Source organism: Jeotgalibaca sp. MA1X17-3 (assembly GCF_021513155.1).
Taxonomy (GTDB): Bacteria; Bacillota; Bacilli; order Lactobacillales; family Aerococcaceae; genus Jeotgalibaca.
Map to the genome: position 1 here is coordinate 310,001 of NZ_CP090983.1, position 115,343 is coordinate 425,343.

At 35.9% G+C, this 115,343-nt stretch carries 107 protein-coding genes, 5 tRNA genes, 2 rRNA genes, 1 other RNA gene, 5 pseudogenes, 2 riboswitches and 1 other annotated feature (2 of these 123 running past the window's edge); of the genes and pseudogenes, 90 read left to right on the forward strand and 30 right to left on the reverse strand.

Annotation, left to right across the window (positions count from 1 at the left end):
* The 7 genes from LZ578_RS01550 to LZ578_RS01580 all read left to right on the forward strand — a co-directional run.
* Positions 1–1,765: ribosomal RNA gene (locus LZ578_RS01550) — 23S ribosomal RNA — on the forward strand (it extends 1,152 nt beyond the left edge of the window).
* A 99-nt stretch (positions 1,766–1,864) separates the two neighbouring features.
* A 5S ribosomal RNA gene (gene rrf / locus LZ578_RS01555) occupies positions 1,865–1,980 on the forward strand.
* A gap of 25 nt (positions 1,981–2,005) precedes the next feature.
* Positions 2,006–2,078: transfer RNA gene (locus LZ578_RS01560), tRNA-Lys, on the forward strand.
* Positions 2,079–2,085: 7 nt separating this feature from the next.
* Positions 2,086–2,158: transfer RNA gene (locus tag LZ578_RS01565), tRNA-Thr, on the forward strand.
* Between the two features lie 5 nt (positions 2,159–2,163).
* Positions 2,164–2,235: transfer RNA gene (locus tag LZ578_RS01570), tRNA-Gly, on the forward strand.
* Between the two features lie 82 nt (positions 2,236–2,317).
* A tRNA-Arg gene (locus tag LZ578_RS01575) sits at positions 2,318–2,391 on the forward strand.
* Positions 2,392–2,399: 8 nt separating this feature from the next.
* Positions 2,400–2,473, forward strand: a tRNA-Pro gene (locus LZ578_RS01580).
* Positions 2,474–2,748: 275 nt separating this feature from the next.
* On the opposite strand, the gene LZ578_RS01585 is transcribed toward LZ578_RS01580, so the two are convergent.
* The 3 genes from LZ578_RS01585 to LZ578_RS01595 are packed head-to-tail and all read right to left on the reverse strand — an operon-like array spanning position 2,749 to position 6,374.
* A complete protein-coding gene (locus LZ578_RS01585; protein ID WP_235145605.1) occupies positions 2,749–4,665 on the reverse strand; it encodes a fructose-specific PTS transporter subunit EIIC in 1,917 nt (638 codons plus the stop codon).
* A gap of 33 nt (positions 4,666–4,698) precedes the next feature.
* Positions 4,699–5,616, reverse strand: a complete 918-nt coding sequence (pfkB, locus tag LZ578_RS01590; protein ID WP_235145606.1) for a 1-phosphofructokinase — start codon at positions 5,614–5,616, stop codon at positions 4,699–4,701.
* Positions 5,613–6,374 (reverse strand): DeoR/GlpR family DNA-binding transcription regulator, encoded by a 762-nt coding sequence (locus tag LZ578_RS01595; protein WP_235145607.1) that lies wholly within the window; start codon positions 6,372–6,374, stop codon positions 5,613–5,615. The genes pfkB and LZ578_RS01595 overlap by 4 nt, the downstream gene beginning before the upstream one ends.
* Positions 6,375–6,661: 287 nt before the next feature.
* Here LZ578_RS01595 and LZ578_RS01600 point away from each other — a divergent pair, with 287 nt between their 5' ends.
* The 3 genes and pseudogenes from LZ578_RS01600 (at position 6,662) to LZ578_RS01610 (ending at position 10,193) form a co-directional block, all read left to right on the forward strand.
* Entirely contained in the window at positions 6,662–7,123 is a 462-nt protein-coding gene (locus tag LZ578_RS01600; protein ID WP_235145608.1) for a CtsR family transcriptional regulator, read from the forward strand.
* Positions 7,124–7,173: 50 nt separating this feature from the next.
* Positions 7,174–9,651, forward strand: a pseudogene (locus LZ578_RS01605) (ATP-dependent Clp protease ATP-binding subunit); the annotation flags it as partial.
* A gap of 203 nt (positions 9,652–9,854) precedes the next feature.
* Positions 9,855–10,193 carry a hypothetical protein gene (locus LZ578_RS01610; protein WP_235145609.1) on the forward strand — a complete coding sequence of 113 codons (339 nt, stop codon included), beginning with the start codon at positions 9,855–9,857 and terminating at the stop codon, positions 10,191–10,193.
* Between the two features lie 75 nt (positions 10,194–10,268).
* Here the strand turns inward: LZ578_RS01610 and LZ578_RS01615 are convergent, their stop codons facing one another.
* The gene (locus LZ578_RS01615; protein WP_235145610.1) at positions 10,269–11,165 is read right to left on the reverse strand and encodes a helix-turn-helix domain-containing protein; all 897 of its coding nucleotides are present in this window, start codon (positions 11,163–11,165) and stop codon (positions 10,269–10,271) included.
* Between the two features lie 154 nt (positions 11,166–11,319).
* Between LZ578_RS01615 and tadA the strand changes: the two genes are divergently transcribed.
* Together tadA and ffs are read left to right on the forward strand one after the other, a co-directional pair.
* Positions 11,320–11,826: a tRNA adenosine(34) deaminase TadA gene (tadA, locus tag LZ578_RS01620; protein WP_235145611.1), complete on the forward strand. Its 507-nt coding sequence runs from the start codon at positions 11,320–11,322 to the stop codon at positions 11,824–11,826.
* Between the two features lie 47 nt (positions 11,827–11,873).
* Positions 11,874–11,962: signal recognition particle sRNA small type (gene ffs, locus LZ578_RS01625), an RNA gene on the forward strand.
* 123 nt (positions 11,963–12,085) lie between these two features.
* Here ffs and LZ578_RS01630 read toward each other — a convergent pair.
* Positions 12,086–12,757: a general stress protein gene (locus LZ578_RS01630; protein ID WP_235145612.1), complete on the reverse strand. Its 672-nt coding sequence runs from the start codon at positions 12,755–12,757 to the stop codon at positions 12,086–12,088.
* 239 nt (positions 12,758–12,996) lie between these two features.
* Here LZ578_RS01630 and dnaX point away from each other — a divergent pair, with 239 nt between their 5' ends.
* The 13 genes from dnaX to LZ578_RS01695 all read left to right on the forward strand — a co-directional run bounded on the left by dnaX (position 12,997) and on the right by LZ578_RS01695 (position 22,208).
* The gene (gene dnaX, locus LZ578_RS01635; protein ID WP_235145613.1) at positions 12,997–14,817 is read left to right on the forward strand and encodes a DNA polymerase III subunit gamma/tau; all 1,821 of its coding nucleotides are present in this window, start codon (positions 12,997–12,999) and stop codon (positions 14,815–14,817) included.
* A complete protein-coding gene (locus tag LZ578_RS01640; RefSeq protein WP_235145614.1) occupies positions 14,775–14,924 on the forward strand; it encodes a hypothetical protein in 150 nt (49 codons plus the stop codon). The genes dnaX and LZ578_RS01640 overlap by 43 nt, the downstream gene beginning before the upstream one ends.
* Positions 14,925–14,951: 27 nt before the next feature.
* A complete protein-coding gene (locus LZ578_RS01645) occupies positions 14,952–15,266 on the forward strand; it encodes a YbaB/EbfC family nucleoid-associated protein (protein WP_235145615.1) in 315 nt (104 codons plus the stop codon).
* Positions 15,267–15,306: 40 nt separating this feature from the next.
* A complete protein-coding gene (recR, locus tag LZ578_RS01650) occupies positions 15,307–15,903 on the forward strand; it encodes a recombination mediator RecR (protein ID WP_235145616.1) in 597 nt (198 codons plus the stop codon).
* 75 nt (positions 15,904–15,978) lie between these two features.
* Positions 15,979–16,620, forward strand: a complete 642-nt coding sequence (gene tmk / locus LZ578_RS01655) for a dTMP kinase (RefSeq protein WP_235145617.1) — start codon at positions 15,979–15,981, stop codon at positions 16,618–16,620.
* 35 nt (positions 16,621–16,655) lie between these two features.
* Positions 16,656–16,985 carry a cyclic-di-AMP receptor gene (locus LZ578_RS01660; RefSeq protein WP_235145618.1) on the forward strand — a complete coding sequence of 110 codons (330 nt, stop codon included), beginning with the start codon at positions 16,656–16,658 and terminating at the stop codon, positions 16,983–16,985.
* A 17-nt stretch (positions 16,986–17,002) separates the two neighbouring features.
* On the forward strand, positions 17,003–17,989 hold the full coding sequence (gene holB, locus LZ578_RS01665; RefSeq protein ID WP_235145619.1) for a DNA polymerase III subunit delta': 987 nt from the start codon (positions 17,003–17,005) through the stop codon (positions 17,987–17,989).
* Between the two features lie 52 nt (positions 17,990–18,041).
* The gene (locus LZ578_RS01670) at positions 18,042–18,848 is read left to right on the forward strand and encodes a stage 0 sporulation family protein (RefSeq protein ID WP_235145620.1); all 807 of its coding nucleotides are present in this window, start codon (positions 18,042–18,044) and stop codon (positions 18,846–18,848) included.
* A 48-nt stretch (positions 18,849–18,896) separates the two neighbouring features.
* Positions 18,897–19,250: a DNA replication initiation control protein YabA gene (locus tag LZ578_RS01675; protein ID WP_235145621.1), complete on the forward strand. Its 354-nt coding sequence runs from the start codon at positions 18,897–18,899 to the stop codon at positions 19,248–19,250.
* Positions 19,250–20,017, forward strand: a complete 768-nt coding sequence (locus LZ578_RS01680; RefSeq protein ID WP_235145622.1) for a tRNA1(Val) (adenine(37)-N6)-methyltransferase — start codon at positions 19,250–19,252, stop codon at positions 20,015–20,017. The genes LZ578_RS01675 and LZ578_RS01680 overlap by 1 nt, the downstream gene beginning before the upstream one ends.
* Positions 20,007–20,312, forward strand: coding sequence for a GIY-YIG nuclease family protein (locus tag LZ578_RS01685; protein WP_235145623.1), 306 nt, complete (start codon positions 20,007–20,009; stop codon positions 20,310–20,312). The genes LZ578_RS01680 and LZ578_RS01685 overlap by 11 nt, the downstream gene beginning before the upstream one ends.
* The gene (gene rsmI / locus LZ578_RS01690) at positions 20,309–21,178 is read left to right on the forward strand and encodes a 16S rRNA (cytidine(1402)-2'-O)-methyltransferase (protein ID WP_235145624.1); all 870 of its coding nucleotides are present in this window, start codon (positions 20,309–20,311) and stop codon (positions 21,176–21,178) included. The genes LZ578_RS01685 and rsmI overlap by 4 nt, the downstream gene beginning before the upstream one ends.
* Positions 21,179–21,191: 13 nt before the next feature.
* A complete protein-coding gene (locus LZ578_RS01695; RefSeq protein WP_235145625.1) occupies positions 21,192–22,208 on the forward strand; it encodes a YdcF family protein in 1,017 nt (338 codons plus the stop codon).
* Between the two features lie 39 nt (positions 22,209–22,247).
* Here LZ578_RS01695 and mscL read toward each other — a convergent pair whose 3' ends face one another.
* The 5 genes and pseudogenes from mscL to proB form a co-directional block, all read right to left on the reverse strand.
* Complete coding sequence (gene mscL, locus LZ578_RS01700) at positions 22,248–22,658, reverse strand: large conductance mechanosensitive channel protein MscL (protein WP_235145626.1); 411 nt, start codon at positions 22,656–22,658, stop codon at positions 22,248–22,250.
* The gene (locus tag LZ578_RS12390; RefSeq protein ID WP_311198605.1) at positions 22,651–23,253 is read right to left on the reverse strand and encodes an FAD-binding oxidoreductase; all 603 of its coding nucleotides are present in this window, start codon (positions 23,251–23,253) and stop codon (positions 22,651–22,653) included. The genes mscL and LZ578_RS12390 overlap by 8 nt, the downstream gene beginning before the upstream one ends.
* Positions 23,220–23,801 (reverse strand): FAD-binding oxidoreductase, encoded by a 582-nt coding sequence (locus LZ578_RS12395; RefSeq protein ID WP_255763905.1) that lies wholly within the window; start codon positions 23,799–23,801, stop codon positions 23,220–23,222. The genes LZ578_RS12390 and LZ578_RS12395 overlap by 34 nt, the downstream gene beginning before the upstream one ends.
* Positions 23,802–23,817: 16 nt before the next feature.
* A pseudogene (locus LZ578_RS01710) lies at positions 23,818–25,088 on the reverse strand (glutamate-5-semialdehyde dehydrogenase).
* A gap of 16 nt (positions 25,089–25,104) precedes the next feature.
* On the reverse strand, positions 25,105–25,908 hold the full coding sequence (gene proB / locus LZ578_RS01715) for a glutamate 5-kinase (protein ID WP_396326701.1): 804 nt from the start codon (positions 25,906–25,908) through the stop codon (positions 25,105–25,107).
* A 224-nt stretch (positions 25,909–26,132) separates the two neighbouring features.
* Between proB and LZ578_RS01720 the strand changes: the two genes are divergently transcribed.
* The 10 genes from LZ578_RS01720 (at position 26,133) to LZ578_RS01765 (ending at position 34,576) form a co-directional block, all read left to right on the forward strand.
* On the forward strand, positions 26,133–26,873 hold the full coding sequence (locus LZ578_RS01720; RefSeq protein ID WP_235145628.1) for a GntR family transcriptional regulator: 741 nt from the start codon (positions 26,133–26,135) through the stop codon (positions 26,871–26,873).
* A gap of 35 nt (positions 26,874–26,908) precedes the next feature.
* Positions 26,909–28,114 (forward strand): glycoside hydrolase family 88 protein, encoded by a 1,206-nt coding sequence (locus tag LZ578_RS01725; RefSeq protein ID WP_311198586.1) that lies wholly within the window; start codon positions 26,909–26,911, stop codon positions 28,112–28,114.
* Positions 28,115–28,133: 19 nt separating this feature from the next.
* The gene (locus LZ578_RS01730; protein ID WP_235145630.1) at positions 28,134–28,637 is read left to right on the forward strand and encodes a PTS sugar transporter subunit IIB; all 504 of its coding nucleotides are present in this window, start codon (positions 28,134–28,136) and stop codon (positions 28,635–28,637) included.
* 14 nt (positions 28,638–28,651) lie between these two features.
* Positions 28,652–29,443 carry a PTS sugar transporter subunit IIC gene (locus LZ578_RS01735; RefSeq protein WP_235145631.1) on the forward strand — a complete coding sequence of 264 codons (792 nt, stop codon included), beginning with the start codon at positions 28,652–28,654 and terminating at the stop codon, positions 29,441–29,443.
* Complete coding sequence (locus LZ578_RS01740; protein ID WP_235145632.1) at positions 29,433–30,257, forward strand: PTS system mannose/fructose/sorbose family transporter subunit IID; 825 nt, start codon at positions 29,433–29,435, stop codon at positions 30,255–30,257. The genes LZ578_RS01735 and LZ578_RS01740 overlap by 11 nt, the downstream gene beginning before the upstream one ends.
* Positions 30,258–30,265: 8 nt before the next feature.
* Positions 30,266–30,685: a hypothetical protein gene (locus LZ578_RS01745; protein ID WP_235145633.1), complete on the forward strand. Its 420-nt coding sequence runs from the start codon at positions 30,266–30,268 to the stop codon at positions 30,683–30,685.
* Positions 30,686–30,698: 13 nt separating this feature from the next.
* Entirely contained in the window at positions 30,699–30,971 is a 273-nt protein-coding gene (locus LZ578_RS01750) for a preprotein translocase subunit YajC (RefSeq protein ID WP_235145634.1), read from the forward strand.
* A gap of 242 nt (positions 30,972–31,213) precedes the next feature.
* Positions 31,214–32,038, forward strand: coding sequence for a PTS system mannose/fructose/sorbose family transporter subunit IID (locus tag LZ578_RS01755; protein ID WP_235145635.1), 825 nt, complete (start codon positions 31,214–31,216; stop codon positions 32,036–32,038).
* 166 nt (positions 32,039–32,204) lie between these two features.
* Positions 32,205–34,175: a heparinase II/III family protein gene (locus tag LZ578_RS01760; protein WP_235145636.1), complete on the forward strand. Its 1,971-nt coding sequence runs from the start codon at positions 32,205–32,207 to the stop codon at positions 34,173–34,175.
* Between the two features lie 188 nt (positions 34,176–34,363).
* Complete coding sequence (locus LZ578_RS01765) at positions 34,364–34,576, forward strand: hypothetical protein (protein ID WP_235145637.1); 213 nt, start codon at positions 34,364–34,366, stop codon at positions 34,574–34,576.
* Positions 34,577–34,950: 374 nt separating this feature from the next.
* On the opposite strand, the gene LZ578_RS01770 is transcribed toward LZ578_RS01765, so the two are convergent.
* The gene (locus tag LZ578_RS01770) at positions 34,951–36,291 is read right to left on the reverse strand and encodes an MATE family efflux transporter (protein WP_235145638.1); all 1,341 of its coding nucleotides are present in this window, start codon (positions 36,289–36,291) and stop codon (positions 34,951–34,953) included.
* Positions 36,292–36,580: 289 nt separating this feature from the next.
* Between LZ578_RS01770 and LZ578_RS01775 the strand changes: the two genes are divergently transcribed.
* The 3 genes from LZ578_RS01775 (at position 36,581) to mgsA (ending at position 38,197) form a co-directional block, all read left to right on the forward strand.
* On the forward strand, positions 36,581–37,078 hold the full coding sequence (locus LZ578_RS01775) for a general stress protein (protein ID WP_235145639.1): 498 nt from the start codon (positions 36,581–36,583) through the stop codon (positions 37,076–37,078).
* A 41-nt stretch (positions 37,079–37,119) separates the two neighbouring features.
* Positions 37,120–37,539: a hypothetical protein gene (locus LZ578_RS01780; RefSeq protein WP_235145640.1), complete on the forward strand. Its 420-nt coding sequence runs from the start codon at positions 37,120–37,122 to the stop codon at positions 37,537–37,539.
* Positions 37,540–37,771: 232 nt separating this feature from the next.
* Complete coding sequence (gene mgsA, locus LZ578_RS01785) at positions 37,772–38,197, forward strand: methylglyoxal synthase (RefSeq protein WP_235145641.1); 426 nt, start codon at positions 37,772–37,774, stop codon at positions 38,195–38,197.
* Positions 38,198–38,362: 165 nt separating this feature from the next.
* On the opposite strand, the gene LZ578_RS01790 is transcribed toward mgsA, so the two are convergent.
* From LZ578_RS01790 to LZ578_RS01805, 4 genes are all read right to left on the reverse strand, one after another.
* A complete protein-coding gene (locus LZ578_RS01790; protein ID WP_235145642.1) occupies positions 38,363–39,187 on the reverse strand; it encodes a MetQ/NlpA family ABC transporter substrate-binding protein in 825 nt (274 codons plus the stop codon).
* A 90-nt stretch (positions 39,188–39,277) separates the two neighbouring features.
* Positions 39,278–40,102, reverse strand: a complete 825-nt coding sequence (locus LZ578_RS01795) for a MetQ/NlpA family ABC transporter substrate-binding protein (RefSeq protein ID WP_235145649.1) — start codon at positions 40,100–40,102, stop codon at positions 39,278–39,280.
* A gap of 35 nt (positions 40,103–40,137) precedes the next feature.
* Positions 40,138–40,818, reverse strand: a complete 681-nt coding sequence (locus LZ578_RS01800) for a methionine ABC transporter permease (protein ID WP_396326703.1) — start codon at positions 40,816–40,818, stop codon at positions 40,138–40,140.
* A 2-nt stretch (positions 40,819–40,820) separates the two neighbouring features.
* Positions 40,821–41,891 (reverse strand): methionine ABC transporter ATP-binding protein, encoded by a 1,071-nt coding sequence (locus LZ578_RS01805; RefSeq protein WP_235145651.1) that lies wholly within the window; start codon positions 41,889–41,891, stop codon positions 40,821–40,823.
* 69 nt (positions 41,892–41,960) lie between these two features.
* Positions 41,961–42,223, reverse strand: a binding site (T-box leader).
* 214 nt (positions 42,224–42,437) lie between these two features.
* Here LZ578_RS01805 and LZ578_RS01810 point away from each other — a divergent pair.
* The 8 genes and pseudogenes from LZ578_RS01810 (at position 42,438) to LZ578_RS01845 (ending at position 48,251) form a co-directional block, all read left to right on the forward strand.
* Positions 42,438–42,905, forward strand: a complete 468-nt coding sequence (locus LZ578_RS01810; protein ID WP_235145652.1) for a GNAT family N-acetyltransferase — start codon at positions 42,438–42,440, stop codon at positions 42,903–42,905.
* Positions 42,906–42,973: 68 nt separating this feature from the next.
* Positions 42,974–43,089, forward strand: a riboswitch (THF riboswitch).
* 42 nt (positions 43,090–43,131) lie between these two features.
* Positions 43,132–43,677, forward strand: coding sequence for a folate family ECF transporter S component (locus tag LZ578_RS01815; RefSeq protein ID WP_235145653.1), 546 nt, complete (start codon positions 43,132–43,134; stop codon positions 43,675–43,677).
* 30 nt (positions 43,678–43,707) lie between these two features.
* A complete protein-coding gene (locus LZ578_RS01820) occupies positions 43,708–43,866 on the forward strand; it encodes a hypothetical protein (RefSeq protein ID WP_235145654.1) in 159 nt (52 codons plus the stop codon).
* A gap of 163 nt (positions 43,867–44,029) precedes the next feature.
* Positions 44,030–44,686, forward strand: a complete 657-nt coding sequence (locus LZ578_RS01825; protein WP_235145655.1) for a hypothetical protein — start codon at positions 44,030–44,032, stop codon at positions 44,684–44,686.
* A complete protein-coding gene (locus tag LZ578_RS01830) occupies positions 44,670–45,173 on the forward strand; it encodes a GNAT family N-acetyltransferase (RefSeq protein WP_235145656.1) in 504 nt (167 codons plus the stop codon). Before LZ578_RS01825 ends, LZ578_RS01830 begins: the two co-directional genes overlap by 17 nt.
* Positions 45,174–45,249: 76 nt before the next feature.
* On the forward strand, positions 45,250–45,756 hold the full coding sequence (locus LZ578_RS01835) for a VanZ family protein (RefSeq protein ID WP_235145657.1): 507 nt from the start codon (positions 45,250–45,252) through the stop codon (positions 45,754–45,756).
* A gap of 34 nt (positions 45,757–45,790) precedes the next feature.
* Positions 45,791–46,129: an ASCH domain-containing protein gene (locus LZ578_RS01840; protein WP_235145658.1), complete on the forward strand. Its 339-nt coding sequence runs from the start codon at positions 45,791–45,793 to the stop codon at positions 46,127–46,129.
* Between the two features lie 215 nt (positions 46,130–46,344).
* Positions 46,345–48,251, forward strand: a pseudogene (locus LZ578_RS01845) (heavy metal translocating P-type ATPase).
* A gap of 103 nt (positions 48,252–48,354) precedes the next feature.
* Here LZ578_RS01845 and LZ578_RS01850 read toward each other — a convergent pair.
* Entirely contained in the window at positions 48,355–49,731 is a 1,377-nt protein-coding gene (locus LZ578_RS01850; protein ID WP_235145659.1) for an HD domain-containing protein, read from the reverse strand.
* 3 nt (positions 49,732–49,734) lie between these two features.
* On the reverse strand, positions 49,735–50,580 hold the full coding sequence (locus LZ578_RS01855; RefSeq protein WP_235145660.1) for a lipoate--protein ligase family protein: 846 nt from the start codon (positions 50,578–50,580) through the stop codon (positions 49,735–49,737).
* 166 nt (positions 50,581–50,746) lie between these two features.
* Between LZ578_RS01855 and LZ578_RS01860 the strand changes: the two genes are divergently transcribed.
* From LZ578_RS01860 to LZ578_RS01895, 8 genes and pseudogenes are all read left to right on the forward strand, one after another.
* Positions 50,747–51,178 carry a DUF1934 domain-containing protein gene (locus LZ578_RS01860; protein WP_235145661.1) on the forward strand — a complete coding sequence of 144 codons (432 nt, stop codon included), beginning with the start codon at positions 50,747–50,749 and terminating at the stop codon, positions 51,176–51,178.
* A gap of 45 nt (positions 51,179–51,223) precedes the next feature.
* Positions 51,224–51,796, forward strand: coding sequence for a DNA-directed RNA polymerase subunit delta (rpoE, locus tag LZ578_RS01865; RefSeq protein ID WP_235145662.1), 573 nt, complete (start codon positions 51,224–51,226; stop codon positions 51,794–51,796).
* 359 nt (positions 51,797–52,155) lie between these two features.
* Positions 52,156–53,012: pseudogene (gene fba, locus LZ578_RS01870) on the forward strand (class II fructose-1,6-bisphosphate aldolase).
* Between the two features lie 65 nt (positions 53,013–53,077).
* Positions 53,078–53,872: an AAC(3) family N-acetyltransferase gene (locus LZ578_RS01875; protein WP_235145663.1), complete on the forward strand. Its 795-nt coding sequence runs from the start codon at positions 53,078–53,080 to the stop codon at positions 53,870–53,872.
* Between the two features lie 217 nt (positions 53,873–54,089).
* Complete coding sequence (locus LZ578_RS01880; RefSeq protein WP_235145664.1) at positions 54,090–55,358, forward strand: UDP-N-acetylglucosamine 1-carboxyvinyltransferase; 1,269 nt, start codon at positions 54,090–54,092, stop codon at positions 55,356–55,358.
* 72 nt (positions 55,359–55,430) lie between these two features.
* Entirely contained in the window at positions 55,431–56,690 is a 1,260-nt protein-coding gene (rho, locus tag LZ578_RS01885; RefSeq protein ID WP_235145665.1) for a transcription termination factor Rho, read from the forward strand.
* Positions 56,691–56,735: 45 nt separating this feature from the next.
* Complete coding sequence (locus LZ578_RS01890) at positions 56,736–57,101, forward strand: thioredoxin fold domain-containing protein (protein ID WP_235145666.1); 366 nt, start codon at positions 56,736–56,738, stop codon at positions 57,099–57,101.
* Between the two features lie 222 nt (positions 57,102–57,323).
* Positions 57,324–57,584, forward strand: a complete 261-nt coding sequence (locus LZ578_RS01895; protein ID WP_235145667.1) for a type B 50S ribosomal protein L31 — start codon at positions 57,324–57,326, stop codon at positions 57,582–57,584.
* A gap of 58 nt (positions 57,585–57,642) precedes the next feature.
* Here the strand turns inward: LZ578_RS01895 and LZ578_RS01900 are convergent, their stop codons facing one another.
* Positions 57,643–59,373 (reverse strand): PucR family transcriptional regulator, encoded by a 1,731-nt coding sequence (locus tag LZ578_RS01900; protein WP_235145668.1) that lies wholly within the window; start codon positions 59,371–59,373, stop codon positions 57,643–57,645.
* Positions 59,374–59,592: 219 nt separating this feature from the next.
* Here LZ578_RS01900 and LZ578_RS01905 point away from each other — a divergent pair, with 219 nt between their 5' ends.
* The 5 genes from LZ578_RS01905 (at position 59,593) to LZ578_RS01925 (ending at position 66,766) form a co-directional block, all read left to right on the forward strand.
* Positions 59,593–61,137 carry a hypothetical protein gene (locus LZ578_RS01905; RefSeq protein WP_235145669.1) on the forward strand — a complete coding sequence of 515 codons (1,545 nt, stop codon included), beginning with the start codon at positions 59,593–59,595 and terminating at the stop codon, positions 61,135–61,137.
* A gap of 39 nt (positions 61,138–61,176) precedes the next feature.
* Positions 61,177–62,301: an ankyrin repeat domain-containing protein gene (locus LZ578_RS01910; RefSeq protein WP_235145670.1), complete on the forward strand. Its 1,125-nt coding sequence runs from the start codon at positions 61,177–61,179 to the stop codon at positions 62,299–62,301.
* On the forward strand, positions 62,298–63,854 hold the full coding sequence (gene fdrA / locus LZ578_RS01915; RefSeq protein WP_235145671.1) for an acyl-CoA synthetase FdrA: 1,557 nt from the start codon (positions 62,298–62,300) through the stop codon (positions 63,852–63,854). The genes LZ578_RS01910 and fdrA overlap by 4 nt, the downstream gene beginning before the upstream one ends.
* Positions 63,851–65,281, forward strand: a complete 1,431-nt coding sequence (locus LZ578_RS01920) for a DUF1116 domain-containing protein (protein WP_235145672.1) — start codon at positions 63,851–63,853, stop codon at positions 65,279–65,281. The genes fdrA and LZ578_RS01920 overlap by 4 nt, the downstream gene beginning before the upstream one ends.
* 147 nt (positions 65,282–65,428) lie before the next feature.
* Entirely contained in the window at positions 65,429–66,766 is a 1,338-nt protein-coding gene (locus LZ578_RS01925; RefSeq protein ID WP_235145673.1) for an IS3 family transposase, read from the forward strand.
* Positions 66,767–66,828: 62 nt separating this feature from the next.
* Here the strand turns inward: LZ578_RS01925 and LZ578_RS01930 are convergent, their stop codons facing one another.
* Entirely contained in the window at positions 66,829–67,611 is a 783-nt protein-coding gene (locus LZ578_RS01930; RefSeq protein WP_235145674.1) for an SMI1/KNR4 family protein, read from the reverse strand.
* A 167-nt stretch (positions 67,612–67,778) separates the two neighbouring features.
* On the opposite strand from LZ578_RS01930, the gene LZ578_RS01935 reads away from it, so the two are divergent.
* The 11 genes from LZ578_RS01935 to LZ578_RS01985 all read left to right on the forward strand — a co-directional run bounded on the left by LZ578_RS01935 (position 67,779) and on the right by LZ578_RS01985 (position 78,892).
* Positions 67,779–68,339 (forward strand): LemA family protein, encoded by a 561-nt coding sequence (locus LZ578_RS01935; protein ID WP_235145675.1) that lies wholly within the window; start codon positions 67,779–67,781, stop codon positions 68,337–68,339.
* Positions 68,340–68,572: 233 nt separating this feature from the next.
* A complete protein-coding gene (locus LZ578_RS01940; protein ID WP_235145676.1) occupies positions 68,573–69,322 on the forward strand; it encodes a hypothetical protein in 750 nt (249 codons plus the stop codon).
* 124 nt (positions 69,323–69,446) lie between these two features.
* Positions 69,447–70,532 (forward strand): D-alanine--D-alanine ligase, encoded by a 1,086-nt coding sequence (locus tag LZ578_RS01945; protein WP_235145677.1) that lies wholly within the window; start codon positions 69,447–69,449, stop codon positions 70,530–70,532.
* 150 nt (positions 70,533–70,682) lie between these two features.
* Positions 70,683–72,059, forward strand: coding sequence for a UDP-N-acetylmuramoyl-tripeptide--D-alanyl-D-alanine ligase (gene murF / locus LZ578_RS01950; protein ID WP_235145678.1), 1,377 nt, complete (start codon positions 70,683–70,685; stop codon positions 72,057–72,059).
* Positions 72,060–72,456: 397 nt separating this feature from the next.
* The gene (locus tag LZ578_RS01955) at positions 72,457–74,010 is read left to right on the forward strand and encodes a DEAD/DEAH box helicase (protein ID WP_235145679.1); all 1,554 of its coding nucleotides are present in this window, start codon (positions 72,457–72,459) and stop codon (positions 74,008–74,010) included.
* A 470-nt stretch (positions 74,011–74,480) separates the two neighbouring features.
* Positions 74,481–75,842, forward strand: a complete 1,362-nt coding sequence (locus tag LZ578_RS01960; protein WP_235145680.1) for a metallophosphoesterase — start codon at positions 74,481–74,483, stop codon at positions 75,840–75,842.
* 87 nt (positions 75,843–75,929) lie between these two features.
* Entirely contained in the window at positions 75,930–76,280 is a 351-nt protein-coding gene (gene acpS / locus LZ578_RS01965) for a holo-ACP synthase (protein WP_235145681.1), read from the forward strand.
* 11 nt (positions 76,281–76,291) lie between these two features.
* Positions 76,292–77,422 carry an alanine racemase gene (alr, locus tag LZ578_RS01970; RefSeq protein ID WP_235145682.1) on the forward strand — a complete coding sequence of 377 codons (1,131 nt, stop codon included), beginning with the start codon at positions 76,292–76,294 and terminating at the stop codon, positions 77,420–77,422.
* A 147-nt stretch (positions 77,423–77,569) separates the two neighbouring features.
* Positions 77,570–77,615, forward strand: a riboswitch (PreQ1 riboswitch).
* Between the two features lie 5 nt (positions 77,616–77,620).
* On the forward strand, positions 77,621–77,854 hold the full coding sequence (locus LZ578_RS01975) for a QueT transporter family protein (RefSeq protein ID WP_235145683.1): 234 nt from the start codon (positions 77,621–77,623) through the stop codon (positions 77,852–77,854).
* A gap of 69 nt (positions 77,855–77,923) precedes the next feature.
* Positions 77,924–78,109: a hypothetical protein gene (locus LZ578_RS01980; protein ID WP_235145684.1), complete on the forward strand. Its 186-nt coding sequence runs from the start codon at positions 77,924–77,926 to the stop codon at positions 78,107–78,109.
* A 147-nt stretch (positions 78,110–78,256) separates the two neighbouring features.
* A complete protein-coding gene (locus LZ578_RS01985) occupies positions 78,257–78,892 on the forward strand; it encodes an MBL fold metallo-hydrolase (RefSeq protein WP_235145685.1) in 636 nt (211 codons plus the stop codon).
* A gap of 96 nt (positions 78,893–78,988) precedes the next feature.
* Here the strand turns inward: LZ578_RS01985 and cbpA are convergent, their stop codons facing one another.
* A complete protein-coding gene (gene cbpA / locus LZ578_RS01990; RefSeq protein WP_235145686.1) occupies positions 78,989–79,627 on the reverse strand; it encodes a cyclic di-AMP binding protein CbpA in 639 nt (212 codons plus the stop codon).
* Positions 79,628–80,018: 391 nt separating this feature from the next.
* Between cbpA and LZ578_RS01995 the strand changes: the two genes are divergently transcribed.
* The 12 genes and pseudogenes from LZ578_RS01995 (at position 80,019) to LZ578_RS02040 (ending at position 93,456) form a co-directional block, all read left to right on the forward strand.
* Positions 80,019–81,356: a hemolysin family protein gene (locus tag LZ578_RS01995; RefSeq protein WP_235145687.1), complete on the forward strand. Its 1,338-nt coding sequence runs from the start codon at positions 80,019–80,021 to the stop codon at positions 81,354–81,356.
* A gap of 112 nt (positions 81,357–81,468) precedes the next feature.
* Positions 81,469–82,179 (forward strand): O-methyltransferase, encoded by a 711-nt coding sequence (locus tag LZ578_RS02000; protein ID WP_235145688.1) that lies wholly within the window; start codon positions 81,469–81,471, stop codon positions 82,177–82,179.
* A gap of 221 nt (positions 82,180–82,400) precedes the next feature.
* The gene (locus LZ578_RS02005; protein ID WP_235145689.1) at positions 82,401–83,777 is read left to right on the forward strand and encodes a L,D-transpeptidase family protein; all 1,377 of its coding nucleotides are present in this window, start codon (positions 82,401–82,403) and stop codon (positions 83,775–83,777) included.
* A 219-nt stretch (positions 83,778–83,996) separates the two neighbouring features.
* Positions 83,997–84,707, forward strand: coding sequence for a response regulator YycF (gene yycF, locus LZ578_RS02010; protein WP_235145690.1), 711 nt, complete (start codon positions 83,997–83,999; stop codon positions 84,705–84,707).
* Between the two features lie 6 nt (positions 84,708–84,713).
* Positions 84,714–86,567: a cell wall metabolism sensor histidine kinase WalK gene (gene walK / locus LZ578_RS02015; protein WP_235145691.1), complete on the forward strand. Its 1,854-nt coding sequence runs from the start codon at positions 84,714–84,716 to the stop codon at positions 86,565–86,567.
* Complete coding sequence (gene yycH / locus LZ578_RS12400; protein ID WP_255763908.1) at positions 86,564–87,112, forward strand: two-component system activity regulator YycH; 549 nt, start codon at positions 86,564–86,566, stop codon at positions 87,110–87,112. Before walK ends, yycH (LZ578_RS12400) begins: the two co-directional genes overlap by 4 nt.
* Entirely contained in the window at positions 87,097–87,879 is a 783-nt protein-coding gene (gene yycH, locus LZ578_RS12405) for a two-component system activity regulator YycH (RefSeq protein WP_255763909.1), read from the forward strand. The genes yycH (LZ578_RS12400) and yycH (LZ578_RS12405) overlap by 16 nt, the downstream gene beginning before the upstream one ends.
* Positions 87,869–88,839 (forward strand): annotated as a pseudogene (locus tag LZ578_RS02025) (two-component system regulatory protein YycI). The gene yycH (LZ578_RS12405) and the pseudogene LZ578_RS02025 overlap by 11 nt, the downstream one beginning before the upstream one ends.
* A gap of 145 nt (positions 88,840–88,984) precedes the next feature.
* On the forward strand, positions 88,985–90,058 hold the full coding sequence (locus tag LZ578_RS12410; RefSeq protein ID WP_255763910.1) for a DUF2207 domain-containing protein: 1,074 nt from the start codon (positions 88,985–88,987) through the stop codon (positions 90,056–90,058).
* A gap of 40 nt (positions 90,059–90,098) precedes the next feature.
* A complete protein-coding gene (locus LZ578_RS12415) occupies positions 90,099–90,827 on the forward strand; it encodes a DUF2207 family protein (protein ID WP_255763911.1) in 729 nt (242 codons plus the stop codon).
* Between the two features lie 105 nt (positions 90,828–90,932).
* On the forward strand, positions 90,933–91,745 hold the full coding sequence (locus tag LZ578_RS02035) for an MBL fold metallo-hydrolase (protein ID WP_235145692.1): 813 nt from the start codon (positions 90,933–90,935) through the stop codon (positions 91,743–91,745).
* A gap of 184 nt (positions 91,746–91,929) precedes the next feature.
* Complete coding sequence (locus LZ578_RS02040; RefSeq protein WP_235145693.1) at positions 91,930–93,456, forward strand: S1C family serine protease; 1,527 nt, start codon at positions 91,930–91,932, stop codon at positions 93,454–93,456.
* Positions 93,457–93,960: 504 nt separating this feature from the next.
* Here the strand turns inward: LZ578_RS02040 and LZ578_RS02045 are convergent.
* Positions 93,961–94,629, reverse strand: a complete 669-nt coding sequence (locus LZ578_RS02045) for a TrkA family potassium uptake protein (RefSeq protein ID WP_235145694.1) — start codon at positions 94,627–94,629, stop codon at positions 93,961–93,963.
* Between the two features lie 15 nt (positions 94,630–94,644).
* Complete coding sequence (locus LZ578_RS02050; RefSeq protein ID WP_235145695.1) at positions 94,645–96,024, reverse strand: TrkH family potassium uptake protein; 1,380 nt, start codon at positions 96,022–96,024, stop codon at positions 94,645–94,647.
* Between the two features lie 190 nt (positions 96,025–96,214).
* Between LZ578_RS02050 and rlmH the strand changes: the two genes are divergently transcribed.
* The 3 genes from rlmH to LZ578_RS02065 all read left to right on the forward strand — a co-directional run bounded on the left by rlmH (position 96,215) and on the right by LZ578_RS02065 (position 98,678).
* Positions 96,215–96,694, forward strand: a complete 480-nt coding sequence (rlmH, locus tag LZ578_RS02055) for a 23S rRNA (pseudouridine(1915)-N(3))-methyltransferase RlmH (RefSeq protein ID WP_235145696.1) — start codon at positions 96,215–96,217, stop codon at positions 96,692–96,694.
* Between the two features lie 155 nt (positions 96,695–96,849).
* On the forward strand, positions 96,850–97,053 hold the full coding sequence (locus LZ578_RS02060) for a hypothetical protein (RefSeq protein WP_235145697.1): 204 nt from the start codon (positions 96,850–96,852) through the stop codon (positions 97,051–97,053).
* An 11-nt stretch (positions 97,054–97,064) separates the two neighbouring features.
* Positions 97,065–98,678 (forward strand): hypothetical protein, encoded by a 1,614-nt coding sequence (locus LZ578_RS02065; RefSeq protein WP_235145698.1) that lies wholly within the window; start codon positions 97,065–97,067, stop codon positions 98,676–98,678.
* Positions 98,679–99,039: 361 nt separating this feature from the next.
* Here LZ578_RS02065 and LZ578_RS02070 read toward each other — a convergent pair whose 3' ends face one another.
* From LZ578_RS02070 to LZ578_RS02105, 8 genes are all read right to left on the reverse strand, one after another.
* Positions 99,040–100,710: a recombinase family protein gene (locus tag LZ578_RS02070; RefSeq protein WP_235145699.1), complete on the reverse strand. Its 1,671-nt coding sequence runs from the start codon at positions 100,708–100,710 to the stop codon at positions 99,040–99,042.
* Positions 100,700–102,103: a recombinase family protein gene (locus LZ578_RS02075; protein ID WP_235145700.1), complete on the reverse strand. Its 1,404-nt coding sequence runs from the start codon at positions 102,101–102,103 to the stop codon at positions 100,700–100,702. Before LZ578_RS02075 ends, LZ578_RS02070 begins: the two co-directional genes overlap by 11 nt.
* A gap of 126 nt (positions 102,104–102,229) precedes the next feature.
* Complete coding sequence (locus LZ578_RS02080; protein ID WP_235145701.1) at positions 102,230–103,945, reverse strand: DUF927 domain-containing protein; 1,716 nt, start codon at positions 103,943–103,945, stop codon at positions 102,230–102,232.
* Between the two features lie 232 nt (positions 103,946–104,177).
* Positions 104,178–104,861 (reverse strand): hypothetical protein, encoded by a 684-nt coding sequence (locus LZ578_RS02085; protein ID WP_235145702.1) that lies wholly within the window; start codon positions 104,859–104,861, stop codon positions 104,178–104,180.
* Positions 104,862–104,950: 89 nt separating this feature from the next.
* Positions 104,951–105,391: a hypothetical protein gene (locus LZ578_RS02090; protein ID WP_235145703.1), complete on the reverse strand. Its 441-nt coding sequence runs from the start codon at positions 105,389–105,391 to the stop codon at positions 104,951–104,953.
* 34 nt (positions 105,392–105,425) lie between these two features.
* Positions 105,426–105,971, reverse strand: a complete 546-nt coding sequence (locus tag LZ578_RS02095) for a DUF1643 domain-containing protein (protein WP_235145704.1) — start codon at positions 105,969–105,971, stop codon at positions 105,426–105,428.
* Positions 105,972–106,071: 100 nt separating this feature from the next.
* Positions 106,072–106,377 (reverse strand): hypothetical protein, encoded by a 306-nt coding sequence (locus LZ578_RS02100; protein WP_235145705.1) that lies wholly within the window; start codon positions 106,375–106,377, stop codon positions 106,072–106,074.
* Position 106,378: 1 nt separating this feature from the next.
* The gene (locus LZ578_RS02105; protein WP_235145706.1) at positions 106,379–106,837 is read right to left on the reverse strand and encodes a JAB domain-containing protein; all 459 of its coding nucleotides are present in this window, start codon (positions 106,835–106,837) and stop codon (positions 106,379–106,381) included.
* Between the two features lie 253 nt (positions 106,838–107,090).
* Here LZ578_RS02105 and LZ578_RS02110 point away from each other — a divergent pair, with 253 nt between their 5' ends.
* From LZ578_RS02110 to LZ578_RS02130, 5 genes are all read left to right on the forward strand, one after another.
* On the forward strand, positions 107,091–111,830 hold the full coding sequence (locus tag LZ578_RS02110; RefSeq protein ID WP_235145707.1) for a type ISP restriction/modification enzyme: 4,740 nt from the start codon (positions 107,091–107,093) through the stop codon (positions 111,828–111,830).
* A 109-nt stretch (positions 111,831–111,939) separates the two neighbouring features.
* Positions 111,940–113,073, forward strand: coding sequence for a helix-turn-helix domain-containing protein (locus tag LZ578_RS02115; RefSeq protein WP_235145708.1), 1,134 nt, complete (start codon positions 111,940–111,942; stop codon positions 113,071–113,073).
* 242 nt (positions 113,074–113,315) lie between these two features.
* Positions 113,316–113,495 carry a hypothetical protein gene (locus LZ578_RS02120; RefSeq protein ID WP_235145709.1) on the forward strand — a complete coding sequence of 60 codons (180 nt, stop codon included), beginning with the start codon at positions 113,316–113,318 and terminating at the stop codon, positions 113,493–113,495.
* A gap of 100 nt (positions 113,496–113,595) precedes the next feature.
* Positions 113,596–114,225, forward strand: a complete 630-nt coding sequence (locus tag LZ578_RS02125; RefSeq protein WP_235145710.1) for a DUF4230 domain-containing protein — start codon at positions 113,596–113,598, stop codon at positions 114,223–114,225.
* A gap of 824 nt (positions 114,226–115,049) precedes the next feature.
* A protein-coding gene (locus LZ578_RS02130) for a PRD domain-containing protein (protein WP_235146375.1) crosses the window boundary here: on the forward strand, positions 115,050–115,343 show its beginning. The gene runs 348 nt beyond the window's last position; only the first 294 of its 642 coding nucleotides appear in the window; the start codon lies at positions 115,050–115,052; its stop codon lies off the right edge, out of view.

Consider the following 115,343-nt stretch of genomic DNA (forward strand, 5'->3'; position numbering starts at 1 on the left):
TGACCCTGCGCCGAAAATTTACCGGGGCTAAACAGATCACCGAAGCTGTGGACAGAACCATTGGTTCTGTGGTAGGAGAGCGTTCTAAGGGCGTTGAAGCGAGACCGTGAGGACTGGTGGAGCGCTTAGAAGTGAGAATGCCGGTATGAGTAACGAAAGACGGGTGAGAATCCCGTCCACCGAATGACTAAGGTTTCCTGGGGAAGGCTCGTCCTCCCAGGGTTAGTCGGGACCTAAGCCGAGGCCGATAGGCGTAGGCGATGGACAACAGGTTGAGATTCCTGTACCAGTTGATTTTGTTTGAACAATGGAGGGACGCAGGAGGCAACGGAATGCGCGCTGATGGATATGCGCGCCCAAGCAACAAGTCTGGGAAGGAGTCAAATGCTTCTACCCGCGAAGGATGAGTTGTGATGGGGAGGGAAATTAAGTACCGAAGTTCCCGCAGTCACACTGCCAAGAAAAGCTTCTCGTTAGAAATCAACTGCCCGTACCGCAAACCGACACAGGTAGTCGAGGAGAGAATCCTAAGGTGAGCGAGCGAACTCTCGTTAAGGAACTCGGCAAAATGACCCCGTAACTTCGGGAGAAGGGGTGCTGACCGAAAGGTCAGCCGCAGTGAATAGGCCCAAGCGACTGTTTATCAAAAACACAGGTCTCTGCAAAATCGAAAGATGACGTATAGGGGCTGACGCCTGCCCGGTGCTGGAAGGTTAAGAGGAGAGGTTAGCTTTCGGGCGAAGCTTCGAATTGAAGCCCCAGTAAACGGCGGCCGTAACTATAACGGTCCTAAGGTAGCGAAATTCCTTGTCGGGTAAGTTCCGACCCGCACGAAAGGCGTAACGATTTGGGCACTGTCTCAACGAGAGACTCGGTGAAATTATAGTACCAGTGAAGATGCTGGTTACCCGCGACAGGACGGAAAGACCCCATGGAGCTTTACTGCAGTTTGATATTGCGTGTTTGTGCCGTATGTACAGGATAGGTAGGAGCCAATGAAGCCGGGACGCTAGTCTCGGTCGAGGCGACGGTGGGATACTACCCTTGCGGCAGGAACACTCTAACCCGCGGCCCTTATCGGGCCGGGAGACAGTGTCAGACGGGCAGTTTGACTGGGGCGGTCGCCTCCTAAAGTGTAACGGAGGCGCCCAAAGGTTCCCTCAGAATGGTTGGAAATCATTCGTAGAGTGCAAAGGCAGAAGGGAGCTTGACTGCGAGACAGACAAGTCGAGCAGGGACGAAAGTCGGGCTTAGTGATCCGGTGGTTCCGTATGGAAGGGCCATCGCTCAACGGATAAAAGCTACCCTGGGGATAACAGGCTTATCTCCCCCAAGAGTTCACATCGACGGGGAGGTTTGGCACCTCGATGTCGGCTCATCGCATCCTGGGGCTGTAGTCGGTCCCAAGGGTTGGGCTGTTCGCCCATTAAAGCGGTACGCGAGCTGGGTTCAGAACGTCGTGAGACAGTTCGGTCCCTATCCGTCGCGGGCGTTGGAAATTTGAGAGGAGCTGTCCTTAGTACGAGAGGACCGGGATGGACACACCGCTGGTGTACCAGTTGTTCCGCCAGGAGCATCGCTGGGTAGCTATGTGTGGACGGGATAAACGCTGAAAGCATCTAAGCGTGAAGCCCCCCTCAAGATGAGATTTCCCATCACTTGAAGTGAGTAAGACCCCTGAGAGACGATCAGGTGGATAGGCGGGAAGTGGAAGTGCAGCGATGCATGGAGCGGACCCGTACTAATCGGTCGAGGACTTAACCAAAAACAGGCAGCGACGTAATGCGGTGCCTGGTCCGACTTTGTTTTTCATGTTGTGTATTCAGTTTTGAGGGAACAATGTTTCCTTAAACCCATAAAAATGTGCGGTGGCGATGGCTGGAAGGCCACACCTGTTCCCATCTCGAACACAGAAGTTAAGCTTCCAAGCGCCGATTGTAGTGAAGGGTTTCCCTTTGTGAGAGTAGGACGCTGCCGCGCATTTTTTTTTATACTTTTTTATCTGGAGTTATTAGCTCAGCTGGTAGAGCATCTGACTTTTAATCAGAGGGTCGCAGGTTCGAGCCCTGCATAACTCATTCTTTAGCCGGCTTAGCTCAGTTGGTAGAGCATCTGATTTGTAATCAGAGGGTCGAGGGTTCAAATCCTTTAGCCGGCATCTTTGCGGAAGTAGTTCAGTGGTAGAACATCACCTTGCCAAGGTGGGGGTCGCGGGTTCGAACCCCGTCTTCCGCTTTTTATATTTTTAAATGATGGTTAGGTTATTTTTATTAGTAAATACTACCTTCATTTTTATCCAACATAAAAAAATATATTTGCACCCATAGCTCAATTGGATAGAGTTCTTGACTTCGAATCAAGCGGTTGTAGGTTCGAGTCCTACTGGGTGCATTTTTAAACGGGAAATAGCTCAGCTTGGTAGAGCACTTGGTTTGGGACCAAGGGGTCGCAGGTTCGAATCCTGTTTTCCCGATAGAAAAAGTAGATCCTTCTTCATGAGAGGTGATCTGCTTTTTTTTTGTTAAGTAAAATGGGTTTTCTACGTGACTTAGCGTAGGAAGAGAGCGAACTAAAAGGCGTTCCCCCCGAGTACTGGAGCGAATAAAAGAAAGATAGTCACAGGCCCTCTGAGTATTAATTGTGAAGTGGGCGTCGGATTTACCTATTATTCCGTGTAAAAAAAATAGTTAAAAAAATAGGAAAGAGATGGGGATAAAAGTCCCCATCTCTTTCCTATTTATAAACTAATTAAATATTATGCATTTCTAAAGAACCTTCATCAGGAGTGTTCTTTTTCCATATACCTAAGATAATGGCTGATATGATTGCTCCTATAATAAGAGCTAGAAGGAACATCAATGGGTTATCAGCTAATCCAATTACGAATATTCCACCGTGTGGTGCAGGAATTGCCGTATTCCAGAACTGTGTAAGTCCTCCAGCAATTGCAGATCCGATAATAGAAGAACCAATTACGCGCAATGGGTCTGCAGCTGCAAATGGAATAGCTCCTTCAGTAATGAAAGACATTCCCAATACAATGTTAGATAAACCAGATTGACGCTCTGCTGATGTGAATTTCTTTCGGAATAACATAGTTGCCAAACCAATTGCTAACGGAGGAATCATACCACCTGCCATGACTGCAGCCATCCAACGTCCATCTCCTGTATCTGTAAAAATACCAATGGAGAATGCATAAGCAGCTTTGTTGAAAGGACCACCCATATCAATTGCCATCATACCACCTAAAACGGCACCTAATAGAATCGCATTCCCTGTACCTAAACTACCTAAGAAACTGATCATTGCATTGTTAATAGTAGAGAAGACAGGGCCTATGATAAAGTACATTAGTAAACCAGTAATTAATAAACCAAATACTGGGAAAAGAAGAATTGTTTTTAATCCTGCTAGTGACTTAGGCAGAGAGGAGAGCATTTTTTTGACTAGAATCATAACATAACCAGCCATGAAACCTGCAATCAACCCACCAAGGAATCCCGCATTGCTAGAAACAGCAAGCAACCCACCAGCCATACCTGGAAGTAAACCAGGGCGATCAGCGATACTATAAGCGATATATCCTGCTAGGATAGGGATTAAGAAATTAAATGCTGCTCCACCTACTGTATTAAATGAAAGGAATAGTGCGCTCTCACTACCAAACCAATTTTCAAATAAGAATGAAAGAGCTAGAATAATTCCTCCACCTACAACGAAAGGAAGCATATGAGAGATCCCATTCATTAAGTCTTTATAAATGGTTCCTAGGCCAGAAGCTTTATCATACTCATTGTCATCTTTACTAGTGTCGCCTTCACCATGGAAAATAGGAGCTTCTTGATTAATAGCTTTATTAATGAGTTCTTCTGTTTTATTGATTCCGTCACTTACAGGCCTTTCTAGAACACGTTTTCCGCTAAAGCGATTCATTTCTACTTTTTTATCAGCAGCTACAATGATGGTAGAAGCACGCTGAATTTCTTCTGCAGTTAAACGGTTCTTTGTTCCATCTGAACCATTTGTTTCTACGCGGATATCTACGCCCATTTCTTTTGCTTTCTTTTTCAGAGAATCTTCTGCCATGTAAGTATGAGCAATTCCTGTAGGACAAGCTGTTACAGCAACTACAAAAGGACGAGGTGCAGATTCTTGTGTAGCAGTAGTTGTCTGTGCAGATTCAGAAGCACTTTCTTCTAATTCTTTTTCAGTTTCTGCATTGTCAAATAAAGTTTCGACTTCTTCTGCAGAGGTTGCATTTTTAAGTTTTTGTATTAAATCCGGATTAATTAGTAATCTAGATAGACTAGCTAATACTTCCAAGTGCACATTGTTTGCATTATCTGGTGCAGCAATCATGAAAAACAGATGTGCTGGTTGACCATCTAAAGAATCATAGTCGACACCGGCGTCACTCTTTGCAAAAACAACGGCTGGTTTTTTTACAGCTTTATTTTTAGCATGAGGCATTGCAATTCCATCACCAAGTCCAGTAGAAGTTTGTTTTTCTCTTGCTAAAATTCCTTCTTTAAAAAGATCATAGTCATCAATAATCCCATTTTCTTTTAATTTAGTTGTCATTTCATCAATGACACCCTCTTTTGTTTGAGCTTGAAGCGGGATAACCATTAAATCTTTAAGCATAATATCTTTAATTTTCATTATGTTAACATCCCTTTCGTTTGTATAATTTTTTTAATTCTTTAATTCTGTAATTTTAATTTGAGGAATTAATGTATCAATTTCCTCTCTTGTAGCTAAATCATCTGCAAAAGCAGTAGCACTTCCGCAAGCTAAACCAATTCGGAAAGCTTCTAAGGGATCTCCAGATGCCATATAGGTTCCTGTGAAACCAGCAATCATAGAGTCTCCTGAACCTACTGAGTTTTTAACGGTCTGATGGGGTGCTTGACCATGATAAACAGAGTGACCATCAAAAAAGAGTGCACCTTTATCTGCCATAGAAACAAGGGCAAATTTCGCTCCTTCTTCTAGAAGCTTTTTCCCATAGGGGATGATGTCATCGAAAGAATCAGCTGTAAACCCATAAATTTCAGCTAATTCATGATGATTAGGTTTTACTACCAGGGGCTTATGTTGAAGAGCATCCACAAGTTCTTCTCCTGTTGTATCGATAACAAAAGAAACATTTTTTTGGTTTAAAATTTGAATCAATTGTTGATAGTAGTCTTGGGAAAGACTTTGTGGTTTGCTACCTGATAAAATAACGACATCATCAGAGGTAAGGGGAGACAATTTTTCTAAGAATTGCTCTTGTTCTTGTAAAGTAATTTTAGGCCCTTGACCATTCATTTCTGTTTCCTCATCGGATTTCACTTTAACATTAATGCGGGTATCTTCTTGTACAGAAGTAAAATCATTTTGAATCCCCTCATCATCCAGATAATCCTTTATAAATTGACCTGTAAAACCACCAAGATAGCCTAATGCAACGGAATCAATATTCAGTCGACTGAGAATTCGTGATACATTAATTCCTTTTCCACCAGGTAGTTTGAAGTCTTCTTGAATCCGATTAACCATTCCTAACTGTAAAGTTTCTAAACGAACAATATAGTCAATAGATGGATTCAACGTTACTGTATATATCATATACTCTCCTCCCAAAAATTTGTTTTTTTCTCAAAAAGGGCCCGAAGTTTTGGGTCTGCATGGTGTGTAATGATTTCACACTCATCCAAATCAGCAACTTTTGCAAAGCTGACCTCCTTAAATTTAGAGGTATCTGCTAGTACATAAGCTTGTGCTGCATGAGAAATAGCTGTTCTCTTTATATTTGCTTCTTCAATATCGGGAGTTGTATACCCATAAAGAAAATCGACACCATTCATACCCAAGAAACTTTTACTAAAACGATATTGCCTTAGTTGCTGAAGACACTCACTTCCAATTGTTGCTTTGGTCTGCATTTTAATTTTTCCACCTAACAAAATGGTAGAAACTTTTAAATCGGCCAACAGGTTAGCATGAGGAATTCCATTGGTTACTACCGTAACATTCTTCCCTTTTAAAAAAGGAATCAATTCGTAAGTAGTTGTACCTGCATCTAGAAAAATAACATCTCCATCTACTATTAGTGAAGCTGCTAATTGAGCAATTTTCTTTTTGTCTTCTATAAATAAAGAAGATTTTATTTCCATTTCTAATTCGTTTTGTAAGTTTTGAGGCTTACTTTCTCGTTTTGCTCCACCATGAACCCGTACACACAATCCTTGATTCTCTAACGTACTGAGATCTCTACGAATCGTTGACTCGGAACTCCCTGTTTTATCAATAATTTCTTGAGTTTTCACGATTTCTTGTTGTTCCAGTAAGTTCAGGATGACTTGATACCTTTCATCTGTAAGCACATTCATCACCTCTTGATACAACTATATCATGATACAAAAGATCAAACAAGCAAAATCATTCAAAACCATTCAAAATCTATCAAAAAGCATAAATATTTTCTAAATCAAATATCTGTATTTCTCTTTCTTCTACAGGTATAATAAATTACCAAAGACCATGAATAAAAAGGATTATTTATAGTGAAAGATACCGGTTTTCCTAGCTTTCTAATTGACACAAGGAGCATAATAACATACTATTTAGATGTAATAGTCAAAATTAGTCAGTTGAAGGGAGGCGGATTTTCTTGCAAAATCAAAATATGTCTGACATTATCGAAGAATATATAAAAAAGATTTTGAAAACAGAAGAACAAATAGAAATACGCCGAAATGAGATGGCTGTTCGCTTCAATTGTGTACCCTCTCAAATCAATTATGTCATCAACACTCGCTTTACTGAAGAACATGGTTATATAGTAGAAAGTAAACGTGGTGGCGGTGGATATATACGAATTATGAAGGTGAAATTTCTAAATGGAGCTCACCTTCTGGATGAAATGGCACGAATCATCGGAGAAACAATCACAGAAAAAGATGCTTACGCTGTTATTCAAAACCTTTTTAACAACAAAATCTTAACGAAGCGGGAAGGAAACTTACTTCTTTCCGTAATGGATAAAACCTTTCTACAATGCTTTGAAGAGGATGAAGATCATTTACGTGCACACTTATTAGTAAAAATGCTGAAGAGTTTACGTTTTGAATAAGAAAGAGTTTATAAAAAAACTGGAATTATATTGAAAAGGAGGCGTTAAAGATGGATGAACTATTCACAGATAAAGCCAGTCAAGCATTACTGCTTGCCACGGGAGCAGCACATCATTTTAAACACCAGTCTATCGGTACAGAGCATATTTTATTAGGCTTAATACGTGAACCAGAAGGGATTGCCGGAAAACTTTTACGGGACAGTGAAGTGACGGAAGATGCCATTCAAAAAGAAATTGAGCAACTTACTGGGTTTGGTACTGCTAAGAAAGTAGAAAACCAATTTGCACCTATGCCATTTTCGCCTCGTGCTAAAAAAGTCGTTATGTATGCAACAAATGAATCCCAACGTTTGGGAGTCCCTTTAGTTGGTACGGAACATATTCTCTTAGGTTTGCTAAAAGAAGAAATTCTGGCAGTGAAAATATTAAAGAACTTACAAGTAGATCCAAATACACTTCGGAAGTCTTTATATGAAAAACTAGGTTTGAAACAACCTCTAAGAGGCGATGCACGGGGAAGTAAGAAAAATGCTAAGAACGATACAGAAGGGACACCAACGTTAGATTCCTTAGCTCGTGACCTGACTGATTTAGCACGTAGAGGAAAATTAGACCCAATCGTGGGAAGAGATCCGGAAGTTCGTCGGATTCTGCAAGTCATTTCTCGTAGAACGAAAAACAACCCCGTTTTAGTTGGTGAACCAGGTGTTGGTAAAACAGCAATTGTAGAAGGACTTGCTCAAAAAATTGTCTCAGGGGAAGTTCCTGAAACACTAAGTAATAAACGATTAATGATGCTAGACATGGGTTCATTAGTTGCTGGTACAAAATACAGAGGTGAATTTGAGGAAAGAATGAAAAAAATCATCGATGAAGTATATCGAGATGGAAATGTTATTCTCTTCATTGATGAGCTGCATACTTTAATTGGAGCTGGTGGGGCAGAAGGCGCAATTGATGCTTCTAATATCTTGAAACCAGCATTAGCACGTGGAGAGTTACAAACTATTGGTGCAACGACTCTGGATGAATATCAAAAATACATTGAAAAAGATGCTGCTTTAGAAAGACGTTTTGCACCTATTCATATTGAAGAACCTAATCCAGAAGAGACCATTGATATTTTGAAAGGGTTAAGAAGTCGTTATGAAGAACATCATAATGTAGAAATTACAGATGAAGCTATTAAAGCAGCCGTTAAATTCTCGGTTCGTTACATTACTTCTAGACGTCTACCTGATAAGGCAATTGACTTAATTGATGAATCAGCCGCAAAAGTAAGATTAGATGTCACACATGGTGAAACACCTGTAGGAAAATTAGAAGAAGAGCTTGTTAAACTGAGTAAAGATAAAGAAGAAGCTATTTTAAATCAAGATTTTGATATGGCTGCTCGCATCCGCAAAAAAGAAATGTCTCGAAAACTAAAATTAAAGAAAATAACTACAGAAACATTATCAGAAGAAACGACCTATTCATTACGTGTGGATGAAAGAGATGTTGCTCAGGTTGTAGCTTTATGGACAGGAATTCCTGTCGACCAAATGGAACAAAAAGAAAGTGAACGTTTGATGAAACTTGAAAAAGTACTACATGAACGTGTAATCGGTCAAGAAGAAGCTGTTAATGCAGTATCTCGTGCGATTAGAAGAGCTCGCTCGGGATTAAAAGATCCGGAACGTCCAATTGGAAGCTTCTTATTCTTGGGTCCAACGGGTGTTGGGAAAACAGAGTTAGCGAAGACACTTGCTGAAGCGATGTTTGGTTCAGAAGATGCGTTAATCCGAATCGATATGTCTGAATTTATGGAGAAATTCACAACGAGTCGTTTAGTAGGATCTCCACCTGGGTATGTTGGTTATGATGAAGGTGGTCAATTAACAGAAAAAATTAGGCAAAAACCTTATTCTGTTGTTTTGTTAGATGAAATTGAAAAAGCTCATCCAGATGTATTTAATATCTTACTTCAGGTACTGGATGACGGACACTTAACAGATTCAAAAGGAAGAAAAGTTGATTTCCGAAACACGATTCTCATCATGACTTCCAATTTAGGTGCAACAGCCTTACGTGATGAAAAATCAGTTGGCTTTAATGTCAAAGATCCTAAAAAGGATTATACAGCTATGGAAAAACGAATCCGTGAAGAACTGAAAAATACGTTCCGACCAGAATTCTTAAACCGAATTGACGAATCAATTGTTTTCCATTCTTTAGAAAAAGAAGAATTGCATGAAATTGTCAAACTAATGACCAATAATATCAAGAAGCGTTTGGAAGAACTAGATGTTCATATCAAAATAACTCCAGCGGCGATTGATGTAGTTGCAAAAGCAGGATTTGATCCTGAGTATGGTGCGCGTCCAATTCGTCGAGCCATTCAAAAAGAAATTGAAGACAAACTGAGTGAAGAAATGCTTAGTGGATCCATTAAATTTGGAGATTCAGTAACGATTGGTGCTAGAAACGGGGAAATCCGTATTCGTTCAAAAAAAGGAACACTAAAATTAACTGAAAATGAAGAAAAAAAGAAATGGTTACACATGACTCTTAAAGAAAACAAAAAGCAGCCAATCATGGCTGTTTTTTGTTTTCGGAAAAGAATAGAAACGCTTTCTTATTAATAGTAAAAAGATACGAACTTTTTTTATAAGCATTCATATCATTCGGTAAACCCTTTTTTATATGCTAAAATGAGTGTATAGAACAAATCAAGGAGGAAGAAATAATGAAGAAAAACTCAAAAAAAGCATTGATTGTTGGTTTAACTGCTACGGCTGCCATAGCTGCAGTAGCTGCTGTGATGGCATATGAAGAAGATACGATTGATAAAATTGAAGGATACTTGAAACGTCAGCGAGTAAAACATTTTATTAAAAGTAAATTTAGCGGTAATAATAAAGTCATGCAAGCAGTAGAAACATTGACTGAAAAAGAAATTGATATGCTGCTAAATGTAATTGATAAAACAGGAGACTGGAAAGACTCAGCAGTAGATGCATTTTCAGATTTGAAAGATAAAGCTTCTGATTATAAAAGTACAGTAGAAGATAAATTTAGTAAATAAGAAACAATAAGAAAGAAGGAAGACATGGAGTTTTTACTCCAATGGTCTTCCTTCTTTTTTGACTTCATCCAATAATCAAATACTACTATGTTCGTCAGTCCGTGATATGGATGCTAAATATCCAAGTAACAAATCGTCCATATTTTTTAAGTTTAGCCCCACAATATCAAAAAAACGATCCAAACGATATTGAAAGGTATTTCGATGAACGTATAATTCTGCAGCTGCTTTAGAAATATTCCCTTGATTATTCCATATAGAAACAACTAGATCAGGACCTCCGTCAACCGTTTTAATCTTCTCTTTCAAATGATGTAGAATCGGACTATTCAGTGCGGTAGCCTGTGAATAATGTAGTAGGGCAATTTCTGGGAGTTGGCTAATCTTTGAACGCTTAGTAGAAGCATGATTATTACGAAATATTTTTTGTTCTTCAGCGAAAATAAGCGGAAGATTTTTATTAACGGACCAATTTTGACCTAAATAAACACTGGAACGAATAGAAAAATCATCATCTAACACGTTCAAAACTCCGTCAATTTCTTGTTGTAACTCTATATGAGTAGGGTTATTTAAAATAACGACCCCATAGTGATTATTTACAAAAAAGCCTTCTTTGATGAAAGAGAAGGTGCTTTTAAAAGCATCCAGCCAAAGTTTTTGATCAAAATTTTTCTCTTCTTCAGCAGACAGCTTCAGAATAAATTGTAGTAACTGAACTTCCTCATAATCAGATGGAATATTGGCACTACCTTCTAGTAAGAACTGTGCCCAAATATGATTTTGAGGTTTTTCATCCACCGTTTCATCCATAATAATTTGGTGTAGGAGAATTTTTTCTCGTTCACTAATCGTACCAGGGGGAAAGTGGATCCACTTGTTTTCAAATGGAATACTAAAGTATCCTTCTGGCATACACATCGTTTCATTTATTTGAATTTCAGGAAAAAGTTCTAGCAGCAAATCTTCCATTAAATCCCTTCCTTACTATTGTGTCATCACCTCTTATTCTACCATTTTATTTACTTATTTACTAAATTCCTTTCAGGAAAATACCCCACTAAAAAACATTGTGCTATAGTTAAAAATAAGGATAAAAAAAAGAGGGAATAAAGAGGGAATAAGGATGGAACGAGCGGAGCAAGAATTTTTTATGCGAGAAGCTTTAAAGGAAGCTGAAAAAGCAAAGTCAATGGGAGAAGTCCCCATTGGCGCTATAGTAGTACGAGATGGAGTTATTATTGGACGAGGACATAATGCTCGAGAAACTACCCAAGACGCAACGACACACGCTGAAATGCAGGCAATTCGTCAAGCGAATGAGAATTTAGAAAACTGGCGATTGGAAGATGCAGAAATATTTGTAACGTTAGAGCCTTGTCCGATGTGCACAGGGGCAATTATTCTTTCTCGTGTAAAGAAGGTTTATTATGGTGCATCGGATTTGAAGGCGGGTACGGCAGGTACGCTAATGAACCTGTTGGAAGATGAACGATTTAATCACCAAGCAGTGGTTGAAAAAGGGTTACTGGAAGAAGAATGCAGGGAAATGCTTCAATCTTTTTTTCGAGAACTTCGTAAAAAACGTAAAGAGGAAAACAGAAAACACCTTCGTCGAAATAATTGTGAATAAAGGGTGGAACTGTTTTTAGTTCTATGGTATACTAAGTATTGCCGAAAGGCCTTATGGCAATGGTGATCTTATGAATTGAGTCAGGTCCGGAAGGAAGCAGCTATAAATAGGTTTCGCCATGTGCTGTAAGTTATATAAAAATTACAATCAGTCTACTACCCGATAAGGATAGCAGACTGATTTTTTATTTTGAAATGAAAAAGCCTGAACATTTGTCCAGGCTTTGTAAAAAACGTTATCATACAATCAACCCCAATGCTTATAAAGTAGGGTGGTTGCGATTTGTTTCTTCATCATCTACTGAATCAGTAGGTACATACGTTGTTTCTTGCTCCAGAACCTCTTCATCGTTATCAATATCTGGATGGGAGTCCCGTTCAGTAACGGTTTCATTCATTACTTCAGAAGGGTCTGCATTCACTTCCCCTTCGTCCTCTACAATCAGGGTATCTTTATAATCATCGATAGCATCTAAATTGAATTTTGCATCTATATTTTTTGTATCTTCAACTAGGATAACAATTTTTCCATCCTCTAAATCATCTTTAAAGGTTGCTAAAAGCTCTGTTGGGTCCTCATCTTCTATTACGTGTTGTTCATTCAACATCTCTGTATCCGCCATGCGATTAGGAGTGGGTACATATCCTACGATAGGAGAATCAGGTGTTCCAGTTAAATGGCTATTGAAAAAGAAACCAGAGAATTGATCGCTTAATTCGTTCCAATAAGACTGGTTTTCTGTATCATTCAAATGATCTCCATCTTCTTTAGAAATATCTGCTGATGTTGATGATTTTAAAGCATCCAAATCTTGTTTATGATTTGCAACAACGGTAACATCCTTTGAAGAATATCCTTCGTTATGCAAGTGGTTCAAAGCTTCTTTTACTTCATCAATGGTAGTAAATGGACCTCTTACGAATTTTCCCATAATATTTCCCTCAACTTTCTGTATGATGTTTCAAGTACTTACAACTATTTTATCGGAAAAACGTTTACACTGCAAAGAATACGCTATATAAATAGCAAAACACTCCTAGGATGATTCATTTAAAAAAGTTAACCAAAGAAGTGGGGAGTGGGGTAGAAAGGAAGCTTGACAAGCCTTTCTATTTTGCTATATTTACCGTATAATGAAGGAATGAAGCTTAAAGGGAAAGAAGGGGAAGCATGAGCTATCAAGCACTTTATCGAGTATGGCGGCTACAGCGTTTTGAAGATATCGCGGGGCAAGAAGCCGTTACGCGAACTTTGAGAAATGCATTAATGCAGCAAAAAAATAGTCATGCCTATTTATTCACCGGACCTAGGGGTACAGGGAAAACTAGTGCAGCAAAAATATTTGCCAAAGCGATTAACTGTCCAAACCAAAAAGATGGAGAACCTTGTAATGAGTGTGAAATCTGTCATGCAATTACAGAAGGTCGACTGAATGATGTAATTGAAATTGATGCTGCCAGTAATAATGGTGTGGAAGAGATTCGCGATATCCGTGATAAAGCACGTTATGCTCCTACTCAAGCAGAATATAAAATCTATATCATTGATGAAGTTCATATGCTTTCTACGGGAGCATTCAATGCACTTTTGAAGACTTTGGAAGAACCTCCTGGGAATGTCATTTTTATATTAGCAACGACCGAACCACATAAAATTCCTTTGACGATCATTTCGCGAACACAGCGATTTGATTTCAAGCGTATTACCTATAAAGATATTTTAGGTCGAATGAGATATATTTTAGGAGAAGAAAAGATTTCTTTCGACGAAGAAGCCCTTCATATTATAGCGCGGGCTGCAAATGGTGGAATGCGAGATGCTTTGAGTCTACTAGATCAAATTATTTCTTATGATTCTGAAACCATTACTCTTGAAAATGCAGTAAAGGTTTCTGGTAGTTTAACGGAAGAAATGATGCTATCTTTTCTCCAGGCTCTATGGAACCAAAGTGCAAAAGAAGGATTGAATATTCTTCAATCAATTTTGTCAGAAGGAAAAGAAGCAGGGCGATTTGTAGAAGAAATGATTCTATTCTCTCGAGATATTCTTATATATAAACAAACAGATGGTCGCTCGGATAAAGATACCGAACAAGCAACGGATTCTTTTCAAGAGTACGCTGCAGAAGTAGAGCCGTCGTTCCTTTATCGAATGATGGAAGAGCTGAATCATACTCAAAAAGAAATGCGGTTTTCTACTCAGCCAGAAGTGTATCTAGAAGTTTTAGCTGTAAAAATGGCTCAACCAGCAAAGGCACCAAAAAATGAACCAAAACAAAGTGAGTCTTCTAAAGGTGAAATCCAACAGCTAGAACAAGAAGTGGCCTCTCTTAAAAAAGAACTTTCAACTGTTTTAAAAGATTTAAAGAGTGGTCGTATTCAAGTGACGAATGCAAACGAATCTGGCGCATCAGAAAAGAAAGCAACCCGACGAAGTTCTGCAAATAAAAGTGAAACTCGAAATAGTTTTAAACCAAATATCAGTCGAGCTCAGCAAATTATGAGAGAAGCTTCAAAAAAAGAGTTAAAAACTTTACAAGATGACTGGAAAGATATCTTGGATTGTTTGAGTGTGACTCAAAGAGCGATTCTACGGCAAGCTCAACCAGTGGCAGCCAGTGAGTCAGCTTGTATCTTGTCTTTTGACTATGAAATCCTTTGTCAAAAAGCAACAGATGATGTTGAACTTCAAGAGGCGTTGGATGAAGCAATAAGAAGAATTACTCAACGTCCTGGAGAAGTCGTTTGTATGACTGGAGAGCAGTGGAGTTCATTGCGAAGAAGTTATGTTCAATCGATAAAAAATGGAAAGAACACACAAAAACCTGCTGATTCAACTACGGATAGTCAACAAGGTCCGACAACAAAAGATGTATCACAACCTTCTTCCAGTCAAACTATTTCAACTGAAAATGATGAAAAAAAGCAAGACAACTACCTGATTCTGGTTTGGATGATCAAGATGCACCGCCTTTTGGAGGATATGATTTAGAAATTGAACCAGATCCGCTTGATCAAGAAGAACAAAAAGAACAAGAAGTGGTTGATCAAGCAATTAGTTTGTTTGGCCAAGAAAATGTCACCGTTATGAATGATTAAATACAAAATAAAAAGGAGCGTTTAAATATGAAAGGTAATATGGGAAATATGCAAGGTATGATGAAACAAATGCAAAAAATGCAAAAACAGGTAGAGGAAACACAAGAGGTTATTAATACAACAGAATTTGTAGGAGTTGCTTCTAATGATTTAGTGAAAGTAACGATGACTGGCGATAAGAAAGTTGTAGATGTACAAATAGCAGCTGAAGTAGTTGATCCAGAAGACGTAGAAATGCTACAAGATTTAGTTTTAATGGCAACCAACCAAGCACTAGAAAAAATCGAAGTAGAAACTAAAGAAAAACTAGGTAAATTTGCTAAATCTATGCCAGGATTTTAATGAAAATAACGAAGCAAGAGCAAAGTAAAGGAGAGTAGGTATGCATTATCCAGAACCAATCGCAAAATTAATCGAAAGTTTTATGAAGTTGCCAGGGATTGGACAAAAAACGGCAGCCCGCTTAGCCTTTTTTTGTTTAAACATGGAAGAGGAGGAAGTAGTCAACTTTGCTAACGCATTGATTCGAAGCAAAAGAGACTTGCGACACTGCTCGATATGTGGAAATATAACAGAAGAAGACCCCTGTGCGATTTGTTCTGATACAGAAAGAGACCAAGCAAAGATATTAGTAGTGGAAAATCCACGAGATATCATGTCTATGGAAAAAATCCGTGAATACCATGGGTTATATCACGTGTTAAATGGAGTGCTCTCTCCAATGGAAGGCACTGGACCAGAAGACTTAAATATTGCCGGTCTAATCAAAAGATTGCAAGATGAAACAGTACTAGAAGTCATTATCGCAACCAATGCTACTGCCGAAGGAGAAGCCACAGCAATGTATCTTTCTCGATTGATTAAACCAGCAGGAATAAAAGTGACTCGTTTAGCATACGGATTAGCAGTAGGTAGTGATATTGAATATGCTGATGAAATGACTCTATTCCGAGCCATTGACGGCAGACGTGAATTATAACCTCATAGAAAAGATCCATATAAAAAATGAGGTTCGTAGCGTATAATGGAAATACAAAGAAGTAAGGAGCAAACTATGGACGGCATATTCATCACATTGGAAGGACCGGATGGGTCAGGAAAAACGACTGCACTTCAAGAAATTGTTAGAAAGTTACCTGAATATACGGAAAAGCAGATTTTTGCTACCAGAGAACCTGGTGGAAGTCCGATTGCAGAAAAAATTCGAGAAATAATTTTGGATACCACACATACGGAGATGGATGCTCGCACAGAAGCTTTACTATATGCAGCGAGCCGCCGACAGCATTTAGTGGAAAAAGTTATCCCTGCTTTAGAAAAAGGAGCAATCGTTCTTTGTGATCGTTTTGTAGATAGCTCTATTGCGTACCAAGGTTTTGCAAGAGGAATTGGAGAGGCCGGTATTTTTAAAATTAATGAATTTGCAACCGAAGGAATCCAACCAGATTTAACCTTGTTTTTGGATATTCCGGCGGAAGTAGGATTGGAAAGAATTCTAACAAATCAGGATAGTAGGGAATATAATCGACTCGATCAGGAAAAACTAGATTTTCATGAAAAAGTTCGAGAAGGATACTTACGATTAGCAGCAGAATATCCTGAACGGATCGTCACAATTAATGGTTGTCTATCTCCGGAAGAAGTTGCAAAGCAATGCTTGCAATCCATTCAGAATAGGTTTTATAAAGAATTGTAAATGAATTAGAATGATACAGGAAAGAGGAGATTGTTATGAAATTAATTATGGCAGTTGTTCAAGATAAAGACAGCACACTATTGTCTGATGAATTGGTTGATGCGAATATTCGTGCAACGAAACTCTCATCTTCAGGTGGATTCTTAAGGTCTGGAAATACCACTTTTATGATTGGAATCGAAGACGATCGTGTCGAAGAAGCTTTGAACATCATCAAGGTGAATTGTGAATCAAGAGAACAATATATGACGTCACCGGTTAGTCTAGACGTTTCCTTGGACAGTACCATTCATTACCCAATGCAAGTTCATGTTGGAGGAGCAACCGTTTTTGTGATGCCAGTAGAAAGTTATCACCACTTCTAATGGAGGCGGTGCAAATCATGTTAACAAGCCTAGAACAAAGACAACCCGATTTAATGGATCGTTTTGCTCGAACGATTGTTCAACGACGACTAGGCCATGCTTACTTATTCGAAGGGTCGCGTGGAACAGGTAAAAAAGATATGGCCAAATGGATAGCAGCTACTATCTTTTGCGAACGTCCAGATGCAGGCAGACCGTGTATGGATTGCCGAAGTTGCCGAAGAATAGCAGTGGGGGATTTACCGGATTTAACGGAAATTGAACCGGATGGACAATCTATTAAAGTAGATCAAGTAAGAGAATTAAAAGCTGAATTTTCCAAAAGTGCTGTAGAAGGCAGTAAAAAAGTATATATAATAGATGATGCAGAGAAGATGACCGTCAACGCTGCAAATAGTTTACTTACTTTTCTGGAAGAGCCCGGAGAAGGAACCTATCTATTTCTTTTGACTACCGTAAAAGAAAACATTCTACCAACCATTCGTTCCCGTTGCCAAATTATTCACTTTCAACCGCTACGCCGACAAGCGATGATTGAACTGTTGCTTTCGGAAAATATAAAAATAGCAGATGCTGAACTATTGTCCGCAGTAACAAATGATTTGGCAGAAGCAAAAGAATTGGAACAAGATGAGTCATTCCAAGCATTACGGAATACGACTTGGCGTTGGTTCCAATATCTGATTGCACAAGACCCAATGGCATTTCTCTACGTACAAATGAATATCATGGAGCATGTAAAAGAAAAATCGCGTGCATTGTTCTGTCTAGATTTACTGTTGTTTCATTATCGAGACTTTTTATATTTAAATTTTGGTAATGAAAAAGCAGTAATCCAGAAACAGTTAGTACCAGAATATCAAAAGTTGATAGGAAAAAGTATAGATGTTATGGCAATTACTCAGCAAATCGAAAATATTTTGCAGGGGAAACAAGCTCTTGGTTCCAATGTTCAAGTACAAGGGATATTGGAAAGCATAGCCATTAAGAATACTTGGAAATAAAAAACGTAGAAAAGCCCCTAGAAGTACTGCAATACAAAGGAGTGTATGTAGTATGAAACAAGTGATTGGCCTAAGATTTATCCCCAATGGTCCCCTTTCTTATTATGAAAAAGGAAATGACCATTTTCAAATAAATGACCAAGTGATTGTTCAACAATCCGAATATGAAGAAATGGGAAGAATCAGTATTCCTTATAAGGAATGTCAGGATGAAGATGTAACCTATTCTCATGATCAGATTATTCGTAAGGCAACACAATTAGATGTAGAGAAAAATCATATAAATAAAAAAGATGCAGAAAAAGCACAGCAAATTTGTAAACAAAAAGTGAGAGAATTTGGTTTAGAAATGAAAATTATTCAGAGCACATATTCATTTGATCGAAAAAAACTTACTTTTTTGTTTAGTAGTAATGGCCGTGTAGATTTTCGAAAGCTAGTTCGAGAACTGGCATCTATTTTTCGAGTACGGATTGAGCTCAGACAAATCGGAGCGCGCGATGAAACTAAAATTTTAGGTGGAATTGGTCCATGTGGTAGACCCCTTTGTTGTTCTACTTTTTTAGGTGATTTTGTTCCGGTCTCCATTAAAATGGCAAAAGACCAAGGCCTTTCCTTGAATACTTCAAAAATATCAGGATTATGTGGACGGCTCCTTTGCTGTTTGAATTTCGAAAATGAAAACTATGAAGAAATGAAAAAATTAATGCCAGATTATGGTGAAGAAGTTGAAACGCCAGATGGTCGCGGAAAAGTGGTCGGATTGAATCTTATCTCTCAAGTAATTAAAGTTCGCCTCTTTTCAGAACGTAAAACGTTAGAATACGCCTGGGAAGAAATCATGATTCCCGTTGGCTAAAGTCGGAATGTCGCTAATAGGGAAAACAAGAAATAGTGAGTGAAAGAAATGGATAAACGTACATTGTTTGATAAATTCCATCGGGTGGATACAAACATTTCATCTGTAGGAGAAGACTTGAAAGAAATTCAAGAAAAAATGAATCATTTAATTGAAGAAAATGCTACATTACAAATTGAAAACCAACACCTTCGAGATCGTATTGAGTATATGACAAAAGAAATTGTTCCAAATCTGGAAGAAAGTGAGCCAGAAATGTCAAAATCACGTCAAAACCTTCAAAAGCTATATGAAGATGGGTTCCATGTATGTAATGTCTATTTTGGTACTCGAAGAATACATGATGAATCTTGTGTATTTTGTTTAGACGTAATTTATGGTGAACGGGAGCAACAGAGTTAATGGAAAAAGAACAGATGAGAAAAATTCTCCTGAAAAAAGGAGAACGTTTAGATGTTTTGAAAAGAGAAAATATCGAAATCATTCAAAGTTCATCCGTTTTTTCTTTTTCTTTAGATGCGGTCTTGTTAGCTGACTTTGCTTCTGTCCCTCGTGTACGGAGTGCGAAAATTGTAGATTTATGTTCTGGAAATGGAGCTGTTGCGTTTTTACTTACTGGGAAGACGAACAATCCAGTTGTAGGGATAGAAATTCAAGAAAAGCTAATTGATATGGCGAGAAGAACAGTAGAATTAAATCAGTTAGAAGAACGAGTTACGTTTATTCATGCGGATATAAAAAAAATAACCGATCAGATTAGGCCAGACTCTGTGGATGTGATTACCTGTAATCCACCGTACTTTAAAGATTTACCAACCAGTACAAAGAATACAAATGATGCGTTTACGTTAGCTCGTCATGAAATATTACTCTCTTTGCCGGAACTAATGAAAAAATCCAGCCAATTATTAAAAATGAATGGTCACGCTTATTTTGTACATCGTCCAGATCGTTTGTTGGATATTTTGGATTCCTTAAGAAACAATCGACTAGCACCGAAACGGATTCAATTTGTATATCCCCGTATGGGTAAAGACGCGAATATGATTTTAATTGAAGCCATCAAAGATGGAAAAGAAGATGGACTTAAAATTCTACCTCCTTTGTATGTCCATGATCAGACCGGTGATTATTCGCAGGAAGTGAAAGAGATTCTCTTTGGGGAATAAAGAAGAAGGAAAACAAGAACGTCGTCATTACTTCTATGTGCTTGTTTGTGCAGATGGTTCTTTTTATGCAGGGTATACAACGGACCCAGTACGAAGAGAAAAAGAGCATAATGCTGGAATTGGTTCTAAATATACAAAAAGTAGGCGTCCTGTGAACATGATTCACTATGAATCTTTTGAGACTCGAAGTGACGCTACAAAAGCAGAAGCAGCTTTTAAAAAACTAAGGCGTGCTGAAAAAGAAAAAAGACTATCAAAATGGCAAAAAAAAAATAAGGAGGTACAAGAAAAATGAATATTCAAAAAAGTTACCGGGAACATTCTTCGGGGACCTTATATCTTGTACCCACTCCTATCGGGAATTTGGGAGATATGACATACCGTGCAGTTGATACGTTGAAAGAAGTAGATGTGATTGCTTCGGAAGACACCAGAAATACACGGAAACTTTTAAATCATTTTGATATTACAACCCCGCAAATTAGTTTTCATGAGCATAATACACAAGAACGTATTCCTCAATTGGTAGATAGACTATTAGCAGGAGAATCTATCGCACAAGTGAGTGATGCAGGAATGCCTTCTATTAGCGACCCTGGTCATGAACTGGTTGTTGCCAGTATAGAGTCCGGAATTCCTGTTGTTCCATTACCAGGAGCAAATGCAGGGCTTACAGCCTTGATTGCTTCAGGACTCTCTCCACAACCATTTACATTTATTGGTTTTTTGAAACGAAAGAAAAAAGATCAGGTAGCACAATGGGAATTACTCAAAAATAAAACAGAAACACTTATTTTTTATGAATCACCCCATCGACTACGGGATATGATAAAAAACTTAGAATCTGTTTTAGGAAGTGAGCGTCAAGTAGTTATCTGTCGAGAACTAACCAAACGATATGAAGAGTTCATTCGTGGGAATGCAGCCGAGGTATTAGAGTGGTTGCAAGAAACAGAAGTTAAAGGTGAAATTTGTGTGATGGTAGCTGGAAATAGCCATCCAATAGAAGAAGCAACAACTATTTTCCCAAGCGATATGAAAGAACATGTGCAGTTATTGATAGATGAAGAAGAAATTTCATCTAAAGAAGCCATAAAAAAAGTAGCAAAAATCCGTCAAATAAAAAAACAAGAAGTATATCAACTATTTCATGAACTTTAAAAGGAGGAGCAAGATGGTATTTTATGGATTAGCAATTTTATCCGGTACTATTTTGATGAACCTCTTTTTTAAGCGTAAAGAGGATCGAGGAAGAGGTTTCTTTTTGTTTATTACCGTTCTTCTCGTTTTTTTTGGTGTACTTCAACGGAGTTCTTTTCCAATAGAGGTACAGTTCTTACGCTTATTGACTCAATTAATAAAAATATCGTTAAATCTGGCGCCATACGTGCTCGCTTTGTTTAGTGTTGGAGTTATTTTACGCTCCTATCTTCGCTTAAAAAAGCGAAGGTGGTCTCGTAAGTATGCTGTTTTATTTTCTACAGGAATCTTTTTATTGATCCTTCTTTTCCTCATTTTAGCGAATCATTTGTGGATAAAGAACCAAATGGTTTATACACTAGAATTTATGTTAGGTGTGTTTTTTTTATATGTGTTGATTACATTTTTAGGCTTTGTTTTTTTAGCCTTTTTATATCGATTGATTCGTCCTGATTTAGAAAAAGACTACATTATTATTTTAGGGTCAGGTTTGCTACCAAATGGTAAAATCAGTTTGCTATTAAAATATCGTCTAGATGAAGCTCTTCTTTTTCACCACAAGCAAAAAAAACGAGGTATTCCGCTTTCTTGTATTATTGTCAGTGGAGGGAAAAGTACAGATGAGTCGATTTCAGAAGCAACTGTGATGAAGGATTATCTAGTTGAAAAGGGTATTTTAGAAAAACAAATTATAATGGAAGATCAATCGGTCAATACCCATCAAAATTTTCTATATAGTAGAGATATAATTGGAAATCTAACGGAACATACAAAGATTGTTTTTATTACTAATAATTTCCATGTTTTAAGAAGTGGAGTCTATGCTCGTCGTGCGAGTGTACATGCAGAAGGGATTGGTGCGAAAACACCTTTTCATTATTTACCTTATGCGTTGATTCGAGAATACCTAGCACTGATGTTTATCTATCGAACTTATTATTTTTATATTTTAATTATTTTTCTTGGCTTTTCTCTTATGTTGTATAGATAAAATAAAAAAACAACTGAGTTTTCTCAGTTGTTTTTTTTATTATAGATTAGTATGATCAATATCTTCTGGTTTTGAATTTTGAGAAGCCAAAAGGTCTCTAATTTCCATAAGGTATTGTTCTGCAACAGGTATTTCTGCTTCTACTTGATCGGCTTCAGGATGTTTACGTCTGAAGGTATTTGCTGCTTTAATAACTGCGAATAACACAAGGGCGACAATTAGAAAATCAATAATAGATTGCAAGAAAAGTCCGTAATGTAAGGTTGCTGTACCAATTTGAGTTGTCAGTTCTTCGACAGAAGATTTTTGGGTTAGAGCTACGATAATAGGTGAAATAATATCATTTACAAGTGAATTAACGATTGCAGAGAAAGCTGCTCCAATAATAACCCCGACTGCCAAGTCCATAACATTTCCACGTGTGATAAATTCTTTAAATTCTTTAATCATTTTTATTTCCTCCAATATTATTATTCATATTTTTTAAATAAATACCTGGATCATACTCTTCCAAGGAAAGTTCTGATGGTTTTCCTTGGGCTAGTAATGCAAGTTGAAAGCCAATATAAGGGCCGGTAGTCAATCCAGAAGAACCTAGACCACTTGCAACGAATACCGAAGTAGAGTTCGGAAGGAAACCAAAGAAAGGACTAAAGTCAGAGGTATAAGCTCTTGTGCCAACTTTCTCACCAATGAGGGTCGCATTCTGAAGACTTGTTAAGATTTCTGTTCCACCTCGGATAAGCTGGTTGATTACTTCTTTATCTGGATGAAGATCATAGCCCTTTTCATTTTCATGACTGGCTCCGACGTAATAGGTTCCTTTTCCTACGGGTAAAATATCAATTTCACCGGTAGGGATCAGAACAGGAAGACTTCCATTTTTTTGATTGTCGGTTTGTAGAACAGCTAACTGTCCTTTTTGACCACGGACATCCACCTTCCAACCAAGTGGTTCTAATACTTGTGGAAGCCAAGCACCAGTTGCTAAAATGATTTTATCAAAGACTTCTATATCCGTATTATTTTTACGTACAACATAGATGTCTTCTTTTTTTCAAGATTAACCTTTTCTCGAATAATTTGGCCACCATTTTTTTGGACAGTTGTTAAGAGAGAGTCAACGAGTTTACGACCATCTACTCTTGCGCCACCTTCTACATGGAGGCCATTTTTCTGATTCTGTAGAGAAGGAAGAAGATCGAGAAGTTGTTCTTCATTTAAAATCGTTAAAGTCCCAATTTCTGGAGCCAACTTTCTTCTTTCTAAACCTATTTCATAGAGTTCTTTTGTTTGTTTTAGAGTCTTTTTTAAAAGAATTGCTCCTGAACGAGTATAAAAGGTAGTATCTGCCATTCTTTTTTCTAAATCGTCAAATAAGGTGTGATAGAAAGCAGCACCACCGGATGCCAGTCGATACCATTTTTTATTTCTTCTTTTAGACAACCAAGGACAAATAATTCCTGCAGCAGCAGAAGTAGCCTGTCCCGTTCCTTCGTCAAAAACCGTTACTGAATATCCTGCTTCGGACAGATAGAAGGCAGCAGTTGCTCCTACTACTCCCCCACCAATAATTGCAATAGATTTTGTCATTCAATCCTCCTTTCTTTTATTTATCGCTTTTAGAACCTGTTGTACCACGGATTTCTCCTTCGCCTCTAATAATGTACTTATAAGAGGTTAACTCTTTTACTCCCATGGGTCCTCGTGCATGGAGCTTTTGGGTGCTAATTCCAATTTCACCTCCTAAGCCAAAACAACCGCCATCAGTAAAACGTGATGATGCATTTACATATACAGCAGCAGCGTCAACATCTTGTAAAAAACTCTGAGAGGTTTCCAAGTTGTCTGTAACAATGACCTCGGAATGACCGGTAGAGTGTTTTTCAATATGGGCGATTGCTTCTTCATAGTCGTTTACAACTTTCACAGCGAGAATGAAATCTAAAAATTCAGTATCGTAGTCGTCTTCCGTGACAGGAACAGCTGTGGAGATTATTTCACAGGTTTTTTTATCTCCTCTAATTTCCACATGGAAAGGTTGTAATGCTTTAGCAAAAAGAGGTAAGTAGTCAGCAGCAACCGCTTCATGAACTAGTAACGTTTCGATAGCGTTGCAGACTGATGGGCGGTCACACTTTGCATTAACCAATATTTGGGTTGCCATTTCCAAATTGGCTGCTTGATCAATATATAAATGGCAGTTTCCTACACCTGTTTCAATAACGGGTACTGTAGCATTTTTCATAACCGTTCGAATTAAGTTTGCACCCCCTCGAGGAATTAAACAATCTAAGTAATCGTTCATTTGCATGAAAGCGGTCGCTAATTCACGAGAAGGATCTGGAATCAACTGGATAGACTCTTTAGGTAAACCTGCATGTTCCAGCCCGTCCTGAAGAGCATTTAGGATTGCTTGGTTAGAGGCTAGAGCTTCTTTCCCCCCCTTAAAATAACAGCATTTCCTGATTTAAAACAAAGAGCAGCTGCATCTGAAGTAACATTCGGTCTGGATTCGTAGATGATTCCAATTACTCCTAATGGAACTCTTTGTTTGCCGATTTTCAGACCATTATCAGTTGATACTTCTTCAATGGATCCAATAGGGTCAGGTAATTCAGCGATTTGATGGATGCTTTGTGCCATAGCATGAATTCGATTTTTTGTAAGGGTCAATCGCTCTATCATTGGAGTTGTTAACTTATTTTTGTGTGCTTGTAGTACATCTTTCTGATTGGCTTCTAAAATGATTTCTTCATGTTCATACAAAGCTTTTTCCATGGAAAATAAGGCTTCATTTTTCTTTTCAGTAGTAGCTTTACGAAGAAGTGTAGCAGCCTGAGTAGCATGTTTTCCCATTTCATTCAGCATCTTGTTCATGAGATTCCTCCTTTTTTTAATCCTGATTCGTAAAGTATGTTCCGATTTTTTCTCCCTTTAAAACAGAAAAAATAAGAGTAGGATCCTCTGCTTTGGCTAGAATCATTTCTTGATCATTCTGGAGAAGATAACGAGCAGCTTTTAGCTTAGTAGTCATTCCACCTGTTCCAAAAGAAGTACCCGTTCCATCTGCTAAATCCATATCAGATTTTGTGATAGAATGGATGGTGTGAAATATTTTTGCATCCGAGTGAATCATTGGGTTTTTGTCAAAAAAACCTTCAACATCAGAAAGCATAATTAATAAATCAGCATGGATGACAACTGAAACAATAGAAGAAAGACGATCGTTGTCTCCAAACTTTGTTTCGTGATCTAATTCATCAACAGCAACGGTGTCGTTTTCGTTTACGATAGGAATAATTCCCATTTGGAGAAGTTCCTCGAAAGCATTTACAGCATTTTCATAACTTTCAGGAAATTCTACAATATCACGAGTCATTAAAATTTGAGCAACCATTTGATTGTAATGAGAGAAGAATCTACTATATATATTCATCATCTCACTTTGGCCAACCGCTGCAATTGCTTGTTGTTCTGGAATCGTTTGAGGACGTTCTTTTAATCCTAGCTTATTCATTCCTACACCTATTGCACCAGAAGAAACTAATACAATTTCTTTACCATGATTTCTTAAAACACTTAACACATAGGCCAAACGATCAAATTGCTGATAATCTACTGTACCATCGGAATTCATCAAAGAGCTTGTTCCAATTTTAATGACTATTCTTTTAGTAGTTAATAATCTTGGTCTTATTTGCTTCATAATATACTCCTCTTCTATAGTAGTTTGGGGAAGAATCTGCTTTATAGTTATTGATATATTAACATGGATTCGTTTAGAAGCGTAAGAAATATGAGATAAATAGGGACTTTTTAAAAAAAGTAAAAAAAGAGCTTGTAAAACGATTTCAAAGTAGTATTATAGTATTAAGGGGTTAACGTGTTAAGTGAATACACAAAAAAAGGTGAGCGAGGCATATGGAGTATAAATATGAAAAAGTAAAAAAAGATATTCAAGATAAGATAGAAAATGGTGAGTTTAAGCCAGGGGATCGCGTGTACTCAGAGGATGAAATTAAAAAGAAACATATGGTAAGTAGTACAACGGCAGTGAAAGCGCTCCAAGAGTTGGTTACTGAAGGGTATTTAATCAGACGACAAGGAGAAGGAACATTTGTCCGAAAAAATTATAAACACCAACGCGTCTTTTTTGATGAAGAATTGCCTGTCTTACAAAAATTAAAAAGAAATAAGACGCAGGAAGTACAAGAAAAAAGTGAAATTATTTCTATCGAAATCGTAAAAGATTCACGGGTTGCGAAGAAATTAAAATTAAACTCTCGTGAAGACATTGTACTTTTTTGTAGAAAAGGAACGCTAAACGAAACCCCTTGGACATTGAGTTATAGTTATATCGCTTTTTCTCATCTAAAAGAAATAGAAAATATAGAAGAACTCCATATAAATTCGCTCTCAGATTTTCTGGAGAAGCAACTAGGTGTTAGAGTTTATGACGCACCGATGACACAAAGTTATTCTATCCTACCTCTATTAGATGAAAAGGAAGCAAATTTACTAAAAACTCCTAAAGAAACTCCTGTCTTTTATAGTGAACGTATTAATTATTACCCCGATAATAAACCGTTTCAATATACAGAAACCTATATTCATCACCGGTACTATAGGTTACAAATTTCTACAGAAATACCAGAAGAATAAGATTTATCTAGTAAATCAAAAATATAGAAATAGAGGTGTATGTTTTGGAAAACAGAAGATTAACTCTAGAACCGTTACTGAATAGTGAGCGTTACTTCCAAGAAGGACTCTTAAACAAAAGTACGGTAGAGAAAGCAATTGAAGAAGCAATCAAAAAAATAGATAACAACATGGTACATTTGGGAGAAAGATTCCCTGAACCAGCAACCGCCAATAACACTTATAAATCAATGAATAATGTAGAGTGGACAAACGGATTCTGGACCGGTCAACTATGGTTGGCATATGAAGCAACGGGTGATGAAAAATATCGCGAGCTTGCAGATAAGCACGTTGCTTCTTTCTTACATCGAATTGAAGAAAACATTGAAGTAGAGCACCATGACTTAGGATTCTTATATGTCCCTTCATGTGTAGCTGCGTATAAATTAACAGGAAGTGAAGATGCAAAGAAAGCTGCTTTACTTGCTGCTGATAAATTAATGACTCGTTTCCATGAAAAAGGTGAATTTATTCAAGCGTGGGGTGAGTTGGGTGCGAAAGACAACTACCGTTTAATCGTAGATTGCATGCTAAATATTCCTCTTTTCTACTGGGCAAGTGAAGTTACTGGTGATGAGAAATACAAAGAAGCAGCTATTAAACACTATCAAACAACTGTTAAATATGCGATTCGTGATGATGCTTCTGCATTCCATACATTCTATTTTGATCCTGAAACAGGAGAACCTATTGGCGGAAAAACAAGACAAGGGTACAGTGATGACTCCAGCTGGGCACGTGGACAAGCATGGTTGATTTACGGAATTGCTCTTAACTATCTTCATGTACCAGAAGAAGAAGCGATTGATAACTATGAAGCTGTTACCAACTACTTCTTAAATCGATTGCCAGAAGATTTTGTTTGCTACTGGGATTTAATCTTTACAAAAGAAGAAGATCAACAATCTCGTGATACATCTGCTGCAGCAATTGCAGTTTGTGGAATGAACTTTATGGATCAGTTCCTACCAGCTACTCATCCACGCAAAGAAGTTTTCCGTCACGCAAGCAGTGCTATGTTGAAAGAATTAATTGAAGAATATACAGAAGTAAAAGCAGATGGCATCGTTCCTCTTATTACTGAAGGCGTATACTCATGGCATTCAGGAAAAGGTGTAAGTGAAGGAAATACATGGGGAGATTACTTCTACTTGGAAGCACTCATTCGCTATCATAAAGACTGGAAAATGTACTGGTAAAAAGAGAGGGGAAATTAAAATGACAGAACCAAATATTAAAATGGTACGGATTGATCAACGTTTAATACACGGACAAGGACAATTATGGATTAGTTCCTTAGGAGTAAACTTAGTAATCTGTGCAAATGATGCTGCAGCAAATAATCAAATGCAACAAACCCTAATGAAAACGGTTGTACCAAAGAATATTGCAATGCGCTTTTTTACAATTGATAGAACAAATGAAGTAATTTTTAAAGCAGCTCCTCATCAAAGTATTTTTGTTGTTGTTGAATCACCAAAAGATGCTTTACGATTAGTAGAGGGTGGATTCCCAATGAAAGAATTGAACGTAGGGAACATTCATGCTGCTGAAGGAAAGAAAAAAGTATCTCAATTTATCCACTTAGGTGAAGAAGATACAAGAGCATTAAAAAAATTACGAGATGAGCATGGTGTTATATTCAATACAAAAACATCTCCTGTATCAAGTGATGGAACAGACACAATTCATGCATTAAATAAAGCACTAGACCAAGCTTAAGGAGATAATAAACTATGGAATTTACAGTATCAATAGGAAGTGCGTTGCTAATAGGATTAATTACCGCTATCTGTTTTGCAGGGCAACTTTTAGGAATTTATACAAACCGCGTTTTAGTACTTTCGTTTTTTGTTGGTTGGGTTTTAGGTGATATACCTACTGCTCTAACAATGGGAGCTCTAGGGGAGCTAGCATTCATGGGGTTCGGTGTTGGTGCAGGTGGAACAGTACCTCCGAATCCAATGGGTCCCGGAATTGTCGGAACAATCATGGCTATTACTTTAAAAGGTAGTGGGATGACTGTTGAAACAGCTCTTGCTCTTTCTTATCCATTTGCTGTTCTTTTCCAGTTAGCAATTACAGCAACATATACAGCATTATCCGGATTACCTGCTGCCATAAATAAGGCAATTGATGAAGAGAAATATGGTAAATTTAAAATTTTAAGTAATGCAACATTGGTAGCATTCTTAATTATTGGATTCTCAATTGGTTTCTTATCTGCAATTAGTATTTCTTCCCTACAATCATTTGTAGAAGCTTTCCCTGTATGGTTGATTGATGGATTAACAGTTGCTGGTGGATTATTACCTGCAGTCGGATTCGCCATGATCATGAGTGTTATGCTTAAAAAAGAATACATCCCATACATCCTATTAGGTTATGTATGTATCGCTTACTTAAACTTACCAGTTATGGGTGTAGCGGTAGTAGGAGCAGTATTCGGCCTAATTGACTACTTTAGAAATGATGATGTAGTAGCAGTAGCAGTAGTAGACGAGGAGGACTTCAGTGGTGGAATCTAATACAGTACATACTCCAAAATTAACAAAAAAAGATTATTTGATTACGTCTTTACGTTCATATTTTTTACAAAACGGATTTAACTATACAACTTATCAAGGAACGAGTTACGCATATACCATTTTCCCAGCATTGAAAAAAATATATGCAGGAAAACCTGAAGAACTCAAGTCTGCACTTAAGGGAAACGTAGAATTTTATAATACAAATCCACAGATGGTTCCTTTTATTACTAGCCTTCAATTGACAATGTTAGATCATGGTGAAGACGTAGAAGATGCTCGTGCTATCAAACTAGCATTGATGGGTCCTTTATCTGGTATTGGTGATTCTATCGCTCAATTCGGACTTGCACCATTGTTTTCTACCTTATTTGCTGGAATGGCACTAGATGGAATTAAGTATGCTCCCATCCTATTTCTTCTTTCTTTAGTTGGTAGCTTTTTAGCTGTCAAAATTGGAATGGGTTCATTGGGTTATAAATTAGGAACAAGTGTTATTGAAACATTGAGTGAGCAAATCAATAAAATTTCAAGAGCAGCAACAATCATTGGAATTACTGTAATTTCAGGATTAGCTATTAACTTTGTAAAAGCAAATATCGCCCTTCAATTTTCAACTACTCTAGAAACAGGCGAAGAACAAGTGATTGCTTTTCAAACGATTCTCGACCAAATTCTTCCAAAAATGTTACCAGCTTTGTTGACTATTGGTGTTTATTATTTAATCAAAAAATACAAATGGACTACCTATAAAATAATTGGATTATTAATTGTTTTAGGAATCGTCGGTTCTGTTTTAGGGATTCTAGGTTAGGAGTAAATATGTATAAAATTGTCATAATAGGGAATGGACAGTATCCAGATGGAGTTCTCTCAGCGTTGGATGTATTGATAGGGAAAAATGAAAATATAATGGCTATCAATAGTAATGATGATCATACACAATTACAACTCGAAAAAGACCTTACTTCAGTTCTTCAAAAACATGAGGAAGTACTTATCTTTGCTGATTTGAATGGTGGAGTGCATCATCAAACTGCAGCCAAAGTTATTCTCGAAAATAAATTTTCTTCTAAACAAACGGTTATTTCGGAAGCACCACTAGGATTAATTCTAGAACTTTCAATGAAATTTTTATATATGGAACTTTCGGAGTTGGAACAAAACTCCTTCCTCGAAAAAGCTATTGAAAAAAGTAAAGAAAAAATGGTCTATATAAATAGTGGGATGGTGGAAGGATAATGGAAAAAATACTTTGGATCATTGTGATCATTGTTTCCGTCCTAGGATTCATAGTCATTCCGGTTCTCCAACAACGAGGCCAAAAAAAGAAAAAGATTCTTTCCTTCAATTTCAAAATAAATTGAAGGTAGGAGATTTTATAGTGATGGCCTCTGGTATTTTTGGCGAAATCGTTGCTATAGAAGAAACAAAATATAAAATAGCAATTGATCATCAAACTATTATAGAGGTTATGCCAGGCTCTATTGTTGGAATTGATAGAGCAAAGCAAGATGCGCTTAAGTAATTTCTAATGATTATTCATTATACTATGAGTAAGTGAACTCTTCTGTTGTATTCTTATAAAGATTGAGAGGTTCATCATTCATAGGGAGTACATTACAGATTGAATTTGCTATGATTATGAACAAGGTTATGCTTAAAAAAGAGTGATATTCAGATGTTGCGATTGGGTCGTATTCTTAGAAGCAAATCAATTTTTAAAAGAAATGTTGTTGCATAGCAGCTTGAACAGAAGAGGAGGAAAAAATGGAATCTGATAAGTCAAAGGTGCCTCAATTAACCAAAAAAGATTATCTTATTACTTCTTTACGATCTTATTTCTTACAAAGTTCATTTAACTATACAACGTACCAAGGACATAGTTACGCGTATACGATTTTCCCAGCACTAAAAAAAATATATGCTGGGAAACCGGATGAATTAAAAATGGTTCTCAAAGAAAATATAGAATTTTATAATACGAATCCACAAACGGTGCCGTTTATCACAAACCTTCAATTATCCATGATCGATCAAGGAGAAAGCCTAGAAGATGCTCGTTCTGCTAAACTAGCATTGATGGGTCCCTTGTCTGGTATTGGTGACTCTGTTGCTCAATTTGGACTTGCTCCCTTGCTCTCTGCTTTATTTGCAGGGATGGCATTAGAGGGAATTACTTCTGCTCCTATCCTATTTCTACTATTTTTAGTAGGTAGTTTAATGGCTTTTAAAGTAGGAATAGGTTCTTTAGGATATCGATTAGGTACGAGTGTGATTGAGACACTAAGTGAGCAAATTAATAAAATTTCGAGAGCAGCTACAATTGTTGGGATGACTGTTATTTCAGGATTAGCTGTAAACGTTATAAAAACAAATATAACCCTTCAATTTTCGACGACACTGGATACAGGGGAGCAACAAGTCATTGCTTTCCAAACCATTCTTGATCAAATTCTTCCAAAAATGTTACCAGCATTGTTAGTCATTGGAGTGTACTATTTAATTAAAAAATATAACTGGACGACTTATAAAATTATCGGCCTATTGATTGTTCTAGGAATGGTAGGTTCTATCCTAGGAATCTTAGGGTGAATTGATTTTAAAGAAAGTTATAGATTTGTACGAGTGTAGTTGAATGAACTCTCCTGATACTTCCTTTCTCTACTATATGTAGAAATAAGAATCAGGAGAGTTCTTTTTTTATAAGTAGATTTTTGTTGTAGCATGAGTTTTAATTAAATTTAGGGAGTGTCTCTACGTGAAAGATTTACAAAAAGTGAGTTTTTTTAAAGAACCATTTGGCGGAAAAAAATGGCGTTCGTTGTTAAACGACTCGAAGGCAGCTCAAGAATTAATTTATAAATCTAATTTAATTTGTGATGATATTATTATTTTTAATGCTTCTTTAGATATGGAATCTTCTATCATCCCTGTACATTTTTCTGAGTGGGACTGGCTTTATACTCCGAATGGAGATCCCGAATGGACGTATATGCTAAATCGACAAGGATTTCTTATGGATTTAGCAAAAGCATATTTATTAACGGGAGAGAGTCGTTACTTTGATAAATGGAAAGTGCTTGTATTAGATTGGATTGTACAAGAAGGAGTTTCTTCGGATACAAATAAAGATGCATGGAGAACGATTGATACAGGGATTAGATGTCAAAACTGGGTGTTTTCACTTTTATTATTTGGAGATGAAGTTTGGGAAAATGAATCGATAGAGGAACTAGAAATCATTCGTACCTCTTTAAAAAATCAAACAGTACAAATAAAGGAAACGTATGTTTCTAAGTATGTGCTAAGCAACTGGGGTGTTTTAGCGATTACTGGATTTCTTTCAGTAGATGCTCTTTTTCCAGAGTTACTGTCTTCCTCAGATAAAGATTGGGCTTGGAAACATTTAAAAGATCAACTGGAACTTCAATTTTATAATGATGGAGTCCATTGGGAACAAAGTCCTTTGTATCAATTTGAAGTCCTGACGAGCTGTATGAATTTGTTGATGATGATGGAGTACATGGGGAAAGAACCGAATCTATATCTAAGAGAGTTGCTTCATTTACCAGCAAATGCAACTTATTTTATGGAAACAGTAGATGGAATGTTATTGAATCTACATGACTCAGATACAGTTCCTATCCAGATAGAAAGAGATTGCTTAAAAGCAGTTGGGATTAGCGAAGGGACATGTAACACGCAAGAATATCTTCTTTATACAGGAATGAAGTATTTTCAAGAGACAAAGGAGCAAGTATCTTTTCCTAACGTATTTACTGAGAAGGCCTCCGGTAACTTTTTTTATAAAGATAATAAAAAGGATACCGCCCTTAGTATCTTCAGTGGAAGGCATGGGAGTGGTCATGGGCATGCGCACTTAGGCCATGTGACACTCCAATTACAAGGAGAATCATTCTTAATTGATAGTGGTAGAGGAACGTATATAGAAGACTCTCCAATCCGTTTATATTTTAAAACGGAACAAGCACACAATGTGTTTCAAGTAGATCGAGAAGCTAGAATTTCTCCTTTAGGTTCTTGGAGTTATACAGAAATGGTTGATCATTTGCCAAGTCGAGATTTTGAAAATGAACAATATTACATTGTTGAGGTTGCTTCTTGGGGAGAACTTTCTACGGGGGAGTCTGCTCTAATTAGAAGATTAAGCATTTTAGATAAACAAAATGATAGTCTTATTTTATTAGATATTGCCCATTCCAAAGGCACTCATTTAGGTACTCAATATTTTCATGTTTCTCCAGATTTAACCCTTTCAAAAGGAACATCAAAAAACTACTCTGAGTTTGAATTTGAAAATAAAGAAACAAATAAAAAGTTTTATATGAGTACATTACCAGATACAAATATGAAGAGTTCTTGTACTACTGGATTTGTATCCCCTATTTATAATCAGTTCCGACAACATAAAAAAGTTACATTTGAAAAAGAATTTGAAAATTTTGTTATTCTCCCAACTGTATTTTCTACTCAAATAACACATTTATCTCGTTTATCCGCATTTAAAGCGGAAGTAACAGGGGATCAACCAGCTGAAGATATATTCCTATCTGGTTTTGAAGTAGCGTATGCTAATGGAAAGAAATTAAAAATCTTTTATTCTGATCAAAATACCTATAAAGGAAGCAAGTTATATCGGTATGAAGATCATTGGTTGTACGGCTCATTAAATCTTATTTCTGAAGATGGAAAACAAAGAATTTGGTGAGTGAAATAAGTCATTTTTTAAAGAGTCGGGATAACTATGATGACTCTCAAAAATCAGATTTTTTAGGTCTAATTTTTGGGATCGGCTCAGAAAACACGTTGGTAGACATTCTTTTTTTGTTAGTATGAAAGGATTACGTTATAATATAGGTAGATATTATAATGTTTTTTGTTAAGGAGGGTTATCAAGTGAGTCGATTAAAAAAAGATATAGGGATGATTCTTCTGATTGTTACGTTATTCATTTTATTTATTACGTATTTACAGACATTTTTTAGCTCGGTCCAGGTATGGACTTTTTTACCGTTTCTTCCTGTGTCGTTCAGTCTGTATATCGCTGTAGCTTTTCAAAAACGTTTTGAAAAAGTAAAGCGATGGAAAGAAAAAACTAGGATTAGATGAAGAAGATCTCGTACGTTTAAGTGGAGCTGATCCTTATCAAATACCTAAATGGGAAAAAAGAGACCTCTCATTGTCTTGGCCTAAAATGAGTCGACTAACAGATGAGTTAGAACGAATGATGAAGAACCAGTCAAATAAGAATAATAAATAGGTAACAAAACTACCCTCACTGATTTCATTAACCAATGAATCCAGTGGGGGTAGTTCTATTTAAAGCTAAAACGCCAGGCGTTGTAAGAACGCATAAATATAAAACGGTATTGATAAAAACAAAATAAAAGCTTGCTAATAAAGGGTTTATTAGTGGTTTTATTTTTTTCAGGCGTTCTATTGTATCACAGAACACCTATATCGGACAAAAAAATATTTTATTTTTATAAAAATTCTCCTTGAGAGTTTTTGAAATATCGTCTTAAGAAATATAAAGTTATAATAAAAACAATGCCCTCGGTGATAGGAACGACTAGCCATACTCCTGTCATTCCAAAATAATGAGGCAAAATGATAACGAAAGGGATGATTAATAGAATGCCACGCAAAAGGGATAGCAGAAAAGACTGGCGTACTTTTGCAACTGCAGAGAAAAAGGCAATCGAAACAATATTAGCTCCCATAAAAAAGAAAGAAACAAAATAGATTTGGAATCCCCACTTCGTTATTTCAGCGAGTTCGGAACTTTTTTCATTATTAAAAAAAGAGATAATTTGATCCCCAAACAGGAAGCTAATTATATAATAAAAAATCCCTAATCCCATGGCTAAAATAAATCCATACAAAAGAACACTAAAAACTCGTTTACTATTTCGAGCCCCAAAACTGATACTGGCGAGAGGTTGAATCCCTTGTCCAATCCCAGTAAAAAGAGAGATTCCAACAAAAGAAATATTAGTTAAAATCCCATAGGAAGCGACTCCGATTGTTCCTACTAACTGTAAAATTGTTCTATTAAATAAAAAAACTACTAAACCCGTAGAAAATTCTGTAACAAGAGCAGGGAATCCAATTGAAGCGATTTCTAATACATCAGAGAAATGAGCTTTAAAAGAGATAAAAGCTAACGAGTTTTTCTTAGTTTTTTTACGTGTAAGCAGGATAATCAGTCCAATGATAGGAGAAGTAATGGTGGCCCACGCAGCACCAGCCATTCCCATTTGTAAAGGGAAAATAAAAATATAATCTAAAATAATATTTAAAAAACTACCAACTAACATAGAGATCATAGCAATATTTGGACTCCCATCATTTCGTACAAAAGAAGTCAGAATAAAATTTAAAATAAAAAAAGAGGAAAAACTAACTAAAATTGTAAAATAACTTTTAGCTAGGGGATAAATCTCTCCTGTCGCACCTAAAGTTTTTAAAAAAGGTTCTCGAAATAGTAAACCAAGAATGGTTAATAAACTACCAACGATACTGCCTAGAATAATTGTAAAAGAAAATATTTGATTTCCTCGATCGGTTTTACCTTTTCCTTGTGAGATTGAATATAAGGTAGCTCCACCCATCCCTAGTAATAAACCAGTCCCACTCATCAGACTAAAGAGTGGAATGACAACATTTAAAGCGGCCAAACCCTTCTGTCCAACTCCATTTGCGATAAAGAAAGTATCCGCTAAAACATAGAGGGAAACTCCCAACATACTTAAAGCACTAAAAGAAACATAACGAAAAAAAAGTTTATATAGTGGCTCTTGTAAAATATCTTTAGATTTCATGATACTCTCCTTTCCCAGAGATAACGTGTACCTTTTCTGTATAATAGATTATTACACTATAACATTTTCAGATATAGGTATCTATGTATAGAATAAATCATTTTTAGTTTCTCTTCCTCCTATTGCTCGTTCCTATTCTATTGAAGTTACGACGGTCTAAAGAATTTTGCTTAGAAATAATTTTTCTGAGTTAAAAGAACTATTGGAAGAAAAAGGGAATCATTTTGGGAAGTCTTCTCCTAAAGGTATAATGAAGGGAGAAGATCAAGAAGGGAAAGAAGGGGTTTGAATGGTAAAAAAGAATCAGTATGTGTTAGGTTGCTTTGAAACCGTAGATGATGCCATTGAAATTATCAGAAGCCTAAAAGAACGAGGCTGCTTGAACGAAGATATTACATTAGTCACTCGAGAAGATTATGCTCCTATTTATGCCCCACAAATGGAAGGTCACTTTGTTACAGAGGAGCAAATTATGGGGAAAGACATTTTAGGAGCTACGGAAGCTGATTCCGTCTGGGATAAAATGAAAGATGTTTTTTTAGTAGAGACCAATGGGTATACACCTAAAAAAGATCCAGATTATCGCACCGATGACGATCTACTTTATGGGTATCAAGAGAGTTTGGATCAAGGTGGAATTGTTGTAATGGTGAGGGGAGACAAATGGTTTAGGCCTGAAAGTGGAGAATCTGAATTACCTGTACCGACCAATGAAAAACAAGCTACGATTGATGGTGGTGTCTTGGAAGGAAATCCAGACGCGAGTATTGGTTCTAAGAATGATTAGCTATCAAGTGAATTTAAGTGATAACCGAGGAAGGTGCGGAGTTGTCTAATCATATACTTTCAAATTGGATGAAACGAATTTCTTGGTTAGCAGGATTGATTATTTTTATTTCAGGTAAGAATTATATTGAAGAAAATATTTTGTGGAAAATTCCTGATGAACAGATGATCTTGCAATTATGGGCTCTTTTTCTGATACCTTTTCTAACAGGAGTCTATTTATCATTATTATTCTTAGGAGAGAAAACTAATAAAAATGATTATTCACTTTTATTAGTGATTTTATTGCCAACACTTCTTTTTGCAATCTTACCCATTCTAATACGTACCTTTGCAGTAGGTCCTATTCCATATGAACTAACGTGGTTGATAATGAAGGTGAATACTGGGAATCTTTTGCCGTTAGTAGCCGGTCTTACTTTTTTGCCAGCCTTTACTGTAAAAAGGAAGCGACGAAGGTAACACGAAACAAAAAGGGACTGGAACGACGGATCGTTTCAGTCCCTTTTTTAAGGAGTTGTTCTTTACTTGGAGGAGTAAAGATAAAAAAGATTGTTTGTGATTGGCTTACCCTTATAGTACTAATGAGGTATGAAGAAAATATGAATAGTTTGTTATATAATTAAGAAAAGTTTTTATGTACTCGCGAACGTAGTAACATTCATTATTTTAATAATATATTTGGAGGGGTAGTATGAAAATCGCATTAATTGCTCACGATAGAAAAAAAGATTTAATGATTCAATTATGTACAGCGTATCAAGCTATATTGGAAAAACATCAACTTTTTGCTACTGGTACTACCGGTTTACGAATTAAAGAAGCTACCGGACTAGATGTTCATCGCTTCAAATCGGGTCCACTCGGAGGAGATCAACAAATAGGAGCACTTGTTTCCGAAAATGAAATAGATATTGTAATATTTTTGCGTGATCCACTGGCAGCAATGCCGCATGAGCCGGACGTAACAGCTTTAATTAGGCTAAGTGATGTGTATGAAATCCCGTTGGCAACAAATATCGGGACAGCAGAAGTATTGTTGCGTGGACTGGATGCAGGACATGTAGATTGGCGAGAATTTTATCATGTAGACGGAGATCATTCTTTACTACTAGATTAATCATAAAAATAGGAACAGACCGGAGCTTATCAGCTCTCGTGTCTGTTCCTATTTTTATGATTTAAAATGTCTATTATGTAAATTTACGTAGGTTTTCTGTGTAGAGGAATCTCCTTTCATCTATGTCCCTTTTATATGTCTAAAAATCAATCATGTCCATAAAAATTACCAAACTGGAATTTGGGAACCTTTTGAAATTTCTTGGATAACATCAGCTGTTCCTTCAGATTGAAAATATTCAACAATGGTTAAATAAATTTCATTTTCTACATCTTCTGAACGCGCTGCGATAACGTTATAATAAGGAGTTGATTCTTCTGTTACCGGCTCTAAGAATACAGCATCTTCTGAGGGAATAAATCCAGCATCTACAGCCATTCCGCTATTGATTACAGAAGCATCCACATCTTGAAGAGCACGAGCAGTCTGACTAGAATCTAACTCAGTGATGATTAAGTTTAAAGGATTGTCAGTAATATCTTTTAGACCAGGTAATAAACCTGCTTCTTCATTTAAAGTGAGCAACCCTGCAGTCTGTAAAAGACGTAAAGCACGACCGCCATTTGAAGGGTCATTAGGAATTGCGATTTCTGCTCCTTCTTTTACTTCAGAAATATCAGAAATTTTTTCAGAATAAATTCCTAACGGAGCCATTACCGTATATCCAATAGAAGTAAGATCAGAATCTGTATCTGTATTGAAATTATCTAAAAAGATTTGAGTTTGGAAAGCATTCAAGTCAACTTCTCCACTTGCCAGGGCAGTATTTGGAGTTGCGTAATCAGTAAATTTAATTAATGTTACTTCAATATTTTCATTTTCTTTTAATTGGTCAATCGTATAATCCCAAGGCTCGTTTCCTTCGCCTACTACACCAACCGTTACTTTTACAGGTTCTTCTTTCGTAGCACTCTCTGTTGTTGATCCACAGGCTGCTAAAAAGAAGGATGAAGCAAGTACCATTCCAGTAAATAACTTTGATTTTCTCATAATCTTTCCTCCCATATTTCTAAATTTTGTATACATAGATATTTTAGAAGTGCTGCAACACTTCTAAAACCCTTTTTTGTTAATTTAAAATTACTCCCAAGCAGGAACATCGTTTCCTTTTGAAATTTCATCTAGTAAATCAGCAGTTTCCTGAGTTTGATATTCTTCTACCACTGTTTTGTATATATCATTGTCTTTGTCTTCAACACGAGCTGCGATTACATTTTTATAAATTTCAGATACATCAGAAATACTATCTGTATCTAGGTATAAAGCATCTTCTTTTGGATTTAATCCAGAGTCAGTAGCATAGTTTGTATTAATGATAGCCGCATCCACGTCTTGAAGAGAGCGCGCAATCTGAGCCGCATCTAATTCAACAAATTTTAAATTTTTGGGATTTTCAGTGATATCATTTACAGTTGGATTTGTTCCTTTAGATTCGTCTAGTGTAATTAAATCCAATGCTTGTAGCAACAGCAATCCACGTCCCCCATTGGTTACATCATTAGGTAAAGCAATTTCTGCACCATCTGATAATTCGTTATAGTCTTCTATACGATCAGAGTACAGTCCTAATGGAGATACATAAGTGAATCCGATTGGAGTGATCTCGCCATCATTACTGGTATTAAAATCTTCTAAATAAGCAACATGTTGAAATGCATTTAAATCCAAACTCCCATCAGCTAAGGCTAGATTAACTTGTGGATAATCAGAAAAAGTTTCAATAGTTAAGTCGATATTTTTATCCTCTAAACGTTTTTTAACATCTTTCCAGACATCTACTTCTACTTCACTCACTACACCAACGGATACTTTTGTTGCTTCATCTGCTGTTGTTGAACTTCCACAAGCTGCTAAAAATAGGGAACAAGCTGCTACAAGAGTTACATATACATTTTTCTTTTTCATGGTTGATTCCTCCAAAAGTTTTTTGTTTTATTTGTTTAATGAGTTACTTTTTTAATAAGAGCATTTCCAAGCGCTTGACTAGCAAAAACAATGATTAAAATTAAAATGGTGGCAACAAAAGTGACATCTCCTTGGTAACGATTGTATCCTCTCGAGATAGCAAGATTTCCTAAACCTCCACCACCAATGGCACCTGCCATAGCAGTGAGACCGATTAAGTTAATGATGGTTACGGCTGAGACACGAATGATAGAGGCCAAGCCTTCTTTTAAATAAACTCGGAAGATAATATCCATCTTACTCGTTCCCATCGCTTGTGCAGCCTCTACGATTCCAGCATCCACTTCTAATAAGGCATTTTGAATTTGACGTGCATAGAAAGGAATGGTGGTAACTACTAAAGGCACAATAGAAGCAGTTGTCCCGATTGCTTTCCCCACGACTAGACGGGTAAAAGGATAAATCAACGCAACCAAGATAATGAAAGGTAGCGATCGGAACACATTAACCAATTTATCTAAAAAGTTATAAAGGAGTGGTTTAGGGGTGAGTCCATTTTTATCTGTAATAAGAAGAATTACACCTAGAATGATCCCCAATATTCCTGCAATAATGGCTGAGATAATGGTCATGTATAAAGTTTCTCCGGTACTAATCCAAACTTCATCCCAAATACCGGAAACGTTAGGTAAGAGACTATTAATAAGTTCCATTATATTTATTCACGTTCCTTTCTTTTACTATTTTCTACATATTCATTAGAAATGATGTTTACAGTAACGTTTTGATCTTGTAAGAATCGAATAGATTCTGCTATTTGAGATGGATTACCCGATAGCATCAATAAAAGAGTTCCTACTGGAGTATCTTGTAGAATTTCTACATTTCCAAATAAGATATTTCCCTGAACAGAAAAGGAGTTACTTAATGTAGAAATAAGAGGTTCTCCTGTAGAGCCACCTACAAAAGAAAGTTTGACCAAGACGTCATCATCTTGAAGGTTCAACAGAGTAGGATGAGACAGAACGGTTTCGATTCCTTTATCCACATGAGTTGCTGTATTAATAAAGTCTTTTGTTAATTGGTTTTGTGGATTTGTGAAAATATCTAATAGAGTTCCTTTTTCAATGACATAACCATCTTCCATAACCGCTACCTTGTTGCAGATTTCTTTTACCACTTGCATTTCGTGGGTAATAATGACAATAGTTAAGTTTAATTGTTTATTCAATTTTTTTAATAAATCTAGAATAGAAGAGGTTGTTTTGGGATCTAATGCGCTAGTTGCTTCATCGCAAAGTAAAATTTCAGGATCATTTGCTAAGGAACGAGCAATCGCGACACGTTGTTTTTGTCCTCCTGATAATTGCGAAGGATACGAGAACGCTTTGTCTTCTAAGCCAACTAATTCTAATAATTCTAAAACTTTTTTAGAGATTTCTGTCTTTTTTAAACGAGATCGCTTCAAAGGAAAAGCAACATTATCAAAAATAGTTCGAGAGTCCATCAAGTTAAAGTGTTGGAAAATCATTCCAATCTTTTTGCGAGCTTCTCGTAATTCCTCTTCACTCATATTTGTTAGTACTTGGTTATGTACGATTACTTCGCCAGATGTAGGAGGTTGTAATAAGTTAATCGTACGGACTAAAGTACTTTTTCCTGCACCACTGTAACCGACAATTCCATACACATCTCCTGGGTCTACTTGGAGAGAGACGTCTTGTACCGCTCTCACATCTTTATTTTGCTCACTTTTAAAAGTGACAGAGATATCTTTTAATTCAATCATTCATTTATTCCTCCTTTGCTACTATAAAAAAACAAAAACCTCGTCCTTTCAACACAAATATACTTGTGCTGAAAGGACGAGGATTAAATTTAATCTCGTGTTACCACCTTTTTTTACAAAAGCATTACTGCTTCTGCCTCAATCAGTGCCTCCATCAATTGCAATGGATGATACTGTGACACTATAACGGGTGTTCCCGTCTTATCCTAAAGATAACCATTCGGATAAGCCACTCAGAGACCATCTTCCAACACTTTTCCTTGCTTGCTCTCACCTAACCAAGCTCTCTTTAAAAGGAATGCATGATGTACTCTTCTCTTCATCGTGTTCTTTGATGTGCTTACTATAACCAATTTCTCATTCTCTGTCAACTGAAAATGTAAAATAAAATAAAATTAAAATAAGGTGAGGAAAAAAGAAGGGCAAGCAATATTTTTCTTTTCAAAAGAGAATAGGCTTGTTAGAATGGGTAACAAACAAAGAGAACGTTCTCATTGTTTTTTCATGATAAATAGATTTCTATTAAGAAAGTAGGTGGATGAAAGAATGGAACAAACAAAGATACGAATAGCAGAACGAAAAGATGCACCGCTTATTTTTTCATTCATAAAAGATTTAGCCCACTATGAAAAGATGGAGAATGAAATGGTAGCTACAGTGGGAGATATAGAAGCTTCTATTTTTGATAGAAAAGAAGCGGAAGTGCTTCTCTTGGAATATCAGGGTAATGCAATTGGATTTGCATTGTTTTTCCATAATTACTCTACTTTTTTAGGAAAAGCAGGATTATATTTAGAAGATTTATTTGTAAATCCAGAATATCGAGGAAATGGATATGGGAAAATGTTATTCCAAAGAGTCGTTGCGATTGCCAAAGAGCGTGGTGCTGGTCGAATGGAGTGGACTTGTCTAGATTGGAATAAGCCAAGTATTGACTTTTACCATTCTCAAGGAGCAGTTCCGTTGGATCAATGGACTACCTATCGTTTATCAGAAGAAGTTTTGCAGAAATAAGAAATAGTAGTTGTAATAAAAAAGGATTGGTCGTAAAATGACTGATGATCCCACAATAGGGAAATAAAAACAGAGTAGAGGACAAAGCGTTAAGTGTCGAAGGTAGGGAATGAAGTCTTCGAACGAAAAATGGAATACTATAGTAGGTATATCTATTTGCGGTTTTGTACTCGCATTCGCTGCTAATGAGAAATCATTGTGGCGGCTCTATAAGGAGTTGCTGTAAATGGAACAACGCAAGACTTATTCATTCAAAGCAAAAGATATTGCAGTTATTGGCCTCATGATTGCATTGAAGGTTATTTTGACACGTTTTTTGGCAATTGAAACTCAATTTGTCCGAATCGGTTTCAATTTTATACCTAGTGTTTTGCTGGCAATCATGTACGGACCATGGGTAGGAGCAACTTCTGGAGCACTAGCTGACTTATTAGGATTCTTCTTGTTTCCAAAAGGATTTCCTTATTATCCTGGATATACTCTTTCTGCTGCAATCGGTCCGATGATTTATGGACTCATCCTCTACCGAAAAAAGTTAACACTAGGAAGAATAATCGCAGCATGTTTGGCTGTTACGGTATTGGTCAATGTAGGAATGAACTCATTATGGCTTCGTATTCTATATGATCAAGCTTTTTGGGGAATGTTACCAATCCGTTTAGTTAAAAATATTATTTCTCTTCCCATTGAAACAGGAATTTTATACTGGATCACTGGAAATAAATCAATCCAACGTGTTTTAAAAGATTATTCAATTAAATGGACACATTAACTAGTTTTTAATAAAAAGGAGAGCGTTTGAATGGCTAATACAAAAATGGAACAAATGAAAAAACTAATAGAAGCTAAAAAGAATAAGGGTTCACAACAAAGTTCGGCAGATCATGGACCCAGTAAAGTAAACGGAACGAGTAGTAAAGGTTTTAAAAATACAAAGAAATCTGGGTCATTAAATAAATAAAAAAATTAGGAATAACAGTTTTTCTATTCAGATTGCGAATGGAATGACTGTTATTTTTTTATAGGTATATGGTACTATTTGTATATCAAATATGGATTATAACGACTAGCATAAGAGAAATATAGGTAAGATTGTTATTTATTTTTTAGAGGAGGGTTATAGGGTGGTTGATTCTACTATTACTTTTATCATGATTCCAATAATAGGAGCTATGATAATTTTTGGAGCAGGTTTTATAAGAAATAAATTTTACAAACCAAAGTATGAAGGAAAAGTTCAAAAGCCTGGCAAGTTAGAAGGTTGTATTTTGAAATTACTTATACTTGTCGAGCTCATTTTAGTGGGTCTTGTAGCTGTGGGGGTTTTTGCTAGGGAGCCTGATATTATTACGATAAGTGGAGTGTTAGCACTTTTTATTTTAGTTATTATGATGATTTTAAAATATGCGACGGATACATCCTATCAAGAAAACAATGAGTATTTCATTTTAAAAATTAGAAAAAAAGAGTATCAAGTTTTCTATGAAAATATTATTGATTGGCGTCCTGCTTTTAAAGAAATAGCTCTTCTTGATCCATCTAGACTAGATGGAAAATATATAAATGTGAATATAAAACTTTTTAAACCAGAAATATTGCTACGAAAACTGTCAGATATGACTTTTGATGGTAAGTTTTACAATCCAGATGAAATGTATAAAGAAGACCCTTATAGAAAAAATCAAATCGTCAACTATTTGGTAAATAATTATTATGGATATCTAATAGAAGATTATAAAAAACGAATGGAAAATACTTTTGATAATGAGCGAAAGAACTAAAGGAGATTTAATTAATAAAATGAATACTGTTTATATGAAAGATATTGATGATACCAATGAATCTACAGTAAGAAATATAAGAATAAAACCTGGACAAGAGAAATATATTGAATCAGTAGATGAATGTCTAGCAGAAGCTAAAGAAATTCAGGAGTTTCATCCAGTAGCTATATGCAGTGAAGAAGACATTGTTGGTTTTGCTATGTATGGTTCTTTCGGTCCCGATAAAGATACTTGGATTGATCGAATTATGATAGATGAAAAATTTCAAGGAAAAGGTTTAGGAAGAAAGGCAATGTTAAATCTTATTGATATTGTCCAAAAAGAATATGATATAAATGAGATATACTTGAGTATTATTGAAGGAAATGAAGCGGCTCAACATTTATACAATAGCATTGGATTTGTGTTTACAAATGAAAAAGATCCAAATGGAGAACTGATATTTAAATATACGGTTAATAAACGTAGAACATTTGTAGACTGAGTTGTACGTACTGAAATTTTAAAGAGAAGCCATAGAAAAATCAAATAAGTGTGCAATGAAAAAGGAGTCAATGGTATTGGAAAAATTAAAAGGGAATGAAAGGAAAGTTACTACTGGACTATTGATCATATATTTATTAGTAATCACATGGATTATCGTATTCAAAATGACATTTTCCTTTAAAGAACTGCCTCATTTTAGGAATGTTAATGTAATTCCTTTCGCTGGTTCTGCTGTTATAAACAATCAAATTGATTTCGTTGAAATTATAGGAAATGTACTTATTTTTTTTCCATTCGGACTTTATCTAAGTATGTTGAAGCCGAATTGGTCTTTTCTTAAAAAAGTTATCCCTATAGCAGCGGTAAGTTTGTTTTTTGAAGCAATCCAATTTATATTTTCGATTGGTGGAACAGATATAACAGATTTAATGGGAAATACTCTAGGCGGAGTTACTGGAATAGGAATTTATTACATGCTTTGTAAATTATTTAAAGAAAAAACAGATAGGAGAATAAATGTTTTTGCTTCTATAGGAACAACGTTTGTCATCATTTTACTTATAGTATTCGTAAAGACATGAATATTCATAATTAAAATTTGTGAGGTGTTGTTAAGTGATCCATCAGATGGGTTTGTATGGTGAATATTTTCATGCCATAAAAATAGGGAAAAAAACGATAGAAGTCCGCTTGAATGATGAAAAAAGAAGAAAAATAAAAGTTGGAGATTTTATAGAACTTTTAAAAGTTCCCCAAAAAGATGAAATTTTAAAAGTACAGGTAATCGATTTAAAAAAATATAATACCTTTGAAGCGATGTACAATGATATTTCTTTTAAATATTTTGATTGTGAAGGCTGGACAATGAAAGAGATGGTAGAGGAGACATATAAAATATATTCCCCAAAACAAGAAAAGAAATGGGGAGCATTAGCAATTACCATTGCATATTAAAGAGGGCGGGACAGAAGGCTTTGATTCTGTATTTAAGAAAATCGCTAAGAAATAGGAAAGGGCTGGGACGTATGTCTCAGCCCTTTTTTTTATGGTATTAGTTGACAATAAAATCGTAGTGATATAGAGTAAAGCTATAGATATATGAATGGAAATTCATATGTAAACCGTAATCATTCCGAATTCAAAAATAATCATTAAGAAAGGTGATACAAATGAATGAAATAGAAGAACAACATTCTCATGAAGACCATCATCATGGAAAAGCACCCATCGTTTTATATTTTATAGGATTAGCAATAGCACTGGTTGCATTATTCTTTTTGTTACGTGATCAATATCTAATTCTACAAAATATACTGTTTTCTCTAGCAACCTTGACAGCTGGCTACCACGTGATCATTGCGGAAGGATTAACGGAAACCGTTGAAAACACGATAAACAAGAAAAAATTTACACCGAACTCGCATATTCTAATGGGACTAGCTGCCGTTGGATCGTCTTTAATAGGGAATTTTTGGGAAGGGACCTTGTTAATCCTCATTTTTTCGGGAGCTCATTTCCTAGAAGAATTTGCAGAAGGTAAAAGTAAAAGAGAAATTACTAAGTTAGTTGAAATGAACCCAACAACCGCTAAAAAAATTATGGCGGATGGAAGTACAAAAGTAGTTGGGGTAGAAGAATTAAAACTCGGAGATCACGTACAAGTATTGAATGGGGATCAAGTACCGATTGATGGTGTTATTTTATCAGGTACAACCTCTATTAATGAATCAGCTATTAATGGTGAAAGTATCCCGAAAGAAAAGATAACTGGAGATTCTGTTTTTGGTAGTACAATAAATGGAACAGGTACTTTTTCAATGGAAGTTACTAAAGAAAATAAAGATACAGTCTTTTCAAAAATTCTAGAATTAGTAGACCAAAATCAAAATAACCAAACAAAAGCAGCTAGTATCATTCAAAAATTTGAGCCCAAATATGTTACCTTCGTATTAATTGCAATCGGTCTTGTTATGGTCCTTACTCCTTTATTATTGGGTTGGACATGGTCCGAAAGTATTTATAAAGGATTAGTTCTGTTAGTAGCTGCCTCTCCTTGTGCCTTGGCTGCTAGTACGGTTTCGGTTACCCTTTCAACAACATCTAATCTCGCAAAAAAGGAGTCCTTTCAAAAGGCAGTACATACTTATCTCAATTAGCCGATATAGATGCCATTGCATTTGATAAAACGGGCACTTTGACACGTGGAAAGCCAGAAGTTACAAATTATATTTTTGTTGATTCGGTAAAGGAAGAGGCAATCATTGATATTATAGTGGCTCTTGAAAAACAATCGAATCATCCTCTAGCAAATGCTATTTTAGAAAAATTCGAATCAAAAAACAATTTAAATATAGAAGTAATCAATCAAATAGGTAAAGGTCTAATGGGAGATTATCAAGGAAAAAATTATCGAATAGGTAAACCAACTTCTTTTAGAAATGTTTCAGAAGAACTCGAACAAAAAACCATTAAATGGTCTTCAGAAGGGAATACCGTTGTATACGTTTCAGAAGATGAAGAAGTGATCGGTCTAATAGCGCTTATGGATATTCCTAGTGAACATGCAAAAACAACTATTGATTACTTTAAAAAAGTTAGAATTCACACGACTTTAATTACTGGAGATTCTGAAAATACAGGTCAAGCCGTAGGACAACAATTAGGAATTGATGAAGTAATTGCAAATGTGATGCCAGAAGATAAATCAGCGATCATGAATAATCAAAAAGAGAAGTATGGGGTGACTGCGATGGTAGGAGACGGTGTAAATGATGCACCTGCTCTTGTAAATGCTGATGTTGGAATAGCTATGGGAGATGGAACGGATGTTGCCGTGGATGTATCTGATTTAGTTTTAATGAAAAATGATTTATCTAAATTAGTAAATGCCCATCAAATTGCATCCAAAATGAAATCAGTTATATGGCAAAACATTATTTTTTCGATGGTAGTTGTAGCCTTTTTAGTTGTGGTTAGTTTATTAGGATTAACAGACATCGCTATTAGTGTAGTGATTCATGAAGGAAGTACGTTAGTCGTTATTCTGAATGGCCTACGCTTGTTAAAAACCAAGTAAAGGAATACAAAAGAGAACTCTTCAAAATAAGCCGCCCCTAAAAACCTATTTTTTAGGGGGCGGCTTATTTTTTAGTTTTTCCTTTTTACGTTCTTTAGAAAACTTATTTGTGAGTGGGTCGAGAAATAATTTCATCATTCTCAATGTAAGATTGAAATTTTTTTGTGAGATTTTCAAAAAGATTTACATCTTCTAAAGAAAATCCATGTGTAATTTCTCGAGGGAAAAATAGACGCTCATCCCCTTTAACTTTTCCGGTTAAGGAAGATACAATCGGACTCACTTGAGAAAGCTCTATAAAGGTCTGATTTTTTTGCATCAATTCAATTTGGGTTCGACTCCCTGATTGATGAGGGCGATACAGATCATAGGGTAAATCAAAGCTATTATTAACAGAAGTATAGTAATCAGGATTATACCCCATTTCTTCTATTAAAGATTGTAAGGCTTGGACCGTTTCCCAATCTGTATCGCGTTCAAAACGGACACTTTTGAATGGTTTTCGATTTAAAAATCTACCAGCTAAGTCACTGAGAGTAGGATCTGCTTCATCAATCCAATGATTAAAATAGGTAGTTAAAACTCCATCATCCAAGCGTAAATAGTCTTTTAAAGTCCAGCTTTGATTAAAAAAAGGTTCTAGAAAAGAGGCTGTATTTTTTAATTCAATTTTTTCATCCATATAAATGTCTTTAGCACGTCGCATTAAGTGATACAAGACCACTTCCATACCGCGAGATACAGGGTGGAAGTAAACTTGCATATACATTTGATAGCGACTGACAATGTAATCCTCAATCGCATGCATTCCAGAAAAGTCAAAAGTAATTCCGTTCGCGTACGGACGAATCACACGCAAAATTCGGGTTAAATCAAACATTCCGTAAGTAACGCCAGAATAATAAGCATCCCGTAACAAGTAATCCATTCGATCAGCATCGATTTGACTAGAGATGAGTTGAATCACTTGTGGATTGGGATACGTTTTAGCGATAACAGCCGCAACTTGATTAGGAAAATCACTTGAAACTCCCTTTAGAACAGCATGGACCTCTGTATCTGGTGAAGTGATTATATCAATGGTAACCTCTTCGTGATCGGTATTAAAAATTTTTTCGAAGGTGTGAGAAAAAGGACCATGTCCAAGATCGTGCAAAAGTGCTGCACAAAGAGTTACTAAACGTTCTCGGTCATCCCATAGGCCATCATCAGGGGAAGTGGTAGGATAATTCCGTTCAAATTTATCACAAATTCTTCTAGTAATTTCGTAAACACCTAAGGAATGATTAAAGCGAGAATGTTCTGCGCCATGAAAAGTAAAAGATGAAGTTCCTAATTGTTTGATACGACGCAATCTTTGAAACTCTTTTGTATTGATTAAATCTAAAATAACACGGTGTTGAACGTGAATATATCCATGAACAGGATCTCGAAATACTTTTTCTTTAGGTAATAATTCATTTTCATGAAAGAGTTCCATCTTTTACACCTCCTGTATATTTTCAAAAATTTGTTGGTTTCGTTTCTTCATTTTATCATAAGCAACTTGGTATTCAGCCAGTAGCTCTGGAGAATAAGCTCCTTCTACTAACTGATTGTTGTTGTTCTTCAAAGTATCTGTGATCCGGTTTTGAACATCCTGGACGGTAAGAGGAGTTTCCAACAAGTCACTGAGATTAGCCATAGAGGAAGGGTTGACTTCTGGAAAATGCCAACGAGTTTTTTCTCCTTGTAAGCTATGTTCATAAAAAGATCGGATTGTTTCTCCACGCAATGATTGGTTTCCTTCTACACTAAGGTAAATCATAATGGAAATCCCTTTTTTGAAACGTCGTTGCGCAATCCCAGCAAATTTTTTACCATCTATACTTAAATCAAATTCACCTGGACAATAAGAGTCGCTAATTTCAAATGCTTTCACTTCTTTATTGAAGGAAGCGAATGTACCTTGAATCAAGTCTAACATGATTTCGTACCCTTCATGAATGGTTAATTTTTCTTCAGAAACTTCAGGTAGGATGAGCGAGAAGTTTAGGATTCCTTGATTTGCCATAACTGCCAAACCACCAGAATTTCTCATCACTACTTTATATTGTTGGTTCTGAAGATATTGAATTCCTTTTCCCAAATAAGGTAGTTTTGAATCCATCATTCCTAAAATAACCATTTCTTCAGTAGGCCAGAAATGAAGTAACAACTGTGTTCCCTCTGTGTTTGCTTGTCGAATGAGGGCATCATCCAAAGCAAAATGTGAAAGGGGGTCAGACTGGGGTTTTATTTTGGAACGGTCATATACAAGATATGTTTTATTTTCTAAATAATTTGTCATCAAAAGAATCGATCCCATCTATATAATATCGTTTGAATCTGTATTTTTAGTATAACAGATTATAAAGGAACCGCTTGTATATTTGTTTAGAAAGAATGAAGGGGAACATTGACCTGACAATTGAATAAACGCTATAATGGAGGTAGTATGTTTGGAGGTGGTTGGATTGCCAATCGAGAAAGGTACACAAATCGAATATCAGATGGAAACCATAATCAAACAAGAGGGAGAACAAGAAGTTTTCTTTTACAAAGGATTAGGAAAAGCAGTACAGATGGGTGAATGGCTCTATATCCGGTATGAAGAAGAAGGAACCGAGAACAAGGTTACGATAAAACTCTCTGATGCAGGTAAAGTCATTATTATTCGTCGTGAAAATAATAACTTATCTTCCCGAATGTCTTTTGAAACAACTTCTAATGGAGTTGCTTTGTTATCTACTCCTGCGGGGATGTTAGAAATGGAAACGATTAGTCACCGTCTTTTGCAAGATTATCAAGATAAACCATTTGGAGGAACGATCCAATTAGATTATTCTCTTTCTATGAAAGAACAATTATTTGGAAATTACAGTATTTCATTGCATTTTACAACCTAATTATTGTATGATAAGGAGTAGAGTTTTTGAAAGGAAGTGGCACCGTTGAAGCTACATGATTTAGAAGGTATAAAGAAAAATGAATTGTCTATGATAGAAGTTGCGCATGCTATTTTTGAAGAAACCGGTGAAGTACTTGATTTTAACGATCTAATTGCACGTGTCCAAAAATACTTAGGTATGAATGAAAAAGAATTAGAGCAAAGAATGACTCACTTTTATACAAATTTAAATATTGATGGAAGCTTTATCTCATTAGGTGAAAACCGTTGGGGATTGCGTTCATGGTATCCAATCGATTCTATTGATGAAGAAATCTTGTCTACTGTTGATGAGGATGAAGTGAAAATTCGTCGTAAGAAGCGCAAAAAGTTAAATGCTTTTGCTACTTCTGAAGATGATGATGTGATCGACTACAATGATGACGATCCAGAAGACACGTATACCTCTGATGAAGATGAAGACGAAGATGATTTAGAAAAAGAAGAGAAGGATGACACTGAAGATGTTGACGGAGAAATTGATGATGATATCGATGATGTTCCAGAGAGCATTGAAGAAGACCTTACTATTATTGATGATGATTTTGAGGAAGAAGACGAAGAAGAGGAAGACTAATCCGAGTACTCCTGTCTAAAGTCAGTTTTTCAAAAGATCTGAAAATTTAAAATGAAATTCCACAAAAAGTCCTAGTTCTCTATGAGAAAAAGGGCTTTTTTGTATCATAATATAGAAAAGAAAATTTTGAAATAGCGATTGAGAAAGCTGGGATTGGGGCGTCTCTATCGGTAGAAAAGCAAGGAGCACAGATGAGAATACCTACAATGGATGATATTTTAAAACATTCTTCTTGATAATATAGAGTCTTTTTCAAAGGATTGTTTATTCTAGTGGTCTTTTCTGAATATTTCTGCTAAAATGATTAAGGTTAGATGTATAATAAGTATACAATAAGAGTACACCAAGGAGGCAGAAACATGAGTCGTTTAGTAAGTATGACGGATATGTTAAACAAAGCACTAGAAGGTAAATATGCAGTAGGTCAATTCAATATCAATAACCTTGAATGGGCACAAGCAGTTTTACAAGCTGCACAAGAAGAAAAATCACCAGTTATTTTAGGTGTTTCTGAAGGCGCAGGAAAATATATGGGTGGAGCATTAGTTGTATCTTCAATGGTTAGTGCATTACTAGAAACAATGGATATCACTGTTCCTGTAGCATTGCACTTGGATCATGGTTCAAGTTACGACAGCTGTAAATCTTATATTGATGCTGGATTCTCATCTGTAATGATTGATAACTCTAAATTCCCTATTGACGAAAATATCGAACAAACTAAAAAAGTAGTTGAATACGCACATGCTAAAAATGCATCTGTAGAAGCAGAAGTTGGAACAGTTGGCGGAACAGAAGATGGCGTAACTGGCGGAATCCAATATGCAGACCCACAAGAATGTCTACGTATGGTAAAAGAAGCAAATATCGACGCATTGGCAGCTGCATTAGGATCCGTTCACGGAACTTATGATGGTGAACCAGTACTAGGTTTTGACGAAATGAAAGAAATTTCTGACTTAACACATGCTCCACTTGTATTGCATGGAGGATCTGGAATCCAGAATTCCAAATCCAAAAAGCAATTGAATACGGTCACTCAAAAATCAACGTTAATACTGAGTGTCAACAAGTTTGGACACAAGCAGTTCGCGAAAAATTAGCAACAGATTCCAAAGAATACGATCCACGTAAAATCATTGGACCTGGTAAAGACGCAATTGTGAAACTAGTAAAAGAACGAATGCAAGTATTTGGTTCAAGTGCACAAGCGTAATTTAATTTTTAAAAAAACCGGGGCCGAGGCTCCGGTTTTTTTTATATAAGAAATAAGGTGAGAATATGTACACAAAAGATGATTTGAAAAAACAACTGAAAAATTTAGAGATTAATCCCAAGGGAACTATATTTATTCACTCTTCTTTTAAAAGTATGGGGGAAATTCCAGGAGGACCTGATATAGTTTTAGATGCTTTTTCAGAATATATGAAAGAAGGGTTGTTAGTTCTTCCTTCTCATACGTGGTCTCAAGTTAATGAAACTGTTCCCTTTTTTAATGTAGATCAAATGCCAACAAATGTTGGTATTTTAACAGAATTATTCCGACAGCGTAAACATGTAATTCGCTCTTTGCATCCTACTCACTCTGTAGCAGCGTTAGGTGAGGATGCAAAGGAGTTTACTAGTGGAGAAGAAAAAATGGATACACCTTGCTCGCGAAAATCAGTATATGGAAAATTATTAGATCGAGAAGCGAAAATTCTATTGATTGGTGTAGATTTAAAAAGAAATACATTCATTCATGGAATAGAAGAGTGGTTAGATATTCCAAATAGAATGACCGATTCTTATGAATTACTTTACACAGTGTTGTCGGATGGTACAACTCTGCCTGTACCTTCTAGAAGACACACTGAATCATGGTCGCAATTCTACTCTAAGGCTGATGATTTATTACTAGAAACAAATGCGATGTACATAGGTAAACTAGGAGATGCTGAAGTGAGGATATGTGATACAAAACGAATGACAGAAGTTCTGACAGTTTTACTAAAAATAGATTCAGCTATCTTTTCAGATGATAAACCTTTAAGTGGAAAAGTAAAAATGCAAGTGTTAAAAGACCTAAATCAATGAAATGTGTATTTTTTGACTTAAAAAAACTCTGAATGATTGAAAGTATGTTTGTTATTATGAGATAATTATGAGAGCAACTACCAAAAAATAGCAAAACAGAGTATTATTTTGTTAGAATGGCATTATGTATCTGCACGCGCAGATTTTCATTTCAGCATAGTGAAATGAACGTATGAAAAAATTATTCATAATACGTAAATAAAAGTGAGGACATTTTATGAAAAAGATTGTCATTAATGGAAACAAGCCATTAAAGGGTACAGTAAATATAAGTGGAGCTAAAAATAGTACCGTTGCCTTGATTCCTGCATCCATATTAGCAGATTCTATGGTGACGTTAGAAGGGATACCTAATATTCAAGACGTTCATTCTTTGATTGATATTCTACGAGATTTTAATGTAGAAGTAACCTTTCAAGAAGAAGAAGGAGTCATGACTATTGACCCTACGAACATGATTTCCATCCCGATGCCAACTGGAAAAATAAAAAAATTACGTGCTTCTTACTACTTTATGGGAGCTGTTTTATCTAAGTTTGGTGAAGGTGTTATTGGAATGCCGGGTGGATGTTACTTAGGACCAAGACCCATCGATCAACATATTAAAGGATTTGAAGCACTAGGAGCGGAAGTTCGTAATGAACTGGGTGCGATTTATCTTTCTGCACCGGCAGAAGGATTGACTGGAAATCGAATTTATTTAGATGTAATCTCTATTGGAGCAACAATCAATACTATTCTGGCTGCTGTACGAGCAAAAGGCAGAACGGTCATCGAAAATGTTGCCAAAGAACCTGAAATTATAGATGTATGCACACTTCTTAACAATATGGGAGCAAAAATTCGTGGAGCTGGTACCGATATCATCCGTGTAGATGGCGTAGATCAACTACATGGTTGTAGGCACACTGTTATTCCTGATCGTATTGAAGCGGGAACCTACTTATCTATAGCGGCTGCTGCAGGTGAAGAAGTATTAGTGAAAAATGTGATTGTCGAACATATTGAAGGTCTCATTGCGAAAATGGAAGAAATGGGAGTCGATATGGAAATTGGTGAGGATAGTGTTCTCATCAAAAAATCTGATAATTTAAAGATGGTTCATATCAAAGCACTCCCTTATCCAGGATTTGCAACAGATCTTCAACAACCACTGACCCCCCTACTTTTGAAAGCTCATGGCGATGGAACGATTATTGATACGATTTATCCCAAAAGAGTAAATCACATTCCTGAGTTACGTCGAATGGGCGCAAACATAAAAGTGGAAAGTGACACGATTTTCCTAAGTGGTCCGAATGAGTTAACCGGTGTTGAGGTTACTGCTAGTGATTTGCGAGCAGGTGCTTGTTTAGTTATTGCAGGATTAATGGCAAAAGGAACAACTACGATCACTGGTGTCGAGAATATTTTACGAGGGTATGACCATATCGTTGAGAAATTAACAGCTCTTGGAGCCGACATAAAAATGATAGAAGAAGATTAAAGAAGATGAAAAAAATAGTGTTTATTATATCTTACAAAAAAATAAAAGTAATAGGAAAGGTGGGTGGTAGTAATGGAAAGTATGCTTAGTCTTAGTGAATTAGAACAAAAGACATTAAAAGAAATTTATACATATGCACGTGATCATAAAATCCCTTATTATAGCCAAATGAGTAAGAAAGAGTTAGCTCATGCGATTGTTCGAGCTGAAGAAGAAAAACAAGGCTTTTTTAGAACGGAAGGCGTTCTCGATATCATTTCTCAAGAAGGATATGGTTTTTTACGTCCAATCAATTATTCCCCGAGTCAAGAAGATATTTACATATCCTCTTCTCAAATTCGTAGATTTGATTTACGAAATGGAGATAAAGTAGGAGGGAAAGCACGTCCTCCAAAAGCATCAGAACGGTATTATGGCTTAATGCAAGTAGAAACGGTAAACGGAAAAAATCCTGATGAGGCTAAAGAACGAGCACATTTCCCTGGACTAACACCTATCTATCCAGATAAAAAAATTACGCTAGAAACAACGAAAAATGAATTATCTGCTAGAATGATTGATTTAGTTTCTCCAATCGGTTTTGGTCAACGGGGAATGATCGTTGCTCCGCCAAAAGCTGGGAAAACGACTTTGATGAAAGATATTGCCAATGGTATTACAACGAACTATCCAGAAGTAGAATTGATTATGCTCTTAATTGATGAACGTCCCGAAGAAGTAACGGACATTGAAAGAAGTGTGAAGGGGGATGTTGTTTATTCTACCTTTGACCAACAACCTTCTAATCATGTACGAGTGGCGGAATTAGTTCTAGAGCGAGCGATGCGCTTGGTAGAAGACAAACGTGATGTAGTCATCTTGATGGATAGTGTTACTCGTCTGGCAAGAGCTTATAACTTAGTGATTCCACCAAGTGGACGTACATTGAGCGGTGGAATTGATCCGGCAGCTCTTTACCGACCAAAACGCTTCTTTGGGGCAGCTCGAAACATTGAAGATGGCGGAAGCTTAACCATTCTTGCAACAGCCTTGGTTGATACAGGAAGTCGTATGGATGAAGTAATCTTTGAAGAATTTAAGGGAACGGGGAATATGGAACTAGTTCTTTCCCGTGATCTATCTGAAAGACGGATTTATCCATCAATCGATATTAAAAAATCAGGAACTCGTCGAGAAGAATTGTTAATGTCTTCCAAAGAAATGGATGCCATTTGGAAACTTCGTAAAACAATGGGTAGAGATACGTTGGAATATACCGAAGAGTTCTTGAAACAGTTACGCACTACCGAGACCAATTCGGATTTTGTAAACCGAATTTCTTTAATGCGATAAGGAACCATGTTATTATAGAAATATAAAACAAGGGAGAGATGTTGCATGGGCTATAGCCGAAAAGAATATGAAGAAATTACAAAAAACTTTACAGAGTTAACAATAGATGCAGTAGAAGAACGACTTAAAAAAGGAGAACCGACGATTCTGTTTGTTGGGAAACCTACTTGCCCGTTTTGCCAAATGTTTGTGCCGAAATTAAATCATGTTGCACAACAAAATAATTTGGATATTTATTACTTAAATAGCATTGATACAGAAACAACTCCTGCTATCAAAGCCTTGAGAAATCGTATGGGAATCTCAACTGTTCCACAAGTGGTAACCATTGATGGAGAAGATACGTATACAAATTTAAATATTGAAAGTAGTACTTCAGAAGAGAAATTAACTGAATTATTATCTAAATAAAAATAAAGTAACTTAAACCACCCTTACTTTGTATGAGGATGGTTTTTTGATAGGGAAATAAATATATTTTTAGCAATAAACAATCAACATTTTTATTGCAATCATAGAGTATACATGGTACTATTTTACTGTTATGGACGAATGCCTGCTAGGCTTATTTCGTCGCAAAGACAATCAACTCTGGTTTAGGAAATAATCCAGGGCTCAAAGGAGAGAAAATACATGAAACAAGAAATTCATCCAAAATACCAACCAGTCGTATTCATGGACACTTCAACAGGATTCAAGTTTTTATCTGGTTCTACAAAAGGATCAAGTGAAACAGTTGAGTGGGAAGATGGCAACACATACCCAATGATCCGTGTGGAAGTTACTTCTGATTCTCACCCATTCTATACTGGCCGTCAAAAATTCAGCCAAGCAGAAGGACGAGTTGGACGTTTCAACAAAAAATACGGTTTTTCTACAGAAGACGAAGAGTAATATCTATTTCATCAAAAAAACTTGCCTGTGGGCAAGTTTTTTTGTTTTGATGTAAATACTAGTATCTATACCTATTCGATGAATGTCCGATATCTAATAAGCGATAAATTTTAAGTCCTAGTTGAATTTTTAAAAGTTCTTCTGCATCCTTGAAGTCTAATTGTAGAATACTTTCAATTTTTTCCATCCGATAGAGCAGTGTATTACGGTGGATGAAGAGAGCGCGAGAAGTTTCTGCTACATTAAAACGATTTGCAACCAAACTTTCCAAGGTTTCTAACAATTCAGAATGATTTTCTTGATCGGAACGAAACAATTGACCAAGCGTTTGTTGAAAATAGGCTTGCATCTCGCTTCGATCTATATTATTCATTAAGAAATGTTGTACAATAAATTCTTCAAAATGAAAGATTTTGCTTTTATTTGGAGTAAGATTATTCTCCATAAGACGCAATGTTTCTTGAGCTTGATAGAAACTTTGGTGGATTTGATTAATATGAGGCACTGTTTTTCCTATTGCAGCTGTAAGTTTTATATCTGGAAAAGCCTCTTCTGCTTTTGCTATAATTTTCTCCGTGTACTCTTTTAAATAGGCTTGTTGCTGACCACCATTTTGAATCTTGCATCCTAAAAGAAGAATAATTTGTTTTTTTCGACTGAAAATTATTTCAGATTCTTTTGTTTCTTCTGCAACTTGATCCATCAAGTTCAATATCTGTTTCATACGTGTGTTCTCTTTTTCACTTTGGCGAACTAAATCGGGGTCCCTATTTGTTTCGATAAAAGAAACGGGTAGTACGATAGCGGTATAATCTAGAGTGAGATTAATTCTATGTAAGTCTGCTAAGTTACTCAACATTTCTTTGGAAGTGATTTTCCCCATTAATAACTCATCGAGAAAGTCACGTCGAATCCGATTCCGTGCACGTTCTACTTCTTCATTCCGGATTCGTTCTAAGGAAAAAGCCATTGCACCATTCTCTAAAGCTACATAAGCATGCTCATCAAGTTGTTGTAGGGGTTCCCATAATACAATAAATCCGTAATGTTTAGATTGAAAGAATACGGGTAGCACCGTACAGTGTACACTTCCTTCTCCTTTTTCTGTTTCCAACAACCGTACAATAGGTTTTTGTAATTTTTCAAATTCTGGTGGAAAACGTTGGATAAAGCTATCTGGAAAAGGGATTTCATTTTGAACTGGAGAGATCCATTTCTCTAAAGGGCATGTTTGATTAGGAAAATCAGTCCAATAAAGTAAAGACCAATTTCGATCCAAGAGTAAGACTGAAGACTCGCATAGTTTAGCTAAAGTGACAGAAATTTGTTGCAACCCTCCCCCATGTAACGATATATTAAAAAACTGAGAGTGAATGTCCAGTGATTGTTGATTCAATAAATCGTATTTTCCTGATAACTCTTCCATAACGCGACTCATAATTTTAGAAAAGGAAAGACCATAAGGTAACTCAATAATAGGGAGAGCCAGTTCGTTAGACAATTTGAGCATATTTTCTGGGATAGAGCCTAAGTAACGATGAGGTTTTATACAAAGGGCAGGACAATTTAGCGTTTTTAATTGTCTCATCACGTGATTTTGTAATTGGACACTTTCTTTAAAGAAATAACCAGATGTCAGTAATAACTCTCCGACTGAAAACCAATCTAAAGCATCGGGGTTATCCATTATATTTACGCTAGAAATAATGTTGTCTAAGCCCTCCTCTCCAGAAATGATTTTCATTTCATTGAAAGGAGCTAATTCTAAAATCTTTCTAACAGTCAACATGTTTTTTGTCTCTCCTTTAATAGAAATCGTTTACTTCTCCCTCATAGAATAGAACTAAAACGTTAACATTTCCAGTATTTTAGCTAAAACAACCTAAAGAAAGTTTGATTTTTCAGATAGTGTGCCTAATGATGAAAAGGCTTTCATTGTGTAGACTGTATTCAATAGAGGAATTACTTGTTTGAGAACTTCTTCTAATAAGTTTGAGGAGGATATTTTATGAAAGAACTATTAGGTTGGCAAAAAGGAGACTGGGGCGCTTATTTTGGTTTATTGGCAAATAATCTGACGAACTACTTTACAATGTCTGGACTATTAATTTTCACAGTGGGTTTACCTGCAGAATTTGTTTACACTAGGATCGCACCGGGATTTGGTTTAGCTATTTTTATTTCAAGTTTTTTTTATTGGTATGCAGGTAAAAATTTAATTAAAAAGACAGGAAGAACGGATGTAACCGCGCTACCTTCGGGTCCAAGTGCACCTTCTATTTTCCTAGTAATTTTCTTAGTAATTCTGCCTATTGCACGTTCAACTGGAGATCCTTACTTTGCACTGAAAGTAGCATTGGGTTGGTGTTTCCTAGAAGCGTTAATTGAACTATCTGGAGCATTTATTGGAGATTGGCTTCGCCGTATTATCCCACGCAGTGTACTATTAGCATGTTTGGGTGGATTGGGAATCATGCTTTTGGCTATGAACCCGATGTTGCAATCATTTGAAGCGCCACTCGTATCATTTGTTGTATTGGCTATTATTTTTATAAACTGGTTTGGTAAAAAAGCGCTTTTCCCTCGTATTCCTACTGGATTCTTATTATTAGCAGTTGGAACCATTCTTGCTTGGGTATTTGGACAAATGGATGTCTCAGCAATTGCTGAAGGAGCAGAAACACTTGGCTTTAATATTCCTCTTTTACAAATTGCAGATTTATTTACAGGAATTCCGCCAGCATTGGCTTTCCTAGTTTCTGCTATTCCACTAGGAGTTACTAACTTTATTTTTACACTTGAAAACATCGAATCTGCTTCAGCAGCTGGAGATGACTATAACGTTCGTAATATTATGTTAGCAAATGGTTTTTCTTCTATCATCGGTACATTATTTGGAAATCCTTTCCCAACAACTGTATATATCGGTCACCCAGGTTGGAAGTCTATTGGAGCGAGCACAGGTTATACTCTTGCTACCGGTTTTACTGTATTCTTGATTGGTTTGTTCGGATTTGGTGGAATTCTGTTAAGTATTATTCCATTGAGTGCTGTATTCCCTGTATTATTTTACGTAGGGATTGTAGTTGCTGTACAAGCTGTTAACGAATCACCTAAAATTGAAATGCCAGCCGTATTTGTTTGTTTATTCCCTTGGATTGCAAACTGGGCATTGACATTAGTAAATAACACATTGACTTCTGCAGGAACAAACGCTGGTGAAGTAGGTCTAGCTGCATTTACAGATGCTGGAGTTTATCACCAAGGATTGGTTGCTTTAGGAAGTGGAGCACCACTTAGTTCTATTCTTTGGGGTTGTCTAGTAGTCTTTGCAGTTCGTAACAAACCACAATATGCAATCGTTACTGCACTTGCTTCAGCAGCAATGACGATTACAGGCGTGATTCACTCGCCAGCAGTAGGTTGGATGTTACAGCCTCAAATGACGATTGGTTACTTGTTAATTGCAGGTCTATTCCTTATTAAATTGCTTGATAACAAGAAAAATAATGTAGATGGAGAAACTACATTAATGCCAAATCAAACGGCTTAATATTATAAAAAAATACTTTAAAAAAGGAATGGTGATGAAATGTCTCATTTAGATGAGAAACTGATGCAAGAAACGGAAAAAGGAAATGTTGAAGAAGTAAAAGAATTGTTAAAACAGGGAGCAGACGTGAAATTTCAAGATGAAAAAGGTCGTACACCTTTAATGTCTGCCACTCAACAAAATAATATCCCTCTAGCAAAAGCTTTGATTGATGCTGGAAGTGACGTAAATCAAAGAGACAACATGATGTTAACACCTTGGATATGTGCAGCAGCTAACGGATTTTATGAGATTTTAGAATTAGGTGCAAGTCATGCTGATGTAAAACTGGCAAACCGCTTCGGCGGTACTGCCTTGCTTCCTAGTAGTGAAAAAGGATTTTTAAAAGCAGTGGATGTAGCTATTAAAGCAGGCGTTCCTGTAAATCATATTAATGATCTTGGATGGACCGCACTTCAAGAAGCAGTTGTATTAGGTGATGGAGGTAGTCTTTACCGCTTAATTCTGAAGATGCTTATGAATGAAGGAGCAGATCCAACAACATTGGATCATGATGATAAAACAGCAATTGATTGGGCAAAAGAATACGGTCAAAAAGATGTGTTGGCTATTTTGGAAGATACGTACGATAAAGAACAACCAGAAGAAAAAGCTATTACAAATATTTTAAGACTTCTATCTGAAGATGATTTTGATACAGCATTGAATGAAGCAGAAAAAGGTTTAGAAGAATATAAGACAGTTACTTTCTACTTCTTGAAAGGCTACCTTCTTACTTTACAGAAAAAATATGAAGAGGGGATTGCCGTTTATGAAGAAGGAATGAAAGCAGACAACAACAATCCTGAATTTTATTTCTATATAGCAAATGCTTTACGTGAACAGAAAAAAGTGGATGAAGCTTTAGCTGCGTATCAAAAAGCGATTGATACCGACGAAAAATATTTCTACTTCCGCTACCATCTTTCAAACTATTTACGTGAACTAGGTAGACATGAACAAGCAATCCGTGAGATGGATACATTGTTAGATCAGAATCCAGGTAGATATGACTACTTATTCCATAAAGCGAATAGTTTACGAGTTTTAGGAAAAGGTGAAGAGGCTGACCATTTATTAGCAAACGCAAAAAAGAGTAACCATAAAGAAGGAGGAGCAGAATGACAAAGGAAACTAGAATTAAAGAGAATACGTACTTCGATTCCGTATCATTGATGACCATTTCCACAAAAGCAAATGCTGTGGAAGGTGTAAAACAAGCCATGATTGGAATGGGAACCGACATGAACAAGGAAGTAATCCGAAATGTAGGGTTAGGTTCTCCAGAAGTTGAGGCAGCAGGGACAGGTGACTTGGTAATTGCGATTGAAACAGAGTCTACTGACCAATTAGATCAAGCATTTGAAGAAATTGAAGAGTTATTCCATCGTAAGAAAAAAACAGTTGAAGAAGCCGGAGAAAAAACATACCATTCCATTGAAGGTGCTGTTGAAGTAAACGAGGAAGCTAATATTGCCGTTATTTCTGTAAATGGAATGTATGCAGCTCGCGAAGCAAGAGAAGCATTAAGAAACGGATTACATGTGATGTTGTTTAGTGATAATGTTTCCGTAGAAGATGAAGTGGAATTAAAAGAAGAAGCTCATGAAAAAGGATTGTTAATGATGGGCCCAGACTGTGGAACGGCAATCATTAATAATATCGGCCTTTGTTTTGCTAACAAAGTTCGGCCTGGTAATATTGGAATTGTAGGAGCATCCGGAACAGGAAGTCAGGAATTGAGTGTTCGAATTCATGAATTTGGTTATGGAGTTTCTCAATTAATTGGAACAGGAGGACGTGACCTTAGCGAAGAAGTGGGAGGCATCATGATGATGGATGCAATCCGTGCGCTAGAAGAAGACGAAGCAACCGATGTGATTGTGTTAGTTTCTAAGCCACCTGCTAAAAAAGTTGAAGAAAAAGTATTGAAACTTGTTGGAGACCTCAGCAAACCAGTAGTTGTATTCTTCTTAGGTGGAAATGAGGAAACGATAAAAGCTTCTGGAGCTCATTATGCAAAACGTTCGAAAGAAGCAGCTATTCAAGCAGTAGTATTAGCTGGTGCAGATGAATCTAAATTAGATAAACATGCTTTGAATTTAGAGCTAATTAAAGAAATACAAGCAAAATTAAAACCAGAGCAAAAATATATCCGTGGATTATTCTGTGGAGGAACTCTTTGTGATGAAGCGATGTTTGCAGCGATAGAGTACTATGAAGAAGATGTTTATAGTAATATCCATCCAGATCCTACTCATCAGTTAGAAGACAACCATGTAAGTAAAGCTCATACATTTATAGACTTTGGATCGGATGAGTTTACAAGTGGAAAACCACACCCAATGATTGATCCTTCGACTAGAATTGATCGTTTCATTCAGGAAGCAAGAGACCCTGAAGTAGGCGTAATTGCAATGGACTTTGTATTGGGATATGGATCTCATCCAGACCCAGTAGGCGTAATGATACCGGCAATTGAAGAAGCAAAAGCAATCGCAAAAGAAGATGGACGTCACTTGGAAATCTTAGGATATGTTTTAGGAACAGATGAAGATGAACAAAATCTAGCTGAGCAAATTAGTAAATTAGAAAAAGCTGACGTAACAATTTCTAGTAGTAGTCAAAATACTGGTTTACTAGCACGTGGATTTGTTCAGAAAGGGGTAAACGCATGAGTAAAATAACAGAATTGTTTCAGAGTGACGTAGATGCTGTCACAGTAGGTATTGAATTTATTAGTGAGGATATTAAAAAACAAGGAGCAAAGGCAACTCAATTAGAATGGTCTCCACCAGCCAGAGGAAATGACCATCTAATAGAGTTGTTGGATAAGTTAGACCGTCCAGGTGTACGAGAGAAAATTGAAGCAGCAAATAAAGAAGCTGTAGAACGAATTGTTCAATCTCGCCCTGTATTGGTTGGCTTTGATAAAGCTCTTGATGTGATTCCTGGAATGACAGCAACGACTATTTTACATGCAGGACCTCCTATTTCATGGGAAAATATGAGCGGACCAATGAGAGGAGCAGTTACCGGAGCAATCGTTTTTGAAGGACTTGCAAAAGACCTAGACGAAGCCGAAGAAGTTGCAGCTTCTGGAAAAGTAACATTCTCTCCTTGTCACGAACATAATACAGTAGGATCAATGGCAGGTGTAACCTCCGCTTCTATGTTTGTCCATATTGTAGAAAATAAAACCTATGGTAACGTTGCGTACACAAACTTGAGTGAGCAACTGTCTAAGATCTTGCGCATGGGTGCTAACGACCAAACTGTAATTGATCGCTTGAACTGGATGAGAGATACATTAGGTCCAGTATTACGTGATGCAATGAAGTTAAATGAAAAAGGAATTGATTTACGTTTGATGCTTTCTCAAGCCTTGCACATGGGTGATGAAGCTCATAACCGTAACAATGCAGGTACAACTTTATTGATACAAGCATTGACACCCTATATTGTGATGACAGATTATACGAATGAAGTTAAAAAAGAAGTATTTGATTTCGTTGCTAGTAGTGACTATTTCTCTGGTCCTACTTGGATGGCACTATGTAAATGTGCTTTGGATGCAGCTCATGGTGTTGAGAATAGTACAGTTGTAACAACGATGTGCCGAAATGGATACGAGTTTGGAATCCGTGTTAGTGGAATTCCTGGATTCACATGGTTCACAGGACCAGCTCAAAAAGTTATTGGACCATTGTTTGGAGGATACACACCAGAAGATGCTGGTTTGGATATCGGAGACAGTGCTATCACAGAAACATATGGAATTGGTGGGTTTGCAATGGCAACTGCACCAGCGATTGTTCCTTTAGTAGGTGGAACAGTAGAGGAAGCGATGAACTATACGCTAGAAATGTTGGAAATTACTACAACAACCAATCCAAATGTGACCATTCCTATTCATGACTTCATGGGGATTCCAACAGGGATTGATGTACGTAAAGTAGTTGATAAAGACCTATTGCCAATCATCAATACAGCGATTGCTCATAAAGAGGCGGGTATTGGAATGATTGGAGCAGGAATTACTCATCCTCCTTTCGAAGCATTTGAAAAAGCATTAGAAGGTATCGTTGAAAAAATGGCTGAATAATCAATATTAAATAAAAAGAGAAACCAAATTGTGAATCCCTACCCGAAAACTAGACACTCAAAAAAAGAGTGTTCTCGTTTTCGGGTTATTTTTTATCTGTTTTTTCGTTATACTCTAATGGAACAGTTTGGAATCGGAGGTCACCACATGAGCAAAAAAATATATACGGAACAAGAAATTGAAATACTGGAGAGAAATCTAAATATAAAAAGTGTTTCTTCTAAAAGTATTACCTACTCATCAGCATTCAAAATCAAAGCCATAGAACAAAGTAAAACGGGCATGACCTCAACGGTCATTTTTGAAGAGGCGGGGCTTCCAGCATCGCTAATCGGGGAGGGAAAGGCTCATCAGTCGTTGGGACGTTGGAAGAAAAGCATGGCGAAGCAAGGTCAGGATGGCTTTCTTCAAGAGACGCGTGGTAAGGGGCCGGGGCCAATCGGGAGCCAAGGGGTATCCCTGGAAGATAAATTAGCAAAAGCTAACGCTCGCATCGCCTATCTTGAAGGAAACCTCACACTAGTAAAAAAATTAGAGCTTCACGAAAGGAGCGTGAAAAACGGGACAAAGGCCGTCCTAAAGACCAATGAGCGGTATACACTGATCAATCACATCATTCGTGAGTATCAACTCAAAAACATGGTGAAACATCTTTGCGAAATTGCCGAAGTCAGTCGGAGTGGATATTACTATTGGCTAAAAACTGAAGTAAATCGCATGGAGAAGTACGAAAACGATTGGGCTGACTACAAACTACTTTATCACGTATTTCTTGATAAGAAAAAATGCGGAATCGAAGAGATTAAAATGACTCTGGAAAATGAGTATAACCTGGTAATGAATCACAAGAAAATCCGGAGGATTCTACGCATGAACGGCATTATTTCTCCAATCAGAAAAGCAAAACCTTACCGAAAAATCATGAAAGCTACGCAGGAGCACAAAACCAAGAAAAACTTGGTGAATCGGCATTTTGACTGCGGAACTCCATATAAAGTGCTCCTGACAGATATCACCTATCTTCCATACGGGAACGGTCAAACAGCCTATCTTTCCGCTGTCAAAGACGGTGCAACGGGAGAAATCGTTGCCCATCACTTTTCTACAAGCTTGAAAATGGGGTTGGTATATCAGACGTTGGAAAAACTGCCCAAAGTGATCCAACAAGATATTCTAGAAACAGAACGATACTTTCACTCGGACCAAGGTGTCCATTATACACACCCAACCTTTCAGAAAAAGGTTGAAGAAATGGGCTTGACGCAGTCCATGTCCCGGAGGGGCAACTGCTGGGATAACGCTCCTATGGAATCCTTTTTTGGTCATATGAAGGATATCGTCCTATCTGAAAAACAAGAGACACTTCAGGACCTGTGGTATGCCGTAGAAGAATATATTGAATTTTACAATCATCGCCGCTACCAAAAAAAATTAAAGAAGATGACCCCGATTGCTTATCGAGACCATCTTCTATGGGCAGTATGAACCTGTTTTTTTAGGTGTCTAGTTTAGAGGTAGGGATTCATTTTATATTTGGTTTCTCTTTTTTAATGTACTTCGTTCCATTCTTTCAGAAGCCAAGTTGCTTGATTACAGATACTATCTTCTTGGTCATTTAAAAAGACATCGAAAACTTCTTGCGTATTTTCAGGTAAAAAAAGACGATAGTAGAGAATTTGCATCTCTAAGGCATCAATTGTAGCTTGACGAATTCCACTATCAGAATGTTTAGAAAAATAGAGTAACCAGGAAAAGTACCACTTTTTATCTGTACAATCTTCTAAATGCATCCACAAGCCATTTAGCATAACAGGGTCTGTCGTCAACAAAAGGGCATGTTCTGCTTCAATAGTCGTTAATTTCCCTTCAAGAGGAAGAAGGATCTCCCCAGGTTCCAGATGATTTATAAAGGTTTCAAAATTAGGAGCAACCGTTTGCCAATTACCCGTTTCAAGGTCGATATAACGGATTGCAGGTTCTTTTTTATCGGAACACTGTGAATAGTCAAAGGCAAATAATTGTTCTTCGTGAGCACTGAAAATAACTAAGTAATCAGGAAGTGTTTCACGAGAAGGGATATTTTGTTGGGAAAGAATACTAGGGGTAGGTTGGTTATGAATTCCCCAAATATAATGGATATGAGCATAATCGAGGCCATCTGAAGTTGGCTCTTCTGTTTGTACTTGAACGTACTGCGTATACCCTCCATTTTGTTTTTCTAACAACTTTAAATAAGAAACAGGTAAATCTAGTGTAGAAAGAGAAGAAGTTAAAGGGAGTTCACCTGTAACAACAGGAGGAATTGGAGATTTTCCTTTTAAAAAACACATGTGATCATCCTCCATTATCATGATGATTTTCTTTTGTTTATCCTACCATGGAAACGATTAGGGAGCAAAAGGTTATGTTTTACTAACAATTTCGACAAAAGCTTCTTAATCTTCTATAATAAAGACAGAGGTACATACAAAATGATTTTAAGAATGGAGTGGAACAAGTGGGCTGGTTTATAGGAATCGTTATTGTCGTTGTAATCGTAATAGGAGCAGCATGGGTAAGTCTTTATAATCATTTAGTTCGTAATCGTTTATGGGTTACTGAAGCATGGAGTCAAATTGACGTCCAATTGAAACGTCGAAATGATTTAATTCCTAATTTATTAGAAACCGTAAAAGGATATGCTATACACGAACAAAGTACATTGACAAAAGTTACGGAACTTCGTAAGTTGGTTTCAGAAGTAGGAGATTCGAATCCGGAAAAGAAGATGGAACTATCCAATCAATTATCTAATCAACTGAGAAGTGTTTTTGCGATAGCAGAATCATACCCTGATTTAAAAGCGAATGAAAATTTTTTAAGACTTCAAACCGAACTATCTGAAACAGAAGACAAAATTGCTTATTCTCGCCAATTGTATAATTCCAGTGTCACTCAGTATAATATTAAATTATCAACGTTCCCTAGCATCATAGTAGCAAAAGCTCATCATTTTCTCCCTGAAGTTGTTTTGGATACTCCTGAAACGGAGAGAGCAGTTCCTGAAGTACGCTTTTAAGCGACAAAATAGGTGTCTAGTCTAGTCTTATGAAATTTTTAAAGTAATTCTATGGGATTATTAGATAAAAAGTTATATTATTGTAATAATATTAACATGTGTTTGATATCTAATTTTTCAATTAGAGTAGTACACTAAAGAAACGAGAAAACGAAAATGACTGTATTTTGATTGGTACGAATTTGTAAAAGCTAGTACGCAGTGATTTAGTATGGAGAATGGGAGGATATGTAGTGCCAGAACAAATGATTTACATACACTATGACACAGTGGGAAATAATGTGTTGAGTAAAGGAATAACCAACCAAAATAGTAAAAACCTCTTAAAAAGGACTCCTAATAATTTGCTTTTAATTAAAGGAGGAGAGTCTGTAGGGACGTATGATAACCATACTGGCTTTCCTATTATTAAAGGACAAGAAGAAGTAAAGAAGTTCCTGGATACGGGTATTGGAAATCCTTCTCAACTAGGTGCATGGATTGATTTTTCCAGCATAGACATGTTGCATCAACTAACCTCTGTTGAAATATCGGAAATTTTATATATTGCACATGCACATAATTACCTATATTCTCCTTTCTATTATAAGTTACAAAATAACTATATTTATCTCTCTCTCCCTAATGACTTTACAAAAGTATACTATCGGTACTTGGAGGAATTTTTGGAACAATTTTCCGACTCCATCACACAAAGAATGCAGAAAAAAGTAAATGAAAAAAAGCGTTTTTTTCAAAAAGAACAGATCATTCGATCTTTTCCCATTGAAAAAGCAGCGCAATTTGTTCCTGCTTTTCGAGAAGGAGTTTGTTTTTCATTTCGACAAATGAAAATGGAGAATCAAACATATCAGGTTCCGCTATTTTTAACGGAAGATAAGCTATCTAGTATTAATCAGTTATTTGATGAAAAAGAATCGTTAGGGATGCTAATCTATGATGCAAATCAGGATAAGTGGGATTTAAAATACGAAATAGAGTAGAGTCATGCAAAAAAAGGATGCTTGACTCTTTTTTCGTATGTAATGCTTATTCGGTATATGGTACAATTACCTAGTAAATTAACTCAATGGATATTAAGTTTAAAACTAAGGAGAAAATAATCGTATGAAGGTTTTTTTGATTTATGGAGGAAAAAGTGCAGAACATGATGTTTCAATCTTGACTGCTCACTCTATCGTAAAAGAAATTTATTATAACTACTATGATGTCGTCCCTGTTTATATTACTAGAGAAGGAGTATGGCTTCAGGGAGAAACTCTCTTTGCACCAACGACTCATTCAGAATCATTGCGCTTAACGGAAGGTGATGCAAAATCAATAGCTCAGACAGAAGCGGAAGTTTCTTATGGTATAAGAATAACACCAGCAGATATTAAGTCTGAGGATGCGGTTATTTTCCCTGTTCTACATGGTCCAAATGGTGAAGATGGGACTGTTCAAGGTTTGTTTGAAGTCTTAGACATGCCGTATGTAGGATGTGGAGTATTGGCAAGTGCTACCGGAATGGATAAGATTATCAGTAAGCAATTATTTCAGCAAGTAGGCCTTCCTCAAGTACCCTACGTTCCAGTTTTTTTATATGATTGGAAGAATAATCAAGAAATAACCTTCCTTCGTTGCGAAGGTTCACTCATCTATCCGATGTTTGTAAAACCAGCCAATATGGGCTCTAGTGTAGGGATTTCCCAAGCGAATAATCGAGAAGAGTTAATTGATGCGATTGATAAAGCGTTCCAATATGATCGAAGAGTAGTAGTAGAACAAGGCGTGGAAGCTCGCGAAATTGAAATCTCAATTTTAGGAAACACAGACATTCATGTTTCTGTTCCTGGTGAAGTTGTAAAAAATAAAGAGTTTTACGACTATGATGAAAAGTACAATAATGGCGGAGTAGAATTGCAAATTCCGGCAGAACTTCCTGAAGAATTAATTGAAAAATTACAAAAATATGCAATGGAAGCATTCCGTACTATTGATGGCAGTGGCTTAAGTCGTTGTGACTTCTTTGTAACGAGTGGAAACGAAATTTATCTAAATGAAATAAATACTTTACCTGGATTCACTAAATTCTCTATGTACCCTCTTCTTTGGGAACAGACAGGTTTAAAATATAGTGATTTAGTAGAAGAGTTAATTCAGTTAGCTCTAAAACGTTATTCAGAAAAAGTAGATTACGTAGAAATTAATTAAGTTCGTTTATACGTTTATTAAAAAATTCCCAAACTGAAGGAAACCAGCCGTCCATTGTTTTGAACAGACAACATTTTATTCTGCCTGTTTTTAAACCAGTTGACGGCTTTTTCTATGGATTCTAAGTAAGAAGATGAGAGAGGTACCTGTATGAAACCAATGCGTATAATTGATATTGTAAAAGCTGTTGAAGCAATTGATTATAGTTCACCGAACCGATTTGCTGAAATCGATTCAGTTGTATTTGATACAAGAAAAGCTACTGCTAATAGCTTGTTTGTACCATTAAAAGGAGAAACGGACGGACATGACTATATAGAGTCTGCAATTGCTAATGGAGCTACTGCTGCTCTGTGGAGCCGTCCTGAAGAAGAAGCACCTGCATCCATCGCAATTATCTTAGTGGATGATACGCTAGAAGCCTTACAAAAGCTTTCTAAAGCGTACTTGAAAATGATCCATCCAAAAGTTGTCGCCATTACTGGAAGTAATGGTAAAACAACAACTAAAGATATGACCGCAGCCGTATTAAGTGCTCGCTTTAACGTTCATAAAACAGAAGGAAATTATAATAATGAAATAGGTCTGCCGATCACCATTTTGAATATGCCTGAACAAACAGAAATTCTTGTTTTGGAAATGGGAATGAGTAGCTTTAAAGAAATTTCGTTATTAAGTCAGCTTGCTGAACCAGATGTAGCAGCAATTACCTTGGTTGGAGAAAGTCACCTGGAGTATCTAGGTAGTCGCCGAAACATAGCAAAGGCAAAACTAGAAATTTTAGAAGGTTTGAAGCCAGACGGTGTATTTATTTATCCCATTGACGAACCACTTATACGAGAAGAAATGCCAATTGATGGGACTTATAATAAAGTTACCTTTGGACTTGATAAGTCAGCTACTGTTTTTGCGTATTCGATTCAAAGTGGAAAAGAAAAAACGACATTCCATCTCAATCTAGATGCTGATTTACAAATAGAAATTCCAGTCCTAGGCAGTTATAACGTACAAAATGCTTTGATTGCTCTGACCATTGCCGATTATTTTGGACTTTCCATCGCGGAAGTAAAAGAATCTTTGGCTCTTTTTAAACTAACAGCTGATCGTACGCAGTGGTTACCAGGTATCAATGGGTCTCAAATTTTAAATGATGCGTATAACGCAAGCCCTACAGCAATGAGAGTTGTATTGGATGCTTTTGCAGACGTGCCACGAGAAGGACGTAAGATTATACTCTTAGGGGATATCCGTGAATTAGGTGAACAGTCTGCAACGTTGCATGCTAGCATTGCATCTTCTATTACAAGTGAAAAATTTGATGAAGTTTATTTATATGGAACAGAGATGAAGGCATTATTTAACGAGTTAAAGGGTAGCTTTCCAATAGAACAGCTACACTATTATCCTGAAAATAAAGCGATGTTGATAGAGGATTTAACAAATGTTTTAGGTGAAAAAGACCAGATTCTCATTAAATCGAGTTTTGGAACAGATTTACTTTCGGTCGTTAGAAAATTAGAGAAATAAAAGTATTTCTATGAAAAAACAGTAATATATTGCCAATGAAGGTTGTTGATTTACTGTTAAAACCTTATAAAACAGGTAGTTAGGAAGAAAAAAGACTGTCTTTAATTTGAGTAGAAGTAGTATCGTTTGCAAATCATAAAAAGACGTGTTAAGATTACATATGGTAAAAAAAGAGGAATAAAGAGGGTTTTTTCTGCAGGATGCAGGAAATACGACCGGTAGACTTACTATGCAAAAGATTTTAAAAAATCATTTGTCTATATATTTAAAAATATACCAAATTAGAGATTGAAAAGATTTTGCTTTTCTCAAGCATTAGAGGCCAGCAAACATTCTTTTTACGATAATCAGGGTTAAGGGAAGACTCTCTAATGTTTCTCAAAAACTAGGAGGAAACATGAAATTTTCAGAACTGGGACTTGATCCCCAACTATTAAAAGCCGTAGAAAATATGGGCTTTGAAGAAACTACACCAATCCAGGAACAGACCGTTCCACTAGGTTTAAAAGGTATTGACGTTATTGGACAGGCGCAAACAGGTACAGGTAAAACAGCTGCATTTGGTCTTCCAATGTTACAGAAAATCGATCCTAACAACAAATCAATTCAAGCATTAGTTATTGCACCAACACGTGAATTAGCTATTCAAACACAAGAAGAACTATATCGTTTAGGACGCGAAAAACGCGTTTCTGTACAAGTAGTATATGGTGGAGCAGATATTAGCCGCCAAATTCGTGCTTTGAAAAACAATCCACAAATAATTGTGGGTACACCAGGACGTCTATTGGACCATATCAAAAGAAAAACAATGCGTTTAGGCAATGTAGAAACTTTGGTATTGGACGAAGCAGACGAAATGTTGAACATGGGCTTCTTAGAAGACATCGAAGCAATTATTTCTCAAACGCCAGCTGAGCGTCAAACATTACTATTCTCAGCAACTATGCCACCATCAATCAAACGTATTGGTGTTAAATTCATGAATGATCCACAACACGTTCAAATTAAAGCAGCTGAAATGACAGCTAGCTTATTGGACCAATATTTTGTGAGATGTAAAGACTTCGAGAAATTTGATACAATGACTCGTTTGTTGGATGTACAAAATCCTGAATTGACCATTGTATTTGGACGTACAAAACGTCGTGTTGACGAACTTGCTAAAGGATTGGAAATGCGCGGATATCGTGCTGAAGGAATCCATGGTGATTTAACTCAACAGAAACGTATGAGCGTTCTTCGTGATTTCAAAAAAGGTGAATTAGATATTTTAGTTGCTACCGACGTAGCAGCACGTGGATTAGATATAACGGGTGTTACACACGTTTATAACTATGATATCCCTCAAGACCCAGAAAGCTATGTACACCGTGTTGGACGTACAGGCCGTGCTGGACACGAAGGAATGTCTGTTACTTTTGTAACACCAAACGAAATGGATTACTTGCGCACAATTGAAAAATTGATTCGTAAAGAAATTACTCCATTGAAGCCACCATCCGATGAAGAAGCTTTCCGTGGTCAATTGAAAAATGCCGTGGATGAAGCTGAACGTATCGTAAAAGAAACGGAAGATGATAAATTTCATCGTGCAGCTCTTCATTTATTGGAAACTCACAGTGGAGAAGATTTAGTTGCGGCTTTCTTGAAGAGCCTATCTAAAGATTCAGCTGAAGTTCCAGTGAAGATCACACCAGAACGCCCATTGCCATCACGCAATAAAAAGGGTGGTTCTAATAAAGGTGGAGGCCGTAGTGGCGGATATAAAGGAAGAGGCGGACGTTCAGGCGATCGTCGTTCATCTGGATCCGGAGAAAAAGGCAATCGTACACGTAGTTCTGAAGGCGGTAAGCGCAGAGACGACAAACGTTCTGATGACAGAAGAAGCAAAGGTTCTACTTCTAATAAAAAGGGAACTGGCGGATTTACAATCAGAAACAAAGACTAAAAATAAATAAAGTAGGAAACGGCTCGTCCGTTTCCTGCTTTTTTTTGGAGAAAACAATTAATTTGTACAACTTTTGAGCGAAATCATCTTTATGTGTCCTAATACTTGTTGATTAGGACAGGTAGAGCTACTTTAAGATACGTATTTGTCCTAATAAAGGGTTTTATTGAGGTTTTAGGTGTAAAAAAAGGAATTTCGAATAAATATTTAACTAGAGTAGTTCTAAATTATAACAATTTAGAACGAAAATCCGTGCTATTGAGATTATTAAGACAAAGAACGACTCACTTATTGGTTTACCTGTCCTAATAAAGCTTTATTAGGACATTAAATGGACTTTTAATTAAAAAACTGTCCTAATTAAAAATATTGAATGTAGGCAATCGTTCTGTCATACTAAATAATAAAAATAAACACTGATCTAGTCCTTTTTAGGCTGATCTTGTTGTTAATAGAAAGAAGCTCAAAAAATGAAAAAAATTAGTTTATTTTTAGTAACGCTTTGTGTAGCTTTATTTTTTTATAGTGTAAATAAGTCTACCCATGCAGAACCTCTACTTCAAGAAAAAATACATGTAGTAGAAGAAGGTGATTTAAACATGTGGATTCTATCTGATCCGCATTTTATAGCGCCAGAATTATTTGATGATGGAGCTGCTTTTTCCCGAATGGAAGCTACTTCTGCAGGGAAAGATCTTAAACACATTCCAGCTTTGATGGAAGCTTTAGTGTGGCAAGCGAACCACCAGAAACCTGATTTGATTATCGTTACCGGAGATCTGACATTCAATGGAGAATACCAGAGTATGGTTGGACTAGCGGAATATTTTAGACGAATCGAAGAGGGGGGCACGCAAGTAAGTGTGATCCCCGGAAATCATGATATTCATAGTGGTTGGGCAAGAAAGTTTATTGGGGAGGAGATGGAAGTAGTTGAGCAAGTTTCTCCAGACGATTTTAAGGAACTTTTTGCAGATTATGGATACGATTTGGCTATATCAGAAGATTCTCATTCTTTGAGTTACATTATTGAACCTAAACGAGGATATCCATTTTTGATGTTAGATACAAATAGCTATAGTGATTCTAAAAGTACAAAAGCTCCTCCTGCAGAAGGACAAATTCGTAAGGAAACCTATACATGGTTAGATGACTACTTTGCTACACAAACTGACGCACCACAAACCTATGTTGTATCTCATCATCCACAACTCAATCATAGCGGAAAAGAAGGAAGTCAATTTTCTATCCTAGATGACGAGTATGGACTAGAGTATTTTATTGAAAAAGGAGTTCAAACAAGTTTTGCGGGTCATATCCATGCCCAAGATATTACGAGTGCAGAAGTTGGAGATTCTACATTCTATGAAATTATAACAGGAGCACTTTCGATCTATCCGAATAGTGTGGGGACTATCAAATTGTCTGAGGATTATCTAGAGTATGCGCACGAATCGTTGGATGTAGAAGGATGGGCTGAGAGTACAAATCAACAGAGCCTTGCCCTTTTAGAATACAAAAAAACAGGCCATGACTTCTTCAAAGAAGATGGTGAAAGTTTAGCTATTCAACAGATGGCAGAAGAACGTTGGTATGATAAGCAACTTTCTCCTGATGTGAAAGATTTTATTGGAAGAATGAATGTTCGTTATTTTTCTGGGGAAGATTATATTGAAGGAAATGAAGCGGAAGTTATCCAAGAAATTACTAGTCATCCCGGTTATCAAATTATTCAAGAAAATAGTACTGGTTTTCTAAAAAGGTATTCCAACCAATTATTACAAGACCAAAATTTAAACGACCAAGTAATCAGTATTCCACATAACAACTAACAAGAAATAGTCTTTTTGTTTTGAAATGACACTCCTGTTCCTTTTTGGTAAAATAAGGAAAGGGAGTTGGAAAGGATTGGGTGGACGATGATTATAGGAATCGGTTTGGATGTAACAGAATTGGATCGGATTACTAAAGCATATGAAAAACGAGAAGATTTTGCAAAGCGAATACTAACCGAAAAAGAGCAGGTTATTTTTAATCAATTAAAAGGAACACGTAAAATGGAGTTTCTAGCAGGTCGTTATGCGGCTAAAGAAGCCTTCTCGAAAGCGTACGGTACAGGAATTGGCAAACTTTCCTTTCAAGATATTGAAGTTCTTCCGGGTGAGAAAAATAAACCAGAAGTTACTCAATCTCCTTTTGATGGGAATGCTTTTGTCTCCATCACTCATTCCTCCAATGTTGTTGCTGCACAAGTAATTCTAGAAAAGTAGGGAGTTTTTTTATGGCAAAAGGAATACATCGCCCCACTGTAGCTACTATTGACTTGGGCGCAATTAAATGGAATATCAATCAAATACGTTCGAATATAAAAAAAGATAAAAAATTATTAGCTGTAGTGAAAGCAGATGGATATGGACATGGAGCGGTTCCGATTGCGAATGCTGCGAAAGAAGCAGGAGTGGATGGATTTTGTGTCGCTATTCTAGATGAGGCCTTGGAATTACGAGATAGTGGCTTTACAGATGACTTTCTTTTGGTGATGGGACTGACAGAAGTTCGAGATGTCTCTCTCATGGCCGATCAAAATATAAGTGTTGCAGTATCTTCTACGGATTGGTTAGAAGACGCTCTTCCCTTGTTGGAGTTTCGAAAAACAGATCAACCGCTTCGAATTCACTTGGCGGTGGATACGGGAATGGGCCGGATTGGTTTACGAACAGATGAAGAAGTACATGAGTTTGAAAGATTTTGTGAACTCCACCAGGAACAGATCCACTTTGAAGGGATTTTCACTCATTTTGGAACGGCAGATGGGGAAGATGATACACAAGTAGAAAGGCAACTGGCACGCTTTAAAGAGTTGGTTTCTAGTCTTCGCAAACGCCCGGATATCGTTCACTTAGCGAACTCAGCAGTAACGTTATGGCATGAGGATTTTGAAACGGATGCAGTACGAGTAGGGATTGCTATGTATGGCTATAATCCATCCGACTGTACGATTCCACTACCGTATGAACTGAAACCCGCCTTTAAGCTAGAAACGGAACTAAGCTATGTAAAACAGATGCATGAAGGTGATACGATTAGCTATGGGGCTCGTTATCGAGCCTATGAAGGAGAATGGCTTGCTACTCTGTCAGTAGGATATGCGGATGGATGGAGCAGAAATTTAAAAGATCAAACCGTTTTAGTGGAAGGACATCGCTGCCCAGTTCGGGGAGTCATTTGTATGGATCAATGCATGATTGGCCTCCCTCATGAATTCCCAATTGGTACGAAAGTTACTTTGCTAGGGGAAGATCATGGAGAGATCAATAATCCATCTGAAATTGCTGTTTCTATTGGGACTATTGGCTACGAAATCCTTTGTGGGATTAGTGGCAGAGTACCACGGAATTATGTGGATGGCTAAGGATAGAATCAAATAATAGAGCACAAATAAAGGGGTCGGGATCACTTATTAACAGTGGTTCCTATCCCTTTTTATTTTCAAATAAAGACAGAGAAAACCAGCTATTCTGTAGCAAAATATGGTACACTAAAAAGGCTTGAAAAATGGCAGTACGTGGTTCGTTGACCATCCCACGTAAAAAAACTAGGAGGAAAAAATATGAATACAAAAAGAATGGTAACGAATACCATTATTGCTGCTTTATACGTAGCTTTAACAGCGATTTTTTCTTTTATGTCTTTTGGAGCGATTCAGTTCCGCGTTTCAGAGATGTTAAATCATTTAGTAGGTTATCATAAGTCTTATCGCTATGGTGTTTTAGCCGGCGTCTTTCTTTCTAATCTATTGCTATCCACATTAGGTGGATGGGATTTACTGTTTGGTTTTGGCTAAACCCTACTTTCTTTTCTAATTCTGGATAAACTATTTAAACCAGGTGATAGCGAAAAGAAACGGATGGTGATGACGGCACTTGTATTTGTCGTGACAATGGTTTTTGTAGCAATGGAATTATATTTGGTATTGGATTTACCATTTTGGTTTAGCTATGCAACTGCTGCTTTTGGTGAAGCTGTTGTGTTACTTGTCTCTATACCTGTCATGTCGTCATTAAATCGAGTGATTCATTTTACAAAACGAATGGAATAAAAATAATTTGTGTACCCATGCGGAAAGATATTCTTTCTTCATGGGTTTTTATTTTCTTCATCCATATAAATAAGTAATATAGAAAGACATTTTCTTCTGATTTGTTATAATGGTAAGATAAGGGAAACACAAACGGGAGGTAAGAAAATGGAATTGCTTGCATTAACGGTAGGACCTATCGAAGAAAACTGCTATTTTCTAATTGGACGAAATAATCGTAACACCATTATTTTTGATCCAGGTGCAGATGCGGATCAAATAAAAAGTGTTGTTGCAGTGAACAACTTAAATCCAGTTGCAATCGTCTTAACCCATGCTCACTTTGATCATATTGGTGCGGTTGACGAAGTACGCGAAGAATATCGAATTCCACTTTACCAAAGTTCTATCGAAAAAGACTGGTTAACAGATCCCATGTTAAATGGTTCTGGAGGTCATCCAGGGATGGATCCGATTACCGTGGAAAAACCAGCTGATTTCTATTTAGATGAAATGGGACCTTGTCAAATTGGAGAATTCACTTTCGATTTGCAACATATTCCGGGACATTCTCCTGGTAGTTTAGTCTTTATTTTTAAAGAGAAAGGCTTCGCCATTGTTGGAGACGTTATTTTCCAAGGAAGTGTTGGACGAACAGACTTTCCATACGGCAGTCATGAACAATTAATGGAAGGGATTAAACGTTATATTCTTCCTTTACCAGGAGATACTACACTCTTTACAGGACATGGAAGTCCGACTACTGTTCAACAAGAAAAAGACTCGAATCCTTTCCTTTTTTAAATGGTTCGGTAGGATAATTTAAAATTTACAAAAATAAACCCCCGGTACAGCTAGGTATACTTACCTAACGGTATCGGGGGTTCCTGTATCTTCCTGTTAGTCAGCTTGTAGATTTTCTGTGCTGACAACTTTGTAATCTTGTTTATCGAGTGCGTTTACGATTGTTTCTAGCTCAGACTTGCTGATACCAGCAGGTAACGTTACTAATACACGACGTAAAATTTCTTCTCGAGTAACATCCAATGAAATAACACTAGCAATACTAGAATATTTATTGATGATTTTAGTAATTTGGAATAGATCACCTTTTTCGCCAGGAGCCAATATGGTCAATACATAACTACCTGCATCCACACTCCATGATTGAGCGAGCATATTTAATAGACTACTATGTGTCATGATGCCAAAAAATGTCATATCTTTATTTAAAACAGCTATATAAGGTAATTCTTTAATAGTAAAGAATACTTTAAAGAAAGAACTATCTAATGAAATAAACTTAGTCGCATTTTTAAGAAGATGTGTGACGGGTAGGTTCATGTCCCCACCATTGGCTTTATGCCGATAAATATGCATTTTATAAATATTTCCTCTAAAGAGAGTTCCGGTTTCATCCAGAATAGGTACACAACGATACCCTGAGTCTTCTAAAATTTCAATCGCTTCTTGTAGTGTGGCAGATTCTTTCACCACGGTAAGTTCTCTTTTGGGAATAGCAAGTGAACGGATAAGCATAAACAAATTCCTCCTAAATAAAGATATAATACCTCTTCTTATTAAAATAATAACACTAAAATAAGAAAAAGCAATGAGAAACATTAGAAGAATAAAAGAAAGAAATCTTGTTAAGATAGGAAGGGAAGGCCTCTGAGTCAAAATTAAAAAAATAAAATTAAAATTTGGTGATAATCTATGAATTTAGTAGAAGGACCTATTTTTGTAAGAATATTGTTTTAAAAAATGATTCTAAAAGACAGTTTTATGAAACCGCCTTGCTTTTCTATCTCAAATTCTCTATTATAAATATTATATAATGAAGACAGTGCATTCTCTTAAACGATAGAAAATGAAGTGTACCGCACTTATTAAAAAATTAAACAAAAAGAAAGAAGGAGAAAAAAATCTTATGAACGGAGACCCCACAGGTCAGAGTATTACCTCATATATAGTCATTGTTCTTATTTTACTTTTAGCCAACGCTTTTTTTGCCTCTGCTGAACTTGCATTTGTATCTCTTAACCGCAATAAAATTAATGATATGGCGGAAAAAGGAGATCGAAAAGCTCGACGAGTATTAAAACTATTGGAAAAGCCCGATGATTTTCTTGCAACGATTCAAGTAGCAATCACGCTAGCTGGATTCTTTAACAGTGCTTCAGCATCCGCTAACTTTGTCATCTATTTTGAGCCTCTTTTAGGTAGTATTAAAGGATGGCAAACAATTGCAACGATTGTAATCACCTTAGTTCTTTCTTATTTAACTCTTGTATTAGGAGAATTATTTCCTAAACAAGTCGCGTTACAAATGCCAGAGCAGGTTGCTCGAGTTACATCGGGAATTATTGTCTGGGTTCAAATCATTGTGACTCCTTTTGTTTGGCTTTTATCTGCTTCAACCGGACTCTTGAAAAAAATGTCGCCGATTGATTTTACGAAACAAGAAGAAACGTTGACAAGAGATGAAATGCGAGCTATTTTAGCACAAAGTCGTGGTCAAGGTGCTATCGATCCATCTGAATTTACGATGATGGAAGGTGTTTTGTCTATGGATACAAGACTTGCACGCGAATTAATGGTTCCACGGACGGATACATTGATGCTAGACTTGGATGACGAATTAGATTACAACGTAGAGTTAGTATTGGATAGTCCTTATTCGCGATTACCCGTCTATGAAGATGATAAAGACAATATTATTGGCGTTTTGCATATGAAAAATGTTTTGAAAGCCTCAAAAGAAAATGGTTTTGATGCTCTTGATTTCCGTAGTCTGGTTAATGAACCTTTATTTGTTCCTTCTACGATCTATATTGATGATTTACTAGTAGAGTTTCGTAAGCAACAAACCCATATGGCTATTCTGAAAGATGAATACGGAGGGGTCGAGGGAATCGTGACGTTAGAAGATCTACTGGAAGAGATTGTTGGGGATATTGAAGATGAGTACGATGAAATTCAACGACTCTCTCGGAAGATGGATGAAAAAAATTATATCGTAAATGGGAAAATGAAGCTTCAAAAATTCAATCAACTATTTCAAACAGATATTGAATCGGATGAAGTAGACACGATTGCCGGGTATATTATAGAAGAAATTGGTTATTTCCCAGAAGATGAAGCTCGCGTGAGTGTTCGGATTGGAGAATATATCCTAACTACCGATAAAATAGAGAACGGCCGTATTCTTTCCGTTCACGTAGAACAAAAACCAGTGGATTCTGAAGAAATGATTGAAACAGAATAAGAAATCAAATGAAATAAAAAAAGAATGGAAGAGCCAAAGGATGAGAAGGACCAAAGACAAGAACGTTGTCTAAAGACTTCTCGTACGATGGCTTTTTTTAAGGAGAAAAAAGATGCACGATAAAAATGAAATGATGAGTCGACCTGTTGTTAAAAAAGAATTAGTAGAATATATGCGAAAAGAGTTAAAACCATTTTCCGGAAAACTAGGTGATCTAGAGAACTATGCGAACGAGAAAGGGATACCTATTATTCCTCATGAGACAGCAGTATTTCTGAATTTACTACTAAGCCAAATAAAACCCAAACAAGTTCTAGAAATTGGAACAGCAATTGGTTTTTCTGCTAGTCTGTTTGCACAACATTTAGCAGATGGAGGGCATATTACAACGATTGACCGCTTTGATATTATGATTGAGAGAGCTAAGAATAATTTTATAAATTTAGGTTTAGATGGAAAGGTAACTCTTTTAGAAGGAGATGCAGCTGACCTCTTGCCCACATTAGAAGGTCCATATGATTTCATTTTTATGGATAGTGCAAAAGCGAAATACTATGAATTTTTACCATATTGCATGAATCTATTAAGTGTTAATGGGATGCTCATCATTGATGATGTTTTTCAAGGAGGTACCATTTTACATGATGAAAAAGATATTCCTAAGCGAGTTCGTAAAATTCACCGACGATTAAATCAACTATTAGATTTAGTTTTAAATCATGAAGCGTTAGACTCTTCGCTAGTTCCACTAGGAGATGGCTTGTTGATGATTGTCAAAAAAGAAAAAGTAGACTTTTCATATATCTTAAAAGAAATCCAATAAGAATGAAGAGAGAAGAGGGCAGAGATGCGATTCTTCTTTTTTTAATTAAAAAGCTATTTATTTGATTGAAAATTCTTATAATTTCACTAAAAATGATGCAAAAACATAGTCAAATTTAAGAATGTACGTTACAATTAGTAAGAAATTCAAACGTGTAACACAAACGTAACCAAATTGTAATATCGTAAAAATGTTTGGTTAGACCCTTAGGAGGAAATCATTTGAAAAGAAAACCAGTTATTATAACCACTGTTACGTTGATAGTAGTACTTCTTGTTGCCTATATTGGTGGAGGAGTTTATTATAAAGATCATTTTTTACCGAAAACAACTTTAGGAACGATTGATATTTCTGGCAATACGATAGAAGAAGCTAATCGTAAAATCGCAAAAGACTTTCATGCGAAGACCATTACTATAAAAGAAAAAGATGAAACTATAGCGAGTTTTACTCCATCACAACTAGACGCAAGTATGGATGATACAGAGCTTTTGAAACAAGCCAAAGCAGAACAAGGTAGTTGGAGTTGGCCGATTCTAGCTTTTCAAGAAAAGAAAATTAATGGTGACTCTTCTGCGGTTGAATACAAGGAAGAAGCATTGCTTACCTTTATAAAAACCCTTTCCCTTGAAACGGAAGATCGTACTGCTTCTGAAAATGCTAGTATTGTAAATAAAGATGATGCGTTTGTTATCCAACCTGAAGTACAAGGGACTGTTATTGATCAAGAATTGCTAAAAGAGGAAATCATTCAATCTATGGTGGGAAGTTCGGATCAAGTACATCTAGAAGATAGCTATGCCCAACCTGCTGTCACCAAAGAGAATGAAACCCTACTTGCTTCTTTGAAAAAAATGGATGATCTATCTAATATAGTTGTAACCTATAAAATAGCAGGGAAAGAAGAGATTGTACCTAAAGAAAAAATAGTTACGTGGCTTTCTGTAGATGATAAAGGGGAACCTTCTGTTAATACGGAGGAAACTAAAAAATATGCAGAAAGCTTACATGAAAAATATGCAACCAATGGGAAAACACGTCAGTTTGAAAGTACAAATCGAGGAACTGTTGAAGTTCCAGCGGGGACGTACGGTTGGTCGATTGCTACGACAGCGGAAGCAGATAATTTGGCTGCCTATATTTTAGCAGGAGAGGATGTAACGGTTACTCCAGCAATTAATGGCTCCGGTTATAATGACGATGGTACCGATATCGGATCTAACTATGTAGAAGTAGACTTACAAAATCAAAAAATATATGTATATAAAGAAGGTCAAAAAGTCTTTGAATCAGTCATTGTTGGAGGACATCCGAAGACTGCTTCACCAATTGGCGTTTTCTACGCATGGAACAAAGTAAAAGATACAACATTGATTGGTTATAACCCACGTCGAGATGCGGACTATGAAACGCCCGTAAAATATTGGATTCCCATTGATTGGGAAGGAATTGGCATTCATGATGCAAGTTGGCAAGGTTCTTTTGGTTCACAAGAATATTTAGTAAATGGATCAAATGGCTGTATTAATATGCCACCAGAAGTAATGGAACAATTTTTCAACCTAGTAGAAGTAGGGATGCCTGTTATCCTAATTTAAATAGTAGTTTCTTTTAGCTGTAGTAAGATAATAAGAGCGTTGACTGTTTAGTCATTTTCTTATCGTAAAAAATCAAAAGTTTAAGTCAATCAAAAAACACGCGCTGGATAACGCTTACAAAAATATTTTGCACTTGTTTGCCAAGCAAGGTATAATGAACACATGTAACGAAAAAGATAAGTAGTATAAGAATAGATCCATCAAGGAGATATGTAGCCTATGAAAAAAATATTAGTTGTCGATGACGAGAGACCTATCTCAGAAATCATCAATTTTAACCTAACAAAAGAGGGATTCGAAGTCCACACTGCTTTTGATGGGGAAGAAGCTATTGAAAAAGTTGCTTCTGTTCAACCAGATTTGATTCTATTAGATTTAATGTTACCGAAAATAGACGGTTTGGAAGTTTGTCGTCAAGTTCGAAAAACAAATGATGTGCCAATTATTATGTTAACGGCAAAAGATTCAGAGATTGATAAAGTATTGGGGTTAGAATTAGGTGCGGATGATTATATAACGAAGCCATTCTCCAATCGAGAATTAATTGCTCGTGTGAAAGCAAACTTACGTCGGTTAAGTTCACCACCTTCCGCTCAGCCAGAGGAAGAAGTAAAAGTTAATGAAATCCATGTCGGTGCCATCACCATTCATGAAGATGCTTATATCGTTTCTAAACGAGGAAAAGAAATTGAGTTGACTCATCGCGAGTTTGAACTTCTTCACTATCTCGCCCGCCATATTGGTCAGGTAATGACCCGTGAGCACCTTTTACAAACGGTCTGGGGATATGATTACTTTGGAGATGTAAGAACCGTAGATGTAACGGTACGTCGATTACGTGAGAAGATAGAAGATACACCTAGCCATCCAACATGGCTCATTACTCGAAGAGGAGTTGGCTACTTCTTAAAAAATCCAGACCAGGAGTAACCATATATGAATAAAAAAATTAAATGGATTCAATCCATCCACTTTAAGATACCAATGCTGTTTATTTTTATGCTATTGGTATCTTTACAAATTATAGGAGCTTATTTCATTCGCCAATTGGAAACAAAATTAATAAATAATTTTGATACACAAATGAGTTTGAATCTTCGTTTCTTAGAAAATTCTCTACAACCAGTCTTAATTGACGGTGATGAGGAACTAAAAGAATCTTCTATCCAAAATATCCTTCAGGATTATATTGGGGGAGATTTTTTGGAAATTCGTGTTGTAGACGATCGAGGTTATATTTTAGGGACAAATGATCAGACTCGTCAATCAATGATAGGGTTGAAATCTACCGATCGAGATGTGCAACAGGCTATGCTCTTACAAACGGACCGAAAATATCAATATTTAAACGACGACCGGAACAGTAGAGTGTGGAAAACCGTATCTCCTATTTTTACTACGGATAATACAGGAGAACTAATCGGAGCGATAGTGATGGAATCCAATATCGAAACAGTTTACAGCCAGATTATGGATATTGTTACCATCTTTCTGAATGCTTCTGTGTTTGCCATTGTAATTACGGTTTTACTTGCGGTAATTATTTCTCGTGGGCTTACCCGACCCATTTCAGAAATGAGGACACAGACCGCGAATATTGCTCGAGGGGACTATTCTGGAAAAGTGATGATTTACGGAAATGATGAATTAGGACAGCTAGCCGATACAATCAATGACCTTTCTTCTAAAGTTAAAGAGGCACAAGAAACAACGGAAGCAGAGCGTCAAAGGTTAGATAGTGTTTTGAAACATATGTCTGATGGTGTTCTAGCAACCGATCGTCGAGGACGAGTAATTATTATTAATAATCGAGCCCTTGATTTATTAGATCTCACACAAGAAGAAGCGATTGGTAAATCAATTATGAATGTTCTTCATCTAGGTAATACATTTACATTTAGACAGTTATTAGAAATTCAAAAAGAATTAATCCTTTATCCTACAGGAGAAGAGACAGACGAAAATATTCTTCAAGGAGAATTTTCTGTTATTCAAAGAGAAACTGGATTTATCAGTGGCTTAATTTGTGTGCTCACGGATATAACTGAACAAGAAAAAATAGAGCAAGAACGTCGGAGTTTTGTTTCGAACGTTTCTCACGAATTACGCACACCTCTTACAAGTGTAAAGAGTTATACAGAATCACTTCAAGAAGGTGCTTGGAAAGACCAGGAAATCGCTCCAGCATTCTTACAAGTGATTACTACTGAAACCGACCGGATGATTCGAATGATTACAGATTTGCTACATCTATCTCGCATGGACCAAGGGATGCCACAATTGGAATTGGAATTTGTCAGTATGAATGATCTTTTTGGGCATATTCTAGATCGTTTTGAAGTAATGTTTAGTTCAGAACAGTATCGGGATAGAAACTACAAAATTATTCGAGATTTTACTCAAAGAACGCTTTGGGTTGAAGTAGATCAAGATAAGATGATTCAGGTTATTGATAACATTATGAATAATGCATTAAAATATTCCCCAGATGGAGGTACGATTACGTGCCGTCTGATGGAAACACACAATAGTATCGTTTTAAGTGTGACAGATGAAGGTCTAGGAATCCCACGCAAAGATCTTCAACATATTTTTGAACGTTTCTATCGTGTAGACAAGGCTAGAGCACGTTCAATGGGTGGAACGGGACTAGGCTTAGCGATCTCTAAAGAGGTGCTAACAATGCATGGTGGTAGAATTTGGGCAAGCAGTATTGAAAACAAAGGGTCCACCTTCTTCATTTCCTTGCCATATGAAGAATTTGAAGAAGAAGAGGAGGAGTGGGGATGAGACAAAAAGAGTCCAGGCTCGTATCGGTTGTATTGTATGTATTAGTGAGTCTAAGTTTATTTCTAACATGGCGGATTTTGGCTATCCCCTCTCAGACGCTAAATTTACAACCAGTCGCTCCTACTGTACAAAGTCCAAGTATCTCTACCACTAAAAATTTAGAGGAAGTCTTTGTACCAAGTCAGATGTCTGTGCATACAGATACACGCACCTATATCACAAAAGACACTAAAATTTTAAAAGATGTGAATCGCTTCCTGACCGATTGGAAAATGAAAGATCTTTCTTTTTTGGCAACCTATGATTTGGATGAATTTAATGATTTAGTGTTGCAAACGGGAAGGGTAGAAGTGAAATTTCCAGCTGCTATCCATTTAGATTTGATTTCCCGTTATTTTGAAGTAGTACCAGAAGGGTTATCCAATGAAATGATTACGAGAATTCTTCTTTCTCCACAGTCTGAAGATGAAATTTATTTAGTAAATGATGAAACAAAAAAATTTATACTGCTCAAAATTCTGAAAAGTCAATGGAGCCGCTATTAGCCTTATATACAAAAAACATAGATGAATTTATACCTGCAAATGCGTATATATTCTCAAATGGAATTGTGTTTATGCCACAAGAACGGGTAACGGTTCCGACGCTTGTTTATCTTGCTGAAAAACAATCTACTAGTTTTTTTATTAATGAACTTTTTGATGATACAACGGAATTAAGAGATAATAGTGATGATTTTGTAATCAGTTATAGTGACAACATATCTGAATTACGAATTAGTAAGGATAGTGGTATTTTGTATTACTATCGTAATAATTTGGATCGAACATCCATTTTAGCTTATCGTCAAGTTCGTAATAGTTTTCATGAGTTAAAGTTTTTAGATACATGGCCGGGACTTTCTTTATATGATGGATACGATTCAGCTACGGACCAAATTACGTATCGTAGATATGTGAGTGGAATACCTATTTATGATACCAAAGGAATGGGAGCCATTCGTATGAAAATGGCTAACTCAGGATCGACAGAGATACAGTTCCCTACACAAATTATTCAAACTCCATTAGAAGATCGACAAAAGAATGTAGAGCTCCCAATGGGGGAAGAAATTATTGCAACACTTGAAAGTAAGGGATATTCTTTTTCAGATATTGAAATGATTGAAATTGCTTATGAATGGAGTAATAGTGATGAAAGCAATCGAATTGTAGAATTGACTCCTCGCTGGTTTGTAAAAATGAAAGGTACATGGAGAACGTTAGATTCTTGGTTGATTGCTTTAGGGGAGGAGACCGAGAATGGACTTTAAAAGAATACAAATCATACTCATTGTCACCTTTTCTATACTGAATATCTATCTATTATCCGTTTTGTTAGATAAGAATGAGTCATTAAATTTTGGAGACCCAAGCTCAGCTGTAAATTTGCAGGAAGGTTTACGAAGTGACAATATTAAGTCACCAGAACTTTCGATAGAAAATGTGGAAGTTCCTTTTATTAAAACTGAAAAAGATAAATATTTAGAAGAAAATTTTAAAAATTTACCAAATCAGACAACTCGAATGGAAAATAATAAGCTAATTAGTATGCTAATCGAACCGATTAAATTAGATCTAGCAGCAGAAAATGCGTTATCTGTTCAAATAGCTCCTTTGCAAGAATTTATTGATAGTGGCAACGTTCTAAAAGGAGAGGAATATACCTTTCTTTCTTACCAAGTAATTAATCGACAGATTATTTTTATGCAATCAGTGAATGGAATTCAATCGCTGATAGTACAGGGTCTTTAATTTTTAACTTGAATGAAGATAAAGAAGTTATTTCCTATGAACAAACACATACGGGGCCTGCCGAAATACAAGGACGCGATCGAACCGTTATCTCTGAGCAAAACGCGATTGAATTGTTGTACTTAAGTAATCAAATTCCCAATAAAGCAACCATTCAGAATCTTACCTTATCGTATTTCCAAACACTCAGTTTAGATGATATGAATATCTACAGCCCAATGTGGTATGTAGAAATTGTGCGTGAAAATGTATCTGTACAAGTGAAACGAGTGGATGCGTTAACTGGGAATATTATTACGGTGTCAAAAATTGTAGAACCGGAAAGTTCTTTTATGAAAGAAAAAGAATCAAAAGAATCAAAAGAAAAACTGGATACGGAAAATACGGCCACACTTCATATTAATTCTGAAAATTGGCTGGATGCGTTCCTTGAAGGGGAACGCTCCAGTGAGCAAAGAGTTTTATTTAAAGAAGAATAAAAATACAGAGGATGGGACATAAAATGTCCTATCCTTTTTTTAAGTGTTCTACCAAAGTAGCTTATAGGAAGAAGATGCAATAAAAAAAGAGATTTGTGTATAATAAAGAGAGAGAGTAGTTGATAATAGAAAGTGAGTGATTGTATTGAAAAAGTATGGATGGATTTTACTATTGAGTATTTCTTTTCTGTTTGGAATACCAGCACCAGAAGTTGCCGCTCGATCTTTTGAAATTATGAATTATGACGTTCAAGTTGATATACAAGAAGACGGGAGTGCCCTTTTTACAGAGCGTATTACCTATGATTTTGAGGGAGCGTACAATGGAGTCCTATATAAACTAGATGTTTCTGAGATTGAAACGCCAACGGATGTAAAAGTCTCTATGCAAGCAGATGGCCAACAAGATGCCTTTCCTTTTGCTCCTAGTACCTCAGAAGAACCAGGAACCTTTGCTCTAGAGAATACGGAAGACTTTTTAGAATTTACCGTCTACAATCCAATGGAAGATGAAGTTCAAACGGTTATTTATGAATACCGATTACCGGAAATTATTACGAATTATAATGATATAGCAGAACTAAACCGAAAAGTGATTGGTGAAGGTTGGGAAGATGACATAGAAGATATTATGATCTCGATTACCTTACCACAAGCAGTTGAGGACGGAGAACTTCGTGCATGGGGGCATGGAGATCTTGAAGGAGAAGTAGCTTTAAAAGATAATCAAGAAGTTTTGTTGACCGTACCTTACAATTCAGCGGAGTCTTTCGTAGAAGCGAGAGTTATTTTCCCAACCTATGTAACACCGAGTAATCCAAATGTAGTAAATGAAGACAAGTATGATGAAATTATGGCTTTTGAAGAAAATTTAGCTGTTCAGAAAAAACAAAGAGGAGTGCTGGGGCTTATTCTAGGAGCACTGCTTGGAGGAGTCGGGGTAATTCTACCATTCTGGTTGTTTAGGTGGCTAAAAAGAAAAAATGAAGAAGCCAATCCCAATCCTGTCCATATACCGGACCATGTTTATGAGCTACCAGCAGAAATGACTCCGGCTATTATGAATGCAGCTGTGTTTAATCAAGCAGCAGGAAGCAAAGAAATAACCGCTACGATTATGGATTTGATTCGAAAAGGATACCTTCAGATTGAGGAAAGCGAATCCGAAAGGAAAAAAGGTTTTTTGAAAAAGAAAAACAAAATTATCGTTTATCCTTGAAAAAAATCCTGATGAGTACTTACTAGAACATGAAGAACGTTTGATTCACCTGTTTCTTGGCCTAGCAGGAAATGGTATGGAAGTTACCTTAGAAGATATTGAAAATATTGGTGATGATAAGGAACAAGCAAAACTCTTTAATTCTGAACGAGAGGAATGGGTCCGTGACGTAGAAGATGGTTCGAGTACGTTTAAAGAAGCGTATCGAGCCCCTCATGCTTCAAAAGTAGTTGGCATGATTTTACTAACGTTCGTAGCGAATGTTTTCTTATTTTTCTTAATGGGAATTTTGATAGGGACTACAGGTATTTCTTTGTGGATGCTAAGTATACCGATAGTAGGAATCCTCTTCACCATTTATGTGATTATCTATCATTTAAAAAATCCGTCTCTCACTATGGAAGGAGACCGAGCTTTGAAAGAATGGACAGGCTTTAAGAATATGCTATTGGATGTTGGGAATTTCCCAATGCGAGAAGTTGGATCGATTGAAGTTTGGGGACACTATCTCGTTTATGCGATTGCACTTGGAGTAGGAGATCGTGTAATGGAGCAATTACAGATAGAGTATCCGATAGAAGAATTAGATAACAGTAGTTTCGGTACCTACTACTATACCAATTATCTATTTGTAAATAGTTTAAACCAAAGTGTAACAACTGGCGTGACAGCTTCTTCTTATACACCAAACGCTAGTGGAACAGGTGGCGGCTTTAGTGGCGGATCATCTGGTGGTTCTGGCGGTGGATCGGGTGGAGGAGCATTTTGATTGAATTCCTAGTCAAAATCATTCTATTAAATCATAATCTAAAATACTGATATTTTTTGAAAAATACGGTACACTAGGAGAGTAAATTGGAGGGAAACGCGATAGATGAACAGACAAATAAATAATGATTTTCGGGTTAGTATACTAGCCAGTGGAAGTTCCGGAAATTGTACCTATATCGAGACACCAAAAAGAAAAATTCTAGTAGATTGCGGCTTAAGTGGGAAAAAAATTGCGGAATTAATGAAAAGTATCAATCGTGATCTATCTGAAGTAGATTCTATCCTAGTTACCCATGAACACCGGGATCATGTTCATGGATTGGGTGTACTAGCAAGAAAATATGGAATGGATCTTTTTGCGAATGAAAAAACCTGGAATGCAATGCCAGATTCAGTTGGAAAAATAAAAACAGAACAGAAAAACATCTTTGAAATGGGTCAAGTAATGACTTTTGGAGATTTAGATGTAGTAAGTTTCGGAGTATCTCACGATGCAGTAGCTCCGCAATTTTATACGTTTCAATATGAAGGCAAACAATTTGTGATGTTAACCGATACCGGTTACGTCAGTGATCGGTTAAGAGGGTTGCTTCAAAATGCAGATGCGTATCTGATTGAGAGTAATCATGACTTAGAGTTATTACGAATGGGTAGATATCCGTGGTCCTTGAAGCAACGTATTTTGGGAGATGAAGGGCATCTTTCTAACGATGATGGGGCCTTGGCGGTTGCAGAAATGTTAGGAGATCGCACAAAACGAATCTATTTAGGACACTTGAGTCGAGATAATAATATTAAACAATTAGCAAGAGAGACAGCTGAAGGTATTTTCCGAATCAAAGATTTAGGTGTCGATAAAGAGTTTCATGTCTACGATACCGATCCGGGTATTGCAACAGAATTATTTAGTGTATAGAAAAGACGATAGAAGTAAAAGCCCATTAGAAAGGCTTTGTCTTCTGTCTTCTTTTTGCTTTATGATACAATTAAGACAAGAAAATTCTTTGTTAAATAGAAAAGAGTGCTAAAATTCTTCATATTTTTTTCAAATATATATTTTATACTATAAATAGAAAAAGTTAGAAAGTGAGGACGAGCATATGGATAAAAAAGAGTGGGAAAACCAAGAAGATTCAGAAAAAGTCGAGCCAAAAGATTCCCTTAACGCAGATTCATTTACAAAAAATGAGGATGATGAGATTCAAGAGGACTCGTCACCTGACTCTGAAAAAGAAAAAATAGAAACATATGGAGATTATGAAGAAGTTATTGAAGAAGACTCTATAAATTCTGAAGATACAGAAATCGATAAAGAGACGGTAGAAACCATTTCTTCCACAGAAAAAGTAGAAATGGAAGAAGAATTTGAGGAACGACCAACGCAACAACCAATTGAAAAATCAGAACCAATTCAACCAGAACCGAAACGTCGTAGTGTAAGAGATGGAATTTTTGGTGGAATCATTGGAGGGGCAATCGTTGCGTTAGTAGGAACTGGACTTTTATTCGGAACAGGTACTCTTTCATATGCACCAAATAGTCTAAATGAATCAGAGGTTACAACCAACACGAATGAAATACAAAGTACAAACGTTTCTTTGGATGTGACAACAGAATCTACAAAAGCGATTGAACAAGTGCAGGATGCGGTAGTGTCCGTTATCAATATGACAGAGAGCACAGGTAATCCCTTTGGCTTTACCATCCCTCAATCTGAAACGGAGGGAGACAGCAACCTTGTGACACAAGGAGAGGGAAGCGGAGTCATCTATAAGATTGAAGGAGATGTAGCATACGTAGTTACGAATAATCATGTTATTGATGATGCAGATGCTCTGGAAGTCTTGATGAAAGATGGTACTAAAAAAGAAGCTAAACTAATCGGAAATGATGTTTGGACAGACCTTGCCGTTTTAACCATTCCTGTAGAAGGAATTGAAACGATTGCTCAATTTGGAGACTCAGATTCATTGAATGTAGGAGAACCAGCCATTGCCATCGGATCTCCATTAGGAATTAATTTTGCAACATCTGCTACTCAAGGGATTATTTCAGCAACAGACCGAACCGTGGAAACAGATATTGACGGAGACGGTGTGAGTGATTGGGATGTCACTGCTATTCAAACGGATGCGTCCATTAACCCAGGAAACTCAGGAGGAGCATTGATTAATATTGCTGGAAAAGTAATAGGTATTAATTCAATGAAAATAGCAGATGCTACTGTTGAAGGAATGGGATTTGCTATTCCAAGTAACGATGTCATCCAAATCATCGCTGAATTAGAAGAACATGGAGAAGTGATTCGACCGGTTCTCGGCGTTTCTATGGTTGATCTCAAACAAGTCTCAGCCTCTCAACAACGTTCTACATTAAAAATCCCAGAGGACGTAACTTCTGGAGTTGTAGTTGCTGACGTGGCAAGCCTTTCTGCTGCAGAAGTAGGAGGATTGAAGGCTTATGATGTGATTGTAGAAATGGATGGAGAACCAATTAGTAACATGGTAGAGCTCCGAAAAATATTATATGCACAAGAAGTTGGAGAGACAGTAGAAATTAAATTTTACCGAAGTGGCGAACTTCAAACACTAGACATTACACTAACAGATGGACAACCTTCGTTATAAAAATAAATAGCTACTAGAATACACCAATTATTTTTGATTGGTGTATTTTTTTACAAATTCACAAGGAAAATAAAAGAAAAGTGTGGATAGAAAAAGGTAGAAAACCAACAAACCTGTGGATAACTATGTTGAAGCTATACGATTCTTGTTTTCTGAAAACGGAAAAGTTATCCACAGAAACGTTAAAAACCTGTGCACAGATAAGGAGAGATTGTGATTTTTACTAAGTTAAGCCGTTATATCAACGATTAAAAATAAAAGATTGTGAAGTTGCTTGTGTGTATAACTAGTGCACAAATTAGTGCTTGCTTTTTTGAAATCAATATTTAGAGAAAAAATAAAAAACACACTAAATGTAGTGGCGAACGTGTGTACATGTGCATAACTTTTGGGGATAACCTGTGACTTACTATATTATTTTGTGCATAAGTTAATTTTTTATAGAATTATTCACAAAAAAAGTACAAGTGGGTATAAAAATAATATCCACAAGTACTTTTTTATTTATTCTAATTCATTGAGATAATCATAACGTTCAAATAAATCTGACTCAGCAATTCCTACTAATACAACTTGTTCTTCAATGATGGTATCACTAGAAACCCCTACATTTAAACGTGCTCCTTTTGTTTTTCTCATGCCAATAATATTAATCTCATAGCGATTGCGTAAATCTAGTTGATCGAGTCTTTTACCAATCCATTTTTTAGGTGGAAGAAACTCAATAATAGAAGTATATTCATCTAATTCAACAATATCTTGAATCGAAGTACGCATTAAGTTTTTTGCTACCCGAATTCCGGTTAATTTTTCAGGAAGAATAACTGAAGTAGCACCCATTTGTTCCAATACTTCTTGAAACATCTTATTTTTTGCTTTTGCAATAATCTTTTTGATTCCTAGCTTTTTACAGTTCATTAATGCAAGAATGCTAGACTCTAGATTGGTACCTGATGCGATGACGACCGCATCACATTCTGCTAAGCCAATTGCTTCTAGTAACTCTAAATCGGTCATATCACCAATGACCCCTTTAGCAGTAAAATGTTCTAAACGATTCACGTTCTCCGCACTTTTATCAAGAACAATCACATCAAAATCATTTTCTGCCAAAGTTTTGGCAATCGTTGATCCAAAGATTCCCAACCCTAAAATTCCAATTGTTTTTCTCATTTTATAAACTCCTTCTTATCCAATCAAAATATTTCCTTTTGAGTACTGAACATCTTTTACGCGTTCATTCTTACGAATCAAACTATCCATTAAAGTGATTGGACCAATTCTTCCAGCAAACATCATGAACATCAACACGATATGACTCGGTGTTTCCAAGGTGGGAGTTAAGTTTGCGCTAACTCCTACAGTTGCGAGAGCCGATATTCCTTCAAATAACAGATAAATGAAATCTACTTCAGGATTCAAAATAGAAAGGATTCCTACTCCAAATAGAAAGGCCAGTAGAAAAGCGGTGAAAATTACAACAGCATGACGGATTAGTTGACTAGAAATCGTATGGTGCAGCAGATTAACATTTTTCTGACCACGTATTTCATTATAGAAAAGTAAAACAACCATCGCAAAAGTAGTTGTCTTTAATCCACCGGCTGTTCCTCCAGGAGATCCACCAATAAACATGGTTAAAATAAACCAAAAGAGAGAAAAAGAAGTAACGGTTGTGAAGTCTATCGTAGCAAAGCCAGCGGTCCGCATCGTAACGGTTTGAAAAAAACTAGCTAACCATTTTTGTGAAAAGGTAAAGGAACCAATTGAATCGGGATTGGTATATTCCGCCATAAAAAAGAAAATCGTTCCCGTTCCTATTAATAAACCAGTCATGATAAGCGCAAGTCGACTATGTAAAGAAAGACGACGAAAAAAGATAGGTGAAAATTTCTTAACGGGATGATTCAAAGCTAATTTTGTATTTCGAGCGACATCAAACCAGACGGAAAAACCAATCCCACCTAGAATAATCAGACTTATAATGACAAGATTTACCAAGGGATCATGTACATAAGGAATTAAGGAACTAGCCCCTAGGTTATCGAAACCAGCATTATTAAATCCTGATATTGCTAAGAAAAGTGAAGTAAACAAGCCTTTTCCCCAGCCGAATGCAGGAACAAAACGAAGGGATAATAGAAAGAATCCGGTCATTTGAATAATAAATGTATATTTAATAATCGTAAGAAAAAATGATTTTAAATCGGTGGCATCCTCCATATTCAGTCCAGCTTGAACTGCTAAACGTTCTCGAAGTCGCATTCTTTTTCCAAAAGTAATCAGAGCACTCGCAACGAGCGTCATCAATCCCAATCCACCAATTTGCATCAGAACCATACTAATGGTTTGACCAAAAATAGAATAGGTTTCATACATAGGAGTAATAACGAGTCCGGTCACACAAACCATGGAAACGGCATGGAAAAGATGTTGAAAATATCCCGCTTCAGAAGTTGCTAGCTGACTGATCGGTAAAGATAGAAGAAGGGATCCAATGAAGATAACCACAATGAAGCTCGCGGCAATTTTTTTACTATTATTCCAGTTATGGAATTTGGTTAACACATGATTCACCTCTCTATAAGAACTATCCAATTGTTTTTTATTTGCAATGGCGTAATTATAGCATTTTTTCATTATAAATAAACTAAAAAAGATCTCTAAAGAAAGTAAAAACATACTTATTTTACATTGCTAAATTTTCCTATTTACTAAATAATGAATAGGAGACGATACGTACAAGTAGGAGGACTATATGAATATAAAAATTATTACCGTAGGGAAATTAAAAGAAAAGTACTTAAAACAAGGAATCGCAGAATATGTCAAACGGTTGGGTAGCTATTGTAAACTGGAAATCATTGAAGTCAATGATGAAAAAGCACCAGAAAACTTAAGTGAAAAAGAAATGGAACAAGTAAAAGACAAAGAAGGCGAACGAATCCTGGCAAAAATATCAGAAACGAGTTACGTATTTGCGTTAGCCATTCATGGAAAGCAATATGATTCCGTCGAGTTCTCAAAAGCCATCGAACAACTAGGAATCCGTGGGAAAAGTGATTTAGTTTTCGTAATCGGAGGATCTATAGGACTGAGTGACTCCGTCCTCAAACGAGCCAATGAACAAATATCCTTCGGAAAACTCACCTTTCCTCATCAATTGATGAGGTTGGTGCTGGTGGAGCAAGTGTATCGTGCCTTTCGGATTAGTAAGGGGCATGCGTATCATAAATGATGATAAAAATCTCACTTGTGAGTAGATAGTCCACATCATAAAACCGTTAGATTTTTTGATACACTTTAATATACAACTGAAGATTTCTAGTGGATATTTGTTTTGAATTTGATGATTTAAGACTCTAGTTATATAAGCTTAAAGGGGTGGTTAGAATGAGTAAAAAAATTAATTATGAAAAAGGGGAAAAAATAGTTGATACAGTAAGAATCGAAGAGGTTGCAGTAGGGCATTTAAATACGATAATTAATGAATATTCAGAAAAATTAAAAGGTGATATTCCAATTAATGATAAAGGAGTATCATTTGATGGCTCTATAATTTTAACAAAAGGAAATACGATTCTAAAGGTTTTATAGGGAAGGTGGATGTGCAAGTCAAAGGAAAGCAAATGAAAAAAGGATTAGGATTTCCAGAAAAGTTCAAATTTTCTTTAGCGAAAGAACATTATAAAAACTATTACAATGAAGGGGGTGTTCTATTAATTGTTGTTGGGATAATATATGATCCTGATACTAAAAGATATCAAAAGAAACTTTATGTCGATAGTATTCTTAGACTAAAAGCAAAAAAACTTATGGATAGTATCTCATCAACTCAAGCTACGATTTCTACTACGGTTTATGGAATAGAAGATAAGGAATTAGAAAGAGTGTGTTTTGACTTTTTCAATAATTTTGATAGGCAACCACGGATGATTGAGATTGATAAGACATCTATACCTAGAGAAGGATTGTTAACGGAAACATACATTAGTAGAAAGCAAAAATTCTTGAGTAAGGAATTTTATATATCTGAGGGACAGGAAAGCATCTTTAATGGTTATATAACTCCAGAAAGTTTTAAGAAAGGAGTAGCCGGAGAGCTAATTAATGTAGGAGACGATGAATTTAGGTTAAATCTTTCTTGGGAAGGATATAGAAAGCCTAGAGGTGGAGGAACAGTTGAAGAGTATAAGTTAGTAATTGAAGATGTTGTTGAATTTAGCTTGAGTGAAACAAAAAAATTCACTATAAAAAAAATGAATTACAAATCTTTAGAATATCAATTGCGTGTCCTTCCTTTTTTAAAAAAACTGTTTGAGAAGAAAAAAATAAACATTCCTAATTTAATTGATGTGACTTTCAAAGAACTAAAAATCAATAGTATAGAATTAGAGCAACTTGAAAATACGATTAATTTAATGGACGAAATCAAAGAAGTGTTTGATGAATATCATATAAGAACAGATGTAAAAATTGAAGGTAATTATTCTCAAATTGTAGATGATATCTATTTGCTAAGAGATGTATTTATAAATAAAAGAGATGAAAATCTTGAAGGGTTTGATAACAAGTTCAGCCGTATGGTGAAAATGAATATTCATGACTTATCGTTTATTACATTTTACAATAAAGAAACCAATTCTTTTGAATATCCATTTAATGATAGACTGGTGAATCAATCAATTCTTATTTCAGAAGAAGATAGTACAGGAACAAAAATTAGAGAAGAGGAGTTTCCAAGTATATATATTGCATTAACCGATTTTTCTAATATTTGTAATATTAATTATAATGCTATATTAAAATCTTTTGATAAAAAGAATAAAATTGGAGAGATGGGGCATGGAGCGATAGTATCTTTTATATTAAAAAGAATTGGAGAATATGATAACTTTAATAACTTGGAAATATTAAAGTTATGTACGGAATTATGTAAAATGTTTGGTAATAATTCAGATGTTTCAGAAAAAAATCGTTTTATATATAAAATTAATTATTATCAATGTGTTAGAAGAATTAGGCCTCTTGAAACTTCTGAAATATACGAGTTAGCTACATTAAATATCCCCCAAAAAAAGGATGAAAAAAAACTAGCTGAATTCTGTATAAATGTCATTATTGGAAAATTTGAGGAAGCCGAGAAAATGTTGGGTGATATAAGTAACATTGAAGAATACCCCATTTTTTCACTATATAAAAAACTATTAGAGAGTAACTGATTGGATAAGCGATGAATAAATTATATGATGATAATCATATAAAAAGGACGGAAAAAGATTTCTATAGCAGTACGTATAATTGACAGATTATTTATCATCTTGTCATGAGTTCATAGTATTCAAATTTTCGGGGATTCTTTGAAAAATATAAAAGGTTAGTAAGTAAATCCTTAAAAAATAAATGGTTTAAAAAAATGTATATGAGTCCTATTGATATTTTAACCAGTCAGTTATTATACTAATGTGTGAAAAATGAATGTTTCGATCTATAGAAAAAAGATAAGGCTTAGCTATTAATAGGGATTCACCTACTTTACTAAGCCTTTCTTTTAAGAAACCTCGGGGTTTCGGGGGCTATCGATTAAACCCAAATATCAAGCGCACCACGTAAAAAGAACCTTCCATTTGGAAGGTTCTTTAGGTTTGCGTTGGGCAAGTTATCCGGTATGCTTGTTGGTCGGCTATCAGGGTCAGGATTTGGTTTGATACCTAAGTACTCAGCAATATTAGTTTCATCAAAATGTAGTTGGATATCAAATTTTTTTGTTTCTTTGTTCCACTGTATTTGTTTAATGAAAGCTAGGTATAAGTTTTTTAGTTCAGTTTTATTAGTAGTACTTTGACTCTTCCGAATCAAGGCATTCATCAGAGTAGTGATTTGTTCGATATCGTAGTCGGAATAGTCTTTTTTAATCCGTTGGTCAATATTAAAAATCTCGTCTCTGAACTCATCACATTCAGCTGCTAGCCGGTTGATGGCCTCTTGCCAGATGTCACTAAGGTTGGGTTCGCTTTTAATTTTTTCTTGATAAACCAATCTATGGTTGCTGGCAGTGATGATTTTATCAGTGAGTATTTCCTTTTTCTTCTGTAATTGTTCTTTCCCATTCTCACTATTCATTTTCATTTTAAGAAGCAAGTGTTCTACAAGCTTGTCTGAGTTGATAAGTTCTTTAAAACGTTCAGAGACCTTCTGTTCCGCTTCGTCGGCATTGATACTGTTACTATTACATGCAGTAGTCCCTTTATTTTTAAAGGCACCGCAGACATAGTATTTCTTCTTGATACGTGTCCCATCTTTTCGCGTATAGTAACTATTATTGACAACCATATGACCACCACAGGCAGGGCACTTGATTAGACCTGTTAAAACATTGGCTCCTGTCCTATTTCGTTCGGGGTTTCGGGAACGAATCTGAAGTAATTGATTGACTTTATTCCAAGTAATCGGGTCTATAATTGCCTCATGAGTTCCTTTTACGATTATCGGATCATCTTGTAACTCCTTTATGTTCTTGGCTTTTTTTCCATATAAAATCTCACCTTTATAAAGAGGGTTTTTTAGAATATCTTTTACCGCTATTGTACTGAAAGAGTTACCACGTTTGGTTGTAAATCCTTGATGGTTTAATTCATTTGCAATTGCACGATACCCTTTCCCATTTAAATAGTAGTCGAAGATAAGTTGGATTATTTTAGCTTCTTGTGGATTAACTACTAAAGTGTTTCCACGTCTTTCATTCTGGACACTATTGTAACCAAGTACACGCCCGCCATTCCACTCACCAAGATGAGCTTTAGCTTTATGCCCTAAAGCAACATTTTCTGCAGTAACATTTCTTTCAAATTCGTTGATAGATGCCATTACTTGAGTCATAAGTATTCCTGAGGTTGAAGTAAAATCAGTTTTTTCTGAAATTGACTCCAAAGCAATGTTGTTATCACTAAGTGTATCAATAATGCTGAGCGTATCAATGAGTTTACGGCTCAATCTGCTAAGTTTCCAGATAACAACGACGTCAAATTGCTCATTCTTACTGTCTTCAAGTAAGTCTTGAATCCCGAATCGTTTATCCATACTTTTACCGCTAATCCCTTCATCGCTATAGCAGTTTATTAAGTCATAGCCTTTTCTTTGGCAGTATCTTTTTATAACCTCTCTTTGGGCACCTAGAGAGTGACCCTCAACGGCCTGTTCTTGAGTGGATACACGTATATATCCTACAGCTTTTATGTGTTCTTTATGATACATTTGTTTTTCCCTCCATTATATTTTGGTCAAGTCCTTTTAAGCGGACAGCAGTAACAAGTTTCTCTGAACTAACGTTAATGGAATCCAAAATCCCTTGGTAAAGCATGTATTGAGTGATGGTTGGGTTTGGATCAACTGTTATATTCAGGTTGACAAGTTTTCCAATTTCCTTAGGAATTAGTGGTGCTAATTCTAACGTCTGTTCTCTGGTATTTAAAGCAGCTAGTTTCTGGCTTAATTGGACACTATCAATTTTTTTATTCTCGAAGTCCAGTAATAGTTTTTTTTGTCTTTGTTTCAGGGTGGTTTTTTTCTTATTGTTCTTTTTTAATATTTCACTGTTCGTTTGAGTAATTTGAGTATTGAGTTGTTTACGGATTACATCTGATTGTAAAAAGCTTGTTAAGATGTTACAAACAGCTTGTTCAATTTTCAATGCATCAAGGTGACAACCTGGACAGTGACGTTTGCCATTGGCTGCATATAACGGGCAGCTATAGTAATAGTAATCTTTGTTATTATTTAACGTATGTGTAGGCGTACATACCAAGTGGCAATGTGGACAAAGTATCTTTCCTTGCAAGACATAGCGACGAGTTACCCTCTGTTTGACAGGTGATTTGCTTATTTTAATTTGGTGCACTTTATCGAACAGTTCGTTACTTATAATCGGTAAATTATGGACATTACTATTTCCATACTTACTCGTTATTTTTCCTATGTAGAAAGTATTATCCAGGATCGCTTTAATACGAGCGGTCTGCCATAACTTTCCATTCCGATTTAGGAGGGCAGATTGATTTAGATTTTCGGCAATCCTCTTGTAACCAAGACCTTGAGAATATTGAGAAAATATCTGCTTTACAATACTTGTTTCCGTGGGTTCAAGAACTAACTCGCCTTCCACTAAGCGATAACCGTATGGAACATTTGCGCTCACGATTTTTCCTTGTGCGTGCATATGCTGATAAGCAATCTGCTGATTTTCTTGAATAGCTGTCCTTTGATATTCGGCGATTGAGCCTACTAATTGGAGTAAGAGTATATCTTTCGCCTTACCGCTTTTATGATCAACATACTGCTCAGAGATACTGATAACTTTGACATGCATATCCAAGCAAAATGCGAGAAACGCATGTAAGTCTTTTAAGTTACGAGCCAGACGGTCATATCGCCATACGAGTAGATACGCAATATTATTTTCTTTCAGGTACTTCTTCATGGCATTGAATCCTTCTCGATTGGTATTCTTACCACTCATAATATCTTTAAAGACAACTTCAACTTGCATCTGTTTTTCGTAAGCAAAGTCATTCAGCGCAGTTACCTGCGCTGGAATAGACTGTTGCATACTGGTTGATTGGCGAGCATAGATGACGGCTTTATTAGTCAACGTGTATGGCACCTCTTTCAATTAGTAACAAGGTTTCAATTAAGGTATCAATGAAATACTCAACTTGTTTTTCAGTTATATTGGTCAATTGGATTCCTTCTTTCTACTTTTATCGCTATAACTTATTTATTTGAAAATATCGTCGAATAAAGGGGATTGCGATGTGTATTTGGCAAGCTTCTCATTAATCAAGTTTTCATTGGGAGAAGTGGGTGGGCCTGGCTTCTCACAAAGTCCTTCACGGACATAAATTTCGGGAATTTGAAGCTTATAACTAATCATTCTTTTGCCCTGTATTAACTTTCGTGTTGTGTTTCTATCTTTTTCAGATAGGATAATAACTTTAGAGTGAATCCAACGTTTAACAATGATTTGACTATCTTCAAAGCCAAGTTGTTTTAAGGTGGCCCCTAATTGTTCACGGTAGATGCATACTGTTTTACCCTCCAAGTAACCTAAGGTATTGTGCCCAAATTTCGTCAAAGAGCGTTGGTTGACGATGAGGTGCTGCATCAATTTATCCAGTGCAACTTCTCCTAAATTTCGCTCCGACAAATGATTCCTTTCGTATTCAACAAGCATTTGGGTCATTTTCTCAATGTTGACTGAAACAAGTCCAGATTGATTGGCAAGATCTGCGGTAGCAAGAATAACCGCTAATTTACTCGCAACACGTTGTTTTGTCCTGGAATCCGGTAACAGTGTCAGTAACTGTTCAACTTGATTTTCATAGCAACTATCAATCACACTTAAGCCTACTTCAAATAGATAATCCATAAAGGCAGGAAGCAAATGCCCATAGTTATTTGCGGTCACCTGCTTAATGGCTTCTGCTTGTTCGGCAGATTCAGTCCAACTCACATTTTCGAAGTCAAAGACACGCACACGGAGTCCGACGTTGTGACTGAGACGATTGTAGATGCTGAGTTCTCCTGAACTAAGGATGACTGTTGACCAAGAACCAACCTCTTTTAGGCTACCATCTATATTTGCTCGTGACCTTCCAACCCCTTCTGTTAAGCTATAAATTAAGCTTGTTAGATTGGCATTGGTATTTGTGGATAGCTCATCAAATGCGATGGGAATACCGTGTATATCTTCAAGGCTCGCCATAACAGATGTTAGGGTTCCATTCCAATGTCTCAGGAGCGATTTTTCTCCAGAATTTGGACTACCTGCGACTGACACTGCCAGGGAGAGAGCAGATGTTTTCCCGGATGTTGAGTCACCCGAAAGATGGATCATAAGTGATTTCAAATCAACATGGCTCCGCTTTAAATAAGCAAGAATCGGTGAACTAAGGCCAATCATTGTAGCTAGCTCGAGTTCGGTACGTCCTTCCACATATGTTTCGAACATATGAAGCCATTCATCAAGCTGACCACTTGGTTTCAAGTCATACCTGTCATGGTTAATATGAATCTCTTCTTTAATGGGAAAGGAAGAGTGGAAACGATTGGTAACGAAAATAGGTTGGTTATCAAAGGTATCAAACCCATAATTATGATTGACATACACAACTTTTGCTTCTGATAAGCTTGTTATTAATGCGTTACATAAATGGTTACGATTCATATTTGTAGCATCTAGACCAAAGCGCATCAGAGAAACAATACTATTAGGCTGTAAGCTTTTGTAGGATATGGGGATGACGTGTATATCCTTTAAAATCTTATGGCGGAAAGTTAACTCAAAGCTTTGTTCATTGGTATTAGTGTTTATAAAGACACGAGTGATGCGAGCATACATCGCGATAGTATTAATCCCCTCACTTGTTCTCATTTGAATACCATCTTTAAAACTAAATATGAAATGATCTATTTGAATTGTATTTTCACTCATTACAATCACCCATACTTTCTTGAAAAAAATTTCTAATATAGAACAGTAATTTCTTCATTTTCTTTTCCTTCTTTCTTAATGTGTTTGGTAGTGATGGCCATTACCACTGACTAAAGTATAAGGCCAATTGAATAACCAAACATTCAGAGTATTTTCTGATGAAAAAAATAAGAAAGTATTCTCTATAAGACAAAAAAGCATTCACACAAATAATGTGCGAATGCTTTTATAATTACGGATTCGTATTAATATAGATAAAAGGATGGGGTATTTGGTATTCAGTGAGTATATCGATTGTACGTTTATTAAATACAAGGTGTAGATTTTTATGTTCAGACCAGTACATTTGAAGAGCTTTAAATGTAGAGGGCATATTGATAGGCTGGTTCCAAGTATGGTTATTATTTAGAGGGTCTGCCTCTTGATACTGTCTTTTAAGATAATCGATAAGCATGCGATCGGGATCATCTTTAATAGAAGTCTTTAAAGCTTCCTTATCAAAGTCTAGATTATATAAATCGATTAGTATTTCTATTATTTTAAATTTATCATTATCCGTAATCGAGGTGATGAATGTAGGAAATGTGTGAGTAGCATAAAAAGTATCCGGAAAAAGTTTTGCATGAGGCGCAATGTTTTTCCTGAAATTGGTACTTGCTTTTTCGGAATACCCTGTAACATTCGCAGGAAGGCCTTTTTCCTTATCTTTTACAAGCAACTGATTATAATAATCCAAGTGCTGGTTATATCTGTTTACAAGCGTTTGAGGTGTCATGTCTTGTGATAATGGCTCTAACATCATGGTTAACAAAAAGTCTTCGCGGTACAAAGCAACCGATTTTTGAAAAATAAACTGATATTTTTTATATTCTCGTGCTTCTGCTTGAAGGCTAATTTGTTTAAAGTCTTTTATCAAGTATTCATTCCCGCCATATCCCGTAAAATAAAAGAGTAGATATATCAAAGGTTTGGAGGTGAGAGGTATTTCGTAAAAAACACTGGGAGTTATGGGATGGCCAAAAACTCTCTCGCTTTTCTTCCGTAAAACTCTGTCACGCTACTTGTTAAAAATTCTCTTATAACATGCCTATCTTTTGGGGAACCAGTGAATGTGATTCCTAGACCTTTAAATAGCGATGAAATGTCTTGTAATTCATTATGATACAGGTGCTTGGCTTCTACATTTTCTTGTTTTTTGTGGAGACTAAACAGATAAATAGTTAATAAATATTTCATCATTAAAAAAATAATTTGTTTACTATTAAAGTCACCACTACCAGAACCGGTATCATAATGAATATCAGAACGGGTGATCTCTTCTTTTATACCGTAGTATGTATAGGCGTTAATAAAATCATCATTTTCTTCGTATTTCTTATCGGAGCTGAAATATAATAATTCTCTACGAATATCTTGAATGGTGACTGAATGAGATGTGTTTGCCATGTTAAACCTCTTTCTTTTAAAGTAGTGTGTCTGACTATGTAACCGAGCTATCTTCAAGCAACCAATTATTTCTAACATTCGGAGCCAACGGGTGGCAACCTATCTTTTTTGTAGGATGTATTAATGTTTTGGTCTTTTTCATTAAACCATCTTTCTTTAAGGAGTTCAATATTTTCTCTAATCTTTGTTTAACTTGTTTGTTCTTTGATGGTAGACTTCCGTGTGCTAAAATCACCACATCTGATTTCTTACAACATTCTAAGATGTATTCGTCGTTGGTTTTGTTAGTGGCAGTCTTATAGTTTCGCCTGCTTCTTTTTTTCATCGGGGAATCTGGAAGGTTGACTTTTGAAAAGAGGTTCACAGAAAAATAACCACCGTAACCTAGTTTATAAACGTTATTTGTGATGAGCATAGTCGTTGTATCTGCAATGACCAGTTCACTGGTAGAAGGGTATAAGGTGATAACGGTCGCCATTGGTCGTTTTGTATCCCATACTTTTTCTAAAACGTAGCGATGTTCCCCAGAATCTTCTTCAATTACTTTACTTGTGATGTTCATAGTGAGTTCTTTTACCATGTCTTATACACTCCTTATTTATTTCGTCTTTTTAGTTCTTTAGCAATCACTTCTGCAGCCATGGATATAATATCTAAAATAATAATGAGGTTGATCATGACTATTCTTCCCCCTTAATGAGTTGATACCGAATTAGAAAGTCATTGTCCACCAAACCGATCAGAATGAATGTAGGGACAGCTTGATTAAAAGGTAAGAGCATGTATATCAAAATAGAGTCATAGAGGTAGACATGGGCCTGGATTTGTTTATATTTTTTGAAGATAGAAACGTATTTTTCAGGCACAAGTGTCTTATCTAGTTCGTCATAATCAAACATCGTTGATTCGTAGCCAATTTCATTTATCTTGACTGTATGGCCTAAATGTTTGCGGAGCCATTCAAGAGCAAGTGAATCATAATTCATATTAATCCCCTCCATTACCTAAGTAACCATCTGCTCGAAAAGAGAAATAGTTGGTTGGCGAAACGATAATATGGTCAAGTAATTCAATCCCCACTAAATCCCCGGCTTCTTCAATCCTTTTTGTGAATTGAATGTCTGATTGGGAAGGGGTTGTATCATAAGATGGATGATTATGAGCAATTATAATTCGTGCACAATTGGAAATAATGGCACACTTAAAGGTTTCACGTGGTGTGACGGTGGCAGCGTTTAGGGAGCCAATAGCAATGGTAGAAATAAAGTTGATTTTAGATTTAGTACTTAAACCGATGACAATGACTACCTCTCGATCACTACCACCAATAAACTCTCTTGCAAAATCAGCCGCCACAGAGGTGGATGACATAGTAATATCATCAATCTTAATCGGGACTTCTTGTACAATCTCTTGTTTAAGTTGTATAACGGGTATATAGTTCATTTTTATTCCTCCTAAATTGTTTATATCTATAAAAATACTACTAACCCCTCATCGAAATTATCCGATGAGGGGTTAGTAGTACTGTTTGTATATTCATACATAATTATAATATATATTTGATAAAAAACAGTTAATCGAAAATTAGGTAACTAACTTATGATAGAATTGAATTATATTATAAGGAACAGATTATGCCTGCTATGCTATTCATTGCTGGCTACAGATTATCCTAATGCAAAGGAAGGATTATACAATGTCAGATAAAGAACAATATAAAAGCTTTATTGAATTAATGAATGAAATTGACGAGCACCCTCGTGAGCAACGTGATAGAGGGACTCTTTTTGAGCATTTAGTAAAAGCATATTTAACTTATGAGCCAATGTATCAACAATTATTCGATGAGGTTTGGTTGTTACATGAGGTTCCTGAAGAATATGGTATATCTAGAAAAGATACTGGAACAGACTTGGTTGCGATTAACCATCAAACCAAAGAGTTAACAGCTATACAGGCAAAATACTATTCCGAAGATACAAGTATTAACAAAGGTATCATTGATTCATTCTTGAATGAAGTTGGTAAGACTGTCTATTCAAACGGTATTATTATAACATCCACAGACAACTGGACAAATAATGCTGAGGAAGCATTAAATGATAGAAGTAAGCCTATAACTCGAATCAGTCTCTCTCAACTTAGAGATAGTCGTGTAGATTGGAGTGCCTATTCTTTTTCAAAACCAGAAGAAGTTGTTTTACAAGTGGCAAAGACCCCACGTAAACATCAAAAAGAAGCGATTCAAAAAGTTGTGGATGGGTTTAAAGAGGTGGATCGTGGGAAACTGATTATGGCACCTGGGACTGGTAAAACATATACATCCTTACAAATTGCAGAAGAGATGTTAAAAGATAAAAAAGAACCACTGAAGGTTCTCTATTTAGTTCCAAGCATCCAATTATTATCACAGTCTCTACGTGGATGGAGTGGGGATACAAGATATCAAATGGAAACGTTAGCAGTCTGTTCAGATAGAAAAGTAACAAAAGGTCCTGGAGGAACAGAGTTAGAAGATATTGCAGCTTCGGATATCGGCTTTCCAGCAACAACTGACTACCAACGATTGTTAAAATATCAAACAACCATAGAAGAATCTCATAAAAAATTTGATATGCTAGTTGTTTTCTCAACCTATCATTCGACTGGTGTTATTCAACAAGCTCAAGCAGAGGGATTCTATGAGTTTGATTTGATTATTGCAGACGAGGCACATCGTACAACCGGTATCAGAAAAGAAAATGAAGAAGGTAGTCCGTTTGTTAAAGTTCATAATAATGATTTGATTAAAGGGAAGAAACGCTTGTATCAAACAGCGACTCCACGTGTGTATGGTGATAATGCAAAACAAAAAGCAGAGGAAATGTCTGTTGTTATTGCGGATATGAATGATCCTACAATTTACGGTGAAGAATTCTTCCGATTGGGCTTTGGAGAAGCTGTACATCAAGGAATACTAACAGATTATAAAGTTATGGTGTTAGCAGTTGATGAGAGTATGGTTCAAACACAAATGCAGAAAATCTTTTCACAAAAATCCAATGAACTAGAATTTAACGATGTTACGAAAATCATTGGATGTTGGAATGGACTATTGAAGCGGAAATCAGATTCAAATGAATTATATGGAGAACCAATGAAACGTGCGATTGCATTTACAGGAACTATTGCGCAGTCGAAATTAATCAAAGAAAAGTTTAATGAAGTAGTAAATGAATACCTAGATGGAGACGATGATGCGCAAGGTGCATTCCGAGTCGAAATTGATCATGCGGACGGTTCCATGAATGCATTAGAGAAAAACAAAAAAATTGATTGGTTGAAATCAGAAGTTCCAGATAGAACCTGTCGTATATTATCAAATGCACGATTCTTAACAGAAGGCGTGGATGTTCCTGACTTGGATGCTGTTATGTTTTTACAACCACGACGGTCAACGATTGATATAGCTCAAGCTGTTGGACGTGTTATGAGAAAAACGATAGATAAAAATTATGGTTATGTCATTTTACCAGTAGGTGTGCCAAGTGGTGTGAATGCGAATGATGTTTTGGATAATAATGAAAAATATGCAGTAGTTTGGGAAGTACTGAATGCACTTCGTTCCATTGATGAACGATTTGATGCCATGATTAATAAAATTGAATTAAATAAAAAGAAGCCGAAACCGTTAGATGTAATAGGTGTAGGTGAAGCCCTAACAGTAAACGAAGATGATGGAAAATATCAAGTCGATGAAAAAATGGAGCAGGTTGCTCTTGACTTCACTGAGGATGAACTGACTGCATTAGAAAGAGCTATATATGCAAAAATTGTTCAAAAGGTTGGTAACACACGTTATTGGGAGTCATGGTCAAAAGATGTTGCAGAGCTTGCTCAACAACATATCACTAGAATTAATGCTATGATTGAAAGTGAACCTGAAACTTCAACTTTATTCTATGATTTTTTAGATAGTTTAAGATATAACATAAATGACTCAATAACAAATAGTAGTGCAATAGAGATGTTAGCTCAACATGTCATCACCAAACCTGTTTTTGATTCTCTGTTTGAGGAAGAAAGCTTTGCATTAAATAACCCTGTATCTCAAGCGATGAATAAAATGGTATTACAGCTCGAAAAACTTGGTTTTAATAACGATCAAAAAAAATTAGAAGGATTTTATGAAAGTGTTCGTGTACGATCAGAGGGTATTGACAATTTAGAAGCAAAACAAACAATCATTGTTCAATTATACGAAAATTTCTTTAAAGTAGGATTTCCTCATACAACAGATTCATTAGGGATTGTCTTTACACCATTAGAAGTTGTTGATTTTATTATCAATTCGGTAAATGATATTTTAAAAAAATATTTTTCAAAAGAGTTAAGTGATGAAAATGTTAACTTTCTAGATCCATTTACTGGAACTGGTACCTTTATAACGAGGTTGCTACAATCTGGACATATTCGTAAAGAAGACTTAGTACGTAAGTATAGACAAGAAATATTTGCGAATGAAATTGTTTTACTAAGCTATTATATAGCTGCAATTAATATAGAGCAAACATTCAAAGAAGTTTCAAATTCAGACAAGTATTTACCATTTGAAGGAATAGTACTTACAGATACATTTGAATCAACGGAACACGAAAATATACTTGAAGATAATATGTTCGGAGATAATATTAAGCGGCTTAAACGACAAAAAGAGTCTCCTATAACAGTTATTTTAGGAAATCCTCCATATTACTCGAAACAAGAGAGCAATAACAATGACAATCAAAAGAATCAATATCCTAGTTTGGATAGAAGGATTTCTGATACCTATGTTGAACATTCAACAGCTACCAATAAACAGGTTCTATATGATTCGTATGTGCGTTCATTGCGATGGGCTTCAGACAGAATTAAAGGTGATGGAATAATAGGATTTGTAATTAATGGGTCTTTTATTGATGGAAGTTCAACTGATGGTATAAGGAAAGTTTTCCATGAGGAATTTCAAGACATCTTTATTGTTAATTTACGAGGAAATACAAGAACAAGTGGAGAATATGCTCGTAAAGAAGGTGGACAAGTGTTTGGGTCTGGATCAAGAGCAACTATAACAATGGTATTTCTGATAAAAAATAGTAAGAAATTAAGTCATAATATTCACTACGCTCAAGTGGATGATTATATGAGTAGAGAAGATAAAATGAAACAAATTATTTCTTGGAATTCTATAGTGAATATGGAGTTCCAAGAAATAATACCTAACAAATTAAATGATTGGATTAACCAACGAGGTATAGACAAAAATTCTGTGGTAATAGGGTCTAAAGTTAAATCGGAAAAAGAATTTATATTTGATTTATATTCTAGAGGATTAGCGACAGCCAGAGATGGATGGTCAGTAAATTTTAGTAAGAAAAAAGTGAAATATTCTATGAAAAATATGATTAATTATTATAATGAAAAATTAAAAAGTCAAGTCTCAATAAATAAACTAATGAACCGGCAAGAAATAAAATGGTCTAGAAGTTTAATTAAAGATTATAATTCAGCGAAATCTCATAGGTATGAAGAAGATAGAATATTTAAATATATGTACAGACCGTATACAAAAAAATATGTTTATTACACAAAAGAATTTGTAGATATGCAATATCTTCTATCTCAAATATATCCGGAACCATCTACTAAAAACTTTGGAATAGTGATGTCAGGAAAAACTGGTACAAAAGATTTTACAGCTTTAATGATAGATACTTTACCAGATTTAAATATTTACTCAGGAGGGGCACAGTTTTTTCCAAGGTTTAGATGCTCAAATAAAGATTCATACGAGCTTTTATATGATAAAGATACTATAAATCTGGATTATTTATCTCAAATGCAAAGAAAATTGGATAAAAATATTACTGCAGAGGATGTAGTATATTATGTGTATGGGATACTACACTCTAAAGAATATATAGAAAAAAATAAAATAAATTTGAAGAAAGAACTACCTAAAATACCATTTTCTAATAATTATGACTTGTTTATAGAGTTAGGAAAAGAACTAGCTTACTTACATATGAATTATGAGGAAGTTAATTCTTATGAAGGTATAGTAGTTAATAAGAAAGTTGATGAACCTTCATATAAGGTTAATAAAATGAAATTTGGGAGAGGAAAGGATAAGACAACAATAATATTTAATAATGATATAACTATACATAATATTCCAGAACGAGCATATGAATATATAGTAAATGGACGCCCAGCAATTGAATGGATAATGAATCAATACCAAATAAAAATAGATAAGCAATCGGGAATTATTGATGATCCAAATGAATATTCTGAAAACCCAAAGTATATACTTAATCTTTTATTATCAGTAATAAGCGTAGCTGTACAAACAGTGGATTTAGTTGAAAAGTTACCATCATTAGATATATTTGATGAAGTTAATAATTCCTAGATATGTAATGAAAATACCCATGTTGGATTCAGTCCAGCATGGGTTTCTTAAATTAAAAATAAAAATGATTTAAATAAAATAAAGTGAAATGTTGAGTAGAGGTGATGATATGTTCAAAAAAACAATTATTAAACTGATTGAGAAAAAATATGAAGGAACATACTGGGATTTTAAACAAGAATATCACAGAAATAAAGCAAGATTACTCCATGATATTATTTGTTTAGCTAATAATATTGATAATAGAGAAGCGTATTTAATTTTTGGTGTTACAGACAATGCAGAAATAGTAGGCATTGAAGAACATGAAAAACGAATGAATCAAGAAAAAATTATATCTTTTTTGAGAGGGAAAAGATTTGCAGGTACTATAGTACCGCAAGTTATTTTAAAGACCTTAAATATAGGAAAGCATATAATAGACGTGTTGGTTATTCAGAAGTCAGATAAACTACCTTATTATTTAGAAGAAGAGTTTTTGGATGGAAAGATACGAGTGTACCCAGGGAGTATCTATACAAGGGTTGAAGATTGCAATACTCCAATTAACAAAACAGCAGATCCATATCAAACTGAGATATTATGGAAAATTAGGTTTGGTCTATGTCCAAAACCACTAGAGAGATTGAAATTAATTTTACTGCTAAGAAATAAGTGGAATTTTATTCAGAATGGATATTATTTTGATGAGTCACCTGAATTTACGATAGTAGAAAATTTAGGGGATTTAGACAGCTATGAGACATTTTTGACACCATATTATGCTTACTATCAAACTAATTCAACTACACATTATCAATCATATCAATGTAAATATCATAATACAGTTTTATTTGAAGCTCAAACAGTAACATTAGACTCTGGACAGTACAAAACACCAATTCCAGAGCGTGACTTTATAGATATAAGAGATAGTTTGAGTTTTCGATACTTTATAGAAGGTAGCGTATTATTCAATATGCACTTATTTATGTATGATGAACAATCTCAAGAAGCAACATACGCACGTGAAAAGTTTTTGGATACAACCTTGATTTTTTATTCAGAGAATGAAAGATTGGAATTCAGAACATATATATTTCAAAATATACGAAGTGTTATAAAAGAATTAGATGAAAAATGTGAAGAAAATTTAGTGTTTGATATCAATGATAAACATAAAAAAGCAATCGTTAATAAAGAAATTCATATGGGCTTATTGCTAGTAGAACATCTTAAAGAATTTAGGGGTATTCAAGTTTGAAAATCATGTGATCTAAGAATGACATGATGATTTGTAAAGATAGACTCATAACCAATAATTTATGAAGACCTTTTTAAAATATTCAATTAGATAATATGTCTCTATTGATTATAGAATTTATTACCTATCGATGATACGCACATGCGTATCATAAATAGATGAGGTTTTTATTAAAGTAATTGTTTATTATTTTTAAGCACTTTGTCTCGAAGTATATTAGGAATATCGCCGAGATATTGTATTTGAATAATATTGATGATGTGGACTTAGGTATCAGCCCAAAAAAACCTGGAACTATTATTACAGGGGTACAAAAAAGAGCTTTACGGGAGAATGACTCCGTGGTGACAATTAAATTAGAGCAATTAATATCCTTTAATGAAGTATTTTTCAGAATTGAAGCCAATCCTATTTGTTTTTAATTATGTGAAATTAAGTTTACATAATTATGCTATTAGTTAATCTAGTGTGTGTTATATTATGGATCTATATATGATTTGAATGTTTTCAGGAGGAGTTCAATTGAAAAGACTAAATGTAAAAAAAATCATACGAAATTTTCTTGTTGCTTTAATTTGTGTGATTGTTGGAATTGTTGGAGGGATTACCGTCCTTATGAATACTGATTCTGAAATATTTGCCGAAAAAACTAATAAAACATCAGAAGTAGCTTTAGTAAAAGAAAGTTTAAAGGAATTATCAGAATGGACAACACTAAAGTATGAATATGAGAATGTAATAGTAAGTCGCACTAGTAAAACCTTACCACTTCCTGGTAATCATGATATTAATTATGCAGAGGCAATAAAGCTAATTGAATATTCTGGATATCTAAAAGCAGGAACAAATTTAAAAGAAATTCAATTGATACTAGATGAAGAAACTAAACAAGCATCAGTTAAACTCCCAAAATCTCAAATACTTGACAATGTTGCAGAGACTAAAAAAATGAAAGTAGAAGATATAAAAGGTAATATACTTTCAGATTATCCTCCCCAGACGATTATTGACGAAATAAATTCTAATAAGAAACAACTTGAAGAAGAAAAAATAAACCAAGGATTTTTGGAAGAAGCAGATAAAAAAATTAAAATAATGGTAACAGATTTTTTAGCCTCTCATGGATATGTAGTTTCAGTAGAATTTTATTGAAAATATTACGATTGAGAACTATAAATTTCATATAGATTAACTTTGAATGAAAGGATTCCATAGTATATATTGATACTTCAGGACTTTTTTACGCTAAAAAGTATTAATTATTATATTTTCAGGAGAAAAAATTATAATTAAGAGATATTTTGTTGGCAGCTCCATTTACTCTGGTAAGGTGCGGAAATGGTAATAACAACATAAGTAGCAGTTTTTTTAGTGAAGCGAAAGACTATGATTTATGGTAGTGATTTTATGTCGGAGGTAGCTAAGGGGCTATAGGCTCGTTGTGAACTTGTAGATAATGCAACCACTAATAAGATGACTGCAGTAAATACAACGGAATAAAACATCAGCTATCTTTTAACTAGCTGTACGAGTAATGAGTATGTAGCGGAAAGAATTATTGAAGATGAAAATAGTCTCACTTATGATGAAAACTAGTAGCTGAAAAATCTAAATGTATCGCCTCTGTTTTTTTGTTTGGGTCGTTAACTATAGGGGTACTTATGAATGTAAACATCAAATTTAAACCATAAGAAATATAATAATATAATTATTGGTGCTTTTATCATATTTTAAAATAGTATGAATGATTGGATTCGATGTTATTATAACGATTTGACAAAAGAGGAAATTTATTGCATAATATTTCTTAAGGATAATACAATTCAGTTTAGGGTGCACACATTGGCAAGACCGAAACTGACGTAAGGCAACGAGACCGTTGTCTAGCGTCAGCTCGGTCTTTTTTTGTTTGATTCTAGTAAATAGCATCAAATTCGTAATAACAAAATCTATTTAGAAGATGTGTGGTGAAAAAAATGTGGATTACAAAAGTCTTAAATAACAGTACTGCGGTAGTAACAGAAGACGGAATTGAAAAAATTGTATTGGGTAGAGGAATTATCTTTGGCAAAAAAGTTGGTGATTTTATCTCTTCCGATATTGTGGAAAAAACATTTATCATTGAATCTGAAAATGAAAAAGATCGACTTATTAACCTTATTCAAGAAATTCCTGATCATTGTATAAATATTGTAGAAGAAGTTGTAGCTTATGCTGAATCAATCCTTAAAACAAAACTCAACGTCTCTATCCATCTTACTTTGTCAGAC

Coding starts and splice junctions, on each gene's coding strand:
- LZ578_RS01585 (WP_235145605.1), bottom strand. CDS start 4,665: ATGAAAATTAAAGATATTATGCTTAAAGATTTAATGGTTATCCCGCTT.
- pfkB (WP_235145606.1), bottom strand. CDS start 5,616: ATGATATATACAGTAACGTTGAATCCATCTATTGACTATATTGTTCGT.
- LZ578_RS01610 (WP_235145609.1), top strand. CDS start 9,855: ATGAAGAAAAACTCAAAAAAAGCATTGATTGTTGGTTTAACTGCTACG.
- LZ578_RS01615 (WP_235145610.1), bottom strand. CDS start 11,165: ATGGAAGATTTGCTGCTAGAACTTTTTCCTGAAATTCAAATAAATGAA.
- tadA (WP_235145611.1), top strand. CDS start 11,320: ATGGAACGAGCGGAGCAAGAATTTTTTATGCGAGAAGCTTTAAAGGAA.
- LZ578_RS01630 (WP_235145612.1), bottom strand. CDS start 12,757: ATGGGAAAATTCGTAAGAGGTCCATTTACTACCATTGATGAAGTAAAA.
- dnaX (WP_235145613.1), top strand. CDS start 12,997: ATGAGCTATCAAGCACTTTATCGAGTATGGCGGCTACAGCGTTTTGAA.
- LZ578_RS01645 (WP_235145615.1), top strand. CDS start 14,952: ATGAAAGGTAATATGGGAAATATGCAAGGTATGATGAAACAAATGCAA.
- recR (WP_235145616.1), top strand. CDS start 15,307: ATGCATTATCCAGAACCAATCGCAAAATTAATCGAAAGTTTTATGAAG.
- tmk (WP_235145617.1), top strand. CDS start 15,979: ATGGACGGCATATTCATCACATTGGAAGGACCGGATGGGTCAGGAAAA.
- LZ578_RS01660 (WP_235145618.1), top strand. CDS start 16,656: ATGAAATTAATTATGGCAGTTGTTCAAGATAAAGACAGCACACTATTG.
- holB (WP_235145619.1), top strand. CDS start 17,003: ATGTTAACAAGCCTAGAACAAAGACAACCCGATTTAATGGATCGTTTT.
- LZ578_RS01670 (WP_235145620.1), top strand. CDS start 18,042: ATGAAACAAGTGATTGGCCTAAGATTTATCCCCAATGGTCCCCTTTCT.
- LZ578_RS01675 (WP_235145621.1), top strand. CDS start 18,897: ATGGATAAACGTACATTGTTTGATAAATTCCATCGGGTGGATACAAAC.
- LZ578_RS01680 (WP_235145622.1), top strand. CDS start 19,250: ATGGAAAAAGAACAGATGAGAAAAATTCTCCTGAAAAAAGGAGAACGT.
- rsmI (WP_235145624.1), top strand. CDS start 20,309: ATGAATATTCAAAAAAGTTACCGGGAACATTCTTCGGGGACCTTATAT.
- LZ578_RS01695 (WP_235145625.1), top strand. CDS start 21,192: ATGGTATTTTATGGATTAGCAATTTTATCCGGTACTATTTTGATGAAC.
- mscL (WP_235145626.1), bottom strand. CDS start 22,658: ATGATTAAAGAATTTAAAGAATTTATCACACGTGGAAATGTTATGGAC.
- LZ578_RS12395 (WP_255763905.1), bottom strand. CDS start 23,801: ATGACAAAATCTATTGCAATTATTGGTGGGGGAGTAGTAGGAGCAACT.
- LZ578_RS01720 (WP_235145628.1), top strand. CDS start 26,133: ATGGAGTATAAATATGAAAAAGTAAAAAAAGATATTCAAGATAAGATA.
- LZ578_RS01730 (WP_235145630.1), top strand. CDS start 28,134: ATGACAGAACCAAATATTAAAATGGTACGGATTGATCAACGTTTAATA.
- LZ578_RS01735 (WP_235145631.1), top strand. CDS start 28,652: ATGGAATTTACAGTATCAATAGGAAGTGCGTTGCTAATAGGATTAATT.
- LZ578_RS01745 (WP_235145633.1), top strand. CDS start 30,266: ATGTATAAAATTGTCATAATAGGGAATGGACAGTATCCAGATGGAGTT.
- LZ578_RS01755 (WP_235145635.1), top strand. CDS start 31,214: ATGGAATCTGATAAGTCAAAGGTGCCTCAATTAACCAAAAAAGATTAT.
- LZ578_RS01770 (WP_235145638.1), bottom strand. CDS start 36,291: ATGAAATCTAAAGATATTTTACAAGAGCCACTATATAAACTTTTTTTT.
- LZ578_RS01775 (WP_235145639.1), top strand. CDS start 36,581: ATGGTAAAAAAGAATCAGTATGTGTTAGGTTGCTTTGAAACCGTAGAT.
- mgsA (WP_235145641.1), top strand. CDS start 37,772: ATGAAAATCGCATTAATTGCTCACGATAGAAAAAAAGATTTAATGATT.
- LZ578_RS01790 (WP_235145642.1), bottom strand. CDS start 39,187: ATGAGAAAATCAAAGTTATTTACTGGAATGGTACTTGCTTCATCCTTC.
- LZ578_RS01795 (WP_235145649.1), bottom strand. CDS start 40,102: ATGAAAAAGAAAAATGTATATGTAACTCTTGTAGCAGCTTGTTCCCTA.
- LZ578_RS01805 (WP_235145651.1), bottom strand. CDS start 41,891: ATGATTGAATTAAAAGATATCTCTGTCACTTTTAAAAGTGAGCAAAAT.
- LZ578_RS01810 (WP_235145652.1), top strand. CDS start 42,438: ATGGAACAAACAAAGATACGAATAGCAGAACGAAAAGATGCACCGCTT.
- LZ578_RS01815 (WP_235145653.1), top strand. CDS start 43,132: ATGGAACAACGCAAGACTTATTCATTCAAAGCAAAAGATATTGCAGTT.
- LZ578_RS01820 (WP_235145654.1), top strand. CDS start 43,708: ATGGCTAATACAAAAATGGAACAAATGAAAAAACTAATAGAAGCTAAA.
- LZ578_RS01830 (WP_235145656.1), top strand. CDS start 44,670: ATGAGCGAAAGAACTAAAGGAGATTTAATTAATAAAATGAATACTGTT.
- LZ578_RS01850 (WP_235145659.1), bottom strand. CDS start 49,731: ATGGAACTCTTTCATGAAAATGAATTATTACCTAAAGAAAAAGTATTT.
- LZ578_RS01855 (WP_235145660.1), bottom strand. CDS start 50,580: ATGACAAATTATTTAGAAAATAAAACATATCTTGTATATGACCGTTCC.
- LZ578_RS01875 (WP_235145663.1), top strand. CDS start 53,078: ATGTACACAAAAGATGATTTGAAAAAACAACTGAAAAATTTAGAGATT.
- LZ578_RS01880 (WP_235145664.1), top strand. CDS start 54,090: ATGAAAAAGATTGTCATTAATGGAAACAAGCCATTAAAGGGTACAGTA.
- rho (WP_235145665.1), top strand. CDS start 55,431: ATGGAAAGTATGCTTAGTCTTAGTGAATTAGAACAAAAGACATTAAAA.
- LZ578_RS01890 (WP_235145666.1), top strand. CDS start 56,736: ATGGGCTATAGCCGAAAAGAATATGAAGAAATTACAAAAAACTTTACA.
- LZ578_RS01895 (WP_235145667.1), top strand. CDS start 57,324: ATGAAACAAGAAATTCATCCAAAATACCAACCAGTCGTATTCATGGAC.
- LZ578_RS01900 (WP_235145668.1), bottom strand. CDS start 59,373: ATGTTGACTGTTAGAAAGATTTTAGAATTAGCTCCTTTCAATGAAATG.
- LZ578_RS01905 (WP_235145669.1), top strand. CDS start 59,593: ATGAAAGAACTATTAGGTTGGCAAAAAGGAGACTGGGGCGCTTATTTT.
- LZ578_RS01910 (WP_235145670.1), top strand. CDS start 61,177: ATGTCTCATTTAGATGAGAAACTGATGCAAGAAACGGAAAAAGGAAAT.
- fdrA (WP_235145671.1), top strand. CDS start 62,298: ATGACAAAGGAAACTAGAATTAAAGAGAATACGTACTTCGATTCCGTA.
- LZ578_RS01920 (WP_235145672.1), top strand. CDS start 63,851: ATGAGTAAAATAACAGAATTGTTTCAGAGTGACGTAGATGCTGTCACA.
- LZ578_RS01925 (WP_235145673.1), top strand. CDS start 65,429: ATGAGCAAAAAAATATATACGGAACAAGAAATTGAAATACTGGAGAGA.
- LZ578_RS01930 (WP_235145674.1), bottom strand. CDS start 67,611: ATGTGTTTTTTAAAAGGAAAATCTCCAATTCCTCCTGTTGTTACAGGT.
- LZ578_RS01945 (WP_235145677.1), top strand. CDS start 69,447: ATGAAGGTTTTTTTGATTTATGGAGGAAAAAGTGCAGAACATGATGTT.
- murF (WP_235145678.1), top strand. CDS start 70,683: ATGAAACCAATGCGTATAATTGATATTGTAAAAGCTGTTGAAGCAATT.
- LZ578_RS01955 (WP_235145679.1), top strand. CDS start 72,457: ATGAAATTTTCAGAACTGGGACTTGATCCCCAACTATTAAAAGCCGTA.
- LZ578_RS01960 (WP_235145680.1), top strand. CDS start 74,481: ATGAAAAAAATTAGTTTATTTTTAGTAACGCTTTGTGTAGCTTTATTT.
- acpS (WP_235145681.1), top strand. CDS start 75,930: ATGATTATAGGAATCGGTTTGGATGTAACAGAATTGGATCGGATTACT.
- alr (WP_235145682.1), top strand. CDS start 76,292: ATGGCAAAAGGAATACATCGCCCCACTGTAGCTACTATTGACTTGGGC.
- LZ578_RS01975 (WP_235145683.1), top strand. CDS start 77,621: ATGAATACAAAAAGAATGGTAACGAATACCATTATTGCTGCTTTATAC.
- LZ578_RS01980 (WP_235145684.1), top strand. CDS start 77,924: ATGACGGCACTTGTATTTGTCGTGACAATGGTTTTTGTAGCAATGGAA.
- LZ578_RS01985 (WP_235145685.1), top strand. CDS start 78,257: ATGGAATTGCTTGCATTAACGGTAGGACCTATCGAAGAAAACTGCTAT.
- cbpA (WP_235145686.1), bottom strand. CDS start 79,627: ATGCTTATCCGTTCACTTGCTATTCCCAAAAGAGAACTTACCGTGGTG.
- LZ578_RS01995 (WP_235145687.1), top strand. CDS start 80,019: ATGAACGGAGACCCCACAGGTCAGAGTATTACCTCATATATAGTCATT.
- LZ578_RS02000 (WP_235145688.1), top strand. CDS start 81,469: ATGCACGATAAAAATGAAATGATGAGTCGACCTGTTGTTAAAAAAGAA.
- yycF (WP_235145690.1), top strand. CDS start 83,997: ATGAAAAAAATATTAGTTGTCGATGACGAGAGACCTATCTCAGAAATC.
- walK (WP_235145691.1), top strand. CDS start 84,714: ATGAATAAAAAAATTAAATGGATTCAATCCATCCACTTTAAGATACCA.
- yycH (WP_255763908.1), top strand. CDS start 86,564: ATGAGACAAAAAGAGTCCAGGCTCGTATCGGTTGTATTGTATGTATTA.
- yycH (WP_255763909.1), top strand. CDS start 87,097: ATGGAGCCGCTATTAGCCTTATATACAAAAAACATAGATGAATTTATA.
- LZ578_RS02035 (WP_235145692.1), top strand. CDS start 90,933: ATGAACAGACAAATAAATAATGATTTTCGGGTTAGTATACTAGCCAGT.
- LZ578_RS02040 (WP_235145693.1), top strand. CDS start 91,930: ATGGATAAAAAAGAGTGGGAAAACCAAGAAGATTCAGAAAAAGTCGAG.
- LZ578_RS02045 (WP_235145694.1), bottom strand. CDS start 94,629: ATGAGAAAAACAATTGGAATTTTAGGGTTGGGAATCTTTGGATCAACG.
- rlmH (WP_235145696.1), top strand. CDS start 96,215: ATGAATATAAAAATTATTACCGTAGGGAAATTAAAAGAAAAGTACTTA.
- LZ578_RS02060 (WP_235145697.1), top strand. CDS start 96,850: ATGAGTAAAAAAATTAATTATGAAAAAGGGGAAAAAATAGTTGATACA.
- LZ578_RS02070 (WP_235145699.1), bottom strand. CDS start 100,710: ATGTATCATAAAGAACACATAAAAGCTGTAGGATATATACGTGTATCC.
- LZ578_RS02080 (WP_235145701.1), bottom strand. CDS start 103,945: ATGAGTGAAAATACAATTCAAATAGATCATTTCATATTTAGTTTTAAA.
- LZ578_RS02090 (WP_235145703.1), bottom strand. CDS start 105,391: ATGGCAAACACATCTCATTCAGTCACCATTCAAGATATTCGTAGAGAA.
- LZ578_RS02095 (WP_235145704.1), bottom strand. CDS start 105,971: ATGGTAAAAGAACTCACTATGAACATCACAAGTAAAGTAATTGAAGAA.
- LZ578_RS02100 (WP_235145705.1), bottom strand. CDS start 106,377: ATGAATTATGATTCACTTGCTCTTGAATGGCTCCGCAAACATTTAGGC.
- LZ578_RS02105 (WP_235145706.1), bottom strand. CDS start 106,837: ATGAACTATATACCCGTTATACAACTTAAACAAGAGATTGTACAAGAA.
- LZ578_RS02110 (WP_235145707.1), top strand. CDS start 107,091: ATGTCAGATAAAGAACAATATAAAAGCTTTATTGAATTAATGAATGAA.
- LZ578_RS02115 (WP_235145708.1), top strand. CDS start 111,940: ATGTTCAAAAAAACAATTATTAAACTGATTGAGAAAAAATATGAAGGA.